Here is a 113023-nt window from a genome sequence, read left to right on the forward strand (position 1 = left end):
CGGCCCGCAGATCCGGCTCGCGCCGGCGCACGGCGAGGTGCGCTACGCGCTTTCCAATTCCTTCGGCTTCGGCGGCAACAACTGCGCGCTGGTGTTCGGCAAGGCGGCGCAGGCATGAGCGCCGCGCCGACGATCTACATCGAGGGTCCGGCCTTCTGGGCCCCCACCCTGCCCGGCTGGGAGGCAGCGCGCGCGGCCTTCCGCGGCGAGGGCGCGCTCGCCGATCCGCCGGCCAAGCGCCCGGCGCCGCAGGTGCTGGCCCCGGCCGAGCGCCGCCGCGCGCCCGACACCGTGGCGCTGGCGCTCGAGGTGGCCGCCGCCGCCATCGCGGGCTCGGGCCGGCAGGCGGCCGACCTGCCCTGCGTGTTCGTCTCGGCGCACGGCGACCTGTCCATCAACGACTACATGTGCAGCACGCTCGCCACCGATCCCTCGGTGCTGTCGCCCACGCGCTTCCACAACTCGGTGCACAACGCCGCCGTGGGCTACTGGACCATCGGCACCGGCTGCATGGCCGCGAGCAATTCGATCTCGGCCTACGACAGCAGCTTCGGCGCGGCCCTGCTCGAGGCCGCGGCGCAGTGCGCGGCCGACCGCGAGGCGGTGCTGCTGGTGGGCTACGACGCGCCCGCCACCGGCCCGCTGGCGGCCGTGACGGGCAGCCAGGGCCAGCTCGCGCTGGCGCTGGTGCTGGCGCCCGAGCCCACCGAACGCACGGTGGCGGCGCTCGACTGGTCGCTGGCCAGCGACGGCGCGGCCGGCACGACGCCCACGTCCGACGCGGCGAAGACGCTCGCGCAGGTCAACCCGATGGCGCAGGCGCTCGGCCTGTTCGAGGCGCTCGCGCGGCTCGACGGTCCGGCCGGCGCCGAGGTCGCGCTGCCGCTGTCCCCCACCCTCTCGCTGAGACTGCGGCTGCGGCCCGGCGGGCACTGACGAAGGAATCCGCATGAAGCAGACCGCCCCGCGCTACGACGCAGTGATCATGGGTGGCGGTCTGGCGGGGCTCACGCTGGCGCTGCAGTTGCGCCAGCGCTTCGACGACCTCTCGGTGCTGGTGCTCGAGCGCCGCGCGCACCCGGTGCCGCACGCGGCGCACAAGGTGGGCGAATCCTCGGTGGAGATCGGCGCCCACTACTTCGACACCGTGCTGGGCCTGAAGCCGCACTTCGAGAACGAGCAGTTGCGCAAGTTCGGCTTCCGCTTCTTCTTCAGCGAGGGCCGGCGCGACATCGACGGCGTGACCGAGATCGGCGCCAGCCGCTACCTGTCGGTGCCCAGCTACCAGATCGACCGCGGCATCCTCGAGAACTACCTCGCGCAGGAGGCCGCGCGCCACGGCGTGCACTTCGCCGACGACGCCTTCGTGCGCCGCATCGAGCTGGCCGAGGACGGCGCCACCCACCACCGGCTGCAATGGACCCAGGGCGGCGAAACCCGCGACACCGAGGCGCGCTGGCTGATCGACGCCTGCGGGCGCGCGGGCCTGCTCAAGCGCAAGCTCGGGCTGGCGCAGCCCAACGACCACGACGTGAACGCCGTGTGGTTCCGCATCGGCGAGCGCATCACCATCGACCACTGGAGCGAGGACGAGGCCTGGCGCGCGCGCTGCGACCCGCAGGCGCGCTGGCTGTCGACCAACCACCTGGTGGGCGCGGGCTACTGGGTGTGGCTGATCCCGCTGGCCTCGGGCTCGCACTCGGTGGGCATCGTGGCCGACCAGAAGCTGCATCCGCTGGCCACCATCGACACCTTCGACAAGGCGATGGACTGGTTCGCGACCTATCAGCCGCGGCTTTACGAGGCGCTCGACGGCAAGCGCCACCTGCTGCAGGACTTCGCGTTCCTGCGTCACTTCTCGTACGGCTGCAAGCAGGTGTTCTCGGACCGGCGCTGGGCGCTGACCGGCGAGGCCGGCCTGTTCCTCGACCCCTTCTATTCGCCGGGCAGCGACTTCATCGCGATCGGCAACACCTACATCACCGACCTGATCGCGCACGACCGGCGCGGCCGCTCGATCGAGGCGCGCGCGCAGCTCTACGACCAGATCTACCACTCGTTCTACGAGAGCACGCTGGCGCTCTACCAGGACCAGTACCCGCTGTTCGGCGACCCCGAGGTGCTGCCGGTGAAGGTGATCTGGGACTACGCCTACTACTGGGGCGTGCTGTCGCAGATCTTCTTCCAGGGCCGGCTCACCGACCTGGCGCTGCTGGGCAGCGTGCGCGACGAACTGCAGCACTGCCAGCGCCTCAACATCGCAGTGCAGGCGCTGCTGCGCGCCTGGTCGGGCGCGAGCGACAAGCGCAACCGCGCGGCGATGCTCGACCAGGCCTCGATGCCGTGGTTCGCCGAGCTCAACCGCAGCCTCAAGGACCGGCTCGACGACGCGGCCTTCAAGGCGCGCATCCGGGCCTCGACCGCGCAGCTGCGCCGGCTGGCCGGCGAGATCCTCGCGCGGGCGCGCACCTGCGATCCGGCGCTGGAGGCCGTCGCGCTCGAGGCCCTGCTCGCGCTGCCCGAATACCGTGACGCCCAGCGGCTTTCGGCGGCACGGCACGAGGACGGCGCTATGCTTTTCGCAGTGCCGGCCGGTTGACATGGCCGCACGAGGTTTACGCAACTTTACGGAGCGTTCAAGCCAGCTTGCTCCCGGTGGACCACCATGAAGCGCATGAGCACCCCTCAACTCCTGATGATCGAAGACGACCAGCGCCTGGCGCAGATGGTCGGCGAATACCTCACCCAGTCGGGCTTCGGCTTCAACCATGCGGGCGACGGCGCCAGCGGCCTCGAGCTGCTGCAGCAGCACGCGCCCGACCTCGTCATCCTCGACCTGATGCTGCCCGACACCGACGGCCTCGAGGTCTGCCGCCGCATCCGCGCGCTGCCGGGCGCGATCTCCAAGGTGTCGGTGCTGATGCTGACCGCCAAGGGCGACCCGATGGACCGCATCATCGGCCTGGAGATCGGCGCCGACGACTACCTGCCCAAGCCCTTCGAGCCGCGCGAGCTGCTGGCGCGCATCCGCGCCGTGCTGCGCCGCCGCGGCGAGAGCAACACCGAGGCCGAGGCCGCGTCGATGATGCGCTTCGGCACGCTCGAGATCGACCGCAACGCGCGCACCGTCTCGGTGGCCGGCCAGGTCGCCGACCTCACCTCCTACCAGTTCGACCTGCTGGTCGCGATGGCCGAGCGCGCGGGCCGGGTGCTCACGCGCGACCAGATCATGGAAGCCGTGCGCGGCCGCGAGCTCGAGGCCTTCGACCGCTCGATCGACGTGCACATGGGCCGCATCCGCGCGGCGATCGAGGTCGACGCGAAGAATCCGAAGCGCATCCTCACGGTGCGCGGCGTGGGCTACGTGTTCGCCAAGCAGCAGGACTGAACGGCCGGCGGGTCATGTCCGTCCCGCTCGCGGCACCTCTCCGAAAAACGCGGCCGACCCCGGCCGCCGCGCCCCACACCTCCCCATGATCAATCTGTATTCCCGCCACCTCTACGTGCGCATCTGGCTCGCGGTGGTCGGCGGCGTGGTGATCCTCACGCTGATGGCCAACTGGATCGTGCGCGTGGCGGCCGAGGCCGAGCGCGAGCGGCTCGCGCCGGTGCCGCGCGAGGTGGTGGTGCTCGACGCGCAGGACAAGCAGATCGGCGCCGGCAAGGCGCTGCGCGTGCCGGGCCAGGGGCTGGAGTTCGACGTGACGCTCAGCGACGGCAAGGCGATCACGCTGCGCGTGGCACCGCGCGAGCGCGCCACCGGCACCAGCGGCTTCGCGCCCTGGCGCACGCCCTTCGGCCTGGGCTGGATGATCGCGCTGGTCGGCGTGGCGGTGGCGCTCGGCGTCTATCCGATCGTGCGCCGGCTCACCAAGCGGCTCGAGACGCTGCAGCGCGGCGTGCAGCGCTGGGGCGAGGGCGATCTGTCGGTGCGCGTCACCGAGGAAGGGCAGGACGAAGTGGCCGATCTCTCCAAGCGCTTCAATGCATCGGCGGTGCGCATCGAACAGCTGGTGCGCTCGCACAAGTCGCTGCTGGCGAATGCCTCGCACGAGCTGCGCTCGCCGCTGACCCGCATCCGCATGAGCCTGGAGCTCATGGGCGACCAGCCGAGCCCCGCGGCGCGCGCCGAGATCTCGCGCAACATCGCCGAGCTCGACCAGCTGATCGACGAGATCCTGCTGGCCAGCCGCCTGGACGCCAGCGAGGCCGACATGGGCACCATCGAGGCGGTCGACCTGACCGGTCTGGCCGCCGAGGAATGCGCGCGCGTCGATGCCGAGCTCGACCTGGTGGCGGGCACCGACAACGCGGCGCTGACCGTGCCCGGCGTCTCGCGGCTGCTGCGCCGCGCGATCCGCAACCTGCTCGAGAACGCGCGCCGCTACGGCGCCGGCGAGATCTCGGTCGAACTCGGCAGCGCCGACGGCCAGGCCACGGTGCGCGTGAACGACCGCGGCCCGGGCGTGCCGGCCGCGCTGCGCGACCGCATCTTCGAGCCCTTCTACCGGCTGCCGGGCGCGAGCGAGCGCAACGGCGGCGTCGGCCTCGGGCTGGCGCTGGTCAAGTCGATCACCGAGCGGCATGGCGGCACGGTGCGCTGCGAGGACCGGCCCGGCGGCGGCGCGAGCTTCGTGATCCGGCTGCCGCGCGGCTGAGGCACGCGCGCCCAAGCCCCGCGCGCGCCGGGGGTGAAGTCAGGTTGCGCCGGAAGGCGGCCCCTAGAATCCGCGCCCTATGCAGAGATCGCACATCGTCCGGCCCGCGGCCATGTTCTGGGGGCTCGCGGTGTACATGCCGGTCGGCGTCACCTACCTCTCGGCCCTGCTGCTGCTGGTCGCCCTGCTGGCGGCGGGCAACGGCCGCGAACGCAGCGCGCGGCTGCGCGCCAATCCGCTGTGGTGGCCGGTCATGGCCTATGTGGCCTGGACCCTGATCGTGCTGGCCATCCGGCCGCACTACCCCGAGACCCCCTCGAACCTGGTGCACGGGCTGCGCATCGCCGCCACGCTGCTGATGGCGATGGCGCTCGCGCGCGACGAGGCGATGTGGGCGCTGCGCGGCTTCCTGCTGATCTCGGCGCTCAACCTGCTGCTGGTGGTGGTGTTCTACGCGGTCGGCGGCTTCCACATCTGGGGGCCGCTGCGCGGCGTGGTGATGGAGGTCGGCAACAAGTCGATCAGCAATGCGCTGCTGTTCAGCGTGGTGGCGTCGACGGCGGCGGTCTGGGGCCTGTCGCAGATCGCGGCGCGAAGGCCGCTGCGCGCGCTGCCGGCCTTCGCGCTGGTGCTGCTGCTGATGGCGGTGGTGGCGCTGCCGCTGACCTCGCGCACCTCGGTGCTGGCGCTGCTGCTGGTGCTGCCGCTGGTGTGCATCCACCAGTGGCGCAGCCACCTGAAGGCGCTGTCGGCGGCGCTGATCGTGGGCGCCGTGGTGCTCGGGGCGGGCCTCTACCAGCTGCCGCAGCTGCAGCAGAAGGTCGAGCTCGGCGTCCAGGAGATCGAGAAGGCGCAGGCCGGCGAGATCTTCCACGGCAGCATGGTCATCCGCTACTTCATGTACCGCGACACCGGCCGCATGATCGCCGACCGGCCGCTCACCGGCTGGGGCATCGGCGGCTGGACCGAGCAATGGCACCAGCGCGGCCCCGCGCTGTTCGCCGACTCGAACATGCCGCACAACGACTTCCTCTGGATGGGCGCGCAGGGCGGCCTGCCGGGGCTGCTGAGCCTGCTCGCGATCATGGTCGCGGCCGTCTGGCAGGCCTGGAAGCGGCCCGACATCGCGGGCCGCTATGCGCTGGCGGCGACCTTGATCGCGCTGATCGCCTCCTGCGTGAACTCGGCGCTGCGCGATGCCCAGATCGGGCTGGCGCTGCTGTGGATCGCGATGGTCTACCTGCGGCTGGCGCAGGAGCGGCAGGACCCCGAGCCCTGGCGCGACCTCTGGCCGGGCCGGCGGATCGGCGGCGAATCCGAGGCCTCGAAGCGCGCTGCGGCACCGGGCTGACTCCGGAATCTCGTACTAGACGACTGGTCTAATCGGCGCTAGAGTCCGGCGCCATGACTGCCGTCGCCACGCCTCCCGACGTTCGCCGCCACATCCTCGACGTGGCGCATCCGCTGTTGCTGCGCAAGGGCTTCACGGCCGTCGGGCTGGCCGAGGTGCTGAGCCTGGCCAAGGTGCCGAAGGGCTCGTTCTATCACTACTTCGGCTCGAAGGAGTCCTTCGGCGAGGCGGTGCTCGAGGCCTATTTCAGCGACTACCTCGCGCGCACCGACGCCCTGCTGGCCGAGTCGGGCACGGGCGCGCAGCAGCTGGTCGCCTATTTCCAGGACTGGCTCGACTCGCAGACCGGCGACGACGCCCAGAGCCGCTGCCTCGTGGTGAAGCTCGGCGCCGAGGTCTGCGACCTGTCGGAAACCATGCGCGCGGCGCTGGACCGCGGCATCCGCCAGATCACCGACCGGCTCGCGCGCTGCATCGAGACCGGCCGCGCCGACGGCTCGCTGCCGGCCGCCGAAGCCGGCGATCCCGCGCAGGCCCAGGCCGTCTCGCTCTACCAGAGCTGGCTCGGCGCCAGCCTGCTCGCGAAGATCGCGCGCGACCGCGCACCGCTCGACCGCACCATGGCCGGCACCCGGCAGGCGCTGGGTCTGGCCCCCGTTCCCACCCCGGTCGGCTGAGAGGCGGGACGACCGATGTCGCTCCCGCCTTTTTTGCGGTCATCTTCTAGACGACCGGTCTAATTACCTGCCAGGTCATCCCCCTTCCACCACCCAGGAGCCCCTGCCCATGCCCCAAAGCGACACCGTCAACCGCCGCCTCGTCCTCGCCGCGCGCCCGCGCGGGCTGCCGACACCCGCGCACTTCCGCCTCGAGGAGGGCGCCGTGCCCGCGCCCGCCGAGGGCCAGGTGCTGCTGCGCACGCTGTACCTCTCGCTCGACCCGTACATGCGCCAGCTGATGGACGAGGTCGCGCCGATCTACGCGGCCTCGGTGCCGCTGGGCCAGCCGATGGTGGGCGGCACGGTCAACCGCGTCGTGGCCTCGAAGCACCCGCGGTTTCGCGCCGGCGAACTCGTGCTCGGCAACGCCGGCTGGCAGGACTACGCGCTGTCCGACGGCCAGGACCTGATGCCGCTGGGCGACATGGCGCGCCCCTCGCTCGCGCTCGGCGCGCTCGGCATGCCGGCCTTCACCGCCCACGTCGGCCTGCTCGACATCGGCCAGCCGAAGCCCGGCGAGACCGTGGTCGTGGCCGCGGCCACCGGCGCGGTCGGCGCGATGGTCGGGCAGATCGCGCGCTTGAAGGGCGCGCGCGTGGTCGGCATCGCGGGCGGCGCGGACAAGTGCCGCCACGCGGTCGAGGTGCTGGGCTTCGACGCCTGCCTCGACCGCCACGATCCCGCGCTGGCAGAGCGCCTCGCCGCGGCCTGCCCGAAGGGCATCGACGTCTATTTCGAGAACGTCGGCGGGCCGGTGTTCGACGCGGTGCTGCCGCTCTTCAACATCGGCGCGCGCGTGCCGGTCTGCGGCCACATCGCCGACTACAACGCCGACGGCGAAACCCAGGGGACGAACCGCCTGCCACTGCTGATGGCCTCGCTGCTGCAGAAGCGCATCCGCATGCAGGGCTTCGTCATCCTCGACCACTACGGCGAGCGCTTCGAGGCCTTCCGCCGCGAGATGGGCGACTGGATCGAACGCGGCGAAGTGCGGCCGATGGAGGACATCGTCGAGGGCCTGGAGCACGCGCCGGCCGGCTTCATCGGCCTGCTGCAGGGGCGCAATTTCGGCAAGCGCGTGGTGCGCGTGGCCGACGAGAACTAGTTCGAAAACAGCGCGCGGATGCGCGCGTCGTGCGCCTCGATGTTCGGCGCATGCGCCGGGTCGAGCGTGCTCAGGAAGGCCGCGTTGGCGTGCGCCTGCGCATCCAGTTGCGCATCGTGCGTCTCGGCCGCGCGCTCGATCGCGGCGGCCGCCTCGAAGACCTCGAACTCGGGGTAGTAGTAGCCCACCTCGCGCAGAAACGGCGAGTTGTGCACCAGCGCGTAGTTGCCGTAGAGCGCCTCGTACAGCAGGTAGTTGAGCCCGTTCTCCCACTGGTGCGACACCACGATGTCGGTGTGGTGCGCGGCCCATTCGACGAAGGGCGCGCGCGGGTCGGCCGTGGCCTTGCCGTCCTGCACCATCCGCAGTCCCAGCGCGATGTGCTTGAAGGCCGTGTTCTCCTTCTTTTCGAAGGTGTTCGTCATGTAGACGTGCTGCACGAGCTCGGGGCGCCGCACATGGCATTCGTTGGCCGCCAGCATCGGGATCAGCGAGCTCTTCACCACGTTGAGGTTCGGCTCGAAGAAGGCGATGCGCTTGGCCCGGCCCTGGTTGCGGTAGCCGAAGCGTGCCTTGAGCTCGGCATGGGCCGCGAGGCTCTGCTCGAGGAAGTACGGCGACCACACGTGCGGCAGCACGTGCACCGGCGCGCGGTACACGGCCTCGAAGTAGCTCTTGCAGGTGTGGGCGTGCTGCGGGTTGGTCCAGAGCTCGTCGAACTGCACGCGGTGCGGGTTCGGCAGCCATGGATTGGCCTGGAAGTTGATGGTCTCGACCGCCACCACGTAGTCGTTGCCGAAGCGGTACGACACGCAATGCCCGCCGCGCCGGCGCACCGCCTCGACATGCGTCGGATGAACGAAGGCGTTCATCTCGATCAGCAGGTCGGTCTGGTGGACCACCGCCGAGAGCGGCCGCAGCGCACCGGCCAGTTCGCCGAGCATCATGCCCTCGGCATAGGCGGCGACGCCGTCGCCGTGCACCAGCCAGACCTCGCCCACCAGCGGAGAGCGCTTCAGCAGCATGTAGAGGTACACGCAGTGCTGGTTGGCGCCGTTGAACCAGATCGATTGCCGTGCATCGGCCCGGATCTCCATCGTGATCGCGACGTTGATCTTCATGGACGTTCCGGGCCTCCCCCGGTCTCTTCTTCTATCGCCGCGTCAGTGGCGCGCGGAAACCACCTCGCCGGCCTTGAGCCGGTAGGTGGTGCCGCAGTACGGGCACCTGGCCTCGCCGGTGCGCGCCACGTCCAGGTAGACCTTGGGGTGGCTGTTCCAGAGCTTCATGTCGGCCTTGGGGCTGGGGCAGAACACGCCGCCCTGGTGGTTGAGCTCCTTCGCGAGGAGTTCGACGACTGCAGTGGTGGACATGTTCTTCAGACCTTCGTGAGCCAGTGGGCGTACTTGGGGTTCTTGCCGTTCACGATGTCGAAGAAGGCCGCCTGGATCTTCTCGGTGACCGGGCCGCGCGCCCCGCCGTCGCCGCGGTTGCCGATCTCGACGCGGTCGAGTTCGCGGATCGGCGTGACTTCGGCCGCGGTGCCGGTGAAGAAGGCTTCGTCGGCGATGTAGACCTCGTCGCGCGTGATGCGCTTCTGCACCAGCTCGATGCCGAGGTCCTTGCACACGTGCAGGATGGTGTTGCGCGTGATGCCGTTGAGCGCGCCGGCCGACAGGTCGGGCGTGTAGACCACGCCGTTCTTGACCACGAACACGTTCTCGCCTGCGCCCTCGGACACGAAGCCGCTCGCGTCGAGCAGCAGCGCCTCGTCGTAGCCGTCGTCCAGCGCTTCCATGTTGGCGAGGATCGAGTTGGTGTAGTTGCTGACCGTCTTGGCCTGCGTCATCGTGATGTTGACGTGGTGGCGCGTGTAGCTCGAGGTCTTCACGCGGATGCCGCGCTTCATGCCTTCCTCGCCGAGGTAGGCGCCCCAGGACCAGGCCGCGACCATGGCGTGGATCTTGTTGCCCTTGGGGCTCACGCCGAGCTTCTCGGAGCCGATCCAGATCAGCGGGCGCAGGTAGCAGCTCTCGAGCTTGTTCTCGCGCACGACCTGCTTCTGGGCCTCGTTGAGCTGTTCCTGCGTGAACGGGATCTTCATGCGCAGGATCTTGGCGCTGTTGAACAGGCGCTCGGTGTGCTCGGCCAGGCGGAAGATCGCCGTGCCGCCGTCGGCCGTCTTATAGGCGCGCACGCCCTCGAAGGCGCCGCAGCCGTAGTGCAGCGTGTGGCTCAGCACGTGGATCTTGGCGTCGCGCCAGTCCACGAGTTCGCCATCCATCCAGATCTTGCCGTCACGGTCGTCGAGCGAGGGGGGGATCGAGCTCATTTCCTGATTCCTTTGGGAGCTTTTGCAGAAAGCCTTCAGCGGGGGGAGGCTGGGGGGTGCGGCCTGAAGGCCGCCAAAGCCGCCGATTTTACGGCGCCGTGCCGCTCTTGCCTGACCGGCGCCCCGGGCCATGCACCGCCGGTGGCGCGAACCGGCCCGACGCCGCGACAATGGCCGGTTCCGCCAAACAAGCGATTGAAGGGAAAGATTCTCCGTGTCCGTATTCAAGAACGTCATCGTCTACCGCATCGAGCCCGGCTGGTCGCAAACGCTGGCCGAGGCCGAGGAAGGCCTGGGCAAGCAGCGCTTCGAGCCCTGCGGCGCCTCGCAGGAGAAGTCGGCCGGCTGGGTCGAGCCGCGCGGCGAGGCCCACGGCCCGCTGGTGGAATCCATCGACGGCCAGTGGCTGCTCGAGTACATGATCGAGAGCAAGTCGGTGCCGGGCTCGGTGGTGCGCCGCAAGCTCGACGAGCGCTGCGCGCAGATCGAGGCCACCACCGGCCGCAAGCCCGGCAAGAAGGAAAAGAAGGACCTCAAGGAGGACATCGCGCACGAGCTGCTGCCGATGGCCTTCACGCGCACCGCGCGCGTCACGGTCTGGGTCGACCAGGCCGAGCGCCGGCTGGTGGTCAACAGCTCCAACGCCGCGCGCGCCGACGAGGTGGTCAGCAGCCTGGTGCAGAACTTCACCGGCTTCGGCACCATGCAGCTCAACACCCAGATCGAGCCGGCCGCCGCCATGTCCGAATGGCTGGCCTCGCAGGAGCCGCCCGCGGGCTTCACCATCGACCGCGAGTGCGAGCTCAAGGCCACCGACGAGTCGAAGGCCGTGGTGCGCTATGCCAAGCACCCGCTCGACATCGACGAGGTCAAGCAGCACATCGCCGACGGCAAGCGCCCGACCCGCCTCGCGCTGACCTGGGACGACCGCGTGTCCTTCGAGCTCACGCACGGCCTGCAGATCCGCAAGATCGTGTTCCTCGAGGGCACCGACGAAGGCGCCGGCGGCGGCAAGAAGGAAGACAACTTCGATGCCGACGTGGCGATCGCGACCGGCGAGCTGGGCCAGCTGGTGCCGGCGCTGCTCGACGCGCTCGGCGGCGAGGCGGCGTTCACCGCGGCGCCTGCCGAGGAAGCGCCGAAGGCCGCCGCCACCGCGCCGGCCGCGGCCACGGCCGAAGAGGAAGACGCGCCGTTCTGAGCCGGCGCGGCGGGCGTCAGGCCACCAGGTAGGTCTGCGCCAGCCGCACCCAGCAGGCCGCGCCCAGCGGCAGCACCTCGTCGTTGAAGTCGTAGCCGGGGTTGTGCACCATGCAACCGCCGAACTCGCCTTCGCCGTTGCCCAGCAGCACGTAGCAGCCGGGCAGCTCGGCCAGCATCCAGGCGAAGTCCTCGCTGCCCGCGAAGCCGCGCGGCACCGTCGCCGCCACCTTGTCCGCGCCCACGAGCGCGGCGCACACCTCGGTCATCAGCCGGCTCTCGGCCTCGGTGTTGACCACCGGCGGCACCAGCGGCCGGTAGTCGATGGAGGCTTCCACGCCATGCGCCTGCGCGGTCAGCGCGACGATCTCGCGGATGCGCGACTCCACCAGCGCACGCGTCTCGGGCCGGGCCGCGCGCACGTTGAGCCCGAGCGCGACCGACTGCGGGATCACGTTGTGGGTGGCGCCGCCGCGGATGAAGCCGACCGACAGCACCGCCGTGTCGTCGGGCGCGACGTTGCGCGCCACCACGCTCTGCAGCGCGGTCACGGTGGCGGCGGCCGCCACCACCGGGTCCTGCGCGCGGTGCGGCATCGCGCCATGGCCGCCCTTGCCCTGGATCGTCACGTCGGCCACGTCGGACGAGAGCGTGACCGGCCCCGCCTGCACGATGAAGCTGCCGGCCGGCACGCCGGGCGCGTTGTGCAGCGCATAGACCGCGTCGCAGGGAAAGCGCTCGAACAGGCCGTCCGCGATCATCGCGCGCGCGCCGCAGAGGTTCTCCTCGTCGGGCTGGAAGATCAGGTTCAGCGTGCCGTCGAAGTCGCGGCTCTTCGCGAGCGCCTTCGCGGCCGCGAGCAGGATCGCCGTGTGGCCGTCGTGGCCGCAGGCATGCATGCGGCCGTGCTGCCGGCTCGCATAGGGCAGGCCCGTGGCCTCGACGATCGGCAGCGCGTCCATGTCCGCGCGGATGCCCAGGCGCCGCGTGCCGCTGCCGAGCCTGAGCTGCCCCACCACGCCGGTCCTGCCGATGCCGGTGTGCACCTCGTAGCCCCATTCGCGCAGCAGCCGCGCGACCAGTTCGCTGGTCGCGCTCACCTCGAAGCCGAGTTCGGGCTCGGCATGGATCCGGCGCCGGATGTCGACGAAGGCCTCGGTGTCGATCTCGATCGGCGGCAGCAGGCGGGACAGGAGCTTGGTGGTCTGGAGGCTGAGTTCGCGGGTCATGGGAGGCAATCGTTTCGCGGAAAAGGTGGGAAGGAAGGCGGCGCTCAATCGGCGCGCCGTTCGCGCAGGCTCAGCAGCGCACCGATGCTCAGCACGCCGCAGGCCATCATGTAGAAGGCCGGCGAGAGCGGGTTGCCGGTCTGCGCCAGCAGCCAGGTCACGATGAACTGCGAGGAGCCGCCGAAGATCGTGACGCCCACGCTGTAGATCACCGAGATGCCGCTGGCACGCACGCCGATCGGCAGCATCTCGAGCAGCATCAGGAACATCGGCGTGGTGCCGATGTTCACGCTCGCCGTGAGCAGCGCCGACAGGCACAGCACCAGCGGCACGCTCGGATGGTGGCTGATGAGCCAGAACACCGGGCCCACCGCGACCAGGCTGAACAGCAGCGAGCCGATCGCCAGCGGCTTGCGGCGCTCGAGCCGGTCGGCCAGCCGGCCCGCCACCAGCGACACCACGAACAGCGTGATGCCGGTGACGCAGCCCGACAGCAGCGACAGCGAGGGCGGCATCTTGAGCACGCGGATCATGTAGGTGGGCATGAAGAACACCACCAGGTACATGGTGGCCGTGCCCGCGGTGGTCGCGAGGATGCCCTTGAACACGGTGCCGCCATGCGCGCGCAGCAGCCGGCCGATCGGGCTGGCTTCGTGGCTCTCGGCCTGGTGCGTTTCCTCGAGGTGCGAGCGGATGTACAGGCCCACCGGCGCGATCAGCAGGCCCAGCAGGAAGGGCAGGCGCCAGCCCCAGCTCTCGAGCGAGGCCTGCGGCAGCAGCGCATAGAGCAGCGCACCGGTGAGCGCGCCGGCCAGCGCCGACAGGCCCTGGCTCGCGAGCTGCCAGCTGACGCGGAAGCCGCGGCCCTTGACGCCGCCGGCCTCCATCAGCATCGAGGTCGCGGCGCCGACCTCGCCGCCGAGCGAGAAGCCCTGCAGCAGCCGGCCCGCGACGATCATCAGCGAACCGAACACGCCGGCCGAGGCATAGGTGGGCGCGAGCGCGATGCACAGCGTGCCGGCCACCATCAGCGCGATGGTCAGCGTCATCGCGGCCTTGCGGCCCTTGCGGTCGGCGTAGTTGCCGATGATCACGCCGCCCAGCGGCCGCATCACGAAGCCGATGCCGAAGGTCGCGACCGCGAGCAGCAGCGAACCGAAGGCGCTCTCGGAAGGAAAGAACAGCTTGCCGATCAGCAGCGCGAAGAAGCTGTAGACGGTGAAGTCGTACATCTCGAGCGCATTGCCGATCGAGCAGGCGGCGATCAGCCGGAACTGGCTCTGGCCGCCCTTGGTGGCGGCGGCATTGGCGGGCGGGGCGGAACCCAGCACGGGGCTGGCTGGCAGGGCGGCGGCTTCGCTCATTCGATCTCCACGGGGTGTTGTTGTGCGGACGACGGATTCGCGAAGCGCGAACTTCATGCGGCGCATGGCACCCCGAACCCGTGGCGGCGGAGTATTCAGGCAAAGCGCGGCGGCGAGGAATCACAAATTTTCATGCCGATAACCAAAAGGCATCCCCCGCAGAAGCGGGGCCGCGAAGCCATCGGTGGAACTACCGAGAGGGCCCGTCGCGCGCCATTCGCGTGCGTGCCGCCTTCACAATGGCGCGTCGGCGCACCGCCGCCTCCAGAACAAGGACAACACCATGAAGCTCATCCGCCACTGCCTCTGCCTGCTGGCCCTCGCGCCCTGCTGCATGATGGCCGCCTCGGCCCAGGGCAGCCGGCCCGTCGTGCAGTTCATCGCCACCGGCGGCACCATCGCGATGAAGGTCGACCCCGTCACCAAGGGCGTGGTGCCCGCGATCTCGGGCGACGACCTGATGCAGACCGTGCCCGACGCCGGCAAGTACGCCACCATCGAGGTCAACAACTTCTCGGCCATGTCGGCCAACTACGTCGAGCCCAAGTGGTGGACGCGCCTGACCCAGGCCGTGGACGATGCGCTCGCGCGTCCCGAGGTGGCGGGCGTGGTGATCGCGCACGGCACCGACACCATGGAGGAGACGGCCTACTGGCTCGACCTCACGGTCAAGTCGAACAAGCCCGTGATCCTGATCGGCGCGCAGCGCAACGCGTCCTCGCCGGACTTCGACGGCCCGCGCAACCTGCTCAACGCGATCCGCATCGCCACCACGCCCGAGGCCGTGGGCCAGGGCGTGATGCTCGCGATGAACAACCAGATCAATGCCGCGCGCACCGTGACCAAGACCCACACCGGCAACGTCGAGACCTTCAAGTCGGGCGACTTCGGCTTCATCGGCGAGGTCTGGGACGACAAGGTGGTGTTCTCGCGCACCGCGCTGCGCCGCCAGCACATCGACATCGGCAGCGCCGAGATGCCGCGCGTGGAGATCCTCGCGATGTTCGGCGGCGCCGACGGCTCGCTGCTGCGCTACGCGGTGGACCAGGGCGCGAAGGGCATCGTGGTGCAGGCCGTGGGCATGGGCAACATGAACGTCTCGATGTACGAGGCCGTGAAGTACGCACTCGGGCGCGGCGTGCCGGTGGTGATCGCCACCCGCGTGCCCAACGGCCGCACCATGCCGCTGTACGGCTTCGTCGGCGGCGGCAAGACCACCTTCGATGCCGGCGCCGTGATGGCCGGCGACCTGAGCCCGCAGAAGGCGCGCCTGCTGCTGATGCTCAAGCTGCACCAGGGCGTGAGCGACAAGGCCGGCCTGCAGGCGGCCTTCGACCGCTGATGCCCGCCGCGAAGCGATGAAGCTGCAGCAGTTGCGCGTGCTGCTCGCGGTGGCGCAGCACGGCAGCATCCACGAGGCGGCGCGCGGCCTGCACACCACCCAGCCGGCGCTGTCGAAGGCGATCGCCGAACTCGAGCGCGAACTCGGCGTCACGCTGATGTCGCGCTCCACGCGCGGCGTGAGCCTCACGCCCTACGGCGCGGCACTGGTCAAGCGCGCCAGCGTGGTCGAGCAGGAGCTGCGCCATGCGCTCGAGGACATCGAGGCGATCCGCGGCCACGACGAGGCGCGGCTCGACATCGGCTTCACCGCGGTGGCCTCGAACGGCCCGCTGCCCGAGGCCATGGCGGCGTTCCGCCAGCGCTTTCCCAACGTGGCGCTGCGCGCCTTCGAGATGCGGCCGCAGCAGATGCTCGAGGGCCTGCGCGAGGGCCGGCTCGACCTCGGCCTGATCTCGACCTGCAGCGGGCCCGGCTCGAACGTGTTCCAGTGGGAGCCGCTGTTCTCGGTGGCGATGCACATCTCGGTGCGCGCCGGCCATCCGCTGCGCCGCGTGCGCAAGCTGCGGCCGCTGCTCGATGCCGACTGGCTGGTGCTCGACCCGGTCGACGATCCGTTCAGCCCGCTGGTCAGCACCATGCGCCTGCACGGGCTCGAGATGCCGCGGCGCATGGTGCAGAGCGCCTCGAACCTGCTGGGCCTGCAGCTCGCCACGCAGACCGACCTGGTCAGCATGTGGTCGGACGCGGTGTTCCACGGCGCCGGGCCGCTGCGGCTGAGCGGCGACGCGCTCGAGCGGCTGCCGATCACCGACGAGCTGCCCGACTTCGAGGTCTACCTGGTCTACCGCTCGGCCGACCTGATGACGCACGCGTGCACCGAGTTCGCGAAGGAGGCGCGCCACCATGCGCGCACCAATCCGCCATGGCGCGCGCCGCGCGGCGCGCGCAAGGCCTCGGATTAGGCCGCGGGAGTCTCGGCCTCGTCGTCCTGCGCCGGCGGGCGCGTCAGCGTCCAGCTCTGCAGCTTGCCGCCGTTGAACACCGTGTCGACGTACGAGCCGCCGGCATCGGTCCAGCGGTAGTGCTCGGGCTGCTCGTCCTGCGGCGAGCGCAGTTCGCCGAGCGCGCGCGTCATCGCGATCACGTGCATCAGCGTCACGCCGGGCTTGAGCTTGGCATTGAGCATCACCGAGCTGGCCACCGTGCCCACGGGCCGGTCGGCCGCGCGCTTGAGCACCTGCATCGCGCGATTGAAATGCATCAGCAGGAACATCACGATCGCGCCGGCCGCCAGGGCCACGCCGCCCCAGCCATAGCTGCGCCAGGCCACGCCCAGCACGACGAGCGCCCCCACGGGCACGAGAAACTTCTGGAAATTCATGGCCCGCATTGTCGCCGCGCCGGCGCGCCGGGGTAGCCGACCCGGCTACCGCCAGGCGCATCTCGCGCTACCGGGCCACAAAGCCGCCCGCGCCGCGGGCCGTCGCGGGCACATTTCGCCGCACGGGCATCGGCCCGGGCCCCGCAGACACCGCAGATGAACATTCCACGCTCCGTCACCTTCGTCCGGCTCAGCCTCGCCGCCCTGCGCGGCACCGGCGAATCCCGGCACGAACAAGGCGGCCGCGGCGGCCCACGTTGTCAGGGAGAGGCCGCCGTCGGCGGCCGGAACGCGATGAACCCGGCCCCGTCGCCCGGCGGCCAATGCCGGCGCGACGGCGGCCCGGCGTTCACGCCACGCAGCGACGCACGAATTAGGGGGTAGGAGGTTGGGAGCTCGCCGGGCGCGCCGCCACCGATGCGCCAGGCGCTTTTTCACGGGCCGTTGCGGCCCGTTTTTTTGGGCGCTCGCTCACTCGAGCTCGCGCACCACGTCCATCGCCTCCTCGATCCGGTCCACCGCGTGGATCGTCAGGCCCTCGATGTCCTTCGAGCCCTTGCGCGGCGCATTGGCCCTGGGCACCACCGCGATGCTGTAGCCCAGCTTGGCGGCCTCTCGCAGCCGCTCCTGGCCGCGCGGCGCGGGCCGCACCTCGCCCGCCAGGCCCACTTCGCCGAAGGCGATGAAGCCCTTGGGCAGCGGCTTGCCGCGCAGGCTCGAGGTGATGGCCAGCATCACCGCGAGGTCGGCCGCCGGTTCGCTGATGCGCACGCCGCCGACCGCGTTGACGAACACGTCCTGGTCCATGCAGGCCACGCCCGCATGGCGGTGCAGCACCGCCAGCAGCATCGCGAGCCGGTCGCGGTCCAGGCCCACCGACAGCCGGCGCGGGCTCGGCCCGCCGTCGTCGACCAGCGCCTGGATCTCGACCAGCATCGGCCGCGTGCCCTCGAGCGTGACCAGCACCACGCTGCCGGGCACCGGTTCGGTGTGCTGGCTCAGGAAGATCGCGCTCGGGTTGGCCACGCCCTTGAGGCCGCGCTCGGTCATCGCGAACACGCCGATCTCGTTGACCGCGCCGAAGCGGTTCTTGATCGCGCGCACCAGGCGGAAGCTCGAGTGCGTGTCGCCCTCGAAGTACAGCACCGTGTCGACCATGTGCTCGAGCACGCGCGGGCCCGCGAGCGCGCCCTCCTTCGTGACATGGCCCACCAGCACCACGGCCGTGCCGCTGGTCTTGGCGAAGCGCGTGAGGTGCGCCGCGCATTCGCGCACCTGCGCCACCGAACCCGGCGCCGAGGTGAGCTGGTCGGAGTAGACGGTCTGGATCGAGTCGATCACCGCGATGGCCGGGCGCGTGGCATCGAGCGTGGCGATGATCTTCTCGAGCTGGATCTCGGCCAGCACCTGCACCTGCGAGTGGTCCAGCCCCAGCCGCTTGGAGCGCAGCGCCACCTGCGCGCCGCTCTCCTCGCCCGTGACGTAGAGCGCGTTCTGCCCCGCGCGTTGCAGCGCATCGACCGCCTGCAGCAGCAGGGTCGACTTGCCGATGCCCGGGTCGCCGCCGATCAGCGTGACGCCGCCGGCCACCACGCCGCCGCCGAGCACGCGGTCGAGCTCGTCGAGGCCGGTGGGCGTGCGCGCGACGTCGCTGGCCTCGATCTCCGAGAGCACCGCGAGTTCGGAAGCCCCGGCGAGCGACGCGAACTGCGTGCCGAAGCGGTTGTTGGCCGGGGCGTTCGCGCCGCCGGCCGCTTGTTCGATCAGTGTGTTCCAGGCGCCGCAGCTCGGGCACTTGCCGAGCCACTTCGCGCTGGTGCCGCCGCATTCGCTGCAGACGTAGATGGATTTGTCCTTGGCCATGGCCGGGAGTTTAGGGCGTGGACCCGCGCCGTCCGGGCGCGGGGCCGCCCGTTCAGCACACGCGGTTGACCAGCGCGCCCACGTCGCCCACCGCCAGGGCCGCCGCGTTGTCGAGCAGCATCGGCAGCACCTGCCGCGCATAGACGTCGCTGAGGCCGCCGATGTGCGGGGTGGCGATCACGTTCGGCAGCCGGCGCAGCGGATGGCTGGCCGCGAGCGGCTCTGTCTCGTAGACGTCGAGCCCGGCGCCGGCGATGGTCCCGCTCTCGAGCGCCGCGAGCAGCGCGTGCTCGTCGACCACGCCGCCGCGCGAGAGGTTGACGAGGAAGGCATGCGCCGGCATGGCCGCGAGCACCGGCGCATCGATCAGGTGATGGGTGCGCGCATCGTGCGCGGTCAGCACCACCACGAAATCGGCCTGCGCCACCACCTGCGGCAGCCGCTCGCGCGCCTGCACGTCGTCGAAGCCGTCGATAGGCGCGGGCGTGGCCGAGATGCCGCTGACCCGCATGCCCATCGCCTGGCAGCGCCGCGCCAGCTCGCGCGCGACGTGGCCGGTGCCGACCAGCACCGCGTGCCGGCGCCACAGCAGCGGCTGTGCCCATCGGTTCCAGGCGCCTTCGCGCTGGTCGCGCAGCATGCGCGGCAGGTCGCGCGCCAGCGCCATCATCATCAGCAGCGCGAGCTCGGACATCTGCGGGCCATGCACGCCGCGCGACGAGGTCACGAGCGTGCCGGGCCGCAGCGCGGGCGAGCCGGTGATGGTGTCGGTGCCCGAGGTCAGCGCATGGACCCAGCGCAGCGCGGGCCCGGCCGCGAGCATCGCGTCGTCGACCCACGGGCCCGAGACCACCAGCGCCTCGACCTCGGCCAGCAGGCGCAGCGCCTCGGCACGCTCGGTGGTGGCGTGCACTTCCAGCGCCGGGCAGCGCGCGCGCAGGGCCTGCGCATAGAACCCGGCCTCGCCGTTGAAGACCAGCAGCGAGCGCAGCGGCGGCGCCGTCATTCGAGCTTGATGCCGGCGGCCTGGATCACGGCGCGCCACTTGGCATTCTCCGAAGCGATGAACTCGGTGAACCGGGCCTGCGAGGACGGCGCGGGCTCGACGCCGATGAGTGCCAGCTTCGCGCGCACGGCCGGATCGGCGATGACCTTGTTGAGCTCGAGTGCCAGCCGGTCGACGATGGGCTGCGGCGTGCCCTTGGGCACGGCCAGGCCGGCCCAGGTGTCGAAGTCGATCTCGCCCACGCCCGCCTCGGCCAGGGTCGGCGCCTCGGGATAGAGCGCCGAGCGCGTCTTGCCCGCGGTCGCGATGATCTTCGCGCGGCCGCCCTGCACGTGCGGCAGCGCGGCCGGCAGGTCGGCGAACATGAACGACACGCGGCCGGTGGCGACCTCGGGCGCGGCCTGCACCATGGCCTTGAACGGCACCGCCGTCATGTCGGCCTTGAGCTGGCGCTTCATCAGCTCCGAACCCAGGTGGCCACCGCTGCCGCTGCCGCCGATCGCGAACAGCAGCGGCTGGCTGCGCGCCGCCGCCAGGAACTTCGGCATGGTGTCGAGCGGCCCGCCGGCCTCGACCATCAGGAACAGCGGGAAGTGCACCAGCTGCGTCACCGGCGTCAGCGCATCGCTCGCATAGGGCAGCTTGTCGTAGAGGTTCGGGATCACGGCCATGGTCGACAGCGCCGCGAAGAACACGGTGTAGCCGTCGGGCGCCGCGGAAGCAGCCGCGGCCGCGCCGATCACCGTGTTGCCGCCGGGCCGGTTGTCGATCACGATCGGCTGGCCCAGCGCCACCGAGAGCTTCTCGGCAATGATGCGCGAGCTCTGGTCGGTGCCGCCGCCGGGCGTGTAGGGCACCACCCAGCGGATCGGCTTGCTCGGCCAGGCGGCCTGCGCGCTCGCAGTCATGGCGCCCGCGGCCAGTTGCAAGGCCACGGCGGCCATGCCCAGCAGCGTGGCCGCGCGGCGCGGCCATCCAACGGTCTTCTTCTTCGTCATCGTGTGTCTCCTGTCGTTCTCGTTGGGGCTGCCGGCTTCAGGTCGCGTACGACGGATCGATGCGGTCCAGCAGCCGGCGCAGCGCCGGCCAGTCGTTGTCGCGCGCCGAGCGGCCGGGCCGGTCGAGCGCCTGCGCCACCTTCTCGGCGATCTCGTCGCTGCATTCGATGAGCTCGGCGCCGCCCGACTGCGCGCGCACCTGCGCCTCGCAGGCACGCTCGAGGTAGTAGAGGCGCTCGAAGGCCTCGCGGATGGTGTCGCCCGCGGCCAGCAGGCCGTGGTTGCGCAGGATCATCACGTTGTGCGGGCCGAGGTCGCGCACCAGCCGGTCCTGCTCGCTGAAGTCGAGCGCCACGCCCTCGTAGTCGTGGTAGCCGATGCGGCGGTGAAAGCGCATGGCGTGCTGCGACAGGTTGAGCAGCCCACGCCGCTGCGCCGCCACCGCGATGCCGGCCGCGGTGTGGGTGTGCAGCACCGCATGCAGGTCGGGCCGCGCGCGGTGGATGCAGCTGTGGATCAGGAAGCCCGCGGGGTTGATGCCGATGCCGGTCGGGTCGAACACCACCTCGCCGTCGATGTCGACCTTGACCAGGCAGGAGGCCGTGACCTCGTCGAACAGCACGCCGTAGGGGTTGATGAGGAAATGCGCCTGCGTGCCCGGCACCTTGGCCGTGAGGTGGGTGTAGATCTGGTCCGTCATGCGGTAGTAGCCGGCCAGCCTGAAGGCCGCCGCCAGATCGACGCGCTGCTGCCACTCCGCGTCGGACACGGCGGCGCGCGTGTGCGCGAATGAAAAGCCCGAGCCGTTCATCGAGTCTCCTGTTGTCGTTGGCGCCCTCCGGATGCAGGGCATGGGCGCGATTGGAGCGGAGGACGCAGCGCGAGAGAATCGAAACTTATTTTGCAAGCGTCGAAATAAATTCATGAATCACGATGGCTCGATCCCCGGCACCAGCCTGCGCCAGCTGCGCGCCTTCGTGGAGGTCTACCGCTGGCGCAAACTCAGCGCGGCGGCCGACCGGCTCTACCTCACGCACTCGGCCGTCAGCGTGCTGATCCGCCAGCTCGAGGCCGCCACCGGCACCAGCCTGTTCGACCGCACCACGCGCTCGCTGAGCCCGACCGAGGCCGCGCACGAGATGCTGCCGGTGGCCGAGCGCATCCTGCGCGACGTGCGTTCGCTCGAGACCGGCTTCCGCGGCCAGGCCGCGCCCAGCGGGCGCATCGGCATCGCGGTCACGCCGACCATCGCGCTGACGCTGGTGCCGCCGGTGATCCGGCATTTCAACGACCTGCATCCGGGCGTGCGTGTGCAGCTGGTCGACTGCGAGACCGAGCAGTTCGTGCCGCGCATCCTCTCGGAGCAGGTGGACTTCGGCATCGGCTCGCCCGACCAGGAGGTGGCGGCGCTGAGCCAGCGCACGCTGATCCACGACCACCTCGCGCTGGTGTGCCTGCCCAGCCATCCGCTGGCGCGGCGCCGCCAGGTGCGCTGGAGCGACCTCGCGGGCCATGCGCTGATCACGGTGAAGGCCGGCTACGGCATCCGCAATGCCATCGACCGCACCGCGCGCGCGGCCAACGTGGCACTCGACATCCAGCAGGAGGTGTCGCTGTTGACCACCGCGCTCGCGATGAGCGCCTCGGGCCTGGGCGCGTCGATCGTGCCGGCCGAGCTGGTGGCGCAGTGCGGCTTCAAGGAACTGGTGGCGCGCAAGATCCACGCGCCGGTGGTGACGCGCAACATCTCGGTGGTCGCCAAGCGCGACCGCACGCTCTCGGTGGCGGCCAAGACCTTCATCGAGACCATGCAGGCCTACCTGGCGCGGCCGCGCGCCTGAGCCTTCAGATCGCGAATTCGCTCGCCAGCAGGTCGGCGAAGGCCGCCGCGGCCGGCGACAGCGAACGGCCCTGCCGCGTGACCACTGCGATGTTGCGTGCCACGGTCGGCCGGATCAGCCGGCGCGCGACCAGCCGCGAGGGATCGGCATGCGCGAGGATCGAGGCCGGTAGCAGCGCCGGCCCGAGCCCGCCCGCGGCCATCGCGAGCGCGGTGGTCAGCAGCGTCACCTCGTAGGCGATCTCGAGCCGCACGCCGGCCTCGGCGGCCGCGGCATCGATGCTGTTGCGCACACCGTAGCCGGGCTTGACTGTGATGAGCCGCAGCGCCGCGAGCTGGCGCCAGGTGATGCCCGCGGCGCCGCCGGGCAGCGGCAGGTCGCGGTCGGCGATCACGGCGAGGTGGTCGTGCACGAACACGCGCTCGTCCAGGCCCGGCGTGCGCGCCTGCAAGGTGCCGACGCCGAAGTCGACCTGGCCGCTGAGCACGGTCTCGACGAACTGGCTCGGCGCGCAGTCGTCGATCGCGACCTTCACATCCGGATGCTGCTGCGTGTAGCGGCGCAGCGCGCGCGGCATCAGCGTCTGCGCGATGGTGGAGGTGACGGCGATGCGCAGGCGGCCGCGCCGCCCGGCCGCGAGCTCGGCCATGCCGCTGCCCAGCGCGTCGAGCTCGGCCAGCACGCGCTCGGCATGGCCGATGGCCTCGTCGGCCGCGGCGGTGCGATGCAGGCTGCGCGTGGTGCGGTCGAACAGCCGCACGCCGAGCCGGTCCTCGAGCTCGCGCAGCAGCACGCTGACCGCCGGCTGGGTGAGCGACAGCGCCGCGGCGGCGCTCGACAGCTGGCCGCTGTGGTAGACGGCCGCGAAGGCGCGCAGCTGGCGCACCGAGGGCACGCCGCGCATTGATAAAGGCTTTTTATGAATGGCCATGAAAGTTTCACTTCTGTCGGATGGCACTTCGGCACTGTAATGGCCGCCGTCCACAACGAGAGACAAGCGAACCCATGACAGAACCACTGCAGGCGCAGGTGCTGATCGTCGGCGGCGGGCCGGTCGGCCTCACGCTGGCCATCGACCTGGCGCAACGCGGCATCGACGTGCTGGTCACCGAGATCCGCCACCGCGGCGAGCCGCCGAACGTGAAGTGCAACCACGTGTCGGCCCGCTCGATGGAGATCTTCCGCCGGCTCGGCGTGGCGCAGGCACTGCGCGACGCGGGCCTGCCGGCCGACTATCCGAACGACGTGGCCTACCGCACCACGGTGACGGGGCCCGAGCTCTCGCGCATCCCGATCCCCGCGCGGCGCGAGCGCTACACCGCCACCGGCGGCCCCGACACCTGGTGGCCCACGGCCGAACCGCCGCACCGCATCAACCAGATCTTCCTCGAGCCGGTGCTGTTCGCGCATGCCGAGGCCACGCCGGGCCTGCGCATCCGCAACCGCACGCGCATCGACGACTTCGAGCAGGACGACGAGGGCGTGTGGGCGACCGGCGTCGACCTCGACGACGGCAGCGCGGTGCGCATCCGCTGCCGCTACCTGATCGGCTGCGACGGCGGGCGCTCGACAGTGCGCAAGAAGATCGGCGCCAACCTGCGCGGCACCGACGTGGTGGGCCGCGTGCAGTCGACCTACTTCCGCGCGCCCGCGCTGCTGGGCCTGCTGAAGAACAAGCCGGCCTGGGCCACCTTCGCGCTCAATCCGCGGCGCTGCGGCAACGTCTATGCGATCGACGGACGCGAGACCTGGCTGCTGCACAACTACCTGCTGGCCGACGAGACCGACTTCGAATCGATCGACCGCGACTGGGCGATCCGCCAGATCCTCGGCGTGGGGCCGGACTTCGAGTACGAGGTGATCTCGAAGGAGGACTGGATCGGCCGCCGCCTGGTGGCCGAGCGCTTCCGCGACCGCCGCGTCTTCATCTGCGGCGACGCGGCCCACCTGTGGATCCCGATGGCGGGCTACGGCATGAACGCCGGCATCGCCGACGCGATGAACCTGTCGTGGCTGCTCGCGGGCCACCTGCGCGGGTGGCTCGCCGAGGCCGCGCTCGGCGCGCACGAGGCCGAGCGCCAGCCGATCACCGAGCAGGTCTCGAAGTTCGCGATGAACCATGCGCTGGCCCTGCAGAAGCAGCGCGAGGGCGTGCCCGAGGGCATCGAGGCACCGGGCCCCGAGGGCGATGCGCTGCGCGCCGCGCGCGGCCAGGCGCTGTACGACCTCAACGTGCAGCAGTACTGCTGCGGCGGGCTCAACTTCGGCTACTTCTACGACGCCTCGCCGCTGATCGCCTACGACGGCGAGGCCGCGCCGGCCTACACCATGTACGACTTCAAGCCGGCCACCGTGCCCGGCTGCCGCGTGCCGCACCTGTGGCTGGCCGACGGCCGCTCGCTCTACGACGCGATGGCCGCGCTCGGCGAGGGCTACGTGCTGCTGCGCCGCGACCCGGCGCTCGAGGTCGCGCCGCTCGTGGCCGCGGCCGCCGCGCGCGGGCTGCCGCTGCGCGTGCTCGACATCGACGGCCCCGAGGCCGCCGCGCTCTACGACCGCGCGCTCGTGATCTCGCGCCCCGACCAGCACGTGGCCTGGCGCGGCGATGCCGTGCCGGCCGATCCCGAGGCGCTGGTCGACCTGCTGCGCGGCGTCGCGCCCGCGGCCGCTTCCGAATCCAAGAAAGAAAGAGAGACATCCGCATGAACCGCCGCCACGCCCTGCGCCAGCTCGGTGCCCTGTCCGCCGTCGCCTGCGCCGCCGGCCCGCTCGCCGCGCTGGCGCAGAACGACAAGCCCATCACCATCGTCGTGCCCTACGCGCCCGGCGGCACCACCGACATGCTCGGCCGGCTGATCGCGCAGCAGCTGGGCACCGCGCTCGGCCGCACCGTGATCGTCGACAACAAGCCCGGCGCGGGCACCGCCATCGGCGCGTCGCAGGTGGCGCGCTCGGCGCCCGACGGCTCGACCCTGCTGGTGGCCACCAGCACCACGCTCGCGATCAATCCCTGGCTCTACAAGAAGCTCTCGTACGACCCGGCCAAGGACTTCGCGCCCGTGGGCCTGATCGGCGCGGTGCCGCTGATGGTGGTGGTGCATCCCTCGGTGCCCGCGCGCACGCTGGCCGAGCTGGTGGCGCTCGCCAAGTCCAAACCGGAAGGCCTGAGCTACGGCTCGGCCGGCAACGGCAGCCCGCAGCATCTGGGCGCCGAGATGTTCAAGTTCGCCACCGGCACCGCGATGACGCACGTGCCCTACAAGGGCAGCGCGCTCGCGCTCACCGACCTGCTCGGCGGTCAGCTGCAGCTGATGTTCACCGACATCGCGCCGGCGCTGCAGCACGTGCGCAGCGGCAAGCTGCGCGCGCTGGCCGTGACCTCGAAGAAGCGCCAGCCCACCTTCCCCGACGTGCCGACCGTGGCCGAGTCGCGGCTGCCGGGCACCGCCGATTTCGAGGCGGTGGCCTGGCAGAGCATCGTCGCGCCCGCGGGCACGCCGGCGCCGGTGGTCGAGCGGCTGAGCCAGGAGATCGCGAAGGTGATCGCCCAGCCCGCGCTGCGCCAGAAGCTCGAGAACGACGGCTTCGAGCCCGGCTCGAGCACGCCCGCGCAGCTCGCGGCCTACATCCGCAGCGAATCGGAACGCTGGGGGCAGGTGATCCGCGCCTCGGGCGCGACCGTCGACTGAAGCCATCCACCCTGGCCCGAGCGCGGGCCAGGGTTATCCCGTAGCCGTGTTTTTTTGCCGATCATTTAACATGTTAAATAAATCGACCAACATGAACACCGCCTTCACCCACCGCAACCTTCCGCGCCTGCTGCTGCAGGCGCGCGAAGCCGTCATGGCCCACACCCGGCCCAGCCTGCGCGTGCATGCGCTGTCGGACCAGCAGTGGCGCGTGCTGCGCGTGCTCGGCGAACACGGCGCGGTCGAAACCGGCCGCGTGGCGCGCGAGGCCTTCATCCTCGGGCCCAGCCTCACGGGCGTGCTCGCGCGCATGGAGCGCGACGACCTGATCACGCGCAGCCGCGACCCGGCCGACCAGCGCCGCACCGTGGTCGAGGCCACGCCGCGCGGCATGAAGCTGGTGAACAAGCTGTCCTCGAGCATCGAGGCGCACTACCAGTGGATGGAGCAATCCCTGGGCAAGGACAAGCTCGGCCAGCTCTACGAGCTGCTCGACGAACTGATCGCACTGGAACAGCCATGAGCCCCCCTTCTTTACCTTCCCATTTCCTTCCCGCCGGCACCGTCTACGGCACGCTGCTCAACTTCCGCGCCGAGGTGGAAGCGCTCGCGCCGCAGATGAGCGCGCCGCCCTACAAGGCGCCGCCCAAGGCGCCGGTGCTCTACGTCAAGACCGCCAACACCTGGAGCCCGCACGGCGCCGCGATCCCCGTGCCGGCGAACCTGCCCGAGGTCGAGGTGGGCGCGAGCATCGGCATGGTGGTCGGCGCCGACGGCGACATCGAAGGCTTCGTGCCCATGAACGACCTGTCGGTGCCGCATGCCAGCTTCTTCCGCCCGCCCGTCAAGTTCAAGTGCCTCGACGGCTTCCTCGGCATCGGCCCCGCGCTGCGCGACGCGCAGGAGGTGGACGATCCCGCGGCATTCCGCGTCGAGGTGCGCATCAACGGCGAAGTCAGGCAGACGCTGGACTTCTCCACGCTGGTGCGCCCCGCGCGCCAGCTGCTGGCCGAGGTCGGCGAATTCATGACGTTGGCGCACGGCGACGTGCTGATGCTTGGCTGCGGCGCGGGCCGGCCGCTGGCGCGCGTGGGCGACCGCATCGAGATCTCGGCGCCGGGCTTCGAGACCCTGAGCAACACCCTGGTGGCAGAAGAGACGGGAGCCGCCGCATGAAGCACGCACGCATCCGCTACGAGAACGCCGTGCACGAGGCCGTCGAACACGACGGCGCGCTGCGGCTGGCCGATGGCCGCGTGGTCGGCTTCGACGCCGTCGACTGGCTGCCGCCGCTCGCGCCCACGCCGCGCCCGCGCACCATCCTCGCGCTCGGCCTCAACTACGCCGACCATGCGAAGGAGCTCGAGTTCAAGGCGCCCGAGGAGCCGCTGGTCTTCGTCAAGGGCCAGAGCGCGCTGATCGGCCACCGCCAGAAGACCTTCCGCCCGGCCGGCGTGCAGTTCATGCACTACGAGTGCGAACTCGCGATCGTGATCGGCAAGACCGCGCGCCACGTGAAGCGCGACGACGCCTACGACTTCATCGGCGGCTACACCGTGGCCAACGACTACGCGATCCGCGACTACCTCGAGAACTGGTACCGCCCCAACCTGCGCGTGAAGAACCGCGACACCTGCACGCCGATCGGCCCCTGGCTGGTCGATGCGAAGGACGTGGCCGACCCGATGGCGCTCGCGCTGCGCACCACGGTCAACGGCCAGGTCACGCAGCAGGGCAACACGCGCGACATGATCTTCGACGCGCCCTTCCTGATCGAGTACTTCAGCCGCTTCATGACGCTGTCGCCCGGCGACCTGATCCTCACCGGCACGCCCGACGGCGTCGTCGACTGCCAGCCCGGCGACGAGATCGTGACCGAGATCGAGGGCATCGGCGCGCTGGTCAACACCATCGCGGCGGCCTGATTCTTTCCAGCGCGCCCCCGCGGCGCGCTCTCCTTTTCCATTCACACGCCCAAGAAATCAGCGGAGACGACACGACATGATCACCGGCAAGAAGCTCCTCCAGTCCGTGGCCGCAGCCACGATGGCGCTGGCCGTCTCGGCCCTCGCCGTCGCACAGACCGCCTACCCCGCCAAGCCGGTGCGCTGGGTGGTCGGCTATCCGGCCGGCGGCGGCACCGACTTCCTCGCGCGCACCGTGGGCGCGCAGGTGTCGCAGCAGCTGGGCCAGCCGGTGCTGGTCGACAACCGGCCCGGCGCCGGCGCGATCATCGCGTCGGAGAACGTGGCGCGCTCGGCCGGCGACGGCTACACCGTGTTCTCGGCCGACAACGGCGTGCTGGTCTACAACCCCGCGCTCTACAAGAAGCTGCCCTACGACGCCGAGAAGGACTTCGCGCTGGTCGGCATGATGGGCCGCTCGCCGCTGATCATCACGGCCGCGCCCAATGCGGGCATCGCCGATGCGAAGGCGCTGCTGGCCGCGCTCAAGGCCTCGCCCGGCAAGTACAGCATCGCGACGCCGGGCACCGGCAGTCCGCACCATCTCGCCTACGAACTGTTCCAGCGCGAAGCCGGGGTGTCGATGCTGCACGTGCCCTACAAGGGCGGCGCGCCCGCGCTGCAGGACCTGATGGGCGGCCAGGTCGCGCTGATGATGCTCGACCTGCCCAGCGGCGTGAGCGCGGTCAAGGCCGGCAAGGTGGTGCCGCTGCTCGCCATGTCGGCCGAGCGCGTGCCGCAGCTGCCGAACATTCCCACCGCCAGGGAACTGGGCTTCGCCAACGTCGAGGCCTACACCTGGCAGGGCCTGGTCGTGCCCGCGGCCACGCCGAAGGAAGTGCAGGCGAAGCTCGGCACCGAGCTGCAGAAGGCCATGGCCGATGCCGGCGTGCGCCAGAAGCTCTATGACGCCGGCTGGGAGGCCCGCCCCGCCGACGCCACCGAAATGACGCGCTACACCGATGCGGAGCGCAAGAAATGGCATGCCTTGATCAAGGCGCGCGACATCAAACTGGACTGAACCGGATTCCCTCATGCAACAGATCGACCATCTCATCGGCGGCAAGTCCGTCAAGGGCTCGGACTACTTCGAGACCGTCAACCCCGCCACGCAGGAAGTGCTGGCCGAAGTCGCCTCCGGCGGCGAGGCCGAGGTGAACGCGGCCGTGGCCGCCGCCAAGGAAGCCTTCCCCAAGTGGGCCGGCATGCCCGCGCCCGAGCGCGCGAAGCTGATCCGCAAGCTCGGCGACCTGATCGCGAAGAACGTGCCCGAGATCGCGCAGACCGAGACCAACGACTGCGGCCAGGTCATCGCGCAGACCGGCAAGCAGCTGGTGCCGCGCGCGGCCGACAACTTCTACTACTTCGCCGAGATGTGCACGCGCGTCGACGGCCACACCTATCCCACGCCCACGCACCTGAACTACACGCTGTTCCACCCGGTCGGCGTGTGCGCGCTGATCAGCCCGTGGAACGTGCCCTTCATGACCGCCACCTGGAAGGTCGCGCCCTGCCTGGCCTTCGGCAACACGGCCGTGCTGAAGATGAGCGAGCTCTCGCCGCTGTCGGCCGCGCGCCTCGGCGAGCTGGCGCTCGAGGCCGGCATTCCGCCCGGCGTGCTGAACCTGGTGCACGGCTACGGCAAGGAAGCGGGCGAGCCGCTGGTGGCGCACCCCGACGTGCGCGCGATCTCGTTCACCGGCTCCACCGCCACAGGCAACCGCATCGTGAAGAGCGCGGGCCTCAAGAAGTTCAGCATGGAGCTCGGCGGCAAGAGCCCGTTCGTGATCTTCGACGACGCCGACCTCGACCGCGCGCTCGACGCGGCCGTGTTCATGATCTTCAGCAACAACGGCGAGCGCTGCACGGCCGGCTCGCGCATCCTGGTGCAGCAGTCGATCTACGCCGACTTCGCCGCCAAGTTCGCCGAGCGCGCAAGGCGCATCACGGTGGGCGACCCGCTCGACGAGAAGACCATCGTCGGCCCGATGATCTCGCAGGCCCACCTGGCCAAGGTGCGCAGCTACATCGAGCTGGGCCCGAAGGAAGGCGCCACCCTGCTGTGCGGCGGCCTCGAAGGGCCGAGCAACCTGCCCGACCGCGTGAAGAAGGGCAACTACGTGGTGCCCACGGTGTTCGCCGACGTCGACAACCGCATGAAGATCGCGCAGGACGAGATCTTCGGCCCCGTGGCCTGCCTGATCCCGTTCAAGGACGAGGCGCATGCCATCGAGCTCGCCAACGACATCCAGTACGGCCTGTCGAGCTACGTCTGGACCGAGAACATCGGCAAGGCGCACCGCGTGGCCGCCGCGGTGGAAGCCGGCATGTGCTTCGTCAACAGCCAGAACGTCAGAGACTTGCGCCAGCCCTTCGGCGGCACCAAGGCCTCGGGCACCGGCCGCGAAGGCGGCACCTGGAGCTACGAGGTGTTCTGCGAACCGAAGAACGTGGCGGTATCGATGGGCTCGCACCACATTCCGCACTGGGGCGTGGCATGAGCCTGCGTCGCCGCACGCTGCTGCAAGGCACGGCCGCGCTCGCGGCACTGCCGATGCTGGCGCGCGCCCAGGCCGCGTGGCCGGCCCGGCCGGTGCGCATCGTCGTGCCCTTCCCGCCCGGCGGCACCACCGACTTCGTCGCGCGGCTGGTCGGTACCGAGCTCGCGAAGGCCTTGGGCCAGCCCGTGGTGATCGAGAACAAGCCCGGCGCGGGCACGGTGATCGGCGTCGACACGGTCGCCAAGGCCGCGCCCGACGGCTACAGCTTCGTCTGCGTGGCCAACAGCTTCGCGGCCAACCAGACGCTGGTGCGCAAGCTGCCCTACGACACGCTGAAGGACCTGCGCCCGGTGGCGCTGATGGGCATGTCGGAACACGTGCTCGCCACCCATCCGGGCAGCGGCCTCAAGACGCTGGCCGACCTGCGCAACCAGGCCAAGGCCAAGCCCGGCACGCTGAGCTTCGCCTCCTTCGGCAACGGCACCTCGGCCCACCTCTCGGGCGAGATGCTCAAGCTGCAGATGGGCCTGGACATCGTGCACGTGCCCTACAAGGGCCAGGGCCCGGCACTGACCGACCTGCTCGGCGGCCAGGTCACGATGATGTTCGGCAACTGGCCCGAGTTCCGCGGCCATGTCGAGGGCGGCAAGCTGGTGGCGCTGGGCATGGCGACCGCGCAGCGCTCGCAGTACGCGCCGAACATTCCCACATTGGCCGAACAGGGCGTGGCGATCGAGTCCAATTCGTGGAACGGCCTGCTGGCGCCCGCCGGCACGCCCGATGCCGTGGTGCAGCGCGTGAACGCCGAGGTCAACCGCGCGCTCGCGGGACCGGTGGTGACCGAAGCCTTCCGCAAGGGCGGCATCGCGTCGCTGTCGGGCTCGCCCGAGCGCTTCGCGGTCTTCGTCCAGAGCGAGATCGCGAAGTACGGCGACGTGATCCGCAAGGCCAACATCCAGATCGAGGGCTGACCATGAGCCTCTATGCGATGCAGAAATTCCTGTTCGCGCTCAACCGCGATACCGAGGTGCAGCGGCGCTATGCCGAGGGCGGCGACACGCGCAAGGCGCTGCTCGGCGGCTACGACCTCAGCGACGAGGAGCGCGAGGCCATCGACAGCGGCGACGTCGGCAAGCTCTACGTGCTGGGCTGCAACGGGCAGCTCTTGATGCACTTCGCGCCGCTCCTGGGCATTCCGTGGGCCGACTACCTCGAGGCCATGCGCGAGGGCGTGCGCAAGTACGGGCCGGTGCGCGCCGGCATCTATGCAATGACAACCGGAACCGACGAGAAAGTGGCGGGCGTATGAGTCTCGTATTCGCAGGCGTGTGCAGCCACGCCCCCGGCATCACCGGCCGCGCGCATCTCGCCGACCCGGCGGTGAAGGACGAGTTCCACGCGCAGTTCCATCGCTTCGGCGAGGCCATGCGCGCGACGAAGCCCGACGCGGTGATCGTGATCGCGGCCGAGCACTTCGCGAACTTCTTCATGAACAACATGCCGGCCTATGCGATCGGCATGGCCGACAGCTACGAGGGACCGATCGAGGACCCGAAGTGGCTCGGCATCGAGAAGCACACCATCCCGGGCGACGCCGCGCTGTCGCAGCGGCTGATCCGCGAGGTGATGCAGACGGTGGACGTGGCCTACGCCGAGGAATGGAAGTTCGACCACGGCATCATGGTGCCGCTGAATTTCCTCACGCCGAACTTCGACACCAAGATCATCCCGGTCAACATCAACTGCCAGGGCCCGCCGCTCACGCCGCTGCATCGCGCCTGGGCCTTCGGCGAGGCGCTGCGCCGCGCCTGCGACAAGATGCCCGAGCGCATCGCGCTGGTGGGCACCGGCGGCATCTCGCACTGGCCGGCCACGCCCGACTCGGGCAAGGTCAATGCCGAGTGGGACGCCGAGTTCATGCGCCGCTGGTGCGCCAACGACCGCGAGGCGCTGCTGTCGCTCGACGACTACGGCGACGAGGCGACCTACCGCGAAGCCGGCCAGGGCGGCTTCGAGATCCGCACCTTCCTCAGCGTGGCCGCGGCCGCGCGCGGCCAGGGCGAGATCTTCCACATGAAGGCCATTCCGATCTTCGCGGTGACCTGCACGGCCGCGACGATGTCGGTGGTTTGAACGGAGCACGACCATGCCGCACCTGGTGATCCTCTACACGCCCAACATCGAGGCCGAGACCGACATGTCGGCGCTGTGCCGCACGCTGGCCGACACCATGCTCGAGCAGCGCGACGAAGCCGGCAAGCCGGTGTTCCCGACCGGCGGCACGCGCGTGCTGGCCTACCCGGCCGCGCACTACGCGGTGGCCGACGGCCAGGCCGACTATGCCTTCGTCTACCTCAACCTGCGCATGGCCGCGGGCCGCTCCGAGGCCGTGAAGAAGAAGGCCGGCGACGAACTGCTGGCCGTCCTGAAATCGCATTTCGAGCCCGTCTTCTCGCAACGCCACATCGGCATCACGTTGCAGATCGACGAGAGCCCCGGCCAGGTCTACGACGGCAAGCACAGCAACCTGCATCCCCTGTTCAACAAGAGCTGACCCCCACACACACCGCCATGCTTTCTTCCGACACCATCGCCCGGCTCGCGGCCGAACTGCACGAGAGCGAACGCTCGCGCGTGCAGGTCGAGCATTTCTCCAAGCGCTTTCCCGAGATGACCATCGAGGACGGCTATGCGATCTCGCGCGCATGGGTCAAGCAGAAGATCGCCGAGGGTCGCGTGGCCAAGGGCCACAAGATCGGCCTGACCTCGCGCGCGATGCAGCAGTCGAGCCAGATCACCGAGCCCGACTACGGCACGCTGCTCGACGACATGTTCTTCGAGCAGGGCAGCGACATCCCGTTCGCGCGCTTCATCGCGCCGCGCATCGAGGTCGAGCTGGCCTTCATCCTCGGCAAGCCGCTCAAGGGCCCCGGCGTGACCATCTTCGACGTGCTCGCGGCCACCGACTATGTGGTGCCGGCGATCGAGATCATCGATGCGCGCATCGAGCAGTTCGACCGCCACACCAAGGCGCCGCGCAAGGTCTTCGACACCATCGCCGACAACGCGGCCAATGCCGGCATCGTGATCGGCGGGCGGCCCGTGAAACCCGATGCGGTCGACCTGCGCTGGGTCAGCGCGCTGCTCTACAAGAACGGCGTGATCGAGGAATCGGGCGTGGCCGCGGCCGTGCTCAACCATCCGGCCACCGGCGTGGCCTGGCTCGCGAACAAGCTCGCGCCCTGGGACGAGCACCTGGAAGCCGGCGAGGTCGTGCTCGGCGGCTCGTTCACGCGCCCGACCACCGCGCTGCCCGGCGACACCTTCCATGCCGACTACGGCCCGCTGGGCGCCGTGTCGTTCCGCCTCGTCTGACCTCTTCGGAATCCTTCATGCACACCCCCATCAACCTGTTCAAGAAGGCCATGGCCGAGAAGCGCGCCCAGATCGGCCTGTGGGTCGGCCTGGCCGACGGCTACGCGGCCGAGATCCTGGCAGGCACCGGCTACGACTGGCTGCTGGTCGACGGCGAGCACGCGCCCAACGACGTGCGCTCGGTGCTCGCGCAGCTGCAGGGCATCTCGAGCGCCTGGTCGGCGCTGCCCGAGGGCGCGACCCGGCCGCAGCCGATCGTGCGCGTGCCCGTGGGCGACACCACGCTGCTCAAGCAGTACCTCGACATCGGCGCGCAGACGCTGCTGGTGCCGATGGTCGACACCGCCGAGCAGGCCGCGCGCATGGTGCAGGGCATGCGCTATCCGCCCGAGGGCATCCGCGGCATGGGCAGCGCGCTCGCGCGGGCCTCGCGCTGGCAGGCCTATCCGAACTACCTGCACGAGGCCAATGCCCAGACCTGCCTGCTGGTGCAGGCCGAGACGGTGGAGGCGATGAAGAACCTCGACGCGATCGCGGCCACGCCCGGCGTCGACGGCGTGTTCATCGGCCCGGCCGACCTCTCGGCCTCGATGGGCTTCGTGGGCCAGCCCAACCATCCCGAGGTGCAGGCGGTGATCGCCGACGCGGTCGCGCGCATCCAGAAGGCCGGCAAGGCCGCGGGCATCCTCTCGACCACCGAGGAGCAGGCGCGCAAGTGGCTCGCGGCCGGCGCCACCTTCGTGGCCGTGGGGGTGGACACCATCGTGCTGGCCGCGGCCGCGCGCCAGCTCGCCGCCAAGTTCAAGGACGGCGCCGCCCCGGCCGCGCCCGCTCCCAGCAGCTACTGAAGCAACGACAGGAGTCCGCATGCGCCGCCTCGCCCTCAAGTTCCTCGCCGCCGCCGCCGTGCTGAGCCTCTCCGCCTGCGCCCAGCTCCCCGCCACCGGCCCCGGAGCCCAGCAGGAAGCCAACCGCCAGGCCGTGCTGGCCTTCTACGAGAAGGGCCTGAACCAGAAGGACGCCGAGGCCGCGCTCAAATACGTGGGCAACCGCTACGTGCAGCACAACCCGACCGCGGCCGACGGGCCCGAGGGCTTCCGCAAGTTCATCGCCTTCCTGCGCGAGAAATTCCCGAACTCGAAGAGCGAGATCAAGCGCAGCTTCGCCGAGGGCGACTACGTGATCCTGCATGTGCACGCGGTGCGCGAGCCCGGCACGCGCGGCAACGCGATCGTCGACATCTTCAAGCTCGAGAACGGCAAGATCGTCGAGCACTGGGACGTGATCCAGCCGGTGCCCGAGACCGCCGCCAACCGCAACGGCATGTTCTGACCCTTTCCCACTTCCCGAGCCAGCCCGCCGCCAGCCGATGACCACGCCCACCGACCCCAAGCCACCGCGCTTCCGTTCCGCCACCATCCGCGAGGGCACGATCCGCGCGACCACGCGCAGCTTCCTGCATGCGCTGGGCCAGGACGACGAGGACATCGAGCGCCCGCACGTCGGCGTGTTCCACACCGGCGGCGAGATGAGCCCGTGCAACCTGAACCTGCGCGAGCAGGCGCAGCATGCCAAGACCGGCATCTACGCGGGCGGCGGCACGCCGCACGAATGCCCGGTGGTGTCGGTCAGCGACGGGCTGACCATGGCGCACTCGGGCATGCGCTTCTCGCTGATCTCGCGCGAGCTGATCGCCGACAGCGTGGAAGCCTCGGTGCGCGGCCACCAGTGGGACGGCATCTTCGCGATCGGCGCCTGCGACAAGAACCTGCCGGGCCTGATGATGGGCATGGTGCGCTGCAACGTGCCGAGCGTGTTCGTGCACGGCGGCTCGGCGCTGCCGGGCCAGATGCCCGGGCCCGACGGGCGCGACCTCAACGTGGTCGACACCTACGAGACCATCGGCAAGGTGCTGGCCGGCACGGCCACGCACGACGAGCTCGACGCCATGAGCCGCGCCTGCCTGCCCACGGCCGGCGCCTGCGCGGGCCAGTTCACGGCCAACACCATGGGCATGGTGTCGGAGGCGCTGGGCCTCGCGCCGATCGGCTCGAGCATGGTGCCGGCCGTGTTCAGCGAGCGCGCGCCGCTGATGCGCCGCGCCGCCAGGACGCTGATGAAGGCCGTGATGGGCGACAGCCCGCTGCCGCGCGACATCGTCACGCGCAAGGCGCTCGAGAACGCCTGCGCCGTGGTCTCGGCCACCGGCGGCTCGACCAATGCCGCGCTGCACCTGCCGGCGATCGCGCACGAGGCCGGCATCCGCTTCCACCTCGACGACGTGGCCGAGGTGTTCGCGCGCACGCCGCTCATCGCCGACCTGCGCCCGGGCGGGCGCTACCTCGCGCGCGACGTGTTCTACATCGGCGGCGCCGGCGTGATCCTGCGCACGCTGCTCGAGCAGGGCTTCCTGCACGGCGACGTGCTCACCTTCACCGGCCGCACCATGGCCGAGGAACTGGCCGACGCCCTGGCGCCCGACGGCCGCGTGGTGCGCGAGGCCGGCAACCCGATCACGCGCGACGGCGGGCTGGCGGTGCTCAAGGGCAACCTCTGCCCCGACGGGGCGCTGCTCAAGACCGCCGGCCTGCAGACGCTGGTGCACCGCGGCCCGGCGCGCGTCTTCGATTCGGAGGAGCAGGCCCAGACGGCGGTGCAGAACCGGCTGTACGAAGCGGGCGACGTGATCGTGATCCGCAACGAGGGCCCCAAGGGCAGCCCCGGCATGCGCGAGATGCTGGGCATCACCGCCCTGCTCTACGGCCAGGGCATGGGCGACAAGGTGGCGCTCCTGACCGACGGGCGCTTCTCGGGCGCCACGCGCGGCCTGTGCATCGGCTATGCCGGGCCCGAGGCGGCCGACGGCGGACCGATCGCGGCGCTGCGCGACGGCGACCTGATCGCGATCGACGCGCGCGCGGCGGCGCGCACCATTTCGGTGGAACTGACGGACGAGGAGATCGCGCGGCGCCTCGCCGGACGTGGAGTAAACGCGGGGGTCCCGCGCGGTGGCTTGCTGGAAAAATACGCGCTCACCGTGCGCCCGGCCCACCAGGGCGCGGTGACCCATTCGGGCGCGGTCACCTGGCTGCGCGACGAGTCCTGACCCCCAACCACCGTTACCCGGAGACAGAACCATCATGAGCTTCACCCGCCGCCAGCTGCTGCAGTCCACCGGCGCCTCCGCGCTGCTTGCCGGCATCGGCCAACGGGCCTTCGCGCAGGCCGGCATCGAGACCGCGACCATCGTCACCGGCTTCGCGGCCGGCGGCACCTCGGACACCATCTGCCGCCGGGTCGCGACCAAGCTGAGCCCCGACTACGCGCGCGCGGCGGTGGTGGAGAACCGCACCGGCGCGGGCGGCCAGATCGCGGTGAGCTACGTCAAGGGCCGCCCGGCCGATGGCACCACGATCCTGCAGACGCCGACCTCGATCCTCACGATCTACCCGCACATCTACAAGAAGCTGCCGTACGACCCGATGGTCGACATCACGCCCGTGACCATCGGCTGCATCTTCGACTTCGGCTTCGCGGTCGGCCCGGCCGTGCCGGCCAGCGTGAAGACCGTGCCCGAGTTCCTGGCCTGGGCCAAGGCCAACCCGGCCGGCGCCAACTACGGCTCGCCGGCGGCCGGCTCCACGCCGCACTTCATCGGCGCGCTGCTGGGCAAGAAGGGCGGCGTCGAGCTCAAGCACGCGGCCTACCGCGGCACGCAGCCGGCCATGCTCGACCTGCTGGGCGGCAACATCTCGGCGGTGTCGGGCCCGATCGGCGACATCACGCAGCACCTGCCCACGGGCAAGGTGCGCATCCTCGGCGTCTCGGGCGCCAAGCGCAGCCGCTTCGCGCCCGACGTGCCGACCTTCGGCGAACAGGGCATCCAGGACATGGCGCACAGCGAGTGGTTCGCCTTCTTCCTGCCGGCCAAGGCCTCGCCCGAGCTGGTCGCGAAGCTCAACGCCTCGATGAAGAACGCGCTGGCGCAGAAGGACGTGATCGACGGCCTCGGCACCTTCGGCCTGGAAGCCATGTCCTCCACGCCCGCCGAGCTGACCGAACTGTTGAAGAAAGACACCGCCAAGTGGGCGCCGATCGTGAAAGAGGTCGGCTTCACCGCGGAAGGCTAACCCCATGAAGGAACTGCAATGACCCCTCTCGCCACCACCACGCCGTCGTCCGCGTCGGCCCTGGTCCATCCCTCGATCCATCCCGACGAGCGCGCCGCGCGCGAGGAGCTCGCGGCCTGCTACCGCATCTTCGCGATGCTGGGCTGGACCGAGATGATCTACAACCACATCACGGTGCGGCTGCCCGACAGCGTGACCGGTGGCGAGAAGCAGTTCCTGATCAATCCCTTCGGCCTGCACTACAGCGAGGTCACGGCGAGCAACCTGGTGAAGATCGACCTGCAGGGCCGCGTGCTCGACGGCTCGACCTTCCCGGTCAACCCGGCCGGCTTCACGGTGCATGCCGCGATCCACGACGGCCTCGAGGGCGCGCACTGCGTGATGCACACGCACACCACCGCGGGCGTGGCCGTGGCCTGCCTGCAGGGCGGCCTGCAGCAGACCAACTTCTATACCGCGCAGCTGCACGGCATGGTGGCCTACCACGAGTTCGAGGGCATCACCATCCACGCCGACGAGGGCCCGCGCCTGCTCAAGAGCATCGGCGACCGCAACGCCGTGATCCTGCGCAACCACGGCCTGCTGGCCTGGGGCCAGACGCTGCCGCAGACCTTCGCGATCCTCTGGACCCTGCAGCGCGCCTGCGAGATCCAGATGGCGACCTTCTCGATGGGCGCCGCGATCCCCGTGAGCGAGGAGATCGCGAGCCGCTGCACGCGCGACGCGCTGCAGTTCAGCCCCGCGCACGGCGCCGGCCAGGACGTGTTCAATGCCCTGGTGCGCCAGGTCGACCGCATCGATCCTTCCTACCGCGCCTGACCGCTACGATCCGACCATGAAGATCTGCATTTACGGCGCCGGCGCGATCGGCGGATGGATCGGCGTCGGCCTCGCGCAAGCGGGCCAGCGCCTCAACGTGGTGGCGCGCGGCGCCACGCTCGAAGCGCTGCGGCGCGACGGCCTCTCGCTGATGCGCGGCGACGTGCGCACGCGCGTGCCGGTCAACGCGGTGGCCGACCCCGAGGAACTCGGCGTGCAGGACCTGGTGGTGATCGCTGTCAAGGCACCGGCGCTGGCCGGCGTGGCCGAGCGCATCGCGCCGCTGATCGGCGCCGACACCATGGTGCTGACCGCGATGAACGGCGTGCCCTGGTGGTTCCTCGAGGGCGGCTTCGGCGGCCCCATCGCGGGCCACCGCCTGGGCGCGGTCGATCCCGACGGCGCGATCGCGCGCGCCATTCCCGCGGCCAACGTGATCGGCGGCGTGGTGCACTGCAGCTGCTCGCTCGACGCGCCCGGCGTGGTGCGGCACCACTTCGGCAACGGCCTGATCGTGGGCGAGCCCTCGGGCGAGGCCACGCCGCGTGTGAAGAAGCTGGTCGAGCTGCTGCAGGCCACGGGCATCGAGACCACGCTGTCGCCGCAGATCCAGCGCGACGTCTGGTTCAAGCTCTGGGGCAACATGACGGTGAACCCGATCAGCGCGCTGACCGGTGCCACCACCGACCTGATCATGGGCGACGACTACGTGCGCGGCTTCATCTCGGCCGTGATGCTCGAGGCCAAGGAGATCGGTCGGCGCATCGGCATCGAGATCGCGCAGAGCCCGGAAGACCGCCATGCGGTCACGCGCAAGCTCGGCGCCTTCAAGACCTCGATGCTGCAGGACGTGGAGGCCGGCCGCTCGGTCGAGCTCGACGCGCTCGTGACCGTGGTGCGCGAGCTCGGCGAGCTGACCGCCGTGGCGACGCCGTTCACCGATGCGCTGCTGGGCCTGGCGCGCCTGAAGACGCGGCAGCTGGGCCTGTACTGAACGCACGCCGCCGGCCGGACCGCACGGCTCAGGCCATCGACAGCGAGCGGCCGCCGGCCGTGGTGCGACGCTTCTTCGGCGGGGCCGGCATCGGCAGGTCTCGTGCGTTGCGCAGGCGCGGCCCCGCCACCATGATCTTGCGCAACCGGTGGTCGTAGCGCAGGAACAGTCCCGAGACGCTGCCCACGTAGGCGTCGATGCCGAAGTCATCGGCCACGCCGCGGTCCTCGGGCGAGAAGCGGTCGGGCTTCATGTTCATGCCCGCGCCCTTGTAGGCCGGGTGCGTGTGATAGTAGGCGACCGCGGTCGTGCCCTCGGGGCAGCCCTTGTTGCCCAGGCGATGGCCCACGTCGACCGTGTTGGTGTCGCCCTCGCGCGGCGGCATCGCGAAGAACTGGTTGCCCTGCTGGCAGATCATGCCGCCGAACTCCTTGCGGCGTTCGATCGACTCGATGAGCACCGACTCGAGCGCGGCGCGCGCGGCCTCGGTCACGGTGCCGAAGAGTTCGTACTGGGGCGGAAAAGCGGGTGCGGGAAGTGGTTCGGCCATGGCGCGAGTGTGGCTCCCGTGCGAGCGCACGGCCATCCGACGGACTGCGTATGACGATCGGCGGACCCGGTTGGCTCAGCGCGCCGCGCGCGGCGGCAGCGTGACCCACCACGCGGCCGCGACGATCATCGCGCCGCCGATCCAGCCGCCCGGGCCGACCCGTTCGCCGAAGCCCCAGACCGCGATCAGCGCGCCGAATACCGGCTCGCTGCCCATCAGCAGCGACACCCGGCTCGGGCTGGTGCGCGAGGCCGCATGGTTCTGCGCGAAGAAGGCGAACACGGTGCACAGCAGCACGAGGTAGGCCATGCCCCACCAGAACGAGGCCGTGGCCGGCGGCAGATGCCAGGCGCCGCCCGACACCGCGAGCGCCAGCGCGGCCGCGCCCAGGGCCATGGTGCCCGCCTGCACCGCGGTCAGCGTGAGCGCCGGCAGCGCATGGCGGCCCGCGAGGCGGCGCGTCAGGCAGACCATGAGGGCGCGCAGCACGGCGGCCGCGACCATCAGCGCGTCGCCCCAGCCCAGGCCGGCCGAACTGGCCGAGGCATGCGCGCTCAGCGACAGCAGCGCGGCGCCCGCGAGCGAGATCGCCGCGGCCGCGAACACGCGCGGCGCGGGCCGCTCGCCGAGCAGCCACCACTCGGCCAGCGGCGTGAAGGCCACGCACAGGCTGATCAGGAAGGAGGCGTTGCTCGCGCTGGTGAGCGAGACGCCGAAGGTCTCGCAGACGAAGATCGCGAGCAGGTTCGCGCCCAGCAGCCCGCCCACCGCGAGCCCCTGCCGCCACTGCGGCCCGACGAGCGGGCGCAGCGCCGGCAGCAGCACGAGGAAGGTCAGGCCGAAGCGCAGCGCGATGAATTCGAGCACCGGCAGTTGCAGCGTGGCCTGCTTGGCGACCGCATAGCTGCCGCCCCAGACCGCCGCCACCAGCAGCAGCATGAGTTCGGCCATGCCGAAGCCGGGCCGGGCCGGCACGCCGCCGGGGGTGAGGGCGATGCCGCCCGCGCGCTTTGAATCCATACTCCGCCTGTTCGATGCCGGTGCCCGCGCGCCATGCGCAGGGCCCGAGGCGGAATTGTTCCGAGCATCGATCGCGGCGAGTAGCCATCCGCAGGAACAGGACTGTTGCACCGTGGGACCGAATTCATTCCTCAAGGTACTGCCCGAGATGGTGGCCTTCCTGCGCGTGGCCGAGCTCGGCAGCTTCTCGGCCGCGGCCGACCTGCTGGGCATCACGCCCTCGGCCGCGAGCCGGCAGGTGAAGCGGCTCGAGAAGGAGATCGGCGTGCAGCTCTTGCAGCGCACGACGCGCCAGTTGCGCCTGACCGAGGCCGGCGCCGAGGCCTTCGAGCGCTGCCGCGAACTGGCGGCCGCGGCGCAGGACACGATGGCGCTGGCGCAGCGCTTCTCGGCCGAACCGCGCGGGCTGGTGCGGCTGAGCGCGCCGCGCGCCTTCGCGCGCCGGGTGCTGCAGCCGCTGGTGCTGGACTTCCTCGCGCGCCATCCCGCGGTCGACGTGCAGCTGATCGTGGAAGACCGCGACATCGATCCGATCCGCGAGGGCGTGGACCTCGTGGTGCGGCTCACCACCGAGCCGCCCGAGGGGCTGGTGGCGCGCCGGCTGATGGCGGTGGCGCACATCCTGGTGGCCTCGCCGGCCTACCTCGAGGGCCATGCGGCCATCGCGCATCCGCGCGACCTCGCGGCCCACAGCTGCCTGTCGCTGGGCGAGCACGAGCGCGACAACCACTGGCGCTTCAGCCGCCCCGGCGAGGACGACGTGGAGGTGACGGTGCATGGCCGCTACATCGCCAACCACAGCGAGATGCGCATGGAGGCCGCGACGGCCGGCCTGGGCGTGGCCTGCGTGCCGGCCTTCTCGGCGCGGCAGGCCCTGGGCGAGGGCCGCGTGGCGCGCGTGCTCGGCGACTGGGAGTTCCGCGGCAACTACCACGGCCATGCGTGGATCCTCTATCCGCCGAGCCGCTTCACGGTGCCCAAGTGCCGGGTGCTGATCGACCACCTGGTGGCGCGGCTAGGGACCGAGGGCTGAATGCGGGAACCGGACGCAGAGGACGCGAAGTCCGCTTTCACTGCGGCTGCAAACCCGCTTGTTTCATCATCGTCTCGGTCAGCACCATCTCCTGCGTGAAGCCGCGCGTGTAGTCGACGGCGCCCTGCGGGCTGGCCTGGCCGCCCGAATCGGTCAGCGCCGCCTGCACCGCGGGCTGCGCGAGCGCCTTCTCGAAGGCCGCGCGGATGCGCTCGGCGATCGAATCGGGCGTGCCGGCCGGCACCGAGATGCCGCCCCAGGAGGTCAGCTCGACGCCCTTCACGCCGAGCTCGGCCAGCGTGGGCACCTCGGGCAGTGTCGGGTTGCGGCGCGCGCCCGCGATTGCGAGCGCCTTGAGCCGGCCGGCCTGGATCTGCGGATAGGCCACCGACAGGATCGGCGTGCCGAACACCACCTGCCGCCCGAGGATCGCGTTGACCAGCTCCGAGGCGCCCTTGTAGGGCACGTGCGTGGCCTGCGCGCCGAGCGCGCTCAGCAGCAGCTCCACGCCGAGGTGCGAGGGCGTGCCCACGCCGCCCGAGGCGTAGTCGAGCTTGCCGGGCTGGGCGCGCGCCTTCGCGGCCAGCTCGGCCAGGCTCGCGATGCCCGCGTCGGCGTTCACCACCAGCACGATGTCGGAGGTGGTGAGCCGCATGACGTGGCGGAAGTCCTTGAGCGCGTCGTAGCCGGGGCTGCGGTACATGCGCATGTTGGCCGCCATCGGCGCGGCCGAGTAGATCCAGGTGTAGCCGTCGGCCGGCGCGCGCGCCACCAGCCGCGCGCCGATGTTGCCGCCCGCGCCGCCCTTGTTCTCGATCACCACCGGTTGGCCCAGCATCGGCCCCACGGCCTCGGCGAGCACGCGCGCCGTGATGTCGGGGCCGGTGCCCGCGAGGTAGGGCACGACCCACTTGATCGGGCGCTCGGGCCAGGGCGCGGCGGCCGCGCGGGCGCGCGAGACGGCCGGCAGCGCGAAGGCGGCCAGCGCGGCGGAAGCGGTGCCGAGGAAGCGGCGGCGGTCCGTGAAGCACATGTCTTTGTCTCCTTGTCGTTCTTGGTGCGGGTCGTTCAGCCCGGAAGCTCGCCGAGCAGCTCGCGCGCGATGGTGTTGCGCTGGATCTCGCTGGTGCCGGTCAGCACGCGGTACATGCGCAGCATGCGAAACAGGAACTCCACGCGCCGCCCCTGCACGATGCCCTCGCCGCCGTGGATCTGCACCGCGCGGTCGGCGATGCGGAAGGCCGACTCGGAGCAGAACAGCTTGGCCATCGAGGCCTCGGCGCGCGCCTCCGAGCCGGCGTCGATCTGGCGCGCGGTCGCGAGCATCAGCGCGCGCGCGGCCGCCAGCTCGGTCGCCATGTCGGCGAGCATGTGCTGGATCGCCTGGAACTGGCCGATGGCGCGGCCGAACTGGCGCCGCCGGCTGGCGTACTCGCAGGCATCGCGCAGCGCCACCGTGGCCAGCCCCACCATCGCGGGGCAGTGCAGCAGCCGGTTGACCGTGATGCGCCCGAGCGCGAGCGCCAGGCCGCGGCCGGGTTCGCCCACGAGGTTCGCCACCGGGATGCGGCAGTCCTCGAGCACGATGTCGCCGGTGTGCGACTGGCCCGCCATGGTCTTGTAGCCAGCCTCCACGCGCACGCCGGGCTGCGCCAGGTCGACGAAGAAGGCGCTGACCTCGCGCTGCGCCGGGTCGCTCGCGGTGGAGGCCATCAGCACCGCGAAGTCGGCGAAGGGAGATCCCGAGATGAAGCGCTTGCGGCCGTTGAGCACGAAGTGCTCGCCCTCGCGCACGGCGCGCGTCTGCACCGCGCCCGCGTCGGAGCCGGCCTCGGCCTCGGTCAGCGCGAAGCAGATCGCCTTCTCGGCGCGCGCCACCGGCACGATGAAGCGCTCCATGTGGTGCGGCGTGGCCTTGCGCACCAGCGCGCCCACGCGCGGCGGGCCGCTGAGCTCGCCGAGCACGTGCGGTGCCAGCGGCGAACCGCTCGCGTAGATCGCTTCCTTCACGAGCACGTGGTCGAGCACCGAGAGGCCGAGCCCGCCCATGGCTTCGGGCAGCGTCATGCCGTAGAAGCCCAGTGCCTGCGAGCGGCGCCAGACCTGCCGCAGCAGCTCGCGGCTCGCGCCGTGCTCGTGGTCGATGCCGTGCGCGCGCACCAGGTCGGCGAGCTCGCCATGCAGGAAGTCCTCGATGCGCGCGATCAGCTCGGCCGCGCGCGCGGAACCTTCGAAGGGCCGCGCGTTCGCGCCGGACGACGAAAGGGATGCGTTCATGTCCTTTCCTTCCTTCAATTGACCATGCGGCTCTGGCCGGCCCAGTACGGCGCCTGGATCGCCTTGCGCGCGACCTTGCCGTTCGGGTTCTTCGGCAGCGTGCCCACGAACTCCACGCGGCGCGGCCGCTTGAAGCCGCCGAGCCGCTCGGCGCAAAAGGCATCGAGCGCGCCGCTGTCGAGCGCATGGCCGGGCTTGAGCACCACGTGCGCGGCCACGGCCTCGCCCCACTTGTCGTCGGGCACGGCGAACACGCAGGCATCGGCGACGGCCTCGTGCTGGTAGAGCACGGCCTCGACCTCCGAGGGATAGACGTTGAAGCCGCCGCTGATCACCATGTCCTTCTTGCGGTCGACGATGTAGACGAAGCCCTGGTCGTCGGCGCGCGCGAGGTCGCCCGTGTGGTAGCGGCCGTTCTGCAGGACCTCGGCCGTGAGCTCGGGCGCGCGCCAGTAGCCGGCGAACACGTCGGGGCCGCTGACCACGATCTCGCCGATCTCGCCGCGGGCCACCGGCTGGCCCGCGTCGTCGACGATCTCCACCAGCGACTCGAGGAAGGGCCGGCCGCACGAGGCCAGCCGCTCGGGCGCGGCGGCGCGCGCGAACAGGTGGTCCTCCACGCCGAGGCCGCACACGCCCGAGGTGGTCTCGCCCGCGCCGTAGCCCTGCGACAGCACCGGGCCGAACACGTCCATGGCGCGCAGGATGCGCGCGGGCGCCATCGGCGCGGCGCCGTAGCCCAGGCGCTGCAGGTCGGGCAGCGGGCGGTAGCGGCCCTCGAGCTCGGCCAGCAGCATGTTGATCATGGTCGGCACCATGAAGGTGTGTGTCACGCGCTCGGCCTTCATGTCGGCGAGGAAGCGGCCGGGCTCGAAGCCCGCGAACAGCCGGATGGTGGCGCCGCTGCACAGCGCGGGCACGATCTGCATGCCCGAGGCATGGGTGACCGGCCCGACCAGGCCCAGCAGATGGCCTTCGCGCATGCCCTCGGAACGCACGAGGAACTTGCGCAGCTGCGCGAGCCGGTTGCCGAAGGTCTGCATCGCGGCCTTGAGCACGCCCGAGGAGCCCGAGGTGTAGTGCAGCACGGCGAGCTCGTCGGCCTCGACGCTCGCGGCCTCGAAGGCGTCGCCGGCGCGGCCGAGCGCGCCCTCGTAGGAAGCGGCGTCGCCCTCGGGCAGGTCGACGAACAGCAGCATCGGGCGCGCGTCGCCCTTCAGGTGCGGCAGGAAGGCTTCGGCGCGCTCGGCCGTGGTGACGATCAGCGCGGCGCCGCTGTTGGCGACGATCTCGCCGACCTCGGCGGGCGAGAGCCGCGCATTGAACGGCGCCTTGACCAGCGCGGCCTTGTAGCAGGCCAGCTCGACCTCGACGATCTCGATGCAGTTCGGCAGGTAGATGCCGACGCGGTCGCCGCGCGCGAGGCCGAGCCCCAGCAGCGCGTTGGCGAGCCGGTTCGAGCGGCGGTCGAGCGCCTCGTAGCTGAGGCTGCGCGATTCGGTGCGCAGCGCGATCCGCGGGCCGTGCAGGCGCGCGCAGCGCGAAACGAGTTCGCCGACGTTGGCGACCCGGGCGGTGGTCTGTGGCAAGGGGTGTCTCCTGGATGCAGGCATGCGTTCGTGCATGCGATGCGCCACTGTCCGCCAAAGCGGCCTCGCGCAGGAAATACCGTTTGCTGATGCCGAGCCATCAATCGCATTGATGGCCTGGCTTGCGAGAAGCGCGTCGCGCTATGCCTCGGGCTCGACCTCGGCCAGCAGCTCGGCCTCCCAGCGGCCCTCGGCGATCAGCCGCGCGGCCTGCCGCACGAGCGAACGCGCCACCACCTGCGCGGCGGGATCGGGCGCGCGGTCGGCCGGCGTGGCGATGAAGTAGCTGCGCTGCAGCGCGGGCCGCATTACGCGCGCCGCGATCCAGCCCGTGCCCGCGGGCGGGTTGTCCGACAGCGCGCAGGCCGGCGTGAAGGTGAAGCCGGCGCCGCAGACATAGAGCGAGCGGATCACGCGCGCCGAGTCGTGCTCGTGCGCGAGGTTGAGCGCCACGCCGAGCGCGGCCGCGGCCTCCTCCACGCGCTGGCGGATCGCGAAGCGCCTCGACTGCAGCACCAGCGGCAGCCGGGCCGCGTCGGCGAAGTCGATCTCGGGCCGCGGCGCGGGCCGGGCCTTGCCGCGCCGGCCGGCGCGCAGGCGCGGCGCCACGCTGCCGTCGCGATCGAAGCCGCAGGCGAAGATGGCCTCGCGCGCGAGCGGACTGCAGGCCAGGCCCTCGACCTGCGGCGTGTCGACCAGGATGCCGACGTCGGCACGGCGGTCGAGCATGGCCTTCCTCACCATCAGGCTCAGGTCGTCGAGCACGAACACGCGGATGCGCGGATGCGAGGCCTTGAGCTCGGCCAGCACCGGCCCGAGCAGCAGCGAGGCCAGCAGGAAGGGCACGGCCACCGTGACCGAGCCCTCGGGCCCCTGCGGCAGGCGCTGGATGCGCTCGCGTACCGCGTCGGCGTCGGACAGCAGGCGCCGCGCATCCTCGTAGAGCTGCAGGCCCGCGGGCGTGGGCGTGACGCCGGCATGCGAGCGCTCGAACAGCTGCGCGCCGAGCTCGGCCTCGAGCTTCTTGATCTGCGCCGTGAGCGCCGGCTGCGCGATGTAGAGCGTGCCCGCCGCGCGCGAGAGGCTGCCGGCCTCGAGCACGGCGATGAAGTAGCGCAGGGTGCGCAGGTCCACGGTGCGGGCCTCGCCTCAGCGCTTGAGCAGCATGCGCACCGCCTCGGGCAGGCTGCGCGCCTCGGGCAGGAAATGGTCGAGGGTGGCGCCGAGGATCACGGCGCAGGCGACCGCGCCCAGCAGCGGCTTCCAGGTCAGCCGAACCGCGGCCATGAGCCAGCCCTCGCGCGCGACGCGCACCGCGGCGCGCGCCGAGACGTACGAGAAGGCCACCTCGATCGCCACGGCCAGCAGCGCGTCCCAGCTGAAATACAGCAGCACCAGCGAGCCGGCGCCGAGCACGACGGCGATGCAGACCAGGAAGATCGCGACCACCGGCACGACCACCACGGCGCCCTCGTCGGCACCGCCCGCGACCTCGAGCGCGCCGCTGGCGGCATCGGACAGCAGGCCGCCGTCGGCGCTGGCGCCCGAGCGCGCGAGCGCGCTGCCCGCGTCGAGGGCCAGCTCGCCCGCATCGCCCGCGTCGACCGCGTCACCGAGGTCGGCGCGCCCCTCCACCAGCCGCTGCGCCCACCAGCGCAGCACCAGCAGGTAGCCGAGGTAGCCCACGCCCAGGGTCATGAAGTAGCGCACCGCGAGCGACTGCACGCCCAGCAGGTGCATCTGCAGCGCCGAGGCACCCCACATCAGCAGCAGCGTGAAGCTGCCGATCAGGATGCCGTGCGTGCGCAGGCTGTGGTGGCGGTGCAGGTCGCGCTCGACCTGCGTCTCCCAAAGGCGCACCGAGCGCCAGTTGGAGAGGACCTTCATCGGTCGCGGTCGGCGGCCTCGGGCGCGAAGGGCACGCGCTGGGCCACCGCGCACATCAGCTCGTAGCCCACGGTGCCCGCGGCCCGCGCCACCTCGTCGATGGGCAGCACCGCATCGTTGGCGGTCGAGCGGCCCCACAGCGTGACCTCGCTGCCGAACTTCGCGTCGGGGACGGGCGTGAGGTCGACCGTGATCATGTCCATGCTGACGCGCCCGACCATGCGCGTGCGCACGCCGTCGATCAGCACCGGGGTGCCGGTGTCGCAGTGGCGCGGATAGCCGTCGGCATAGCCGACCGCCGCGATGCCGATCTTGAGCGGCGCATCGGCCGTGAAGCGCGAGCCGTAGCCGATGGTGTCGCCCGGTTGCAGGGTCTGCACGCCGATCAGCTTCGTCGACAGCGTCATGGTGGGCTGCAGCTGCCAATGGGCGGCATCGTTGGCCGGGAAGTCGGGCGCGCTGCCGTACAGCACGATGCCGGGACGCACCCAGTCGCCGCGCGTGCGCTCGGCATGGCGCAGGGTGGCGGCGCTGTTGGCGATCGAGCGCTCGCCCGGCAGGTCGCGGGTGACGCGCTCGAAGGCCTCGACCTGGTGCGCGATGCCGCGCTCGCCGTCGGCGTCGCTGAAGTGGGTCATCAGCGAGATCTCGTCGACCTGGGTCAGCGCGTTGAGGCGGGTCCAGGCGGCGCCGAAGCGCTCGGGCGTGAAGCCCAGGCGGTTCATGCCGGAGTTCATCTTGAGGAATACGCGGTGCGGCTGCAGGGTCTTGTGGGCCGCGAGCATGTCGATCTGCTCGTCGCAGTGCACCGTGTGCCAGAGGTCGAGCCGCGAGCACAGCTCGAGGTCGCGCGCCTCGAACACGCCCTCGAGCAGCAGCACCGGCCCGCGCCAGCCCAGCGCGCGCACGCGCTGCGCCTCGGCCAGGTCGAGCAGCGCGAAGCCGTCGGCACCGCGCAGCCCCTCGTAGACGCGCTCGATGCCGTGGCCGTAGGCATTGGCCTTGACCACCGCCCAGACGCGGGAATCGAGCGCATTGCGGCGCACGCGCTCGAGGTTGTGGCGCAGGGCATCGGTGTGGACCGTGGCGAGAATGGGGCGGGGCATGGCGAAGGGTCTTTGAAAACGATTTGCAGACCACGTTTTAGCATCTTCGGGAATGGGGTCGAATACGCAGAAGCCGCCTGCAGGAGCTGTCGTACCCCCATGCTATAACCGCCCATTCGCCTTCCGGGCGACACTTTTTCACTACTGCCAGCGACCCCCTGGCCAGCCAGCCCATCGATGAAGCGCGGTTTCTACACGATCATGTCGGCCCAGTTCTTTTCGTCGCTGGCCGACCAAGCGCTCTTCGTCGTTGCGGTCGATCTCATGCGAAGCGCCGGCGCGCCCGAATGGCAGCGCGCCGCGCTGGTGCCGATCTTCGCGGTGTTCTACGTGGTGCTCGCGCCGCTGGTGGGCGCCTTCGCCGATGCGCTGCCCAAGGGCCGGGTGATGTTCATCAGCAACGCCATCAAGGTGTTCGGCTGCCTGATGATGCTGTTCGGCTCGCACCCGCTGCTGTCCTATTCGATCGTCGGCCTGGGCGCGGCCGCCTACTCGCCGGCCAAGTACGGCATCCTCACCGAGCTGCTGCCGGCCTCGCAGCTGGTCAAGGCCAACGGCTGGATCGAGGGCCTGACGATCGCCTCGATCCTGCTGGGCATCGTGCTCGGCGGCACGCTGGTGGGCCACGCGGTGTCGAGCAAGCTGCTGGCCTTCGACATGCCCTTCATCGACACCGGCATCGACACGCCGGCCGAGGCCGCGCTCACGGTGCTGATCGTGGTCTACATGATCGCGGCCTGGTTCAACACGCGCATTCCGCACACCGGCGTCGAGATGCGCCCGATGCGCGCCAACCCCGAGCACAGCCTGGCGCGCAACCTGGTCGGCCTGCTGCCCGACTTCTGGCACTGCAACGCGCGCCTGTGGCGCGACCGCCTGGGCCAGATCTCGCTGGCCACCACCACCCTGTTCTGGGGCGCGGGCGGCAACCTCAAGTACATCGTGCTGGCCTGGGCCTCGCTGGCGCTGGGCTACAACACCACGCAGGCCTCGGCCCTCACGGGCGTGGTGACCATCGGCACCGCGGTGGGCGCCATCGTGGCCTCGATGCGCATGCGGCTGGACATGGCCACCCGCGTGATCCCCATGGGCATCGCGATGGGGCTGATGGTGATCTGCATGAACTTCATCGGCAACGTCTGGCTGGCGGTGCCCTTCCTCATCATCCTGGGCGGCCTCGGCGGCTTCCTGGTGGTGCCGATGAACGCGCTGCTGCAGCACCGCGGCCACAACCTGATGGGCGCCGGCCGCTCGATCGCGGTGCAGAACTTCAACGAGCAGGCCTGCATCCTGCTGCTCGGCGGCTTCTACAGCGTGTGCACCGGGCTGGGCCTGTCGGCCTACGGCGCGATCAGCGCCTTCGGCCTCGTGGTGGCGGGCTGCATGTGGATCATCAAGCGCTGGCACGAGAACAACCTCAAGAAGTACCCCGAGGAAGTCGAACACCTCCTCGCGATCGCCCGCAGCGACAAGCATCACTGACCGGCCGGCTATGCTCGGCGGTTTGCCCGCCCGATGCCCGCCCTCGCCCTGATCTTCAATGCCTTCGTCTGGGGGCTGTCGTGGTTTCCGTTCCGCCACATCGAAGGCCATGGCCTGCATCCGGTGTGGACCACCTGCCTGATCTACCTCGCGATCGCCACCGTGGTGGGCCTGCTGCGCCGCGGCGCCTGGGCCGGCTTCGCGGGCCATCCGATGCTGGTGCTGCTCGGCCTCGCGGCCGGCTTCACCAACGTGGGCTTCAACTGGGCCGTGACGCAGGGCGACGTGGTGCGCGTGGTGCTGCTGTTCTACATGATGCCGCTGTGGAGCGTGCTGCTGGGCTGGGCGGTGCTGGGCGAGCGGCCCACGGGCGGATCGCTGGCGCGCGTGGCGCTGGCGCTGGCCGGCGTGGCGGTGGTGCTCAAGACGCCGGGCACCGACTGGCCGGTGCCCTCGAGCCTGCCCGACTGGCTCGGCGTGGCGGCGGGCTTCGGCTTCGCGGTCACCAACATCGTGCTGCGCCAGCTGCGCGCGGCGCCCGGCGAATCGCGCGCGCTCGCGATGTTCTGCGGCTGCGCGGTGGTGGCGGGCACGGCCGCGCTGACCGGCACCGCGCTCGGCGCCTTCGCGCCGCCGACCGCCGCCTCGCCGGGCTGGATCGGCTGGGCCGCGCTGCTGGGCTTCGGCTTCGTGATCGCGAACGTCTGCCTGCAGTACGGCGCCGCGCGGCTGGCGGCCAGCGCGACGGCGGTGATCATGCTGTCGGAGGTGCTGTTCGCGAGCGTGTCGTCGGTGGCGCTGGGCGCAGCCACGATGAACTCGCGCATCCTCGCGGGCGGCGCGCTGATCGTGGCGGCCGCGGTCTGGTCCTCGTTTGCGCGAACGCCCGCCGCGAGCGAAGATCGCGCTCCTTCGACCCCCTGAGGACATTCCCATGACCAGCGTCTACGACTTCGAGGCCAGGCAGATCGACGGCCAGCCGGTGAGCCTCTCGGCCTACAAGGGCAAGGTGCTGCTGATCGTCAACACCGCGAGCAAGTGCGGCTTCACGCCGCAGTTCGCGGGCCTCGAGGAACTGCACGAGAAGTACGCCGGCCAGGGCCTCGCGGTGCTGGGTTTCCCGTCGAACCAGTTCGGCGGCCAGGACCCGGGCACCAACGAGGAGATCGGCGCCTTCTGCATGAAGAACTACGGCGTGAGCTTCCAGATGATGGAGAAGATCGACGTCAACGGCAGCGGTGCCGCGCCGCTCTATCAGTGGCTGGTGAAGGAGAAGCCGGGCCTGCTGGGCAGCACCGCCATCAAGTGGAACTTCACCAAGTTCCTGGTCGGGCGCGACGGCCAGGTGCGCAAGCGCTATGCGCCGCTCGACACGCCGGCCTCGCTCGCGCGCGACATCGAGGCGGCGCTGGCCGCCTCCGCCTGACGCTCAGTACCTGAAGCTCGCGGTCGTCGAGCCGCTGCCGACCGTGACGGCCTGGCTCTTCGACTCGCCGCCCTGGGTGGTCGCGACCACCGTGTAGCGGCCGGCGGGAATGTCGACCAGGCACACCGGCCCCGAGGCGCGCAGCGAGAGCGCGGCGGCGCCGTCCGCGCCCTTGATCTCGACCTGCACATCGGCCAGGTAGGCGCCGTTGGCGCGCGCGAACAGCAGCGCCAGCGGATGTTCCTTCATGGCGGCGCGCATGGCCTTCGACTCGTCGGAGCCGATGCCGCCGCAGACGTAGCGCGTGGCGCCCTCGCCCTTCCAGGCGGGCATGGCGGACTGGGCCTGGGCGGCGGTGAAGGCACCGGCGCAGAGCGACAGGACGGCGGCCGCGAGCGCGGCGGGGGTGGAAAAGCGGGACATGGGACGTACTCCTTGGCGCGATGGATGCCGGGAATGATGCGCCGGCGCCACAGTCGGGCGAGTCGGACCAGGGCGCGGCGCCGTGTGCGGCGGTGGCGCGGCCGCCCGGCAGCGCGGGCGCACCGGTACCCGCTACAGTCGGCGGCTTCGCACTTCCAAGCCGCCATCCGGCGCATTTCACGCCATGCGCCACCGCGCCACTCCGCTCATCCTCCTGGCCCTGGCGGCCGTTCTCGCCGGCTGCGCGACCCGCACCGCGCCGCGCGTGACCATGCTCGGCGACGGCGTGCTGCGTTCGCCGAGCCCCGAGGAGGCCGAGGCCTACTGCCGCAACTTCGGCGCGCCGCTGCGCTTCGTGCCGCCGACCATCGAGCCCGCGCCCAAGGGCGAGGTCACCTACCGCTGCGATTGAGCCGTCACGCAGCCGGCTGCAGCGCCGCGTCGAGCAGCTCGACCCAGTGCCGCACCGGCAGCTCGCCGCTGCCGCTTTGCAGGTGCGTGATGCAGCCGATGTTGGCCGACGCGATCGCCACCGGCTGCAATTGCTTCAGGTGGCCCAGCTTGCGGTCGCGCAGCGGATAGGCGAGCTCGGGCTGCAGCACCGAGTAGGTGCCGGCCGAACCGCAGCACAGGTGCGATTCGTTCATCGCCACGCGCACGTCGAAGCCCAAGGCGCGCAGATGGGTCTCGATGCCGCCGCGCAGCTTCTGGCCGTGCTGCAGGGTGCAGGGCGGGTGGTAGGCGATGGTGCCGGGCGTCGCGCGCACGCGGGCTTTGAGCGCCGGCACCAGGTCGGGCAGCAGTTCGCCGAGGTCGCGCGTGAGCTCGCTGATGCGCGCGGCCTTCAACGCGTAGGCCGGGTCGTTGCGCAGCACGTGGCCATATTCGCGCACGGTGACGCCGCAGCCCGAGGCGTTCATCACGATGGCTTCCACCTCGTCGCGCTCGACCAGCGGCCACCAGGCGTCGATGTTGGCGCGCATCTGCGCCTTGCCGCCCTCCTGGTCGTTGAGGTGGAACTTCACCGCGCCGCAGCAGCCGGCCTCGGGCGCGAGCACGGCCTGGATGCCGCCCGCGTCGAGCACGCGCGCGGTGGCGGTGTTGATGTTCGGCATCATCGACGGCTGCACGCAGCCCGCGAGCATCAGCACCTTGCGCGCGTGCCTGGTGGTGGGCCAGGCACCGGCCTCCTGCTTCGCGGGCACCTTGGCCTGGAGCGCGGCGGGCAGCAGGCCGCGCACCGACTGGCCCAGCTTCATCGCGGGGCCGAACAGCGGCGAGGGCAGGCCTTCCTTGAGCACCCAGCGCGTGGCCGACTCCATCGCGGGGCGCGGCACCTTCTCGTCGACGATGCGCCGGCCGATGTCGACCAGGTGGCCGTACTGCACGCCGCTCGGGCAGGTGCTCTCGCAGTTGCGGCAGGTCAGGCAGCGGTCGAGGTGCAGCTGCGTGCTGCGCGTGGGCGCCTGGCCCTCGAGCACCTGCTTGATCAGGTAGATGCGCCCGCGCGGGCCGTCGAGCTCGTCGCCGAGCAACTGGTAGGTCGGGCAGGTGGCGGTGCAGAAGCCGCAGTGCACGCACTTGCGCAGGATGGCCTCGGCCTCGCGGCCGTCGTCGGTGCCGCGGAATTCGGGAGCGAGCTCGGTTTGCATCGTGGGATCGGTTCTTGTCGTTGTCTCGTGAAACTCGCCGGCCTCAGGGGCCGGAGGACGCGTCGTTCTTGCGCCGCGGGCGGATCGCGCCGAGCAGCTGGCGCAGATGGGCCGAGCGCCGCACGTCTTCGATGAAGGGCGGCAGCGACAGCGCCAGCAGCAGCGCCGCGAGCGGCACCACGCAGACGAAGCCGACGTAGGTGAAGCCGGCCGCGCCGACGATGCCGCCCGTGACGAACATGCCGACCAGTCCCGCGAACAGCCGCAGCCGCGCGCCGTTGTGGCGCACCGGTCCCGCCAGGGTTTCGCCGGGCCTGGCGCGGCGGTTCCAGTACAGCAGCTTGCCGAGCTCGATGCCGAGGTCGGTGAGGTTGCCGGTCATGTGGGTGGTGCGGATGCGGCCGCCCGAGGTCTTGGAGCCCACCGCGTTCTGCAGGCCCATGATGAAGGACAGCAGCAGCACCGTGAGCGGCACCGCGAAGGGCGTGTGCCAGGTCAGCGTGATCGCGCCCATCAGGCCGAAGGGCAGCATCAGCGCCGACTCGAGCAGCAGCGGCAGCGCGTAGACGCTGCGCAGGTGGTGCTGGCGCGCCCAGTTGACCAGCAGCGCCGAGACCGCCGCGCCCGCCACGAAGGCCAGGATCGCGCCCAGCGCATTGAGCAGCAGCGTGGCGTTGCCGAGCACCAGGCCGTCGGCTACCTGCGAGGTGAAGCCGGTCATGTGCGAGGTGTACATGTGCAGCACCAGGAAGCCACCCGCATTGACGGCGCCGGCGTTGAACGCGAGCAGCAGGCCGAGCATGTGGTTGGTCGAGGGCGCGCGGTGGCGGCCGGTGAGGAAGCGCAGGCGCCGCATGGGGTCGTTCAGTCGAAGGCGTGCAGGCGGCCGCGGTCGAACACGGCGTGCGGATCGAACTCGCGCATCAGCGCGCGGTGGATGCGCTCGACCGCGGGCTCGAGCCGGTCGAAGCGCGGCGCCGCGGCCTCGTGAGCTTCGCCGTGCGCGGGCAGGCGGAACAGCGTCGCATGCCCGCCCGCCGCGCGCGCGGCCTCGCGGATGCGCGCGGCCGCGGCCGGCGTGGGCGGCGCCTTGTACCAGCGCTGGCCGCCATGCCATTCGACCAGCGGCGCGCCGAATGCCTCGAGCCCCAGCACCGGCGCGGTCTGCGGCACCGACAGGCGCCACAGCGCATCGGGCCCGGCCGCGGTGTCGAACCACGGCAGGCTCTGCTCGCGCAGCGACTGCCAGTCGGCCGCGGCGCGATCCTTGTCCTTGCGCTCGCCGCCGAGGTGAGTGCAGGCAGCCTCGACCGCCGCCACCGCGCCGCGCAGCCGCAGGTAGAGCGCGCCGGCGCCCGCGTACTCGAACCAGCAGCTCGCGTTGAGCGGCAGCGGCCGGCCGCCCCATTCGTTGAGCAGCCGCAGCGCATCGGCCTGGTCGCAGGCGAACTCCAGCGTGGCCTCGGCCGGCGGCACCGGCAGCACCTTGAGGCTGACCTCGGCGATCAGGCCCAGCGTGCCGAGCGAGCCCGCGAGCACGCGCGAGACGTCGTAGCCCGCCACGTTCTTCATCACCTGGCCGCCGAAGCTCAACACCTCGCCGCGGCCGTTGACCAAGGTGGCGCCGAGCACGTAATCGCGCACATTGCCCACGCTGGCGCGCGACGGGCCCGCGAGGCCCGCGGCGACCATGCCGCCGACGGTCGCACCCGCCGCGAAGTGCGGCGGCTCGAAGGCCAGGCACTGCCCTTTCTCGGCCAGCGCCGCCTCGAGCTCGGCCAGCGGCGTGCCCGCGCGCACGGTCACGACCAGCTCGCTGGGCTCGTAGCTCGAAATGCCCGCGAGCGCGCGCGTGTCGAGCAGCTCGCCGCGCGGCGCCTCGCCGTAGAAGTCCTTGCTGCCGCCGCCGCGGATGCGCAACACGGTGCCGTCGGCGGCCGCGGCGCGGATGCGCTCGACGGCCTGACCCAGTGCGTGATCGATGCCGCTCATCAGAACCTCGGCAGCTCGGGATGCGGCAGGCGGCCGCCGCGCACCACCTGCTTGCCGTACTCGGCGCAGCGCTGCAGCGTGGGGATCACCTTGCCGGGGTTCAGCATGCCTTCGGGATCGAAGGCGCGCTTGACGCCGAACATCTGCTCGTTCTCGGCGGCCGTGAACTGCACGCACATGCTGTTGAGCTTCTCCACGCCCACGCCATGCTCGCCCGAGACGGTGCCGCCCATCGCGACGCTGGTCTCGAGGATGTCGGCGCCGAACAGCTCGCAGCGGTGCAGCTCGTCGGGGTCGTTGGCATCGAACAGCACCAGCGGATGCAGGTTGCCGTCGCCCGCGTGGAACACGTTGCAGCAGCGCAGGCCGTACTTCTGCTCCATCGCCTGGATCGCGAGCAGGATGTCGGCCAGCCGCTTGCGCGGGATGGTGGAGTCCAGGCACATGTAGTCGGGGCTGATACGGCCCGAGGCCGGGAAGGCGTTCTTGCGCCCGCTCCAGAAGCGCATGCGCTCGTCCTCGCTGTTGCTGACCGCGATGGCGGTGGCGCCGCAGCCGCGCAGCACGGCCGTCATGCGGCCGATCTCCTCCTCGACCTCCTCGGGCGTGCCGTCGGATTCGCACAGCAGGATGGCGGCCGCGTCGAGGTCGTAGCCGGCATGCACGAAGTCCTCGACGGCGGCGGTCATGGGCTTGTCCATCATCTCGAGCCCCGCGGGGATGATGCCCGCGGCGATCACCGCGGCCACCGCGTCGCCGGCTTTGCGCACGTCGTCGAAGCTGGCCATGATGCAGCGCGCCAGCTGCGGCTTGGGCACCAGCTTCACCGTGACCTCGGTGGTGACGGCGAGCATGCCCTCGCTGCCGATCACCAGCGCCAGCAGGTCGAGGCCGGCGGCATCGAGCGCCTCGCCGCCGAACGTCACCGGCTCGCCCTCGGCCGTGAAGCCGCGCACCTGGAGCACGTTGTGCAGCGTGAGGCCGTACTTGAGGCAGTGCACGCCGCCCGAGTTCTCGGCCACGTTGCCGCCGATCGAGCAGGCGATCTGGCTCGAGGGATCGGGCGCGTAGTAGAGGTTGTAGGGCGCGGCGGCCTCGCTGATGGCGAGGTTGCGCACGCCGCACTGCACGAGCGCGGTGCGCGCGACCGGGTCGATCTTCAGGATGCGGTTGAACTTGGCGAGCGACAGGGTCACGCCCATCTCGTGCGGCATGGCGCCGCCCGACAGCCCCGTGCCCGAGCCGCGCGCCACCACCGGCACGCCCAGCCCGTGGCAGGTGCGCAGCACGGCCGCCACCTGCTCTTCGGTCTCGGGCAGCGCCACCACCAGCGGCCGCTGGCGGTAGGCCGTGAGGCCGTCGCACTCGTAGGGCGTGGTGTCCTCGGCATGCCAGATCAGCGCATGCGCCGGCAGGTGGGCCTGCAGCGCGCGCACGACCTGCGACTGGCGTTCTGTCTTCTGGAGCGACGCATGCTGCGTCGGGCTCGGGGGCGCGTTCATGGGCGAAGTCTCTTCTCGGTGTTCTTCTGCGGATGGCTGGCGGGGGCCGGCCCCCCACTCTAAGGAAATGCGCGGCCTTCGGGTTGAAGGATTTTTGCGGCGGACTTGAGGAATCTTCGCCGCGCGGCGCTGGCCGGGACCGTGTTCAGCGCAGCGCCTGCACCAGCCAGTCGGCGAAGGCCGCGCACTCCCAGCGCTCGAGCGCGCCCGGCTGCCAGCACAGCGTGTGGCGGTGCGGCGAGCGCACGGCATGCGCCGACAGCGCCACCAGCCGGCCCGATTCGAACCAGGCCGCGCCCATCTTCTGGCGCACCAGCGCCACGCCGAAACCGCTGGCGGCCGCGTCGTAGACCAGGCCCAGGTCGTTGAACTGCGAGCCCAGCTGCGGCTCGGGCTGGTCGATGCCGCAGCTCGCGAACCAGGTGCCCCAGGGTTCGAGCGGGCTGCGGATCAGCCGCGCGGCCGCGATCTCGGCCGCGGTGCGGAAGCCGTGGAACGGGCCGAACTCGTTGAGGTAGCTCGGGCTGCAGGCCGGCACCACCAGTTCCTCGAGCAGCGGGCGGTGCTCGCAGTCGGCGTAGTTGCCGCCGCCGTAGCGCACCTCGAGGTCGGCCGGCTCGGCGGTCACGTCGAGCAGCGGGATCGACACCTGCAGCACCAGGTCGATGTCGGGATAGATGTTGCGGAACAGCTCGAGCCGCGGCATGAGGAACTGGCGGCTGAAGGTCGGCGTGACCGCGAGCCGCAGCCGCGTGGCGGCGCGCTGGCCCGCCGCCGCGTTGCCGCCGCCGGCATGCGCCTGCAGCGCCGCCAGGCCGGTGCGCACGTTGGCGAGGTAGGCCGCGCCGTCAGCCGTGAGGCTGAAGTCGCCGCGGCCGAACAGCTTGAAGCCCACGTGCGACTCGAGCTGGCGGATGCGGTGGCTGACCGCGCTGGCGGTCACGCAGAGCTCGTCGGCCGCGCGGCCCGCATGACGCAGCCGCGCCAGCGCCTCGAAGGTCACGAGGCACTGGATCGGCGGGATGTGCTGCAGGGCCATGCGGCGAAGGCTCGCGCTCAGTCCTCGAAGAAATGGACCGGCAGGCCGGGCGTCTCGACGCGCATCGACAGCACCCTGCCCGAGGCGGGCTTCTGCGCCAGTTCGGCCTCGGGCCGGCCCTTGCGCGCGGTGGTGACGAACAGCGTGCGCAGGTCGTCGCCACCGAAGCAGGGCATGGTCGGGCACTGCACCGGCAGCGCGAAGGCGGCCACGACCTCGCCCGAGGGCGCGAGGCGCAGCAGCTGCGCGCCCTCGAACATCGCGACCCAGTAGTGGCCCTCGGCATCGACCGTGGCGCCGTCGGGCCGCCCGCCGTAGGCCAGCGCCGAGCCGGGCGCCCAGCCCTCGGGCTTGGCGTCGAACCGCTTGAAGACGCGGCCGTGCGAGAGCGTGTTGTGCGCGGCGTCCCAGTCCCAGGCGCGCACCGCGTGGGCCGGCGTGTCGGCCCAGTAGAGCGTGCGCGCATCGGGCGAGAACGCGAGGCCGTTGGCCGTGGTCACGCCCTCGGCCATCTGCGAGAGCATCGGCGACTGGCCGTCGTCGCGGCGCGCATCGAGGCAGTAGAGCGCGGCATTGGCGCGGTCCTTGGCCTCGTTGATGCTGCCGGCCCAGAAGCGGCCGAGCGCGTCGCACTTGCCGTCGTTGAAGCGCATGGTGGCCGCGTCGTGCTCCACGCGCGCGATCGCGGTCAGCGCGCCGCCCCATTCGCGCGCGCGGTAGATGCCGTCGCGCAGCGCGATCACCAGGCCGCCGCTGCGCGCGGGCGCCATGCAGCCGGGTTCGGTCGGCAGGTCCCAGCGCTCGACCGCGCCGCCGGCACCGATCTCGCCACGCGTGCGCAGCACCGCGCGGCCGGGAATGTCGAGCCAGTACAGGGAACGTTCCTGCGGGTGCCAGAACGGCGATTCGCCGAGGGCGCTGAGGCTGTTGTCCAGGGGGGTCCACATGACGGGGATTGTGCCCCCGCGCCACGGCCCGCCGCTGTCGGACCGCACCGGGCCGCGCCGCGCCGAGGACAAAAAAAAGCCCGCTCGCACCGGAGTGCTTGCGGGCCGAACATCCAAAGGAGACTCTCGCTGAAAAAATGGGCTTCAGGAAACCTTGGAAGGACCTTGGAAAACTTGGGGTGGTGGTCTGGTGGCGGACCGCGGGTCCCTTCCTCTGGAGCGAGGAACCCGCGGTGTCCTTGTCGCGTGTCGGAGAGGTTCCGATCAGCGGTTGTAGGCGGTTTCGCCGTGCGACGAGATGTCGAGGCCTTCGCGCTCTTCCTCTTCGGTCACACGCAGGCCGAGCACCAGGTCGGCGATCTTGAAGGCGATGAACGCCACGACGCCGGACCAGACGATGGTGAACAGCACGCTCTTGATCTGGATCCAGACCTGGGCGCCCATCGAGAAGGTGTCGGGGGTCAGGCCGCCGGTGCCGCCGAGGCCCTGGGCCGCGAACACGCCGGTCAGGATGGCACCCAGGATACCGCCCACGCCGTGGACGCCGAACACGTCGAACGCGTCGTCGGCACCGAGCATGCGCTTGAGACCGCCCACGCCCCAGAGGCAGACCAGGCCGGCCAGCAGGCCCAGCACGATCGAACCCATCGGGCCGACGAAGCCGGCGGCGGGGGTCACCGCGACGAGGCCGGCGACGGCACCCGAGGCGGCACCCAGCATCGAGGCCTTGCCCTTGTGCAGGCTCTCGCCCAGGATCCAGGACAGCGCGGCGGCGGCGGTGGCGAGCACCGTGTTCACGAAGGCCAGGCCAGCGGCGGCGTTGGCGGCACCCGCCGAGCCGGCGTTGAAGCCGAACCAGCCGACCCACAGCAGCGAGGCGCCGACCATGGTGAGCGTGAGCGAGTGCGGCGTGAAGGCTTCCTTGCCGTAGCCCACGCGCTTGCCGACCATGTAGGCACCGACCAGGCCGGCCACGCCGGCGTTGATGTGCACCACGGTGCCGCCCGCGAAGTCGAGCGCGCCGTCCTTGCCGAGCAGGCCGCCGCCCCAGACGATGTGGGCCATCGGCACGTAGGCGAAGGTGAACCACAGCACCGAGAACAGCAGCACGGCCGAGAACTTGGCGCGTTCGGCGAAGGCGCCGACGATCAGCGCCACGGTGATGGCGGCGAAGGTGCCCTGGAACGCGACGAACACGTACTCGGGGATCGTCGTGAGCGCGCCGAAGGTCTCCTGCGTCACGCCCTTGAGGAAGATCTTGTCGAAGGTACCGACGAAGCTTCCTTCACCCGTGAAGGCGAGGCTGTAGCCGTAGATGGCCCACAGGATGCTGATCAGCGAGAAGATCACGAAGACCTGCATCAGCACCGACAGCATGTTCTTCGAGCGGCCCAGGCCGCCGTAGAACAGCGCGAGGCCGGGGATGGTCATCAGGATCACGAGCAGCGTGGAGGTCAGCATCCAGGCGGTGTCGCCCGAATCGACCTTGGGTGCCGGTGCCGCGGCCGGCGCGGCGGGAGCGGCAGCAGCCGGCGCGGCTGCTGCGGCGGGCGCTGCAGCCGGTGCCGAGGCCTCGGCGGCCGGCGCCGACGCGGCAGCGGCGGGCGCGGGCGTCTGCGCGAAGCCGGTGGTGCCGGCGGCAAGCACGCTCAAGCCGAGCGCGAGGGAGACAAGCAGTTTTTTCATGGACGTTGTTCTTTCGGGCCTGGACTCGATCAAAGGGCTTCGCGGCCCGTTTCGCCGGTGCGGATGCGCACGACCTGCTCGAGGTTGTAGACAAAGATCTTGCCGTCGCCGATCTTGCCGGTGCGCGCGGCGCCCTCGACGGCTTCGATCACGCGCTCGACGAGGTCATCCGAGACGGCCGCCTCGATCTTGACCTTGGGCAGGAAGTCGACGACGTACTCCGCGCCGCGGTAGAGCTCGGTGTGGCCCTTCTGGCGGCCGAAGCCCTTGACCTCGGTGACGGTGATCCCCTGCACGCCGATGGCCGAAAGCGCTTCGCGCACTTCGTCGAGCTTGAACGGTTTGATGATGGCTGTGACCAGCTTCATGGGTTGCTCCTTTGGATGGAAAGAATTCGCGCGGCAGCATGGGCCGCGCCTCGTTGTGTGCCGCTTACAGCGTCTTCGTCAGCGTGAGGATGAAGCGCGGCTTGTTGGGCGAGTAGACCTCCTGCACCGTGTAGAAGCCGAAGTCGTACAGCGGGCCGGCCGCGACATTGAACGCGTTCTTCTTGTTCGCGCCCTGCACCGAGCCGGTGAGCGTGAGACCGCCGCCGAAGTCGTAGGTGGCGCCGACGTTGTAGTCGACGTAGTTCTTCGCGGCCGTGTTGTGGCGGATGTCGCTGGAGAAGCGGGTGAAGCCCACGGCGGCCTTGAGCGTGACCTTGGGCACGATCTCCTTGCTGTAGCTCAGGTTCAGGTAGCCGGTGTTGCGGCCCTTGAGGCCCGAGCCCGCCTTGTTGCCGGCGTAGCCGAAGTAGTCCTTCGACACCGTGTGCGAGTACTTGGCCGTGAACGAGCCGAAGGTTTCGTTCGAATAGGTGGCCGCGCCGTACAGCTCGGTGGTGTTGCCGGCGGTGTTGCCCGGGTAGATGTAGGTCAGCGCACCGACGTCCATGTCCAGCGGGCCGGCCTTGAACTTGTAGCCGCCGTACAGGTCGACCTCGACGCTGTTGCCCTTGAGCCAGTTGACGCTGGAATTCCAGTTGCCGACGTAGAAGCCGCTCTCGCCGAAGGCGTAGTCGAAGCCGCCCTGGATCGCGGGCTTGAGGCCACGGGTCTTGGCGTAGTCGTCCCGGCCGATCATGTCCTGGTCCTGGCCGCGGAACTTGTAGTTCGTGGTCAGCGAGATGTTGGCCGTGATCGGCGAGGTCGCGGGGGCCGCGGCAGGCGCCGCCGCAGCGTCTGGGGTGGCCTGCGCCAGGGCGGCGCCCGACGTGGTCAATGCGGTGGCCAGGACGATCAGGGCCTGGGCGGCGGAACGGTGCGTCATCGGGAACTCCTCGCAAGTAGTGTTGTGGAACCTGATGACCCTCAAAGCAGGGAGCGTGCCAAAGTGCACATCCCCCGGCGACCGGTTGAAGCGCCCTCCCGGGAAGAAGCCAAAAATAGTTACAAGCGCAAGGCTTTGTGGCTTGCACTGAAAAAAGAACAAGACGCCCGCGACGACCGGAATCGGGCGCACCAATATAGGGAGGGAGTGAAGGATGAGTCTGTCTTTGGTGCAAAGCCGCGCCTTGCTCGGGCTGGAAGCGGCCAGTGTCACGGTCGAGGTGCATCTGGCCAACGGCCTGCCGAGCTTCACGCTGGTCGGGCTGGCCGAGACCGAGGTCAAGGAGGCGCGCGAGCGCGTGCGCTCGGCCATCCAGAACGCCGGGCTGGAGTTCCCGCACAACAAGCGCATCACCGTGAACCTGGCGCCGGCCGACCTGCCCAAGGATTCGGGCCGCTTCGACCTGCCGATGGCGCTGGGCATCCTCGCGGCCAGCGGCCAGATCGAGGGCGCGCGGCTCGCGGGGCACGAGTTCGCGGGCGAGCTCTCGCTGTCGGGCGAACTGCGGCCGGTGCGCGGCGCGCTCGCGATGGCGCTCGCGCTGCACACGCGCGGCATCGCCACCCGGCTGGTGCTGCCCGCGACCAGCGCCGACGAGGCCGCGCTGGTGCCCGGCGGCGAGGTCTACGGCGCCAGGCACCTGCTCGACGTGGTGCGGCGCTTCCTGCCGGCCGATGCGCAGGCGGGCCTGGAGGCGGACGACGAGGGCTGGTCGCGCGCCCATGCGTCCGCGCAAGCCGATGCCCCCGCCTATGCCGACATGGCCGACGTGAAGGGCCACGCGGGCGCCAAGCGCGCGCTCGAGATCGCCGCGGCCGGCGGCCACAGCCTCCTGATGATGGGCGAGCCGGGCTCGGGCAAGTCGATGCTGGGCCAGCGCTTCGCCGGCCTGCTGCCGCCGATGCGCATCGACGAGGCGCTCGAGAGCGCGGCCATCGCGAGCCTGGGCGGGCGCTTCTCGACCGAGCGCTGGATGCACCGGCCGACCGCGTCGCCGCACCACACCTCGAGCGCGGTGGCGCTGGTGGGCGGCGGTTCGCCGCCGCGGCCCGGCGAGATCTCGATGGCGCACCACGGCGTGCTGTTCCTCGACGAGTTCCCCGAGTTCTCGCGCGCCGCGCTCGAGGCGCTGCGCGAGCCGCTCGAGACCGGCAACATCACCATCGCGCGGGCCGCGCGGCGGGCCGAGTTCCCCGCGCGCTTTCAACTCGTGGCTGCGATGAATCCGTGCCCCTGCGGCTTTTTGGGCGCCCCCACGAAAGCCTGCCGCTGCACGCCCGACCAGGTGGCGCGCTACCAGCGCAAGCTCAGCGGCCCGCTCCTGGATCGCATCGACCTGCACATCGAAGTGCCCGCGATCTCGGCGCCGCAGCTGCTCGACGCGCCCGCGGGCGAGACCACCGCCGCCATCCGCGCGCGCGTGGTCGCCGCACGCGAACGCGCGATCGAACGCCAGGGCCGACCCAACCAGGCGCTGCAGGGCGCCGACATCGACCGCCATGCGTCGCTCGGCGACGAGGCGCGCCGCTTCATGCACACGGCCGCCGCCCGGCTCGGCTGGTCGGCGCGCAGCACGCACCGCGCGCTCAAGGTTGCGCGCACCATCGCCGACCTCGCGGGGGCACCGGTCATCGAGACGGCGCATGTGGCGGAGGCGGTGCAGTACCGGCGGGCGCTGCAGAAAGGCCTGTAGCGCCCCGTGCATCGCTTAGAGTGCGGCGCAATCCCGCTCACTCCAGGCCCGCCATGACCGATCGCGCCCTCCTCGTCATCGACATGCAGAAAGGCATGCAGGAGCCCCGCGCGGGCCGCCGCAACAACCCCGGCGCGGAAGCCCAGGTGCAGCGCCTGCTCATGCACTGGCGCACCACCGGCCGCCCCGTGGTCCATGTGCGCCACATGTCGCGCTTCGCCGATTCGGTGTTCTTCCCGGGCCAGCCGGGCGCTGAATTCCAGGACGCGCTGGCACCGCTGCCCACCGAGCACGTGGTCGAGAAGAACGTGACCGATGCCTTCGCGCACTCGGGCCTCGAGCGCTGGCTGCGCGTGCGCGGCATCGAGGCACTCGTGGTGGTCGGCGTGGCCACCAACATGTCGGTCGAGGCCACGGCGCGCAGCGCCAGCTGCCTCGGCTTCGCGGTCACGGTGGTGTCCGATGCCAGCTTCGCCTTCGACCGCGCGGGCATCGACGGTGCAACTTTCGACGCGGAGCAGGTCCACGCGATGGCGCTGGCCAACCTGCAGGGCGAGTACGCCCGGGTGGCGGCGACGGCCAGCCTGCTCGGCTGACCGCCGCCTTCGCCCCTTACTTGAACTCGTGGCTCACCACCGGCGCCGACTTGCTGTCCTGCACCGTCACGCGCTGCCGGTAGACCTCGAGGTCGCCGTTGCGCACCTCGATGTTGTAGATGCCGGGGCGCAGCGACAGCGACTTGAGCGGCGGGCTCACGCCGCGGTCGGCGCCGTCGACGAAGACCTGGCCCCAGGGCCGGATGTTGAGCGTCACGCGGCCCATGCCGGCCGCGGCGCCCGGCACGGGTGGAACCGCCGTGCCGCCCGCGACCGGGGGCACGGCACCCGGCGCACCCGGCACGCCGGGCGTGCCCGGCGGCACGGTGCCCGCCAGCACCGGCTGCGTGGAGGCCGGCTGCGCGAGCCGGTTGAGCTCGGCGATGGCATTGCGCGCGTCGCGCGCATGCGGGCCGCGGCGGTAGCGGCGCAGGTAGGCCTCGTAGCCCTCGCGCGTGTTCTCGGCCTGCGCGAGGTTCCAGTCCTCGGCCTCGCTGATCGCCAGCGCGGGCTCGGGCGGCGGGCTCGCGGGCGGTGACGCGGGCACGTTGTCGAGCGGGCTCAGCGCGCCGTTGCTGCCCGGCGCGGTGGCCGGCGGCACGGCGATCGGCGAATTGCCGGCCGTGGGCGCGGCCGCGACGCCGCCGCCATCGGCCGCGGGCGGCTGTGACGCGGCCGCCACGGCGGCCGAGGCTGGCGCGGCCGGCGGCATCACGGCCGGAGGCGAGGCCGGGTTCGACATCGGCGCGCCCGGCGGCGGCGCCGGCGGTGCCATCGCGGTGGAAGTGGGCGGCGGCGACTGCGTGATGCGCAGGCCGATCCAGCTGCCGACGGCGATCAGCGCCACCACCAGCACGCCGACCACGCCCCAGCGCGGCAGCGAGGACTTCTTGTTCGCGGGCCGCCGCGCGCTCGGCGCGCGCGCGGGCGGCTCGGCCGGCGGCGGCACGGGCGCGGCCGGCGGCAACGCATCGAAGGGCGCGGGCGCCGAGACCGGCACGTAGGGCTCGGCCGGCGGCGCGACCGGCACCGCGGGCACGATGGGCGCCACGGGTGCTGGCGCCGCGAGCCCGCTCACGTAGATGTCGCCGAGCTTGGCGAGCCCGAGTTCGGCCGCGAAGGCCGCCACGGTCTGCGTGCGGTCCTTGCTGTGCACGGCCAGCGTGTGGTCGACCGCGGCGCAGAAGGCCGGGCTCAGGTCGGGCCGGTTCATGCTCGCGAGCGGCACGTAGGCGTCCTGCACGCTGCGCACCACGGCCGAGGGCGGCGGATGGCCGGTGACGGCGCGGTAGAGCACCGCGCCGAGCGCGTAGAGGTCGGTCCAGGCACCCTGCAGCAGCGTGTTGTCGTCGGCGTACTGCTCGATCGGCGAATAGCCCGACTTCACCATCACCGCGACCTCGTCGACCAGGTCGGCGATCGACTTGCGCGCGGCGCCGAAGTCCAGCAGCACCGGCAGGCCGTCCTGCTGGATGAAGATGTTGTCGGGCGCGATGTCGCGATGGAAGCAGCCGCTGCGGTGCAGCGTCTCGAGCGCGCCGAGCAGCGGCCCGAGCATGCCGAGCAGCCAGGCTTCGGAGATGGTGCCGGGCTCCTCGTCGGCCAGGCGGCGCAGGGTGCGGCCCTTGTAGAGCTGGATCGCCATGTAGGCGGTCGAGTTCGATTCCCAGAAGCGATGCACGCGCACCAGCGCCGGGTGGCTGAACTGCGCGAGCGTGCGCGCCTCGTTGATGAAGCTGCGCAGCCCGGCCTGGAAGGTGGCCGTGAGCCGGTCGGAACGCACGTGCACGCTGTCGTCGCCGATGCGCCGCGCGAGCATCGAGGGCATGTATTCCTTGATCGCGACCTCGCGCTGCAGCGAGTGGTCGTAGGCCCGGTAGACGATGCCGAAGCCGCCTTCGCCGATCACCTCGAGCAGCTCGAACTCGTCGAGCCGGTGGCCGATGGCCAGCGGGTGCGGTCGCTCCTGCGGGTCGGTGCCCACCGGAGGGCCGGTGCGTCCTTCCGTCGTCATTCTTGTTCCTCCTCATGCATCGGGACTCTCACGCCCATGGCACGTGCCCCTGGGAAAAAAGCTTCGAGAACAGCGGCGTGTTGAGGCCGCCGCCATGGGCCGCGGTCCGCAGCGGCGAGCCGTCGGCCTGGTTGGTCCACCAGTAGCTCGTGCTTCCGAACGCGTCGAAGCACAGTGGAAGCTCCGGCCAGCCCAGCCGCTGCTGGGCGCCCTCGCCCGCCGACGTAGGCCCGAGGATCGAAAGGATGTCGTCCGAGCCGCCGCTGGCCGGCTGGAAGCCGCCATGGCCCGCGGCCAGCACCTGCGCATCGAAGTGCTCGGGCGCCACGCCATGGCGGATCGCCTGCAGCATCGCGTTGCCGCATTGCCAGTACCAGGCGGCCGCGCCCTCGAGCACCGCGGGTCGGTAGGCGCGCGCGTCCACCTGCAGGCTCACGCACACCGGGTAGTAGCGACCCACGCGGTCGCAGCTCGGCGCGATGCAACCGAACTGCACCGCGCTCACGCCCTGGGTGGCGGGGATCGCGAAGTTCCACACCGGCGCCACCGCGTAGTGGCGCGTCATGGCGTCGGGCCAGCGCTTGAAGGCGCCCAGGCCGTTCTGCATCCAGCGATCCCACCAGGCCTGCAGCTCGCGCGACATGCGCCGGTGCAGGAAGTCGCCGGCCGCGGGCAGCTTGCCGTACCAGCCGACCTGCTCGTCGCCGGGCACCCAGGCCGGCTGCGCCGTCGCGCCGGGATTCATCACGAGCGCCCCGGGCACGAGAAGCCGCTCATCTGCGACAGCCGCAGCGGGTTGTAGACGCTGTTGGCGGTCACGTTGAGCACCACCTTGCGGCCTTGCAGGTCGAAGCTGGCATTGAACGACTCGCTCGAGCCGCCCGAGGAGATCGAGGCCTTGTCGAACAGCCGGTGCAGCGCCCACGGGCCCTCGGTGACGATGCCGCCGGCCGGCGTGCCGCTCGAGGTCGTGACCTGCAGCCGCACCTGGTTGCTGTTGCGCGGACCGGGCCACTTGACGGTGGTGGGCGCCTGCGGCCCGTGCGCGTAGCGCACCGTCTGGCCGTCGATGTCCAGCGTCATCTGCGTGAGGCCGGCGTCCATGTCCTCGGGCCGGATGTCGATCGAGAACGAGGGCGTGCGCCCGCCCGCCATGCCCGAGAAGAACACGTCGCGGATGGCCTGCGCCTTCTGGAACGAATCGAGGTAGGCCGAGCGGCCCGAGGCGCTGCCGTCGACGCCGCGCTTCCAGGTCCACGGGTTGCTCGAGGTGTCGACCTGCGTCATGAGGTTCTTCTGGAAGAAGTCGTCCATCATCCCGCCCGGCGCGAACAGGTTCGCGAAGTCGCCCGCGGCCACGTCGCGGCTGGAGCCGCGCGAGAACGGATAGCGGCCCGCGATCGCCTGGTTGCAGAAGTTTCCGATGGTGGCGGCCGCGTTCTGCCCGATGTTCTGGCGCGTGACCGCGGCCGCCTTCGACGAGGCGGTGGCCGAGAGGTCGTTGAGCATGCCCTGGAACGGCACCGGCATGCGGCCGGCCTCGGCCTGCACCTTGGTCACGGCGTCGCTGCTCGGCGGGATGTTGCCGCTGCGCAGCGCGGTGTCGGTGGCCGTCAGGTAGTTGTAGAGCTCGTTGATCAGCGCGGCGGTGGCGTCGATCGGCGCCTGCCCGCCCTGCTTGGGCGCGGTCACCATGCGGCGCAACGGCTCGAAGTGGTTGTCCACCAGCGACTCGGGCCGGTCGGGCACGGTGTTGCGGCGCTGGCTGCCGTCGGGCTGGCCGATCAGCTGCTCGATGCGCTCGCGCGTGGTCTGCACGCGGTTCTGCGCCTGGTCGAGCAGGCTGCGCGCGGCCTCGTCGTGGTTGCGCAGCAGGTCGGTCTCGCGCGCGGCGCCGCGGATGATGCGCGACATCGGCGACTCCGAGGTCGAGAGCACGCGCGTCATCTGGATGCTCTGCAGCAGCGAGCGGCTGTCGGCCAGCCGGATGTCGGCCAGGTAGTCGTCCCAGACCTTGATGTAGTCGGTGAGATAGAGCCGGCGCACCTCGCGCAGCAGCAGCTCGCGCGAGGTGATGTCGGTGATGCCGGGCGCGCGGATCTGCAGCACCCAGCGGTCCTCCTGCTCGAGCGCGAGCGTGGTCTCGGCCATGCGCTTGTCGAAGATGTCCCAGTAGCCGCGGTAGGTGAACAGCGTGGGGATGCCGTCGGTCAGCGGCTTGCCGCTGGCGCGCCGCACCACCAGCGCCGACTCGGCGCCGCCGGCCTCGGCGATGGTGAAGGCATTGGGCTGGCTAGTCTGCAGCAGGATGCGGCGCAGCCGCGCGTACGAGCGCTGCGCCAGCGGCACGCCCGCGAGGCGCTCGCGCGTCTCGGTGATCAGGCGCTCGTCCTTCGCGAACGGCGAGCTCACGACGCGGCCGCCGAACAGCGCCTTCAGGTGCGACTCGAGGTTGGTGCGCTGCTCGCGCGTGAGCGCGGCGCCGACCTTGCGGTCCACGTCGGTCAGCAGCCAGGCCTGCAGGAAGTCGGCGTCGTAGCGCTCGGCGTCGTACAGCATCAGGTAGGCCTTGAGCGCCTCGTAGCTGTACTCGGGGTTGTTCTTCGAGGCCTCGCGCAGCGACTGCTCCACGCGCTGCGCCGCCTGCGGCAGCAGCACGCTCTCGAGCGCGCGCTGGTAGACGCCGTCGGTCGCGGCCTGCAGCTTCTCGCCCTGGTAGAGGCCGAAGCGGTAGCTGACGGGCGGGTCGCCGATGTCGAACTTCTCCGACTTCGGCAGGTCGCGCAGCCGGTCGAGGATCAAGAGCGAACTCGCGAGGTCGCCGCTCGAGTCGACCACGGTCGGCAGCTCGCCGCGCGCCGCGGCGCGGTTGAAGGACTTCGCGTTGCCGTCGACCTCGGCCACGTACTCCTTGTTGTTGTGCCAGCTGTTGACGCAGGCGCCCAGCAGCGCCACCAGCAGCACGCCGATCACGCTGTAGCCCACCAGGTCGGCCGCGCGCTTGCGCCGATACCAGCGCAGGTTGGTGCCGGCCACGCCCGCGTCGCGGAAGATCACCTGCTGCAGCAACTCCTTGAGGAAGTAGCTCTTGCCCGGGCCCGGCGGCGGCGCCGGCGGCGCGTTGACCTGCAGGTAGCGCTTGATCGCGCCCATCACGCGGTCGAAGGCCGTGCCCTCCTGCGTGCCGCTGGTGAAGTAGACGCCGCGCAGCATCGGCGCGGTCTCGAACTTCGACGGGTTGAACACGTCGGCCAGGAAGGTGCCGAGGATGTCCTCGAAGCTCGCGAACTGCTGCGGCAGCAGGTAGGCCTGCGCGCGGCGCATCGGGTCGGGCTCGGCGGCCAGCAGCTCGGGCAGGCGCTCGTCGAGCCGCTGGTGCAGCAGCCGGTACTCCTGCTGGAAGCGCTCGCGCAGGTCGCTGCCCTCGAGCGTGGTGGCGGTGCCCGCGCGCTTGTCGCCCTTGGCGGGCTTGGCGCTGGCGGCGCTCGCGTCGATCGGGAAGGTGAAGCCCCAGACCTGCGCGCGCTCGGCGCGGCTCAGGCCGCCGAAGTACTCGTTGAAGCCGGCCAGCAGGTCGGCCTTGGTCACCATCACGTAGACCGGGAAGTTGATGCCCAGGTCGTTGCGCAGCTCGAGCAGCCGCTTGCGCAGCGCCATCGCGTGGCGCGCGCGCTGCGCGTCGTCGGCCAGCGGCAGGTCGGCGATGCTGATGGTGAGGATCGCGCCGTTGATCGGCTGGCGCGGGCGGAACTTCTTGAGCAGTTCGAGGAAGCCCTTCCACTCGCCCTCGTCGGTCTCGCGGTTGCTCTCGTGCGTGGTGTAGCGCCCGGCCGTGTCGATCAGCACCGCGTCGTTGGTGAACCACCAGTCGCAGTTGCGCGTGCCGCCGATGCCGCGCACCGCCGCCTTGCCGAGCTGGTCGGCCAGCGGGAAGTCGAGATCGGAGTTGACCAGCGCCGTGGTCTTGCCCGAGCCCGGCGCGCCGATGAAGATGTACCAGGGCAGCTGGTAGAGGTACTGGCGGTCGAAGATCGAGAAGCGGCCCGCGGCCTTGCCCTCCTCGCCCGGCCCGAAGCGCATGTTGCGCAGGATCGAGGTGGCGTCGTTGAAGCCGGTCTGCAGCTCCTTGATCTCGGGCGCCTCCTCGGGCTTGGCCTCCTTCTCCTTCTTGGAAGGCGTGCGCAGCTGGTTCAGCAGCTGCGCGTTGAGGCGGCGCTCGCGCCACTTGCGGTAGGCCACGCGCACCAGCCAGATCGCGAACATCAGCGCGATCACGACGATGCGCACGAACTCGCTCTCGAGCGGACGGTAGCGGCCGACCGCGATCACCGGGCCGATGATCCAGATCAGGAAGGCCAGCGCGACCAGGCCGAAGAAGACCCAGAGGTCGCGGCTGACCAGGAAACGGAAGAACGCGCGCAGCATCTCAGCGTCCTCCCTGCGGTGCCACCGGCGCGACCAGCAAGGTCACTTCCACGCGGCGGTTGCGCGCGCGGTTGGCCGGCGAATCGTTCGGCACGATCGGGTCGGCGTCGCCGCGGCCCTCGGCGCGCAGCCGCTCGGGGCGCGTCATGCGCGCGCCGATCATCTTGCGCACGGAGTCGGCGCGTGCCTGCGACAGGTGCCAGTTCGAGGGGAAGCGCACGCTGCGGATCGGCTGGTCGTCGGAGTAGCCGTTGATCAGCACGTTGCCGTCGACCGCGTTGAGCGCCTCGGCCACGCGGTTGAGCACCGGCACGTAGCGGTCGAGCACCTTGTCGGCGCCCGAAGCGAACAGGCCGTCGCCGCGCAGGATCACCACGCTGCGGTCGGCCTCGTCGCGCACGCTGACCAGGCCCTCGCGGATCTCGGCCTCGAGGAAGCGCTGCAGCCGCGGCTGCGGCGCGGGCTGCGCCACCGCGCGCTGCGTCTGCGGCAGGCGCACCGCATTGATCGCGGAGAAGGCGCCGTCGGAGGTGCCGCCGAGGTTGAAGGTCAGGAGCGCGAAGGCGATCATCAGCAGCACTGCGGCCACCGCGCCCACGGCCCACACCGGCAGCCAGTTGCGCGTGCGGCGCACGGGCGCGCTGGTGTCCTGCCAGTGCGGCGACAGCGGCTGCGCGATCTCGCCGCGCGTCTGGCGGATGATCTGCAGCAGGCGCTGCTTGAGGGTCTCGAGCTGCGAGCGGCCGTTGTCGATGACGCGGAAGCGCCCCTCGAAGCCCATCGCGAGGCAGAAGTAGATGAGCTCGATCAGGTGCAGGTGCTGCTGCGGGTTCTGCACCAGGCGCGAGAGCAGCTGGAAGAACTTCTCGCCGCCCCAAGTCTCGTTGTGGAACATCACCAGCAGGCTCTGCGAGGACCAGATGCTGCCGCCCCAGGGCGTGAGCGCGGCCGCCTCGTCGACGGCGGTGCACAGGCAGTAGCGCGCGCCGATGATGACCTCGGGCGAGATGCCGCTTTGCTGCGCGCGCGTCTCGAAGCGCCGCACCTCGTCGACCAGGTGCTCGCGCAGCTGCGCGGGCGAGTCGTGGTGGCCGGTGGCGCGGATCTGCGGGATCAGGTCGAGCAGCGGATTGGCCGCCGCCACCAGCGGGTTGTTGCCGGCCAGCGCGGTGTCGCCCGCATGCGGGCGCCGCGTGTCGTGGAAGGCGGTGAAGGCCTGCGGCTGCTCGCCGAGGCCGCGCGGGGCGTTCAGCGGGTTGTTGCTGCCATGGGTGCCGCCGTTGGTGCCGCCACCCGGATTCGGCGGCACGAAGCCGCCCGGCCCGACGGCCACGTCGTTGATGCCGTTCATGCGATCGCTCACGGACGGATGGCCCAGAACTCCATGGCCAGGCCGGGGAATTCGCCGGCCAGGTGCATGGCCACGCCGCCCGACTTCTCGAGCTGGCGCCACATGTCGCCGCTCTTGTCGAGCTCGAAGTAGTGGTAGCCCGCGTTGTAGGGAATCTGCCTCGGCGCCACCGGCAGCGGCCGCACGGTCACGCCCGGCAGCTGCAGCTGCACCAGGTCGCGGATGCGCTCGACCGAGCCGATCTTCACCTGCGTGGGGAAGCGCTGCTGGATCGCATCGGCCGGCAGGTCGGCATGCACCGCGAGCACGAAGCCCGCGTTGCGCACCAGCACCGGGTCGGGCATGCGGCCCACGCGCACGCCGTGGCTGCGTTCCTCGAGCTCGATCGCGATCGCGCTCTGCTCGAGCACCGCCGACAGCGAGCGGCGCAGCTCCTCCATCAGCGGGCGGATGCTCTCGTTGAGGTTGTCGTGGTCGTACACCGGCCACACCACCGGCCGCCGCGTGGGCGAGGTGTGCGTGGCGAGGTGGCAGGCGAGCTTGAACCAGTCGACGAACAGCTCCTCGGGATGCACCTGCACCGCCTGCTGCGCATGCCAGGTGAGCGCGAGGTAGCGGTTCACGAGCTCGAGCAGGAGGAAGTCGGAGACCTCGCTGACGCCGCCGCGCCCCGGCTGCGACAGCCGCGAGGCCAGCGCCTCGGAACGCTGCGTGAGCAGGCCGTGCAGCTCGGCCACCATGCTGCGCAGCATCGGCTGCGCCGACACGTCGAGCACCGGCGGGATGTAGTTGGCGTCGATCACCAGCTTGTGGTCGGTGCGGCGCTCGATCACGCGCACCGCGCCGATCGCCTGCCACTCCGCGGTCAGCGAGGAGGCTCGCACCAGCCGCAGCCGCGGCGCCGCGAGCTGCAGCACCGCCGGGCCCAATGCAACCGCGTTGCCATCGGCGACTTCGCGTTCGACCACGTGGAAGCGCGCGGCCGAGGTCGTGTCTTCCGCGAAGATGACTTCCTCGCTGCCGGGCCGGCGCAGCGGCAAGGCGAGCACCACGAGCTCGTCGGTGAGGTCGCTCGGCACCTCGTAGGGCACGGGCGCGTCTTCCACGCCGAAGGAGAACGGCGTGCCGTCGGGCATCACGCCCGCGCCGCCGAGCAGCGAGACGCGGCCCAGCGCATGCGCGTCGCGATCGATGTCCAGGTGCAGCCAGCCCCAGTACGCACCCTGCAGCCCCGCGGTGCGGCGCGTCACGTACTGCTCGACATAGCGCTCCAGCTGCTGGAAATGCTGCGGCCGCAGGTACATGCCCTCGGACCACACCACGCGATTCGCCAATGCCTGCGGATGGGCGCCCGTTCTGCTGATGGCGCCCGGATTGCGAACTGTCACCAAAGAAAACCTCCTGGAGTGCGGCCACTCTCGTGCGGTCGGTCCATCGTCGAGACGGCCTCCCTGCATGGGCGCAATGCGTGTCGATGCTACACGGCGATGTTTACGTTTTGCACCGTTTTTGCAGCGTCGAGGCCTTGGCCTACGTGCGGCGCACTTTCGTATTAGGGCGTGCGCGCAAGTGCTACGAAATCACGTAGTCGGCAACAGTTCGATACCGCTCTTGCGGATCACGATGCGAACCTTTTGTTCACTCGGAGAGAACTGCCACACCTTGTAGAGGTTCGTCTGCTTGGGCTCCTTGAGCGGCAGCACGAGGCGCCAGCGTGCGTTCTCGAGCTTGCGATAGCCCGCGATCACGCCGATGGCGCGCGAGTCGAGGCCGGCCTCGCGCTTGAAGGTGCGTTCCTCGCCGCTGCGCAGAATGGCCTGGTCCGCATTGACGAGTTCGGCCGCGAGCGTCTCGCGATCGCGGTCCTGCAGCGCGAAGTAGTCGGCGGTCTCGAAGTTGCCCGAGGACTTGAGCTCGAACACCTTCACGAGGATCGGCGCGGCCTGCCCGCGGCCATCGGGGTTGACGCCGTCGTCGACCTTGATCGAGACCGCGTAGGGCGTGGGCATGGACTTGGCCGTCGACGCACAGCCGCCGAGTCCAACGAGCAATGGCGACGTCGCGATCGCGCTTCGCAACAGGGTTCGTCGATGCATGGGTTCTCCCATCGAAGTTCGCGCCTATAGTATCGAGACGTCATGCAGCGCCGATGTCGGCCGACGTGCCGTCATATCGACGCGGCACAGTATCGGGGCTTAACTTTGCAAGGCAGGAGAGAAGATTGAAGTCATTGCTGTGCGCCCTGGTGATTCCGCTCTTTCTGGTCGCGGGCTGCGACACCACGCCGAAGACCCCCGTCGATCCAGGACCGCCGCAACCCGAACGCCTGAGCCAGCAGGTCGCGCGCACCACGCTCGAACGCGCGCAGCAGGCCTACGACGAAGGCGACTACGCGAAGACCATCTCCACGCTCAAGAGCGGCGGCGTGTCGGTGTTCGATGCGGCCGAGCCCAACACGCGGCTCGCCGCGATGAAGCTCGAGGCCTTCAGCTACTGCGTGGCCAATCAGCTGCCCGAGTGCCGCACGCAGTTCCTCAAGATCCTCGATGCCTTCCCTTCCTTCGATCTCAGCATCGCCGAGCGCAAGCATCCCGTGTGGGGCCCCGCGTTCGAAGCCGCCAAGAAGATGAAGCGCTGACGGGTCTCCCGCGCCAGGAGCCCGTGTCATGAACTGGGAGATACCATGCGTTGGACGGTGATCGAACATGCGGGCCGGCCGGTGGCCGCGGGCCCGTCGGCCCTGCTCGCGGCCCCGGGCGGCACCATCGGCCGCAGCCCCGACAACCACCTCGTGCTGCCCGACGAACAGCGGCAGATCTCGCGCCTGCAGGCCACCGTGCGCTTCGACGACGCGGGCCGCGCGGTGCTGCGCAACATGAGCGCGGTGCTGCCGATCAGCGTGAACGGACAGACGCTGCGGCACGACCAGGAGTCGCCGATCGCCGAGGGCGATCGCGTGACCATCGGCAGCTACGTGCTGGAAGCCGCACCCGCGCATGCCGCCGCGAGCCGCGCGGCACCGGCGATCGCGCCCGTGCCGGCCGCCGTCGAGCCCATCGTGGAGCCCACCGTCGCGTGGCCGCCCGCGGTCGAGTCCGCGAGTTCGCGCCTGGCCTCGTCGCCAGTGACATCGCGCCTCGCGTCGGCGCCGGACTTCGGTGCGCAGGCGGCATCGCTGCCGACATCGATGCCGCCGGCCTATCCGCCATCGCCTCCACCCGCAGCCGCGCCGCTCGATGCGCTGCTGCCGCAGGCACCGGTGTCCGACGTGTTCGCCGACCTGTTCGGCGCGGGCGCGCTGCCGATCGGCGACACGCATGCCGCGCCGCCACCGCAACCGGTGCCACCGCCAGTGCAACGGCCGCCCGCGCCCGTGGCCGCGCCGATCTTCGCGCCCGCACCGCCGCCGGCATTCGCGCCACCGCCCGCCGCCTTCGCATCGCCGGTGCCGCCGCCCCCCGCGGCGCCCGCACCGGCCGCGCGCTCGTCGATGCCCACCGCGGCCGACTGGGACGCGATCCTCGCGAACGCGCCGCGCCGCGTCGACACCACGCCCGAGCCCATGCCCGACCCGTTCGCGCACGAGCCCTTCGAGCTGCCCTCGCAGGCGCGCAGGAACCCGGCCGATCCGCTGACGCAGCTGAATCCCGACGCGACCACCGACGTGTCCGACTTCGCGCTCAAGCGCGGCATCGATCCGCTGTCGCTGTTCGCGGCCGACCAGGGCGCGCCCTCACCGCTGTCCGATCCGCGGCCCACCGCGCTGACGCATGCGCCCGCGCTCGAGGACGTGCATCCCGCGATGGACCTGCTGGAGAAGCGGCCGACGGTGCCGGGCTTCAGCCAGTCGAACCATGCGCGCGAGGTGTCGGGCCAGTTCCGTCCGCCGACGCCGACGCCGATGCCGCTGCCCGTGGCGCAGCCGCCCGCGCGCATGGTCGAGCCCGAACCCGAGCGCGAGGAAACGCCCGCGACGCCGGTGGCCGCGCCGCCCACCGCGTCGATGCAGAGCGCGCCCGTCGAGACCGCGCCCGCACCGATGCAGGCGCCCGCCGAGGCACCGCCGACGTCGCCGCTCCCGACCGTGGCGCCGGTGACAGCGCCCGCGATGGCGCCCGCGCCGGCCGTGGCCGAGATGCCCCTCGAGGTCGTCGCGCCGAAGGAGGCCGAACCGGTCGCCGTCGCGGCACCGCCGAGCCCCGCCTCCGACACCGCGCCCGCGCTGCCCGCCGCTTCGTGCGAGGCGCTGTTCCGCGCCTTCCTCGACGGCGCCGGCGTGCCCGACGTCGCGGGCCAGCAGCAGCTCGACGCCGAGATGATGCGCAGGCTCGGCCGGCTGATGCGCGCCTTCACCGACGGCACCATCGAGCTGCTGTCCTCGCGCGCGATGCTCAAGCGCGAGGTGCGCGCCGAGATCACGATGATCGTGGACGAGGAGAACAACCCGTTCAAGATCCTGCCCAACGGCCGCGCGGTGCTGATGCAGATGTTCGGCGCGCGCATGCCGGGCTTCCTGCCGCCCGAGGCCGCGGTGCACGACGCGCTCGGCGACCTGCAGTCGCACCAGCTCGGCATGGTCGCCGGCATGCGCGCCGCGCTGCTGATGGTGCTGCAGCGCTTCGACCCCGAGGCGCTCAAGAAGGACACGCCGCACGACGGCGGCCTCGGCGAGAAACTGTTGCCCGGCGGACGCGAGGCGCGCCTGTGGCGCCAGCTGCAGCAGCTGCACGCCGAAACCACGGCCGCGGTCGAGGACGACTTCCAGGCCGTGTTCGGCCGGGCCTTCCAGCAGGCCTACGACCGGGAGATGGAACGATTGAAGGAGGCACGCCGTGCTTGAAGCGACCCGCACGACCCCGTTCGCCGTCCCGCTGTCCACGTCGCAGTTCTCCTGCGTGGGCGAGCGCAGCGGCAACCAGGATGCGATCGGCTACCACCTCGACGACTGGTTCGGCTGCTTCGTCGTGAGCGACGGCGTGGGCGGCAACGCGGGCGGCGAGCAGGCCGCGCGCACCGCGGTCGACACCGCGCTCAATGCCTTCGTCGCCAACCCCTCGGTGGCCGCCGAGGACATTCAGCAGTGCGTGACGCGCGCCAACGACGCGATCCTCGCGCGCCAGCGCGCGCAGGCCGAGCAGGGCAAGATGAGCGCGACCTTCGTCTCGCTGTTCGTCGATCGCAGCAGCGGCCAGGCGCGCTGGGCCCATGTGGGCGACAGCCGGCTCTACTGGTTCCGCCGCGGCGTGCTGATGGAACGCACCGAGGACCACAGCCTGTCGCAGCGCTCGCGCGAAGGCATGGCCCAGGGCGATGCCGTGCCGGCCAACGGCGCGCAGGCCCTGATCCAGAGCAACCTGCTCTACCGCGCGCTCGGCGCGCGCGCGAGCGCCGAGGCCACGGTCTCGGGCACGCAGCGGCTGGCCGACGGCGATGCCTTCCTGCTGTGCACCGACGGGCTGTGGCAGCTGATCTCGCAGCAGGTCATGGAACGCTCGCTGCAGCTGGCCGACAGCGCCGAGGAATGGCTCGCGCTGCTGCGCCGCGCGGCCGAGGCCAAGGCCGACGAGTCGCGCGACAACTTCTCGGCGCTCGCGGTGTGGGTGGGCTTTCCGCAGCAGGTGACGCTGGCGGGTACCGCCACGCCGCGCTGAGCGCGACGCTGGCGCTTCAGGCCGCCAGCACCAGCACCTTGAGCTGGCTCGGCACCAGCCGCATGCCGACGATGTTGCAGCGGTTCTGCAGCGTGACGCTCGTGACGCGCGTCGCGGGCGTGCCCTTGAGCAGCACCGTGAAGGCGCCCGTCAGGTGGCGCGACTGCTGCATGAAGGTCTGCGAGATCATGCCGCCGAGCACGCCGGGCTGGTCGCCGAGCGTGATCGGCGTGACGGTCGCCATGTTGTGGGCCGGCATGCCCATGAACAGGATGTTCCAGGCGTTGGGAATGGCCATCGGCCCCAGCGCCATGTTGGGAAAGGGAATGGGCACCGGCGTGCGGCACACGTCGGGGAACGCGAGGTCCATCCCGAACAGCTGGCAGTTGGCGAACATGCAGGATTCCTCCTCAGCCCATGTGGATCTGCGCGGCGTCGACCTTCACCAGGTCCTGCCCCGTGACGGTCGTGTGGCGGCCATGGATGCGTGCCGTCTCGCTGGCCTTGCAGTCCAGGTGGCGCACGCGCGACTGGTCCATCTCGTCGACGATGCGCAGCGTGTTGCGCGCCATCTGCACGATGCGGTCGGCCACGGTCTCGAAGACCTTGCCGAACAGCTTCGCCGTACCGGTGGTCGCCTCGACCTCCTTCGCCGTGAGGCGCAACGCGTCGGTGCGGCAGTCGGCCCTGTCGGCCTGCATCGACCACTGCTCGGCGCTCATGGCGAGCCGCGTGCCGCTGCGCAGCCGCACCTCGCCTTCGCTCTCGATCGCGACCGGGTGCGCGTTGCCGCCGAGCACCAGCGCGCCGTCGACCTCGATGCGGCTGACGGCGGCATCGGCCTGTTCGAGCACCGCGATCAGGAACACGCGGTAGGCATCCGGCCCCGAGACCAGCACGGTGTCGCCGGTCTGGGGCTTGAGCAGGCAGCTGGCCGCGCGGCGGCAGGTGCGCAGGCTGCCGTCGTCGGCCTCGACAACGAACTGCCCGTCGGCCGGCAGGCCGCGGACCGTGCCGATCGAATGAACCGGGGACGAGGCGTCGGAGGCGACGCGCAGCGGAACGACGTTCATGGTGTTTTCCCTTTTCGAGCTCGGATGAAACGATGGCGCGGCATCAGCGGGCGTCGGACCACGACTGCGCGCGGTGCAGGTCCGGGTCGTTTTCGATGATGCCGCCGCGCCTGGAGAAACGGGTGCCCTGCTGGATGGCGCGGTGCAGGCGGGTGCGCAGGAAGCGGGCATCGACGAGGTCCGCGTCCGTGAGGTCGGCATAGGAGAAGTCGGCGTCCTCCAGCCCGGCCTGCGCGAAGCTCGCACCCTTGCAGCGCGCGCGATGGAAGACGGCGAGCGGCAGCCGGGCCTGCGCGAAGTTCACGCCCTCGAGCGCGGCATCCACCCACAGCGACTGGTCGAAGCGCCCCGCGCCGCAGTCGGCGCCGGCCAGGTCGGCCTCCGCGAAGATGGTCATGCAGGCCTCGGCCCCGCCGAAACGCGCGCCGCGCAGCGAGGCGCCCTTGAAGTTGCTCTGCGTCAGCGTGGCCTGGCGGAAGTCGACCTCGTCGAGCCGCGAGTCGGTGAACTGGCAGCGCGGCAGCACGAGCCCCGCGAACTGCTGGCCCGCGAGCTCGCATTCGAGGAACACCACGCCATCGCCTTCGAACTGCGCGAAGACGGTGCTGCGCAGGTCGAGCTTGAACATCGTCACGGACTGCAGGCTGGCGCCGGTGAAATCGCAGCGCGCCAGGTTCGATTCGGTGACGGTGGCCTGCGCCATGCGCCGGGTGCGCAGCGACGCCTCGGCCAGGTCGCAGCGGAAGAAGGTGACGCGGTCGAGCACCGCCTCGTCGAAGCGCGCGAGCGCCAGGTGCGACTCGACGAACGCGGCCTGCTCGAGCAGGGCGCCCGAGAAGTTCGCGTTCTCGAAGCGCCCGCGGAACATCTGCAGTTGCCCGCCCTTGGCGCCCGCGAAGTCGCAGCCCGCCATCGTGCAATGGCTGAGGATGCTGCCCGAGAGGTCGGCGCCGCGGAAATCGGCGCCCGTGAAGTCGATGCGGTCCCACAGCGCGCCCGACAGGTCGAGCCCGCGCAGGTCCCAGCCGCGGCAGTCGAGGCCCTGCAGCTGCACGCCGTGGCGCACCGCGTCGAGCAATGCGTCCAGGGTCATGGCGTGGCCTCCGGATCGCGCCGCGGCCAGACCTTGGCATGCTGCGTGTAGGCATCCTCGAGCAGCGTGGTGACATCGATGAAGGCCTGCGACACGTCGGCGCGGAACAGGTTGGCCTCGCGCAGGTCGCTGCCCAGCAGGTTCGATTTCGAGAGATTGGCGTCGATCAAGTGGGCACCGCGCAGCGAGGCGCGCGCGAGGTTCGCGCGCACGAACAGGCTCTCGCCCGCGACGAAGCCGTCGAGCCGCGCATCCGACAGGTCGCATTCCGACAGGTCGCAGTTCTCCAGCCGCGCCGCGCTCAGGTCCGCGCCCGCGAAGGAGGTGCCGCGCATGCCGCACTGCTTCAGGAAGGTACCCACCGCCGTCACGCCCGCGAACGAACTGCCCAGCGCGATGCTGCAGGCATCGAAGCGCGCATGCGACAGGTCGACCTGCGCCACCAGCCGGACCGTGACGAAGCCGCAGCGCACCAGCCGCGCGGCATTCAGCGACACGCGTTCCAGGCTGCATTCGAGCAGCAGCACCTGGTTGAGCTCGGCCTGGTCCAGCACCAGGTCGCGCAGCGTCATGCGGCGCAGCGCGACCTGTGTCCAGCGCGAGGACTGCATGGCGCACCCGGCCATCTCGGTCTCGTGCAGCTGGGTCTGGTCGAGCAGCGCGCCGCGCAGGTTGCAGCCCGTGAAGCGCGTGCCGTGGCACAGGGTCTCGCGCAGGCTCGCCGACGAGAGGTCGCAGCCTTGCAGGTGCGCGCCGCCGAGGTTGGCCTTGTCGAGCCGGCTGCCCGCCAGCAGCGTGTCGGTGAGCAGCGCGCGCGCGAGCACGGCTTCGGAGAAATCGCAGCCCTCGAGGTTCGCGCCCTGCAGGTTCGCGTCGGCCAGCACCGCGTGGCTGAAGTCGGCGCCGCGCAGGTCCATGCCCGAGAGGTCGGCGCCGCTGAGGTTCATCTTCGAGAAGTGGCGCGCCTCGGGAGCGGCCGCGGCCAGCCGGCGCCGCAGCTTGGCGGCGCGGAAGCTGGTCACGCGCGAGGCCTCCGGTGCCAGGTGCGCCGAATACAGGCGGCCCTGGAGCTTCAGCGGGTCGGTCTCCACCGGCGGGTCGGCCTCCTCGTCGGCCTGGCCGTCCTGCTCCTCCTCGAAGGCCGACGGAAGCGGTGCCGCGGGCGCCGCCGCGCGCTCGGCCTCGACGCGCGCCACCTCGCCCTCGAGCCGCTCGCGCGCCTGCTGCGCCTGCGCCTCGGCGCGCTCCAGGTACTCGGGCAGGTCGTCGAAGCCCGGCAGCACCTCGGGCACGGGCGGCGGCGCGAGGTAGTCGGCGGGATCCAGCCCCTGCGCGAGCAGTTCGGCGCGCTGCTGCTCGTAGTGCCGGCGCATGCCGGCCTGCAGGTTGCGCGGCAGGGGCTCGGCCAGGGTGTCGGGCATGCGCATCGCGGTCCATTCCGCGAGCAGCGCGCGCGGCACCAGGTCGCTGTCGCGCAGCACGTGGGAGGCGCTCTTCTCCGGATCGATGCGCTTGCGCAGCACGTCGGCGTAGTGCGCGTGCGGGCGCGGCGCGTCGGGCAGCTCGAGCGACGGCATGATGTGCTTCACGTCGGCCGCGTCGTCCTCGCGGATCGGCGTCGAGCCGTGCCACACCAGCACCACGCGCTCGCGGTCGGGAAAGAACCAGGCGGTGCTGAGTCCGAGTTCGACCCGGCGCAGCTCGCCGACCTCCTTGTCGAAGTTGAGGTGGCACACGGCCTGCCACGGCGGCAGGTGGCCGCGCAGCACCGGGATGTGCGGGTGCATGTTCCAGATCTCGTAGGGCGCGCTCTCGGGCAGCGCCGGCTGGCCGAAGCGCTGCTCGGGACCGGCGGCATTGAAGAAGCGCCAGTCGAGGTCGTCGGCGAAACCGGGGAAGCCGTTCTGCAGCCAGGCGTCGTCGTAGCGCGTGCCGATCAGCGCCATGCGCTGCGGCGCATCGGGCAGCAAGCCCGAGAACGAGGCCGGCCGCAGCCGCTGCCCGCGGCGCTGAATCTGTTGCCCCACCACCTCGACGTTGGGCAGCCGGCAGGTCTGCACGCCGTTGACGAGTTCGTCGACCGTGCCCAGGCCCAGCGGGTTCTCGGGCACGTCGGGGCCGCCGAAGGCATGGCGCCAGTCGAGCGGCATCCGGTCGAAAGCGGCCGGCTCGGTGATGCGCCCGCCGAGCCAGAAGCGGTCGCCGAACACGGCCAGCGAGCGATCGACCGTGCCCACTCGCAGCCGCGCCGCGCAACGCGTCTTGTCCTCCTGGTGCGCGGTGTAGGCGAAGCCGCTGGCCAGCACCTCGGCCTCGCCCTTGGGCATGCTCATGTCGAGCACGCTGCCGGGGTCGAGCACCTCGCCCGCCATCTGCCAGAGCTCCTGTTCGGGCTGCAGCCGCGGCTCGGCCTCCAGGCTGGCGCAGGCCAGCACGGCGATGCCCAGGTGATTGGCCGAGCGCCAGCGGTAGGGGCGGGTGAGCAGGCTGAGGCGAAAGGGCTTGACGATCTTCAAGGGTCGGCTTCGGAAGGGAAGGCCGCGCGCGATGCCGGCGCGGGATCAGAAGGAAAAGCCGGCCGGCCCGGCGAGCGGCGAGATCACCAGGTCGGTGGCGGGCGAGGCGGAGGCGAAGCGCACGAGCACCGGGCGTCCCACCGCGTAGAGCGGCAGCTCGTTGAGCATCACCACCTGCTGCACGCCGACCTGGCGCTCGATGCCGCCGCGGTCGGCGAAGCGCACGGTGAGGTTCATCAGCGGGCTGGTGTCGCTGTAGGTATCGCCGATCTCGCTGCCGACGATCACGCCTTGCGCCTGCGCGTCGAAGCCGCGGCTGCGCGCCTCGCGCCGGCGGATCTCGAGCAGTTCCCAGGCACCGCACAGCAGCGCCGAGCCCGCGAAGATCGCGGCGATGCACGGCAGCGCCAGCCACATCGAGAAGGTCTCCAGCGGCATCAGCATCGGCAGCACGCCCGCGGCCACCAGCACGGCGCCCAGGATCCGGATCGAACGGCGGCGAGGCACGGCGGTCGCTGCCATCACATGATCAGCACCAGGATCTTGATGTCCACGTAGATCGGGCCGATCGAGATCTTGGTTTCGGTCTTCTGGTTCAGCGCGCGGTTCGACCAGCGGTAGGCCTTGATGTCGAAGCTCGCGCCGCCGATGTTGGTGGCCGCCAGGTTGAAGGTCTCCGACAGCGAGGCGTAGGTGAAGGAGTTCACGAAGGCGATCGAGAACAGCAGCGGCGCCTGCGAGCGGATGTAGCTCGTGGCCTTGGTGGTGGCGCTGCCGCCGGCCACGGTCTCGATGCTGCCGTCGTACTTGTTGGTGTGCTTCTCGGTCGAGTGCAGCAGGATCTTCTTGGCCTTGACGTTGAAGTCGGCCTCGGCCTCGATCGACACGTTCTTGGCCCAGCCCTTGTAGTCGCCGGCCGAGACGGTGGACGTGTGGTCGCCGGTCGCGATCGTCTCCGTGAGGCCGTCCTTGATCGTGTCCTTGCCGCCGCCGCTCAGGACGTCGCGCTCCCACCCGGTCTTGTAGCTCTCGAAGCGCTTGCCGCTCCAGGTCTCCAGCCTGGAGTCGCCGGTCTTGACGTGCTCGGTCATGCCCTCCTTCACGTCCACGTGCAGCGCCTGGTCGAAGGTCTCCTGCCGCAGGCCGGCCATCACGTGCACCTCGGAGCGCCCGGTCTCGACCGTCTCCTTGGCGCCTTCCTTGGTCGTGATCTCGATGCTGTTGTTGAAGAAGTGCTCGGTCTTCTTCGTCACCTCGAGCTTGGAGCCCGAGTTGTAGATCGCGTGGTCGAGGCCTTCGTTGACCGTGGTGGTGCGCGCCTGGTCCACCGTCAGCTCGTCGTTCTTGTGGACGTGGGTGGTGCGGTTGCCCTCCACCGTGTGCGTCTCGTCGTTCTCGACCTCGATGACGAAGTCCTTCTGCGCATGGATCTTGATCGACTCGTTGCTCGGGTCGTCGTCGATCACGAAGTGGTTGGCCAGCTCGCCGTCGCCCTTGATGGTGCGGCTGATGAAGCCGCTGACCGTGGCCTTGGCCGGCAGCTCCAGCGGCGGCATCTGGTCGGCGTTGTAGACGCGGCCGATGATCAGCGGCCGATCGGGGCAGCCGGCGATGAAGTCGACCACCACCTCCTGGCCGATGCGCGGATGGTTGACCGCGCCGAAGTTCGAGCCGGCCCAGGCGCTCGACACGCGCACCCAGCACGAGCTGTCCTCGTTGCGCTGGCCGTAGCGGTCCCAGCGGAACTGCACCTTCACGCGGCCGTACTTGTCGATCCAGATGTCCTCGCCGGCCGGTCCCACCACGGTGGCGGTCTGCGGCCCGTTGGTGGTCGGGATGCGCGTCACGCGCGGCGCGCGGTAGGGGAACGAGGTCGGCTGCACGCCGAACTGGAAGCCGTAGTCGCCCTCGTTGCTGCCCGAGGCATAACCGCCCTCGCGCAGGCTGTAGATCACCGAGACGATCAGGTACTCGCGGTTGTCCTCGTCGCGCGGTGCGTTCTGCATCGTGAAGCGGTAGCCGGGCGCCATGCCGCGCACGGTGGCGTGGCCGATGTCGAGCTCGGCCTGGGCCTGCGCCTCCTCGAGCCGGATGCGCGCGTAGTGCTCGCCCTGGCCGGCATCGCTGTAGCCGCCGAGCCATTCGTACATCTCGTACTGGCCGTGGTCGTTGCCGCGCGGCTGGCTGCGCGTGTTGAGCAGGTCGGCCTTGGGCTTCTTGAAGTCGAAGTCGTCGACCACGTAGGTGCCGGGCCGGATCTCCTCGGTCACCTCCCACTGGTCGATGGCCTCGCGGCCCAGGTCGCCCACGCGGTCGGTCGAGACATAGCTGATCCTCGGGTACTCGGGCAGCGTCTCGTGCGCGCTCATGTCGTCGGCCAGCACCAGCGTGTGCTGGTTCTTCTCGTGCTTGAAGAAGTAGTAGATGCCCTCGTGCTCCATGAGCCGGCTCACGAACGCGAAGTCGGTCTCCTGGTACTGCACGCAGTAGTCCCACTGCCGGTACGAGGCCGTGAGCTTCTTCTCGAGCGCGAAGCCGTACTCGCCGAGCACCTCCTCGAGGATCTCGACCACCGACTTGTTCTGGAAGATCTTGCAGTCGCTGGTGCGCGTGAGATACCACAGCCACGGGCGCACCGAGGCGCGATACACCATGTAGCGCGACGAGGATGCGTCGCGCCCGACCAGCGTGAAGCGCGTGATCTGGCCGTTGAGGTAGCGCGGTGTGCCGGTGAGCGTCCTGATCTCGAGCGTGAGCGGCTTGCCGAGCATGGCCTTCATGTCGACCGAGGTGTTCGGGCTCAGCAGGTCGACCTCGAACTCGAACAGCTGCGACAGGCCCTCGCTACCGTGCATCGAGCGGAACAGCAGCTGGTCTTCACCGAGCGGTGTGTGGGCGGTGACAACGCGGGCCATGGCGACTCCCTTCGCTTAGCTGGTTTCGGTAAACGCGTAGTGGAAGTCGTCGCCCTGCGCCGAGAGCTCGACGCCCGCGAGCTTGCGCCCACTGACCGTGGCGCCGATGACTTCCTCGCTCAATCGCGGCAGGATGGTGTGCGTGAGGATCGCATCGATCATCCGTCCACCCGACTCTATGGCCGTACACCGGCGCGCCACAAGCTCCACGGCGCTGTCGGTGTAACCCAAGGTAATGCCGTGGTTGGCCTGCAGGCGCGCGGCCACGCGGTCGAGCTGCAGCCGGATGATGCGGTGCAGCGCGTCGGCATGCAGCGGGTAGTAGGGCACCACCACCAGCCGCCCCAGCAGCGCGGGCGCGAACACCTTGAGCAGCGGCTCGCGCAGTGCCTGCGCCAGCGGCTCGGGGTCGGGCCGCAGCACCGGGTCCTCGCACAGCTGCATGACCAGGTCGGTGCCGACGTTCGAGGTCATGATGATCACGGTGTTGCGGAAGTCGATGTGGCGGCCCTCGCCGTCCTCCATCCAGCCCTTGTCGAAGACCTGGAAGAAGATCTCGTGCACGTCGGGGTGCGCCTTCTCGACCTCGTCGAGCAGCACCACGCTGTAGGGCCGGCGGCGCACCGCCTCGGTCAGCACGCCGCCCTCGCCGTAGCCCACGTAGCCGGGCGGCGCGCCCTTGAGCGTGGAGACGGTGTGCGACTCCTGGAACTCGCTCATGTTGATGGTGACGAGGTTCTGCTCGCCGCCGTACAGCGCCTCCGACAGCGCGAGCGCGGTCTCGGTCTTGCCCACGCCCGAGGGGCCGCACAGCAGGAACACGCCGACCGGCTTGTTGGGGTTGTCCAGCCGCGCGCGCGCGGTGCGGATGCGCCGCGCGATGGTGTCGAGCGCATCGGTCTGCGCGACCACGCGCTGCGACAGGATCTCGCCGAGCCGCAGCACCGACTGCGCATCGTCGCGCACCATGCGCCCGATCGGGATGCCGGTCCAGTCGGCCACCACCGTGGCCACCGCCTGCTCGTCGACCGCGGCCAGGATCAGCGGCGATTCGCCCTGCAGTTGCGACAGCTTGCGCTGCGCCGCGTCGAGCTCGGCGCGCATCTGCTCGGGCGAGGCCTCGGGTTCGGCCTCGGGGGGCGCCGGTGCGGCCTCCGTGTTGTCTTCTTCCTCGCCATCCTCGGCGACCTCTTCGGCCTGCACCGGCACCGCCGCCGGCGAGAGCCGCCGGCGCAGCGCCACGATGCGCTCGACCAGTTCGCTCTCCTCGCTGCGCCTTTGCTCGAGCGTCGCGAGTTCGGCCTGGGCGGCATCGATCTGCGCCGCGATGTCCTGCACGCGCTGCGCTTCGCCCACGCCGATCGCGGCCTCGCGCTGCGCGATGCCCGACTCGATGCCCAGCACCTCGATGCGCCGCTGCAGGTCCTCGAGCGCGGCCGGCAGCGCATGCTGGCTCAGCGCCACGCGCGCGCAGGCGGTGTCGAGCAGGCTCACGGCCTTGTCGGGCAGCTGGCGCGCGGGGATGTAGCGGTGCGACAGGCTCACGGCGGCCTCGAGCGCGGCATCGAGGATCAGCACGCCGTGGTGCTTCTCGAGCTCGGCCGAGATGCCGCGCAGCATGATCACGGCCTTGTCCTCGGTCGGCTCCTGCACCTGGATGGTCTGGAAGCGCCGCGTGAGCGCCGGGTCCTTCTCGATGTACTTCTTGTACTCCGACCAGGTGGTGGCGCCGATGGTGCGCAGCCGGCCGCGCGCGAGCGCGGGCTTCAGCAGGTTGGCGGCGTCGCCGGTGCCGGCGGTGCCGCCCGCGCCCACCAGCGTGTGGACCTCGTCGACGAACAGCACGATGGGCTTGGGGCTCTTCTCGACCTCGTCGATCACCTGCCGCAGCCGCTGCTCGAACTCGCCCTTCACGCCCGCGCCGGCCTGCAGCAGCGTGGGATCGAGCACCCACAGCGAGACCTCGCGCAGCGAGGGCGGCACGTCGCCCGCGGCCAGGCGCTGCGCCAGCCCCTCGACCACCGCGGTCTTGCCGACGCCGGCCTCGCCCGTGAGCAGCGGATTGTTCTGGCGCCGCCGCATCAGGATGTCGACGATCTGGCGGATCTCGTCGTCGCGGCCGTAGACCGGATCGAGCTCGCCCGCGCGCGCCTTGGCCGTGAGATCGCTCGCGTACTTGGCCAGCGCCGAGCCGCCCGCGGCCTGCGGCGCGGCGCCGGCCTGGGCGGCCGCGGCGCCGGCCGCCGGTTCGGGCGCGATGTCGTAGTCGTCCTCGGGCGAGCCTTCGGTCCAGGCCGGCAGTTGCGCGATCAGCACGTCGGGCACCAGCTTGTCGAACTCGCGCGAGATGCCCGAGAGCACCTGGCGCAGCCCCGGCGTCTTGACGATGCCCGCGAGCAGGTAGGCGCCGCGGATCGAGGTCGCCTCGAAACGCAGGCTGGCATAGACCCAGGCGCGCTCGACCGCGCTGTCGACGTGCTCGGAGATGTCGCTGATCGAGGTCGCGCCGTGCGGCAGCCGGTCGAGCGCGCGCACCAGGTCCTGCTCGACCGCGTCGAGGTTGAGGCCGGCGCGCTTGACGATGCGCAGCAGGTCGCTGTCCTGCAGCTGCAGGATCTGGTGCAGCCAGTGCACGAGCTCGACGTAGGCATTGCCGCGCAGCTTGGCGAAGGCGGTGGCGGTCTCCAATGCCTTGTAGAGCATCGGGTTGAGCTTGGAGAACAGCGAGACGCGGCGGATGTCGGTCATGAGGCCTGGGTGAAGGATGCGGAGGTATGGGAAGCGGTGGCTGCGGAACGCGAATGCAGGGCCTCGGGCGCGAACACCAGGTCGCCGGCGTCGGTGTCGGACAGGCGGGTGCCGAGCCAGCTGCCCCAGCCCAGGCGCTGGCCGCCGTTGAGCTGCATGCCGCCGGCCTCTTCCTTGCGCAGCACGAGCCGCAGCTCCCACGCGAATTCGATGCCGACGTACTGGCGCACCCAGTCGACCACCTGCTGCAGCCGCTGGCTGCCGGGCAGGAAGGCGCGGTACTGCTCGAGCGTCAGCGGCCCGAGCTCGAGGCGGAACTTGCTCTGCGCGTCGCGCACGGCGAGGCCGATGGTGGCACCGGCGCCGAGCCGGTGGTTGCGCCCGAACAGGCCGATGCGGCTGACCTGCGGCTCGTCGATGGTCACCCAGTCGCTCACGAACTCCTCGACACGCACCGGCAGGTCGAAGTACAGGCGCAGGATCTGGATCAGGCCCTCGGGGTTGCGCGTCTGGCGCACCAGGTGGCCCGCCATGTGGGTGCGCGCATGGTCGGCGATGCGGTCGCGTTCCTTGAGGCCGGGCTGCCCCATGTTCATGAGGCTCGCGACGTACTCGACGAAGCGGTGGCCGTCGGGCCGGTCGAGGCTGTTGACCGACTGGGCATCGGCCCAGGCGCGGTAGAACAGCAGGATCAGCCGGTGGTGGAACAGGTCGGCGAAGGCGCTGAGCGTGTGGTCGTTGTGGTGCCGCTTGCGCTCGCGCGCGTACTCGGTCAGGTGCAACGGCAGCGGGCCGTTGGGGCCGAACAGGCCGAAGCCGTAGATCGAGATCTGCGGCGGGCCGTCTCGGCTGTCGTCCACGCCCGAGACGTTCGAGGGCGCGAAGGCCATCGAGGGCTCCTGGCCGAGGCGCAGCGGCTCGTCGAGCGGGCGCGGCGCGCGGCCCAGCAGCGGATGGTCGCCGTGCGCGTCGAGCCGGCGCAGCAGCATGAAGAGGTCGTGCTCGAAGGGCTGCTCGACCAGGCCGGCCCACAGCGCCGGGTCGACCTGCGGCAGGCCGCGCACGGGCGGCGCCGCCTCGGCCCGTGTCTCGTGCTCCACCGCCCGGTCCGCCGCGTCGCCCGCCGGCGCCTGCTGCGCGGCGCCCGTGTCCTCGCGGAGCTCGGTGGTGCTGTTCATACGGCGGGCCGGCGTCCGATGCGCGGCAGCCAGCGCGCGATCTCGCCGCGCTGCAGGCTGGACAGCGCGAACTCGGTGAAGGCGTTGAGCGACACGTGGCGGCTGAAGAACTGCTCGAGCACGGCGCCGAACAGGTACGGGCTCGCGCCCGAGAACGCGGTCTCGTCGAGCTTCAGCGCGATCTCCACGCCGCGGCCGAAGACGATCGGGCCCGGCTCGGGCAGGCGGCGGAACACCGGCGCCAGCTTCATCGAGCGCACGCCCTGGATCTGGCGGCGCACCGAGGGATCGGCGAGGTTGCCGTAGAGGTCGAGCATCTCGCGCAGCGCGGCCGCGCCTTGCTCGGCATCGACGTCGGTGAGGCTCAGGTAGTTGAGGCCCAGGTGGCTGATGAGGCGCCAGGTCAGCGCGCCCTCGGCCAGCGCCGGGTAGGGCCGCGAGGGACCGCGCAGGATGCGGATCGCGCGCACCGGCGCCGACACGCGCAGCGTGAAGTCCGACTCCAGGCCCGTGGGCAGCAAGAGCGGCAGGTCGCGGTTGGTGCACAGCGCATCGAGCGTGATGTGGCGCAGGCTGTGCGGAAAGGGCGCGTCGTGCTGGTCCACCAGCGAGACGTAGACCTCGCTGCCGGTGTAGCTGGTGCGCGTGCCCTGCGCGCGCGCGCGGTCCGACACCAGCCGCGGTTCGCGCCGCACCGAGAAGTAGGCGCCGAAGTCGCCGTCGTCGGAGGCGAAGGAGCCGAGGAAAGGCCGGAACTCGCGCTCCTCGGAGCCGTTGCTCATGTGGCCGACCACGCGCTCGACGGTGAAGATCTCGAAGTCGCGCGGCCGCGTGCGGTCGATCACCGCATGGTGCTCGTGCTGGCCCGGCCCCACCGGGATGCGGTCGCTGCGGCGCGGCACCAGGTTCACGATCGGCGTGCAGAACAGCGAGAACTGGCGCGCGTCGACCAGCCGCTCGAGGTCGCCGTCGGCGCGGTCGAGCAGGATCACGATCTCCATCGTGTTGCCGCTCATCGCCGCGGCCGCGGCCCGCAGCTTGTTGACGCTGAAGAACAGGTAGCGGTCGGGGAAGGCGAAGTACTCGTGCAGCAGCCGGTAGCCCTGGAACGAGCGCGCGTCGTAGGGCAAGAGCGACTGGTCGGGCTCGAAGCCCTCGTGGCGGATCGCCTCCTCGCCCAGCGGCACGATGCGCGCGCCCTGCCCCGCGGTGCCGGGGCCGCTGCGGCAGACGGTGCCGATCGAGTGGTGCACCGCGAGCTCGAGCACGCGCAGCGCATGCAGCTCGGCGCCCGAGAGGAAGAACTCGAGCCGCTCCAGCGGCATCTCGGCGAAGCGCGCGCCGCCCACGGCCTCGAGCTTGATCGTGATCGCGCTCCTGGCCTGCCGCGCGACGATCGGCAGCGCATGCAGGATCTCGGCCGGCACCGGCCCCAGGCTGGCCTCGGCGATGCGGATCGGCCACAGCGTGACCGCGTGGCCGGTGCGGAACTCGCAGGCCGTCTGCTCGCCCTTGATCATGCGCCCGCGCAGGATCGTGTGGCGCGGCAGCTCGTAACCGGCCTTCAGCGAACCCTCGTTGAGGTTGCCGTCGATCTGCACCACGCCCATGGCGGGCAGCGGCGCGAGGAAATTCGGATAGACCACCTCGAGCAGCCGCTGCGAGAAGCGCGGGAACTCGGCGTCCATCTTGAGCTGGATGCGCGCCGTGAGGAAGCTGAAGCCCTCGAGCAGCCGCTCGACATAAGGGTCGCTGACCTCGATGCCGCGCATGCCCAGGCGGCCCGCGATCTTCGGATAGCGCTGCGCGAACTCGGCACCGAGCTCGTGCATGTAGGTGAGTTCGCGGTTGTAGTAATCGAGCAGCCGCGCGTCCATCAGAGGCCTCCGGTTGGGCGCAGCATCATGTGGCCGCTCTCCAGATCGAGCTCGGAGCGCAGGATGAACTCGATCGGATAGGGCACCGACCACAGGGTGCCGCGGATCTCGAGCGCCAGCAGGTTGTGGTGCTCGAGCTCGGTGGCGTCGGTCACGCAGCGCACGTCGATGCTGTCCTTCATGATGCGCGGCTCGAAGTCGATGATGGCGGTGCGGATCGCGGCCTCGACGTCGGCGAAGTCGACCTCCGACATGCGTCCGCCGGCCCAGCCGCGCACGCCGTAGTTGACGACCGAGCGGCGCGCGCGCGGCATGTTCTGGATCGAATGCGCGGTGCCGAAGTTGGTGGTGTTCAAGAGCCACTGCAGGTCGCGCAGCACCGAGTCGCGCAGCAGCTTGCCGCTCATCAGGAAGGCGCCCGCGCGCTCCTGGCGGTTGCTCGGCTGCTTGTCGGTGAGGCGGTCGAGCAGCACCGGCTGCAGCCGGTCGCGCGCGACGCTCTCCTGCTCGCCCTCGGCATCGAGGCCCGACCAGGCGGAGGCGCCGGCCGTGGCCATCAGGCGGCCTCCCCGGCCGCGAACTCGATGGTGCGCAGTTCGAGCAGCGCGTGGTCGCCCGCGTCGCTGATCAAGGTGCGCTGGCCCGCGCCCGCGAACGCGGCCTCGCCGGGCAGCGGCAGCCAGTCGGTGCGGCGCGCGAGCGCGAGGCCGTCCTCGAGCGTGGCGAGCTCGCCCGCGTAGCGCACCGGCACCAGCACGGCCAGGGCGCGGCCATCGGCCAGCTCGACCTGCACCGGCGACCACAGCAGGTCGACCAGGTGCTGCGGCCGCTGGAACTTGAGGCGGCGCACCGAGGGCAGCGGCAGCCAGCCATAGCCCGCGGGCGTGATGACCTCGAGCGCGGCACCGAGGCGCGCGTCGCCGTCGCAGAGCCAGTCGATGTCGATGCGCTCGAGCGCCTCGCCATCGACGACTTCGCTCGTCGCATCGCCCGAACGGTCCACGGCCTGCAGCAGGCCGCGCAGCGCGGGCGTGGCATCGCGCGCCGACTCGCGCAGCCGCGTGGCCTCGTCGGCCCGGTCGGCCGGCAGCGCGGCGGCCGCGATCAGCGCATCGACCCAGTCCGCGCCCTCGCCGAGCACCGCGGGCGCGCGCGCCGCGTCGCCGGCCCAGAAGGCGCTGCGCTGGCGCTCGCCGGCCAGCGCCATCGAGCAGGTGGCGCTCGCGGGCGTGAACGAGGGGTCGAACTTGACGGCCGCCTTGAGCTGGTCCTCGGCGCGCTGCCACTCGCCGCGCAGCGCGAGGAAGTGGCACAGCGCGAGGCGCAGGCTGGCGTTCTGGGGATCGGCGCGGATCTGCCGCTGTATCCCCTCAGTGTGCTCGGCCACCGAGCGCTCGCCCAGTCCTGCAAACGCATCGCCCATGAAGCAGCTTCCTCTGTCGTTTCGCCAATGCGCGGTCCCGGCCCTGATGAAGCCGGGGCCGCCGCCATGGTCGGTGGTTGGATATCGCTCGTGGCCTGCCGGCACCCGCTGCGCGGGACCGTGGCCTGTGCCGCGGGATGGCGGCGACATGCACCGCCTTCGCCGCTCGGCCTTCGGCTGGCGGCCCAGGACCGTCAGCCGGAGACCGGCTCGCGCGCGGCACCGAGGCGCCGCCCGCGAGCCCGGCCGGGCCCGTGGAAGATCAGGCTTCCTTGTTTTCCTTGATGTTCCAGCCGAGCTGGGTTTCGGCGCCCTTGCCGCCCTTGTCGGTCTGTTCCCAGTACTGCTGCTTGACCTTGGCGGCCTGGAACGCGTACTGCACGAACACCGCATCGCTGCCCTGCTCGGCCGTGTACTGCACCGAGGTGACCAGCACTTCCTCGAGCGTCACGCGCGTGTATTCGATCTGACCGCCACCGGCCTTGCAGACCGAGACCTCGACCTTGCTCAGGTGCTTGCCGCTGGCGCAGTTCTTCATGACGGACGGTGCCGCCTTGTCGATGCGCGCGAGCACCTGCAGGTCGTTGAAGCTGGCCTTGCCCACGCCGCCGCCACCGCCGCTCACCATGTTGCCAGGCTGCGTCGCACCCCATGCGAACGACTTGATATCCGTCCAGTCCTTGTGGTTCGAGTCCTTGGATTCGCCGTTCGCGCCTTCGACGCGCATGAACATGTCTACTGCCATCATTAACCCCCGGAGTTGTGCGTGCCCCATCGAGGCACTGTTGAATTAGCTGCTGTCCTTCTTGTTGGACGGCAGCTTCGAAACCAGCCGCAAAGACACCGTGAGCCCTTCGAGCTGGTAATGCGGCCGGAGAAAAAACTTGGCGGCGTAGTAGCCGGGGTTGTCCTCGATGGGTTCCACCTGGACTTCGGCCGCCGCGAGCGGCTTCATCGCCTTGGTGTCCTGCGACGAGGTGCCGGGGCTGCCGTCGACGTAGTTCATGATCCAGTCGTTGAGCCAGCGCTCCATGTCCTCGCGCTCGCGGAACGAACCGATCTTGTCGCGGACGATGCACTTCAGGTAATGCGCGAAGCGGCAGCAGGCGAACAGGTAGGGCAGGCGTGCCGCCAGGTTCGCGTTGGCCGTGGCGTCGGCGTCGTAGTACTCGGCCGGCTGCTGCAGCGACTGGGCGCCGATGAAGGCCGCGAAGTCGGAGTTCTTGCGGTGCACCAGCGGCATGAAGCCGTTCTTCGCGAGCTCGGCCTCGCGCCGGTCGCTGATCGCGATCTCGGTCGGGCACTTCATGTCCACGCCGCCGTCGTCGGTCGGGAAGGTGTGCGTGGGCAGGTTCTCGACCGCGCCGCCCGATTCCACGCCGCGGATCGAGGTGCACCAGCCGTACTGCTTGAACGAGCGGTTGATGTTCACGCCCATCGCGTAGGCCGAGTTGGCCCAGGTGTAGCGGTTGTGCGCGGCCGAGTCGGTCTCCTCCTCGAACTCGAACTCGTCGACCGGGTTGGTGCGCGCGCCGTAGGGCAGGCGCGCGAGGAAGCGCGGCATCGCCAGGCCGATGTAGCGCGCATCCTCCGACTCGCGCAGCGAGCGCCACGCGGTGTGCTCGGTGTTGTGGAAGATCTTCGTCAGGTCGCGCGGGTTCGACAGCTCCTGCCACGATTCCATCTGCATCACGGTCGGCGAGGCGCCCGCGATGAAGGGGCAGTGCGCGGCCGCGGCGATCTTGGCCATCTCGCCGAGCATCTCGACGTCGGGCGGGCTGTGGTCGAAATGGAAGTCGCCGATCAGCGCGCCGAAGGGCTCGCCGCCGAACTGGCCGTACTCGGCCTCGTAGATCTTCTTGAACAGCGGGCTCTGGTCCCAGCCGATGCCCTTGTGGCGCTTGAGCGAGCGCGCGACTTCGCGCTTGGAGGCGCACATCACGCGGATCTTGAGCTGCTCGTCGGTCTCGGTGTTGTTCACGAGGTAGTGCAGGCCGCGCCAGGCACCCTCGAGCTGCTGGAAATCCTCGTGGTGCAGGATCTGGTTGATCTGCTCGGAGAGCTTGCGGTCGATCTCCGTGATGATGGCCTGCACCGTGCGGTAGGCATCGTTGGAGATGGTGACGGAGCTCTCGAGCGCCTGCACCGCCAGCGTCTTGACGGCGTTCTGCACCGCCTCGCGCGCCTGGTCGGTCTTGGGCTTGAACTCGCGCTGGAGCAGATCGGAGAACTCGTTCGGCTCGAGCGCCTCGACGGTCTGCTGCGCGCGCGCGGATTGTTTTTGCACGGTACTCATGGTGATGATCCTGTCGACGTGATCGGCTCGCGCTTACTCGGCACTGCCCGGCGTGCCCGCCGGCTTCTCCGCGGCCGCGTCGATGGCACTGGCCACCGCGGGGTTCGGGCTGGTGGCCAGCGACTTCAGCAGCGCCGGGTTCTGCAGCGCCTGTGCGATGAGCTGCTCGGCGCCGTTCTTGCCGTCCATGTAGGACAGCAGGTTCGACAGCTCGGTGCGCGCGTCGAGCAGCTGCTGCAGCGCGTCGACCTGGCGCGCGATGCGCGCGGGCGAGAAGTCGTCCATGCTGTCGAAGGTGATGTCGACGTTGAGCTGGCCGTCGCCGGTCAGCGTGTTGGGCACCTGGAAGGCCACGCGCGGCTTGATCGACTTCATGCGGTCGTCGAAGTTGTCGATGTCCACCGCCATGAACTCGCGCTCGGCGAGGTCGGGCATCGGGTCGACCTGCTTGCCCGCGAGGTCGGCGATCACGCCCATCACGAAGGGCAGCTGGATCTTGCGTTCGCTGCCGTAGATCTCGACGTCGTACTCGATCTGCACGCGCGGCGCGCGGTTGCGCGCGATGAACTTCTGACCACTGTTCCTGACACGGTTGTCTGCCATAAAGCTTCCTCTTGATTCTTCGATCGAATGCGTGCGGACCGCATGCGCCGGCCGCCGGCGCCTACTGCGATGCGTCGGTCCCCGGTGGCCGGCCCGCCAGGCTCTCCAGCTTCTGCAGTCCCTCGGGCATGAGCTCCTCGATGATCTGGAAGAAGTTGAGCGCCAGCAGCTTCTGCGCCCTGCGTATCAGCAGGGGCGCGGGATGGCTGGGCTCCGCGCGCTCCAGATACCGGCAAGCCTTTTCCAACAACACCTGCACATCTTCGCGGCTCGTTATTTCAATATCGTTGATACCGATTGCGCGTAGGCCGGGACCGCCACTTGCAACGGTCGCGGCCGCGACGGGCGACGCGGCCGGCGCCACCGCATCGCTCGCCGACGGGCTCTGGTGCGCGGTCTGTGGCGCCTCGAGCGCGCTCTGCAATGCCTTCTCGGGCAGCAACTGCGCCACCGTGCGCATCGAGCGCTCGAGACGCGAGAAGTCGGGCGCCCAACTCTGGCCCAGCGCGCGCTCGCAGGTCTCGCGGATGCGCTGCAGCAACGCGAGCGCCGAGCGCAGCGCGACGATCGGCGGGGCGTCGTGGTCGTGCGCACGGCGCGCGGCCTCGCGCAGGCGGCCCACACCGCCCGGATAGTCGATCTGGTCGGCCTTGCTCGAATCGAGCAGGGCCTCGACCTGCCGCAAGGTCATCGTCACGCCGCCGTCGTCGAGCAGGCGCGCATCGCGCACGCTGCGCCCGATGCCTTCGCTCTCGGCCAGCGCGGCCAGTGCGTTCATGCGCGGCAGCGGGTCCTCGTCGCCACCGTCGACCACGCGCGGATGCACGTCGTCCCAGAAGGTCTGCAGCACCACGTCGACCAGCTGCAGCCCTTCGACATAACCCGGCAGGCCGCGGCTCTCGGTCCACGCGAGCGTGAGCGGCACCAGCACGCGCAGGTCGCGCGTGCGCTCGCACAACTGCTTGGCGATGCGCTCGACCTTGGTCCAGTCGGGCGGCTCGGCCGGAATGATGGTGTTGCCGAACTGCTGCTCGCGCTTGCCGAGCGTTGCCTGCTGCAACGCCATGAAATCGGCGTCGTATTCCAGATCCTCACCGCACGGAAGCGGGCCCTCGACGGGCTTTTGCAAAAGCTCGATCTCTGCCTGCGACACCCGATCTCCCTCGTTCAACCAATCAAAACATTAACAAATCATTAGTTATCTTGAGTGGAAGCGAGGAGGCGGTCAACTACATCTGAGGTCATCGTGCCGTCTATGAATCACAAAGAAGTACATCTTCCAAGATCGTTACACAGTACGGCTTAACGGTGCATGACCGCACCATGACAGGATTCAATGCAAGAGGCCGCGCGCGGCCAGGTTGCGCATCAATGCGCCGATGCCGAAGGTCCAGCGCGGGGCCTTGTCGGCATGCGCGACGCGGTTGACCAGCGCGCCGAGTTCGGGCGCCGCGATGCGCACCATGTCGCCGACCGAATGCGTGAAGCCCTGGCTCGGGCCGTGGCGGTCCTGCGTGGGCGCGAACATCGTGCCGAGGAACAGCATCAGGCCATCGGGATAGTCGTGATGGATGCCGATGGCCTGCGCCACGAGGTCCAGCGGATCGCGGCTGATCTTCGCGAGCGAGCTCGAGCCCTCGAGCACGAAGCCCTCGGGCCCGCGCACCTCGAGCGCGACCGTGATGCGGCGCACCTGCGCGATGCCGAAGTGCGCATCGAACAGGCGGATGAACGGGCCGATGGCGCACGAGGCGTTGTTGTCCTTGGCCTTGCCGAGCAGCAGCGCGCTGCGGCCTTCGAAGTCGCGCAGGTTGACGTCGTTGCCGAGCGCGGCGCCCAGCGTCTCGCCGCGGCTGTTGACCGCGAGCACGACCTCGGGCTCGGGGTTGTTCCACACCGAGGCCGCATGGATGCCGATGTCGGCCCCCGTGCCCACCGACGAGAGCACGGGCGCCTTGGTGAAGATCTCCGCGTCGGGCCCGATGCCGACCTCGAGGTACTGCGACCACGCGCCCTGCGCGATCAGCACCTCCTTGGCCTTCATCGCCTCGGGCGAGCCCGGCACGATGTCGGCGAGGTTGTCGCCGAGCACGCCGCCGAGCGCCGCGCGCGTGGCCTCGGCCTTCGATGCATCGCCGCGCGCCTGTTCCTCGATCACGCGTTCGAGCAGGCTCGCGACGAAGGTCACGCCGCTGGCCTTGACGGCCTGCAGGTCGCAGGGCGCGAGCAGCCAGGGCCGGTCCTCGTTGCGCGCGCCGCCGTCGCTGTTGGCGAGCACCTCGGCCAGCGCCGCGATGCGCGGCGCCTGGCCGCCGCGCAGCACGCGCCGCACGGCATCGGCGGGCGGCTCCGGCAGCTCGAGCAGGTCGCTCATCGTGGGCGCGAGCCGCGAGAGATCGTGCAGGCCATCGCCCTGCACGGCCACGAGCACGGGGCCCACGCCCGGTTGCCAGAGACGGCCCACGAGGGTGGCCTGGTCGGCGTCTTGCGGGAGGCTGGTGGCGGTCTGGAGATCGAGTGGCATGGCGGTGGATGTCTCTGTTGGTGGAAGTGCGCGGGCATCGTAGCGCCGTGCAGGCGCTTGCGAAATGCGGACAGCCGAACGCAGAGGTCGCGAAGGTTGCGCAGAAGTCGCGGAAGAACAGCCAGAAAAATTGGCTTTCTTCTTCTGCGACTTCTGCGCTCCTTGGGTCTTCCTTCTGCGTTCGGCTGCCCGTATTCGGCTGTCAGTGCCCTGGCGCGGCGCGCACGCGCGCGACCTCGGCCTGCAGGTCGGGCCAGGCGGGCTCCCGCGGCGCGAAGCGCGCGCGCATGTAGCCCGCGAGCTCGGCGATCTGGCGGTCGTCGAGCGCGTCGCGGAAGGCGGGCATGAAGCCGATGTCGCGCGTCGCGGGATGGCGCACGCCATCGAGGATGGTGCGCAGCAGGTTGTCGGGCTTCGCGCTCGCGAGGTTGCCGTTGAGCGCGAGCGGCGTGTTCACGCCCAGCAGCGTCGGACCGTCGCCGTCGTGGTGGCAGGCGGCGCAGGCGCTGTCGAACATGCGCTGCGCGGGGCCGAGCAGCTGGCCCTGCGTGCGCGCCGCGGTGTCGACGATGCGCCGCGCCTCGGCCTGCGCGGCGGCCTCGGGCAGGGGCTCGGGGTTGAACGAGGCGAGGTAGGTCGCCATCGCGCGGACATCGGCATCGGGCACGGCGCCGAGTTCGCGCACCACCTCGGCCATCGGGCCGCCCGCGATGCCGTGGCGCGGCGAGTGGCCGTCGCGCAGGTAGCGGTAGAGCGAATCGGCATCCCAGGGCATGGCGGACTTCGAGCGCGCCGTGAGCGAGGGTGCCTCCCAGCCGTCGACCATCGCGCCCGACAGGAAGGCGCTGCCGCCCTGCTCCGCGCCGAGCGCATTGCGCGGCGTGTGGCAGGCGCCGCAATGGCCGAGGCCGTTGACGAGGTAGGCGCCGCGGTTCCACTCGGCGCTCTGCGTGGCCACGGGCGCCAGCGGCGCGGGATCGTGGAAGAGCGCGTTCCATCCGGCCATCAGCGGCCGCAGGCTGAACGGGAACTTGAGCTCGGACTTCGGCGTTTCGGCGCGCACCGCGGGCATCGCCATGAAGTAGGCATAGAGCGCCTGCAGGTCGTCGTCGCTGGTCTTCGCGAAGGCGGTGTAGGGGAAGGCCGGATAGAGGTGATGGCCGTCGCGCGACACGCCCTCGCGCATCGCGCGCTGGAAGGCGCTGAAGGACCAGCGGCCGAGGCCGGTCTCGGCATCGGGCGTGAGGTTGGTGGTGTAGAGCGTGCCGAAGGGCGTGTCCATCGCGCGGCCGCCGGCGTTGGGCGCGCCGCCCGGCGCGGTGTGGCAGACCGCGCAGTCGCCGAGCGCCGCGAGCACGCGGCCGCGCTCGATGGTGGCCTCGCTGTAGACCGGCGCGGTGAGCGACACCGGCGCGATCGCCGAGCGCCAGCCGAGCAGGCCCGCGACGACGCCGATGCCGCCGACTACGAGCGCGGCGCCCGTGGCCCACAGACTCTTGCGCGTCGGCCATGGCGCATCGGCCTTGCTCCTTCCCCCCCTGGGGGAAGGCCGGGATGGGGGCACCGCGGCCTCGCCATCGCCCCGCTGCGCCCCCCCCGCCCCACCGTCCCCCGCAGGAGAAGGCAACAGCCCGCGATTCAACTCCGCCAGCACCGTCTCCGGCGTGAACGGCGGCGCCCTGAAGCGCACGCCCGTCGCATCGAAGATCGCGTTCGCGATCGCCGCCGTGCCCGGCACCGACGAGGACTCGCCCGCGCCCAGCGAAGGCTCGCCGGGACGCGGCATGTGCATCACCTCGATCACCGGCACTTCGCGGAAGTTGATGATCGGGTAGCTGCCCCATTCGCGGCTCGCGACCACGCCCGAGGGCAGCACGCCGGGCAGGCGTTCGCCGCCCTCGGCCGGTCCGGACTGCGGCGCGAACTGCACCTGCTCCTTGAGCGCGCGGCTCGTTGTCTGGATCACGTTGCCGTGCACCTGGTGCTCGACGCCCGCGGGATTGACCAGCAGGCCCGCGTCGTGCCCCACCACCACGCGGCGCACATGCACCTCGCCGGTCCGGCGGTTGACCTCGACGTCGGCCACCCAGGCGGCCCAGGCGGCGCCGAAGCCCGGCCACTTGCTGTGCACGTAGCGCGCATAGGCGAAGCCCTGGCCGAACAGGATGTCGCCGCCGGGCCCGAGCCCGCCCTCGGCGTTCTCCTGCGGGCCGGTGCGCAGCCGCCAGCCGGCCTTCTGCGCGGTGGCCTGCACCAGCTCGACCGCGCGCGGATCGTCGAGGTGGCGCAGCCGGAACTGCACCGGGTCGACGCCCGCCGCGGTCGCGAGCTCGTCGATGTACGACTCGTGCGCGAACGAGCTCGGCAGCGCCGACACGCCGCGCAGCCACGAGGCGCGCACGATAGGCGCCATGTCGTTGACCTTCACGCGCAGGTTGTCGTAGCCGTAGGGCGGGCGCGCGGTGCGGTCGCCCATCTCGTAGGCCTGCGCCACCGGCTCGAGGGTGCGCGTGAGCAGCAGCGCGAGCGTGGGCGCGCCGTTCGACGGATAGGAGGTCTGGAAGTCGTAGGCCGCGACGCTGCCGTCGGCCGCGAGGCCGCCATCGATCTCCATCAGTTGCGCGGCGCCCTTGGGCTCCCATGCATGCTCCTGCTCGCGCGTGAGCTGCACGCGCACCGGCGCGCCCACCGCGCGCGCGAGCAGCGCGGCATCGGCCGCCACGTCGTCGGCGCCGTTGCGGCCATAGCAGCCCGCGGCCTCCATGCGCACCACGTCGACCTGCAGGTCCTGCACGCCGAGCAGCTTCGCGAGATCGGCGCGCAGCACGTGCGGGTTCTGCGTGCCGGCCCAGCAGCGCAGTTGCATGCCGCTGCCGTCCTCGGGCTGCCATTCGGCGAGCGCGCACGAGGGCCCGATCGAGGCATGCATCTGGTAGGGCCAGACATAGGTGCGCGGCATCGGATGCGTGGCGCGCGCGATCGCGCCGTCGACGTCGCCCTCGTCGACCAGCAGGCGCTGCGTCGAGGGGTTGTCGCGCAGCGCCTGCGCGAGGTCGTCGAGGCCGGGCATGCCGGGCCAGGGCTTCCAGCGCACGCGCAGTTCGCGCAGCGCCTGCTCGGCATGCTCCTCGCGCTCGGCCACGATGCCGACGAAGTCGCGGATCACCACCACCGCGCGGATGCCGGGGATGTGGGCGATCGACGATTCGTCGACCGACTCCAGCGTGTTGCCGATGAAGTCGCCGTGATCGGCACCCGCGTAGGGCGGGCGCACCACGCGGCCGTGCAGCATGCCGGGCACGCGCATGTCGTGCACGAAGACCAGCTCGCCCGCGAGCTTGGCCGGGATGTCGACGCGCGCCTGCCGCGTGCCGACCACGCGGTAGTCGGCCGGGTCCTTGGGCTGCGCCTTGGCATCGAGCCTGAGCACGGTGCGCTGGCCCGCCACCAGTTCGGCATAGCTCAGGTGCCGGTCGGGCGCCTCGGCCACGCGCACGACGCCATTGCGCGCCTGCAGCGCCTCGGGCGCCACGCCCAGGCGCTCGGCCGCGCGCGCGATGAGCCAGGCGCGCGCCTGCGCGGCCGCGAGGCGCAGCGGCTGCGCATGGATCTGGATCGAGGCGCTCGCGATGGTCGCGCCCTGGTTGGGCGCGCGCGCGGTGTCGCCGAGCATCACGCGCACGCAGGGCATGCCGAGCTCGAGCTCCTCGGCCACGATCTGGCCCAGCGCGGTCTGGATGCCGGTGCCGAGGTCGACGTGGCCGTTGAGCGCCGAGGCGCTGCCGTCGTCCCACACCGCGAGCAGCACCTCGTCGCCCTCGGCGGGATTGCCCGCGATGAAGGCCGGCTGGCCCCTGGCCGGCGGCGGTGCCGGCGGGGTCTCGCGCACCACCAGCAGCACGCCTTCGGCGGCGAGGAACTCCGCGCGCGTGCGCGGCAGGTCGGCGCGCCGTGTCATGGCTGCGTCGTCCGCAGCCGGCGCGCCGCGCGCTGCGCCGCGTCGAGGATCTCGATGTGCGTGCCGCAGCGGCACAGGTTGCCCGAGAGCTCGCTGCGGATGCGCGCCTCGCTGGCGCCCGGCTCGCGCGCCAGCAATGCCGCCACCTGCATCACCATGCCGTTGAGGCAGTAGCCGCACTGCGCGGCCTGCGCCTCCTCGAAGGCGGCCTGCACCGGGTGCCAGTCGCCGCGCGTGCCCAGGCCCTCGAGCGTGGTGATGGAGCGGCCCGCCACGCCGTGCGCGGGAATCACGCAGGCGCGCGCGGCCATGCCGTCGACATGCACCGTGCAGGCGCCGCACTGGCCGAGGCCGCAGCCGTACTTGGGTCCGTTGAGCCCGAGGTCGTTGCGCAGCACCTGCAGCAGCGAGGCCTCGCGCGGCACCGCGAGCGCCTGCGAGCGGCCGTTGACCCTCAGCTGCAGCGGTTCGGCACGGCCCTCAGCGCCGCAGCTGGCCGTCACGGGTGTACATCTCCAGGTCCACGAAATTCGAGCCGTTGTGGTTCTTCGGCCCGTACTCGATCGGGAAGTCGCCGAAGCGCGTGCTGCCGATGCTCTCGAGGCCCGCGACGAAGCTCTCGCGCGTGAGCGCCTTGCCGCCGCGGCGCAGGCCCTCGGCCATCACGCGCGCGACGATGTAGCCCTCGAGCGCGGTGTAGCTGTCGATCTTCTCGCCGAACTCGGCGCGGTCACGCTGGTAGTCGGCCACGATGGGCACGCGCACGGCCTGCGGCGGCGGCACGATGCTGGCCGTGACCAGGCCCGCGAGCTTTCCCTCGAGCCGCTGCGCCGAGCCGGCCGCGTCGGTGATGCCGACCGACAGCGTGTACAGCGGCGCGCCGCCCGCGCTCGCGCGGTAGTCGCGCATGAAGACCTCGACCTGGCGCCCGGCCATGATCATCACGACCGCGCCGGGCTTCGCCTCGGCGAGGCCCGCGACCACCGGCTTCGCGTCCTCGGCGGCGATCGCCAGCGGGAAGGTCTTGACCACCTTCACCTTGTAGTCGGCCGCGAGTTCCTCGCAGGTGGCGAGGTTCGACTTGCCGAAGGCGCTGTCCTGGTGCACCACCGCGATCGACTGGATGCCGATGGTCGACAGGTGGCTGATGATCTTGCGCAGCTCGAGGTCGTAGCCCGCGCGCACGTGGAACAGCAGCCGGTTGGTCTTCGTGCGGAACGAGGTGGTGCCCACCAGCGGCGCGAACATCGGCACGCCCGCCTTCTCGGCCAGCGGCATCGCGGCCGCGAGGTTGCCGGTGGCGACGTAGCCCGTGAGCGCGAACACCTTGTCCTCGTCGATCAGCTTCGCGGTGTTGAGCGCGGTCTTCGCGGGCTCGTAGACGTCGTCGTAGCTCACCAGCTCGAGCCGGCGCCCGTTGATGCCGCCGCCCTTGTTGACGCGGTCGAAGTGCAGCTTGATGCCCGCGCGGTAGTCGATGCCGAAGTCCTTGGCCGGGCCGCTGAAGACGGCCGACTGGCCGATGCGGATGGCGCCGTCGCTGACGCCGTTGTCGGCGCGCGCGGCCGCCAGCAGGCCGGGGCCGAGCGCGAGGGCCGCGCCGCCGGCCACCAGGGAACGCCTGGAGAGGGAAATCGTCATGGGGTCGTCTTGTCTCGCAGTTGTGGTGTGTCGATGCGCGGCGGGGGCCGCGCATCGCCGGGCTTCTCAGGCGCCCTGGATGTCGGCCGACTGGATGCGCTTCACGCCCTTGGCGCTCATCTGCTTCCAGGCCGCGGCCAGCGAGCCGTTGAGGTCGATGGCGCGCGTGGCGTCCTCGATCACGTAGGCATCGAAGCCGGCCTTGCGTGCATCGAGCGCGGTCCAGGCGACGCAGAAGTCGGTCGCCAGCCCGGTCACGAACACGGTCTTGATGCCGCGCGCCTTGAGGTAGCCGGCGAGGCCGGTCGAGGTCTTGCGGTCGGCCTCCTCGAAGGCCGAGTAGCTGTCGACGTCGGCATGGAAGCCCTTGCGGATGATCAGCTGCGCGGTCGGCAGCTTGAGGTCCTTGTGCAGCGCCGCGTCGTCGGTGCCCTGCACGCAGTGGTCGGGCCACAGCACCTGGTTGCCGTAGTTCAGCTTGATGCTGCTGAAGGGCTTCTGGCCCGCGTGCGCGCTCGCGAACGAGGCATGGCCCTGGGTGTGCCAGTCCTGCGTGACCACGATGTTCTGGAACGAGGCCGCCAGCTGGTTGATGACCGGCACCACGTCGGCGCCGCCCTTGACCGGCAGCGTGCCGCCGTCGATGAAGCAGTTCTGCACGTCGACCACGATCAGCACGGCCTTGTCGCCGGGCTTGATCTTCGCGCCGGCGGCGAAGAGCGCGCCCGAGGCGCCGAGCAGGCCGAGGGCGGCCGTGGATTGGAGGAAGCGTCTGCGGTGCGTGTCGTTCATGGTCTGTGCTCCGTGCTTGCGTTGATGGAAACGAAACCCTGCAAGGAATGCGCCCGAAGACGCATCCGACTCATACAACTGACAACTAGACGCTCAGGTACGCGCGCCGCACTTCCTCGTTGGCCGCGAGCTCGGCCATGGTGGCGTGGTAGCGGATCTGGCCCTTCTCGAGCACGTAGGCACGGTCGGAGACCAGCTCCGCGAAGTGCATGTTCTGCTCCGACAGCAGGATGCTCACGCCCTGCGCCTTGAGCTCGAGGATCATGTTCGCCATCTGCTCGACGATGACCGGCGCCACACCTTCGGACGGTTCGTCGAGCAGCACCAGGTAGGGGTTGCCCATCAGCGTGCGCGCCACGGTCAGCATCTGCTGCTCGCCGCCGCTCATGCGGCCGCCGGGACGGTGGGGCATCTCGCCGAGGTTGGGGAACAGCTTGAACAGCCGCTCGGGCGTCCACAGCGGCGCCTCGCTGCCGTCGGCCCAGCGGCGCGCGGCCTGCTTGCCGACCTCGAGGTTCTCCATCACCGTGAGGTCGGTGAACACGCGCCGGTCCTCGGGCACGAAGCCCAGGCCCAGGCGCGCCGCGTGGTGCGGCTCGCTCTTCGAGATGTCGTGGCCCAGGAAGCGCACCGCGCCGCGGCGCTTGCCGAGCATGCCGATCAGCGCCTTGAGCGTGGTCGACTTGCCGGCGCCGTTGCGGCCCATGAGCGCGACCACCTCGCCGCGCCGCACCTCGAGGTCGACGTCGTAGAGGATCTGGGCGGCGCCGTACCAGGCGCAGAGGGCCTTGGCTTCAAGAAGGGATTGCTGGGTGTTCATGGGTTTGAAATCGGGATCGGACTGCCGGACGCAGAGGACGCGAAGATTTCGCAAAATTCGCGAAAGGAATCCGGAAAACCTTTGAAGGTCTTTTTCGCGTCCTTCGCGAAATCTTCGCGTCCTCTGCGTCCGGTTCCCGTATTCATTCGACCTCCGCCGCCTTCTTCTCGAAGGTCTTGCCGCTGCCGAAGTACACCTCCTGCACCTTCGGGTGGTCGCGGATCTCGAGCGGCTTGCCCTGCGCGATGAGACGGCCGCGCGCCAGCACGATCATGCGGTCGGCATAGGCGAACACCACGTCCATGCTGTGCTCGGTGAACAGCACGGCCATGCCGCGGTCGATGACCAACTGCTTGGTCAGCGCCATCAGCGAGTTGCGTTCCTTCGGCGCCATGCCGGCCGTGGGCTCGTCCATCAGCAGCAGCTTGGGGCTGTTGGCCATCGCGATCGCGAGCTCGACGCGCTTGACGTCGCCGTAGGCCAGCACGCTACAGGGCCGGTCGGCCTGCGACTTCATGCCGACCTGGTCGAGCAGCGCCAGCGCCTCGTCGCGCTGGTGCTCGGCGGCGCGGCGCCACATCGAGAACAGCTTGCGGTCGTGCGAGAGCAGCGCCATCTGCACGTTCTCGACCACGGTGAGCGAGGCGAAGGTCTCGGCGATCTGGAAGGTGCGGCCCACGCCCATGCGCCAGATCTCGCGCGGCTTGCGGCCCACGAGTTCCTGGCCGTCGAGCGTGATGGAACCCTGGTCGGCCTTGAGCTGGCCGTTGACCATGTTGAAGGTGGTGGACTTGCCGGCGCCGTTGGGGCCGATCAGCGCGAGCAATTCGCCCGGGGGCAGCTCGAAGCTGATGCCGTCGACGGCCTTGACGCCGCCGAAGGACTTGCCGAGGTTGTTGACCTTGAGCAGGCTCATGCCTTCACCTCCTCGAGCTTGGCATCGGCGGCCTTCTCTTCCTTGGGCGCGCGCAGGCGCTCCACGAGCTGCTTGATCGATCCGGCGATGCCCTGCGGGAACAGCAGCACCAGGATCAGGATGATGGCGCCGAGCATCGCGCGCCAGTAGTCGGTGTTGCGCGCCACGGTGTCGTGCAGCCAGGTGAAGGTGACGGCGCCGACCACCGGGCCCGCGAGCGTCTGGATGCCGCCGAGCAGCACCATCACGAGGCCGTCGACCGACTTGCCGACCGACAGCGTCTCGGGCGAGATGCTGCCCTTGGAGAACGCGAACAGCGCGCCGGCCAGGCCCGCTACCGCGCCCGCGATGACGAAGGCGGCCCACTGCATGCGCTTGACGTCGATGCCGATGGCGTCGGCGCGCAGCACCGAGTCGCGGCCCGCGCGCAGGGTGTAGCCGAAGGGCGAATACAGCACGCGGCGCAGCCACCAGACACCGGCCGACACCAGCACCAGCGTGAGCCAGTAGTAGGCGCGCTTGTCCGACAGCCAGGCCGAGGGCCAGACGCCCGTGAGGCCGTTGCTGCCGCCCGTGAAGCTGTCCCACTGGTAGGTGATGGCCCAGGTGATCTGCGCGAAGGCCAGGGTGAGCATCGCGAGGTACACGCCCGACAGCCGCACCGCGAACCAGCCGTAGACGAAGGCGCCGAGCGCGGCCACCAGCGGCGCGACCACCAGCGTGAGCTCCATCGGCAGGCCCAGCGAGCGCGCGAGCAGCGCGGCCCCGTAGGCCCCGAGGCCGAAGTAGGCCGCATGGCCGAACGAGTGCATGCCGGCCGGGCCCATGATGAAGTGCAGGCTGGCGGCGAACAGGGCCGCGATCAGCAGGTCGATCATCAGCACCAGCGTGTAGGGCGAACCGGCCGTCAGCACCGGCAGCGCGGCGAGCACCAGCGCGAGCACCGCGGCGCCGGCCAGGTAGAGGTTGCCGGCGCGGCGCAGCGGTTCCTCCTGCATGCCGACGTAGCGGCTCGGTGCCTGCGCGCGGCCGAACAGGCCCCACGGGCGCCACACCAGCACGGCCGCCATCACGAGGAAGTCGACCATCAGCGTGAGCTTGGAGAAGGACACGTCGATGCCGAAGATCTGAACCACGCCGAGCCAGATGCACACGGCCTTGATCTCGGCGATCAAGAGCGCGGCCACGTAGGCGCCGGGCAGCGAGCCCATGCCGCCGACCACCACCACCACGAAGGCGGCGCCGATGGTGTTGAGGTCCATCTCGAGCGTGGCGGGCTCGCGCGGCAGCTGCAGCGCGCCGCCCAGTCCCGCGAGCAGCGCGCCGAGCGCGAACACCGCGGTGAAGAGCCACGCCTGGTTGACGCCCAGCGCGCTGACCATCTCGCGGTCCTGCGTGGCGGCGCGCACCAGCGTGCCGAAGCGCGTGCGCGTGAGCAGCAGCCAGACCAGGCCCAGCACCACCGGGCCGACCACGATCAGGAACAGGTCGTACGAGGGGAACTGGCGCCCGAGGATCTCGACCGAGCCCTTGAGGCCGGGCGCGCGCGGGCCCAGCAGCTCGTCGGGGCCCCAGAGCCACAGCACCGCGTCCTTGATGACGAGCACCAGCGCGAAGGTGGCGAGCAGCTGGAACAGCTCGGGCGCCTTGTAGATGCGGCGCAGCAGCAGCACCTCGATCAGCGCGCCGAGCACGCCGACCGCGACCGCCGCGATCAGCAGCGCGGGCCAGAAGCCCAGGCTCGCGCCGAGCTTGTCGACCAGCGTGTACGCGAGGTAGATGCCGACCATGAAGAAGGATCCATGGGCGAAATTGACGATGCGCGTCACGCCGAAGATCAACGAGAGGCCGGCCGCCACGAAGAACAGCGACGAGGCGCCGGCCAACCCGTTGAGCAACTGAACAACGAAGCCTGAAAAGCTCATTCAAGGATCCCGAGGAACTGGAAACTCCCGCCCCCGCCAGGCGCCCGAGGCGCATGGCTGACGCGGTGGTGGTGCCACCTGCTGCCCATGCCGTGCACGCGCGGACCGTTCGGGCAATGCCCGCGGTCCGCGCGCAGCGGCATCAGTCGGCGGGGCGCATCTTCTTGACTTCGTCGTCGCTCGGCTGGAACTTGGCGCCGTCGAGGTAGACGTAGTCCACCATCACGCCCTTGCCGCCGTCGTTCTTCGTCTTGCCCACGTAGGCGCCCATGGTCGACTGGTTGTCCTGCGCGCGGTAGCTGATCTTGCCGAAGGGGCTGTCGAGCTGCAGGCCCTTGAAGGCCGCGACCAGCTTCTCGGTGTCGGTGCTGCCGGCCTTCTGGATGCCGGCTGCGATCGAGTGGATGGCGCTGTAGCCGACCACCGAGCCCAGGCGCGGGTAGTCCTTGAACTTGGCCTGGTAGGCATCGAGGAAGGCCTTGTGCTCGGGCGTCTTGATGCCGCTCCACGGATAGCCGGTCACGATCCAGCCGTTGGGCGCCTCGTCCTTCAGCGGATCGAGGTACTCGGGTTCGCCGGTCAGCACGCTGACCACTTCACGGTCCTTGAACAGGCCGCGGGTGTTGCCCTCGCGCACGAACTTCGAGAGGTCGGCGCCGAACAGCACGTTGAAGATCGCGTCGGGCTTGGCATCGGCGAGCGCCTGCACCACGCTGCCCGAATCGACCTTGCCCAGCGGCGGCGCCTGCTCGGCGACGAACTCCACGTCGGGCTGCGCGGCCTTCAGCAGGGTCTTGAAGGTCGCGACCGAGGACTGGCCGTACTCGTAGTTGGGGTAGACGATGGCCCAGCGCTTCTTCTTGAGCTTGGCGGCCTCGGGCACCAGCATCGCGACCTGCATGTAGGTCGAGGGACGCAGGCGGTAGGTGTAGCGGTTGCCGTTGCTCCAGACGATCTTGTCGGTCAGCGGCTCGGCGGCGAGATAGAAGAACTTCTTCTGCTTCGCGAAGTCGGTCAGCGCCAGGCCGGTGTTCGAGAGGAAGGCGCCCGCGAGCACGTCGACCTTCTCGCGCGAGATCAACTCCTCGGCCACGCGCACGGCGTCGCCGGGGTTGGCGTTGTCGTCGCGGCTGATCAGTTCGATCTTCCGGCCGTTGACCCCGCCCTTGGCGTTGATCTCGTCGACCGCGAGTTCCATGCCCTTCTTGTAGGGCTCGAGGAAGGCCGGCTGCGCCTTGTAGCTGTTGATCTCGCCGATCTTGATCACGCCCTGGGCGTGCGCGGGAACGAGGGCGCAGGTCAGGGTCAGGACGGAAGCCGCGCTGAAAACATGGCGCAAGGGGATCATCGGGAAGCTCCTGGTGGGGTTCGAGAAAAACGGGAAAGGAACGGAGGAAATCGGTGGAAAGGTGGAGTGTCGCCTCAGCGCAGGCCGTCTTCGCCCTTGATCTCGCCGGCCTGCAGGCCGCCGATGCGCGGCAGTGGGCGGCCACTGTCGGTGACCGCCACGGCCACCACGATCTCGCCGGCGCGCGGGGCGTCGGAGACGCGGGCCTCGATGGCGTCGAAATGGCTGCGCACGAAGGCCGCGTCCTTGTGGCCCAGCGGCACGTCGATGGCGGTGCCGAGGGTGCCGAGCTTCTTGGCCGAGGGCACGAGCGCCGCGCCCTTCTCGACCGCCACGCGCAGCGGCGCGCCGAGCTTGGGATGCAGGATCGCGGCCGCATGCTCGAGCTCGCCGCCTTCGCCGACGATCGCGGCCTTGCCGTAGCTCTGCGCCTGGCCGGGCTCGATGCCCAGCGCCTTCACGGCCTTCTGGCCCAGCAGCGCGCCGAGTTCCTCGCCGATCGCGATCAGCTCGTCGAGGTTCTCGCTGTAGCGGCCCGCGTAGGGGTTGGCGATCACGGCGATGGCGACGGCACGGCGCGTGGGCGGCGCGATGTCGCGGCCCATTTCCTTGCGGGTTTCGTCGACCTGGACGACGAGCTTGCGGATGTTGGCGGTCATGTCTCTGGCTTCCTTGTTCAATGCGATGAGGTCGTTGCTTGCGCGTGGCTGCGGCCGCCGCCGGGCCGCCCCAAGGCGGTCCGCGCCTCCCCCTCGGGGGGTGGAGTTACACGCAGCGAAGCGGAGTGAAAAGCCGGGGGGCTCATCTCAGGCCGTCCCACTTGGCGATGTTCTCGGCGAGCAGGCCGCCGACGCGCGCATGCACGCGGTAGCCGGTGCTCATCGCGAGGATGAACACGATCTCGTCGGCCGCGGGCGCGCCGGGCACGCGCACTTCGATCGCGTCGAACTGGCCGCGCACGTAGCTGGCGTTGATGTTGGTCAGCGGCACGTCGAGCGTGGTGCCGGGCGCGCCGACCTTCTTGGTCGACGGCACGATCGACAGCGCATTGCCGGGCTGGCCGGTCTTCTTCTCGTCGACGGTGCCCTTGGCATAGGCGACGCGGTCGCCCTTCCAGCCGAGCAGCTCGCGCATCGCGTAGCCGCCGGGCACGTGCCACAGCGCGCCATGCTCGAGCTCGCCCGCGGCGCCGACGATGGCGCCCTTGCCGTAGGTGGCGAGTTGCTCGAGCGGCACGTCCATCGCGGCGTGCAGCTTGTGCGCCATCTCGAGGCCCACCGGATCGAGCAGGCTCATCATCGGCAGGATGTCGGGCTCGTAGCGGCCCGCGAAGGGATTGGTCAGCACGGCGGCGATGGCACCACGCACCAGCGGCGTCTGGGCACGCGGCCCGAACTCGTGGTGGATGTGCTCGACCTGGGTGAAGACTCGGCGGATATCGATCATGAAAAAGAACCTTGCTTTTCGTTAAGCAATTACTGAACCAACTGCGCGCGGAAGCCTTGCTTCGAGGGGCTTCGAGCATAAGGGCTCGACCAGCCGCCACTGCCCCTGGCAAACGAGCAGAGCGGCCCATGCGAGCCCGCCTTTTTGCAGGACGCGCGCGCACACCGCGCCCGTATCGAGTGCGCTGCGCACGTGCGCGGGGGGCAGTGGCGGCACGTCGACGGTGACCAGCGTGTCGCCGAGGTCGCTGTTGTCCTTGCGCTCGCTCGCGGGCACGCGGCGGATCGCCTCGTGGTCGACGTCGACCGCGTTGGCGATCACGGTCGCGGCCGCATCGGCCTGCGCCGCGGTGGCCGCCAGCACCGTCACGCTGTCGGCGATGCCGAGCGAGAAGCTGCGCCCGCGCCAGCCGCTGGTGGCGACGCCGCGCACCGGCTGGTCGGCGCGCAGTTCGAACTGGCCGTCGGTGTCGACGAGGCCGTTGGCATCGCGCCAGTCGAAGCGCGCGAGGTCCGCGTAGACGCCCACGCGCGCGGTCTGGCCCGGCGCCAGATGCACCGCGATGTCGCCGCCGTTGTTGACCCAGGCGCGCTCGATGCCGGGGCGCTGGTAGAAGGCGATCAGCTCCTGCGCCACCGCGCCCGCGACCGCGGCCATCGGCGTGATGAAGGTCGGCGCGAACGCCGCGCAGGCATCCCACATGCGGCGCGCCACCACGCCGCGCGGGCGCATCTTGTCGGTGACCGGCAGGCGCAGCAGCGGCAGTTCGTGCACCAGTTCGTCGAGCACGTGCGCGAAGCGCGCCCAGGCCGCATCGTGCGCGGCCGCCACCGCGTAGCGGTCGCCGTGCGCCTCGGCCACGATGTCGATCGGGCCGTGGTTGAAGTGCCAGCGGTGCTCGTCGAGCGCCGTGCGTTGGGCGGACATGGTTATCCCAGCATGGGGGCGTGACCGAGGGGCCAGGGATTGGCTTCATCGATGACGAGCCATTGGCGCGCGAGCGGCGCGCCGTCTTCCTGCCAGGCACCGCGCGCGAGCGCCTGCTCGAGCGGGAAGACATGCTCCATGTGGCCGCCGAGCGCCTCGTAGTCGGTGCGCCGCATGCTGAACTCGATGGGCGCGACGATCGCGGGCGTGGGCACGGTGCCGAAGCTGTTGTCGGGCATGCGCATGACATCGGCCATCACCGTGATGCCGCCGCCCGGCCACACATAGGCCGGCGCGCCGCCGCAGGTGACGTTGACCAGCGCGCGCTTGATGGCGCGCGTGAGCAGCACCGGGTTCTCGGTGACGCCCGCGCGCAGGCTGCCGCCGGCACCGCCGAGGAACAGCACGGTGCACAGCGAGGGTTCGCAG

The 113023-nt window shown here is 70.6% G+C and carries 102 protein-coding genes (1 of these 102 cut by a window edge); 39 read left to right on the forward strand and 63 right to left on the reverse strand.

Annotated elements, in window-relative coordinates; genetic code table 11:
* Positions 1-114 precede the first annotated feature (114 nt).
* The 7 genes from KV106_RS20015 to KV106_RS20045 all read left to right on the forward strand — a co-directional run bounded on the left by KV106_RS20015 (position 115) and on the right by KV106_RS20045 (position 7833).
* Positions 115-936 carry a beta-ketoacyl synthase chain length factor gene (locus KV106_RS20015; protein WP_261211923.1) on the forward strand — a complete coding sequence of 274 codons (822 nt, stop codon included), beginning with the start codon at positions 115-117 and terminating at the stop codon, positions 934-936.
* Positions 937-949: 13 nt separating this feature from the next.
* Positions 950-2599 (forward strand): NAD(P)/FAD-dependent oxidoreductase, encoded by a 1650-nt coding sequence (locus KV106_RS20020; protein ID WP_261211924.1) that lies wholly within the window; start codon positions 950-952, stop codon positions 2597-2599.
* A 66-nt stretch (positions 2600-2665) separates the two neighbouring features.
* Positions 2666-3388, forward strand: a complete 723-nt coding sequence (locus KV106_RS20025; protein WP_057592776.1) for a response regulator transcription factor — start codon at positions 2666-2668, stop codon at positions 3386-3388.
* Positions 3389-3473: 85 nt separating this feature from the next.
* A complete protein-coding gene (locus KV106_RS20030; protein WP_261211925.1) occupies positions 3474-4658 on the forward strand; it encodes an ATP-binding protein in 1185 nt (394 codons plus the stop codon).
* Positions 4659-4737: 79 nt separating this feature from the next.
* Positions 4738-6009 carry an O-antigen ligase family protein gene (locus KV106_RS20035; RefSeq protein WP_261211926.1) on the forward strand — a complete coding sequence of 424 codons (1272 nt, stop codon included), beginning with the start codon at positions 4738-4740 and terminating at the stop codon, positions 6007-6009.
* A 53-nt stretch (positions 6010-6062) separates the two neighbouring features.
* Positions 6063-6686 carry a TetR/AcrR family transcriptional regulator gene (locus tag KV106_RS20040; RefSeq protein WP_057592773.1) on the forward strand — a complete coding sequence of 208 codons (624 nt, stop codon included), beginning with the start codon at positions 6063-6065 and terminating at the stop codon, positions 6684-6686.
* A 109-nt stretch (positions 6687-6795) separates the two neighbouring features.
* Entirely contained in the window at positions 6796-7833 is a 1038-nt protein-coding gene (locus KV106_RS20045) for an NADP-dependent oxidoreductase (protein WP_261211927.1), read from the forward strand.
* On the opposite strand, the gene KV106_RS20050 is transcribed toward KV106_RS20045, so the two are convergent.
* The 3 genes from KV106_RS20050 to KV106_RS20060 are packed head-to-tail and all read right to left on the reverse strand — an operon-like array spanning position 7830 to position 10165.
* Complete coding sequence (locus KV106_RS20050) at positions 7830-8954, reverse strand: DUF2827 domain-containing protein (RefSeq protein ID WP_261211928.1); 1125 nt, start codon at positions 8952-8954, stop codon at positions 7830-7832. The genes KV106_RS20045 and KV106_RS20050 overlap by 4 nt on opposite strands.
* A gap of 42 nt (positions 8955-8996) precedes the next feature.
* Entirely contained in the window at positions 8997-9206 is a 210-nt protein-coding gene (locus KV106_RS20055) for a zinc-finger domain-containing protein (protein WP_057592770.1), read from the reverse strand.
* Between the two features lie 5 nt (positions 9207-9211).
* The gene (locus KV106_RS20060; protein ID WP_261211929.1) at positions 9212-10165 is read right to left on the reverse strand and encodes a branched-chain amino acid transaminase; all 954 of its coding nucleotides are present in this window, start codon (positions 10163-10165) and stop codon (positions 9212-9214) included.
* Between the two features lie 214 nt (positions 10166-10379).
* Here KV106_RS20060 and KV106_RS20065 point away from each other — a divergent pair, with 214 nt between their 5' ends.
* Complete coding sequence (locus KV106_RS20065; RefSeq protein ID WP_261211931.1) at positions 10380-11366, forward strand: recombination-associated protein RdgC; 987 nt, start codon at positions 10380-10382, stop codon at positions 11364-11366.
* 16 nt (positions 11367-11382) lie between these two features.
* On the opposite strand, the gene KV106_RS20070 is transcribed toward KV106_RS20065, so the two are convergent.
* Both KV106_RS20070 and KV106_RS20075 read right to left on the reverse strand, forming a co-directional pair.
* On the reverse strand, positions 11383-12594 hold the full coding sequence (locus KV106_RS20070; protein WP_261211932.1) for a M20 aminoacylase family protein: 1212 nt from the start codon (positions 12592-12594) through the stop codon (positions 11383-11385).
* A 44-nt stretch (positions 12595-12638) separates the two neighbouring features.
* Positions 12639-13958, reverse strand: a complete 1320-nt coding sequence (locus KV106_RS20075) for an MFS transporter (RefSeq protein ID WP_261211934.1) — start codon at positions 13956-13958, stop codon at positions 12639-12641.
* Positions 13959-14241: 283 nt separating this feature from the next.
* Here KV106_RS20075 and KV106_RS20080 point away from each other — a divergent pair, with 283 nt between their 5' ends.
* Together KV106_RS20080 and KV106_RS20085 are read left to right on the forward strand one after the other, a co-directional pair.
* Positions 14242-15300, forward strand: coding sequence for an asparaginase (locus KV106_RS20080; protein WP_261211936.1), 1059 nt, complete (start codon positions 14242-14244; stop codon positions 15298-15300).
* A 16-nt stretch (positions 15301-15316) separates the two neighbouring features.
* The gene (locus KV106_RS20085) at positions 15317-16264 is read left to right on the forward strand and encodes a LysR family transcriptional regulator (RefSeq protein ID WP_057592765.1); all 948 of its coding nucleotides are present in this window, start codon (positions 15317-15319) and stop codon (positions 16262-16264) included.
* Here KV106_RS20085 and KV106_RS20090 read toward each other — a convergent pair.
* The 5 genes from KV106_RS20090 to KV106_RS20110 form a co-directional block, all read right to left on the reverse strand.
* Positions 16261-16692 carry a hypothetical protein gene (locus KV106_RS20090; RefSeq protein WP_057592764.1) on the reverse strand — a complete coding sequence of 144 codons (432 nt, stop codon included), beginning with the start codon at positions 16690-16692 and terminating at the stop codon, positions 16261-16263. The genes KV106_RS20085 and KV106_RS20090 overlap by 4 nt on opposite strands.
* A gap of 462 nt (positions 16693-17154) precedes the next feature.
* Positions 17155-18546: a DNA repair protein RadA gene (gene radA / locus KV106_RS20095; RefSeq protein ID WP_057592763.1), complete on the reverse strand. Its 1392-nt coding sequence runs from the start codon at positions 18544-18546 to the stop codon at positions 17155-17157.
* A gap of 52 nt (positions 18547-18598) precedes the next feature.
* Entirely contained in the window at positions 18599-19552 is a 954-nt protein-coding gene (locus KV106_RS20100; protein ID WP_261211938.1) for a D-2-hydroxyacid dehydrogenase, read from the reverse strand.
* Positions 19549-20550 carry a Bug family tripartite tricarboxylate transporter substrate binding protein gene (locus tag KV106_RS20105; RefSeq protein ID WP_208513290.1) on the reverse strand — a complete coding sequence of 334 codons (1002 nt, stop codon included), beginning with the start codon at positions 20548-20550 and terminating at the stop codon, positions 19549-19551. Before KV106_RS20105 ends, KV106_RS20100 begins: the two co-directional genes overlap by 4 nt.
* 37 nt (positions 20551-20587) lie before the next feature.
* Positions 20588-21361, reverse strand: coding sequence for a class II aldolase/adducin family protein (locus KV106_RS20110; RefSeq protein ID WP_203203739.1), 774 nt, complete (start codon positions 21359-21361; stop codon positions 20588-20590).
* A 112-nt stretch (positions 21362-21473) separates the two neighbouring features.
* On the opposite strand from KV106_RS20110, the gene KV106_RS20115 reads away from it, so the two are divergent.
* Complete coding sequence (locus tag KV106_RS20115) at positions 21474-22391, forward strand: LysR family transcriptional regulator (RefSeq protein ID WP_208513292.1); 918 nt, start codon at positions 21474-21476, stop codon at positions 22389-22391.
* A 4-nt stretch (positions 22392-22395) separates the two neighbouring features.
* Here the strand turns inward: KV106_RS20115 and KV106_RS20120 are convergent, their stop codons facing one another.
* On the reverse strand, positions 22396-23322 hold the full coding sequence (locus tag KV106_RS20120) for a LysR family transcriptional regulator (protein WP_172705404.1): 927 nt from the start codon (positions 23320-23322) through the stop codon (positions 22396-22398).
* A 74-nt stretch (positions 23323-23396) separates the two neighbouring features.
* Between KV106_RS20120 and KV106_RS20125 the strand changes: the two genes are divergently transcribed.
* From KV106_RS20125 to KV106_RS20210, 18 genes are all read left to right on the forward strand, one after another.
* A complete protein-coding gene (locus KV106_RS20125) occupies positions 23397-25097 on the forward strand; it encodes an FAD-dependent oxidoreductase (protein WP_261211940.1) in 1701 nt (566 codons plus the stop codon).
* Entirely contained in the window at positions 25094-26080 is a 987-nt protein-coding gene (locus tag KV106_RS20130) for a Bug family tripartite tricarboxylate transporter substrate binding protein (protein WP_261211941.1), read from the forward strand. The genes KV106_RS20125 and KV106_RS20130 overlap by 4 nt, the downstream gene beginning before the upstream one ends.
* Positions 26081-26171: 91 nt before the next feature.
* Positions 26172-26603, forward strand: coding sequence for a homoprotocatechuate degradation operon regulator HpaR (gene hpaR / locus KV106_RS20135; RefSeq protein ID WP_057592756.1), 432 nt, complete (start codon positions 26172-26174; stop codon positions 26601-26603).
* On the forward strand, positions 26600-27256 hold the full coding sequence (locus tag KV106_RS20140) for a fumarylacetoacetate hydrolase family protein (RefSeq protein ID WP_261211945.1): 657 nt from the start codon (positions 26600-26602) through the stop codon (positions 27254-27256). The genes hpaR and KV106_RS20140 overlap by 4 nt, the downstream gene beginning before the upstream one ends.
* Positions 27253-28005: a fumarylacetoacetate hydrolase family protein gene (locus KV106_RS20145; protein ID WP_261211948.1), complete on the forward strand. Its 753-nt coding sequence runs from the start codon at positions 27253-27255 to the stop codon at positions 28003-28005. The genes KV106_RS20140 and KV106_RS20145 overlap by 4 nt, the downstream gene beginning before the upstream one ends.
* Before the next feature lie 76 nt (positions 28006-28081).
* The gene (locus KV106_RS20150) at positions 28082-29065 is read left to right on the forward strand and encodes a Bug family tripartite tricarboxylate transporter substrate binding protein (RefSeq protein ID WP_057592753.1); all 984 of its coding nucleotides are present in this window, start codon (positions 28082-28084) and stop codon (positions 29063-29065) included.
* 13 nt (positions 29066-29078) lie between these two features.
* On the forward strand, positions 29079-30545 hold the full coding sequence (gene hpaE, locus KV106_RS20155; protein WP_261211951.1) for a 5-carboxymethyl-2-hydroxymuconate semialdehyde dehydrogenase: 1467 nt from the start codon (positions 29079-29081) through the stop codon (positions 30543-30545).
* Positions 30542-31516 (forward strand): tripartite tricarboxylate transporter substrate binding protein, encoded by a 975-nt coding sequence (locus tag KV106_RS20160; protein ID WP_261211952.1) that lies wholly within the window; start codon positions 30542-30544, stop codon positions 31514-31516. Before hpaE ends, KV106_RS20160 begins: the two co-directional genes overlap by 4 nt.
* Before the next feature lie 2 nt (positions 31517-31518).
* Positions 31519-31854, forward strand: coding sequence for an aromatic ring-opening dioxygenase subunit LigA (locus KV106_RS20165; RefSeq protein WP_261211953.1), 336 nt, complete (start codon positions 31519-31521; stop codon positions 31852-31854).
* Complete coding sequence (locus KV106_RS20170) at positions 31851-32678, forward strand: DODA-type extradiol aromatic ring-opening family dioxygenase (RefSeq protein WP_261211954.1); 828 nt, start codon at positions 31851-31853, stop codon at positions 32676-32678. The genes KV106_RS20165 and KV106_RS20170 overlap by 4 nt, the downstream gene beginning before the upstream one ends.
* 13 nt (positions 32679-32691) lie before the next feature.
* Positions 32692-33099 carry a 5-carboxymethyl-2-hydroxymuconate Delta-isomerase gene (locus KV106_RS20175; protein ID WP_261211955.1) on the forward strand — a complete coding sequence of 136 codons (408 nt, stop codon included), beginning with the start codon at positions 32692-32694 and terminating at the stop codon, positions 33097-33099.
* Between the two features lie 17 nt (positions 33100-33116).
* Positions 33117-33920, forward strand: a complete 804-nt coding sequence (gene hpaH / locus KV106_RS20180) for a 2-oxo-hept-4-ene-1,7-dioate hydratase (protein WP_203203728.1) — start codon at positions 33117-33119, stop codon at positions 33918-33920.
* 17 nt (positions 33921-33937) lie between these two features.
* The gene (hpaI, locus tag KV106_RS20185; protein WP_057592747.1) at positions 33938-34768 is read left to right on the forward strand and encodes a 4-hydroxy-2-oxoheptanedioate aldolase; all 831 of its coding nucleotides are present in this window, start codon (positions 33938-33940) and stop codon (positions 34766-34768) included.
* Between the two features lie 19 nt (positions 34769-34787).
* A complete protein-coding gene (locus tag KV106_RS20190) occupies positions 34788-35252 on the forward strand; it encodes a nuclear transport factor 2 family protein (RefSeq protein WP_261211957.1) in 465 nt (154 codons plus the stop codon).
* 37 nt (positions 35253-35289) lie between these two features.
* Positions 35290-37026: a dihydroxy-acid dehydratase gene (gene ilvD, locus KV106_RS20195; RefSeq protein ID WP_261211959.1), complete on the forward strand. Its 1737-nt coding sequence runs from the start codon at positions 35290-35292 to the stop codon at positions 37024-37026.
* 34 nt (positions 37027-37060) lie between these two features.
* Positions 37061-38050 carry a Bug family tripartite tricarboxylate transporter substrate binding protein gene (locus tag KV106_RS20200; RefSeq protein WP_057592744.1) on the forward strand — a complete coding sequence of 330 codons (990 nt, stop codon included), beginning with the start codon at positions 37061-37063 and terminating at the stop codon, positions 38048-38050.
* A gap of 18 nt (positions 38051-38068) precedes the next feature.
* Positions 38069-38869, forward strand: a complete 801-nt coding sequence (locus KV106_RS20205; RefSeq protein ID WP_203203723.1) for a class II aldolase/adducin family protein — start codon at positions 38069-38071, stop codon at positions 38867-38869.
* Between the two features lie 16 nt (positions 38870-38885).
* A complete protein-coding gene (locus tag KV106_RS20210) occupies positions 38886-39863 on the forward strand; it encodes a 2-dehydropantoate 2-reductase (RefSeq protein ID WP_261211961.1) in 978 nt (325 codons plus the stop codon).
* 28 nt (positions 39864-39891) lie between these two features.
* On the opposite strand, the gene KV106_RS20215 is transcribed toward KV106_RS20210, so the two are convergent.
* The gene (locus tag KV106_RS20215; RefSeq protein ID WP_172705405.1) at positions 39892-40413 is read right to left on the reverse strand and encodes a DUF4329 domain-containing protein; all 522 of its coding nucleotides are present in this window, start codon (positions 40411-40413) and stop codon (positions 39892-39894) included.
* A gap of 75 nt (positions 40414-40488) precedes the next feature.
* Complete coding sequence (locus KV106_RS20220; RefSeq protein ID WP_261211964.1) at positions 40489-41433, reverse strand: DMT family transporter; 945 nt, start codon at positions 41431-41433, stop codon at positions 40489-40491.
* 112 nt (positions 41434-41545) lie between these two features.
* Between KV106_RS20220 and KV106_RS20225 the strand changes: the two genes are divergently transcribed.
* Positions 41546-42466 (forward strand): LysR family transcriptional regulator, encoded by a 921-nt coding sequence (locus KV106_RS20225; RefSeq protein WP_261211966.1) that lies wholly within the window; start codon positions 41546-41548, stop codon positions 42464-42466.
* 37 nt (positions 42467-42503) lie between these two features.
* Here KV106_RS20225 and KV106_RS20230 read toward each other — a convergent pair whose 3' ends face one another.
* From KV106_RS20230 to alr, 6 genes are all read right to left on the reverse strand, one after another.
* On the reverse strand, positions 42504-43499 hold the full coding sequence (locus tag KV106_RS20230; RefSeq protein WP_261211967.1) for a tripartite tricarboxylate transporter substrate binding protein: 996 nt from the start codon (positions 43497-43499) through the stop codon (positions 42504-42506).
* 35 nt (positions 43500-43534) lie between these two features.
* Positions 43535-44743 carry an acyl-CoA dehydrogenase family protein gene (locus KV106_RS20235; protein WP_261211968.1) on the reverse strand — a complete coding sequence of 403 codons (1209 nt, stop codon included), beginning with the start codon at positions 44741-44743 and terminating at the stop codon, positions 43535-43537.
* Positions 44744-44757: 14 nt separating this feature from the next.
* Positions 44758-46368 carry an AMP-binding protein gene (locus KV106_RS20240; RefSeq protein WP_409976542.1) on the reverse strand — a complete coding sequence of 537 codons (1611 nt, stop codon included), beginning with the start codon at positions 46366-46368 and terminating at the stop codon, positions 44758-44760.
* Between the two features lie 105 nt (positions 46369-46473).
* Positions 46474-47466, reverse strand: a complete 993-nt coding sequence (locus tag KV106_RS20245) for a LysR family transcriptional regulator (RefSeq protein ID WP_261211971.1) — start codon at positions 47464-47466, stop codon at positions 46474-46476.
* A gap of 15 nt (positions 47467-47481) precedes the next feature.
* Entirely contained in the window at positions 47482-48219 is a 738-nt protein-coding gene (locus tag KV106_RS20250; protein ID WP_057592734.1) for a hypothetical protein, read from the reverse strand.
* Positions 48216-49325: an alanine racemase gene (gene alr, locus KV106_RS20255; RefSeq protein WP_261211974.1), complete on the reverse strand. Its 1110-nt coding sequence runs from the start codon at positions 49323-49325 to the stop codon at positions 48216-48218. Before alr ends, KV106_RS20250 begins: the two co-directional genes overlap by 4 nt.
* Positions 49326-49502: 177 nt before the next feature.
* Between alr and lplT the strand changes: the two genes are divergently transcribed.
* Genes lplT through KV106_RS20270 form a run of 3 tightly spaced genes read left to right on the forward strand, consistent with a single transcriptional unit; the run spans position 49503 to position 52233 of the window.
* A complete protein-coding gene (lplT, locus tag KV106_RS20260; RefSeq protein ID WP_057592732.1) occupies positions 49503-50807 on the forward strand; it encodes a lysophospholipid transporter LplT in 1305 nt (434 codons plus the stop codon).
* Between the two features lie 33 nt (positions 50808-50840).
* Positions 50841-51731 (forward strand): DMT family transporter, encoded by an 891-nt coding sequence (locus KV106_RS20265; RefSeq protein WP_057598131.1) that lies wholly within the window; start codon positions 50841-50843, stop codon positions 51729-51731.
* Between the two features lie 10 nt (positions 51732-51741).
* A complete protein-coding gene (locus KV106_RS20270; RefSeq protein ID WP_057597349.1) occupies positions 51742-52233 on the forward strand; it encodes a glutathione peroxidase in 492 nt (163 codons plus the stop codon).
* A 3-nt stretch (positions 52234-52236) separates the two neighbouring features.
* Here the strand turns inward: KV106_RS20270 and KV106_RS20275 are convergent, their stop codons facing one another.
* Positions 52237-52656 (reverse strand): carboxypeptidase-like regulatory domain-containing protein, encoded by a 420-nt coding sequence (locus KV106_RS20275; RefSeq protein WP_261211977.1) that lies wholly within the window; start codon positions 52654-52656, stop codon positions 52237-52239.
* A 184-nt stretch (positions 52657-52840) separates the two neighbouring features.
* On the opposite strand from KV106_RS20275, the gene KV106_RS20280 reads away from it, so the two are divergent.
* Positions 52841-53068: a hypothetical protein gene (locus tag KV106_RS20280; RefSeq protein WP_261211978.1), complete on the forward strand. Its 228-nt coding sequence runs from the start codon at positions 52841-52843 to the stop codon at positions 53066-53068.
* A gap of 4 nt (positions 53069-53072) precedes the next feature.
* Here the strand turns inward: KV106_RS20280 and glcF are convergent, their stop codons facing one another.
* From glcF to KV106_RS20325, 9 genes are all read right to left on the reverse strand, one after another.
* Complete coding sequence (glcF, locus tag KV106_RS20285; RefSeq protein ID WP_261211979.1) at positions 53073-54308, reverse strand: glycolate oxidase subunit GlcF; 1236 nt, start codon at positions 54306-54308, stop codon at positions 53073-53075.
* 43 nt (positions 54309-54351) lie between these two features.
* Positions 54352-55164: a YoaK family protein gene (locus KV106_RS20290; protein WP_057597346.1), complete on the reverse strand. Its 813-nt coding sequence runs from the start codon at positions 55162-55164 to the stop codon at positions 54352-54354.
* Between the two features lie 8 nt (positions 55165-55172).
* Positions 55173-56300 carry a glycolate oxidase subunit GlcE gene (gene glcE / locus KV106_RS20295; protein WP_261211980.1) on the reverse strand — a complete coding sequence of 376 codons (1128 nt, stop codon included), beginning with the start codon at positions 56298-56300 and terminating at the stop codon, positions 55173-55175.
* On the reverse strand, positions 56300-57802 hold the full coding sequence (locus tag KV106_RS20300; RefSeq protein ID WP_261211981.1) for an FAD-linked oxidase C-terminal domain-containing protein: 1503 nt from the start codon (positions 57800-57802) through the stop codon (positions 56300-56302). The genes glcE and KV106_RS20300 overlap by 1 nt, the downstream gene beginning before the upstream one ends.
* Before the next feature lie 145 nt (positions 57803-57947).
* Positions 57948-58841 carry a LysR substrate-binding domain-containing protein gene (locus KV106_RS20305; protein ID WP_261211982.1) on the reverse strand — a complete coding sequence of 298 codons (894 nt, stop codon included), beginning with the start codon at positions 58839-58841 and terminating at the stop codon, positions 57948-57950.
* 17 nt (positions 58842-58858) lie between these two features.
* Positions 58859-59788: an SMP-30/gluconolactonase/LRE family protein gene (locus KV106_RS20310; protein WP_261211983.1), complete on the reverse strand. Its 930-nt coding sequence runs from the start codon at positions 59786-59788 to the stop codon at positions 58859-58861.
* Between the two features lie 264 nt (positions 59789-60052).
* The gene (locus KV106_RS20315; RefSeq protein WP_057597342.1) at positions 60053-61474 is read right to left on the reverse strand and encodes an ammonium transporter; all 1422 of its coding nucleotides are present in this window, start codon (positions 61472-61474) and stop codon (positions 60053-60055) included.
* Between the two features lie 29 nt (positions 61475-61503).
* On the reverse strand, positions 61504-61842 hold the full coding sequence (gene glnK, locus KV106_RS20320; protein ID WP_057597341.1) for a P-II family nitrogen regulator: 339 nt from the start codon (positions 61840-61842) through the stop codon (positions 61504-61506).
* Between the two features lie 64 nt (positions 61843-61906).
* A complete protein-coding gene (locus KV106_RS20325; protein WP_261211986.1) occupies positions 61907-62785 on the reverse strand; it encodes a TorF family putative porin in 879 nt (292 codons plus the stop codon).
* A 214-nt stretch (positions 62786-62999) separates the two neighbouring features.
* Between KV106_RS20325 and KV106_RS20330 the strand changes: the two genes are divergently transcribed.
* Both KV106_RS20330 and KV106_RS20335 read left to right on the forward strand, forming a co-directional pair.
* On the forward strand, positions 63000-64538 hold the full coding sequence (locus KV106_RS20330; RefSeq protein WP_261211987.1) for a YifB family Mg chelatase-like AAA ATPase: 1539 nt from the start codon (positions 63000-63002) through the stop codon (positions 64536-64538).
* Between the two features lie 53 nt (positions 64539-64591).
* A complete protein-coding gene (locus tag KV106_RS20335) occupies positions 64592-65134 on the forward strand; it encodes a cysteine hydrolase family protein (protein WP_057597339.1) in 543 nt (180 codons plus the stop codon).
* 16 nt (positions 65135-65150) lie between these two features.
* Here KV106_RS20335 and KV106_RS20340 read toward each other — a convergent pair whose 3' ends face one another.
* From KV106_RS20340 to tssJ, 6 genes are all read right to left on the reverse strand, one after another.
* Complete coding sequence (locus KV106_RS20340) at positions 65151-67148, reverse strand: serine/threonine-protein kinase (RefSeq protein WP_057598319.1); 1998 nt, start codon at positions 67146-67148, stop codon at positions 65151-65153.
* A 28-nt stretch (positions 67149-67176) separates the two neighbouring features.
* Complete coding sequence (gene tagF, locus KV106_RS20345) at positions 67177-67893, reverse strand: type VI secretion system-associated protein TagF (protein WP_057596873.1); 717 nt, start codon at positions 67891-67893, stop codon at positions 67177-67179.
* Positions 67893-71573 (reverse strand): type VI secretion system membrane subunit TssM, encoded by a 3681-nt coding sequence (tssM, locus tag KV106_RS20350; protein WP_261211988.1) that lies wholly within the window; start codon positions 71571-71573, stop codon positions 67893-67895. The genes tagF and tssM overlap by 1 nt, the downstream gene beginning before the upstream one ends.
* Position 71574: 1 nt before the next feature.
* A complete protein-coding gene (locus KV106_RS20355; protein WP_057596872.1) occupies positions 71575-72924 on the reverse strand; it encodes a DotU family type VI secretion system protein in 1350 nt (449 codons plus the stop codon).
* An 8-nt stretch (positions 72925-72932) separates the two neighbouring features.
* Positions 72933-74315, reverse strand: a complete 1383-nt coding sequence (tssK, locus tag KV106_RS20360) for a type VI secretion system baseplate subunit TssK (protein WP_057596870.1) — start codon at positions 74313-74315, stop codon at positions 72933-72935.
* Between the two features lie 189 nt (positions 74316-74504).
* Positions 74505-75032 carry a type VI secretion system lipoprotein TssJ gene (gene tssJ, locus KV106_RS20365; protein ID WP_314733648.1) on the reverse strand — a complete coding sequence of 176 codons (528 nt, stop codon included), beginning with the start codon at positions 75030-75032 and terminating at the stop codon, positions 74505-74507.
* 113 nt (positions 75033-75145) lie between these two features.
* Between tssJ and KV106_RS20370 the strand changes: the two genes are divergently transcribed.
* Genes KV106_RS20370 through KV106_RS20380 form a run of 3 tightly spaced genes read left to right on the forward strand, consistent with a single transcriptional unit; the run spans position 75146 to position 78575 of the window.
* Positions 75146-75562 carry a TssQ family T6SS-associated lipoprotein gene (locus KV106_RS20370; RefSeq protein ID WP_057596868.1) on the forward strand — a complete coding sequence of 139 codons (417 nt, stop codon included), beginning with the start codon at positions 75146-75148 and terminating at the stop codon, positions 75560-75562.
* Between the two features lie 45 nt (positions 75563-75607).
* Positions 75608-77764 (forward strand): type VI secretion system-associated FHA domain protein TagH, encoded by a 2157-nt coding sequence (tagH, locus tag KV106_RS20375; protein ID WP_261211990.1) that lies wholly within the window; start codon positions 75608-75610, stop codon positions 77762-77764.
* Positions 77757-78575, forward strand: a complete 819-nt coding sequence (locus tag KV106_RS20380) for a PP2C family protein-serine/threonine phosphatase (protein WP_057596866.1) — start codon at positions 77757-77759, stop codon at positions 78573-78575. The genes tagH and KV106_RS20380 overlap by 8 nt, the downstream gene beginning before the upstream one ends.
* 16 nt (positions 78576-78591) lie before the next feature.
* Here KV106_RS20380 and KV106_RS20385 read toward each other — a convergent pair whose 3' ends face one another.
* The 28 genes from KV106_RS20385 to KV106_RS20520 all read right to left on the reverse strand — a co-directional run.
* Positions 78592-78972 carry a DUF4150 domain-containing protein gene (locus tag KV106_RS20385; RefSeq protein WP_057596865.1) on the reverse strand — a complete coding sequence of 127 codons (381 nt, stop codon included), beginning with the start codon at positions 78970-78972 and terminating at the stop codon, positions 78592-78594.
* 13 nt (positions 78973-78985) lie between these two features.
* The gene (locus tag KV106_RS20390; RefSeq protein WP_261211992.1) at positions 78986-79648 is read right to left on the reverse strand and encodes a DUF3540 domain-containing protein; all 663 of its coding nucleotides are present in this window, start codon (positions 79646-79648) and stop codon (positions 78986-78988) included.
* 43 nt (positions 79649-79691) lie between these two features.
* The gene (locus KV106_RS20395) at positions 79692-80741 is read right to left on the reverse strand and encodes a pentapeptide repeat-containing protein (protein WP_261211993.1); all 1050 of its coding nucleotides are present in this window, start codon (positions 80739-80741) and stop codon (positions 79692-79694) included.
* Entirely contained in the window at positions 80738-83257 is a 2520-nt protein-coding gene (locus KV106_RS20400; RefSeq protein WP_261211994.1) for a DUF2169 family type VI secretion system accessory protein, read from the reverse strand. Before KV106_RS20400 ends, KV106_RS20395 begins: the two co-directional genes overlap by 4 nt.
* Before the next feature lie 45 nt (positions 83258-83302).
* Positions 83303-83779, reverse strand: a complete 477-nt coding sequence (locus KV106_RS20405) for a hypothetical protein (RefSeq protein WP_057596861.1) — start codon at positions 83777-83779, stop codon at positions 83303-83305.
* Complete coding sequence (locus KV106_RS20410; RefSeq protein ID WP_261211995.1) at positions 83779-86172, reverse strand: type VI secretion system Vgr family protein; 2394 nt, start codon at positions 86170-86172, stop codon at positions 83779-83781. Before KV106_RS20410 ends, KV106_RS20405 begins: the two co-directional genes overlap by 1 nt.
* 15 nt (positions 86173-86187) lie before the next feature.
* Positions 86188-88920 (reverse strand): type VI secretion system ATPase TssH, encoded by a 2733-nt coding sequence (tssH, locus tag KV106_RS20415; RefSeq protein WP_261211996.1) that lies wholly within the window; start codon positions 88918-88920, stop codon positions 86188-86190.
* Positions 88917-90098: a type VI secretion system baseplate subunit TssG gene (gene tssG / locus KV106_RS20420; RefSeq protein WP_261211997.1), complete on the reverse strand. Its 1182-nt coding sequence runs from the start codon at positions 90096-90098 to the stop codon at positions 88917-88919. The genes tssH and tssG overlap by 4 nt, the downstream gene beginning before the upstream one ends.
* Positions 90095-91975: a type VI secretion system baseplate subunit TssF gene (gene tssF / locus KV106_RS20425; RefSeq protein ID WP_261211998.1), complete on the reverse strand. Its 1881-nt coding sequence runs from the start codon at positions 91973-91975 to the stop codon at positions 90095-90097. The genes tssG and tssF overlap by 4 nt, the downstream gene beginning before the upstream one ends.
* A complete protein-coding gene (gene tssE / locus KV106_RS20430) occupies positions 91975-92532 on the reverse strand; it encodes a type VI secretion system baseplate subunit TssE (RefSeq protein WP_057593406.1) in 558 nt (185 codons plus the stop codon). The genes tssF and tssE overlap by 1 nt, the downstream gene beginning before the upstream one ends.
* A complete protein-coding gene (locus KV106_RS20435) occupies positions 92532-93398 on the reverse strand; it encodes a type VI secretion system accessory protein TagJ (RefSeq protein WP_261212000.1) in 867 nt (288 codons plus the stop codon). The genes tssE and KV106_RS20435 overlap by 1 nt, the downstream gene beginning before the upstream one ends.
* Positions 93399-93660: 262 nt before the next feature.
* Positions 93661-94143 (reverse strand): Hcp family type VI secretion system effector, encoded by a 483-nt coding sequence (locus tag KV106_RS20440; protein WP_057593445.1) that lies wholly within the window; start codon positions 94141-94143, stop codon positions 93661-93663.
* Positions 94144-94188: 45 nt separating this feature from the next.
* Positions 94189-95694 carry a type VI secretion system contractile sheath large subunit gene (tssC, locus tag KV106_RS20445; RefSeq protein ID WP_057593408.1) on the reverse strand — a complete coding sequence of 502 codons (1506 nt, stop codon included), beginning with the start codon at positions 95692-95694 and terminating at the stop codon, positions 94189-94191.
* Positions 95695-95727: 33 nt separating this feature from the next.
* Entirely contained in the window at positions 95728-96297 is a 570-nt protein-coding gene (gene tssB, locus KV106_RS20450) for a type VI secretion system contractile sheath small subunit (protein ID WP_057593409.1), read from the reverse strand.
* Positions 96298-96358: 61 nt separating this feature from the next.
* A complete protein-coding gene (tssA, locus tag KV106_RS20455; protein WP_261212001.1) occupies positions 96359-97450 on the reverse strand; it encodes a type VI secretion system protein TssA in 1092 nt (363 codons plus the stop codon).
* A 180-nt stretch (positions 97451-97630) separates the two neighbouring features.
* Positions 97631-98821 (reverse strand): fumarylacetoacetate hydrolase family protein, encoded by a 1191-nt coding sequence (locus KV106_RS20460; protein WP_261212002.1) that lies wholly within the window; start codon positions 98819-98821, stop codon positions 97631-97633.
* 202 nt (positions 98822-99023) lie between these two features.
* Positions 99024-102779 (reverse strand): molybdopterin cofactor-binding domain-containing protein, encoded by a 3756-nt coding sequence (locus tag KV106_RS20465; protein ID WP_261212003.1) that lies wholly within the window; start codon positions 102777-102779, stop codon positions 99024-99026.
* The gene (locus KV106_RS20470; RefSeq protein ID WP_261212004.1) at positions 102776-103282 is read right to left on the reverse strand and encodes a (2Fe-2S)-binding protein; all 507 of its coding nucleotides are present in this window, start codon (positions 103280-103282) and stop codon (positions 102776-102778) included. The genes KV106_RS20465 and KV106_RS20470 overlap by 4 nt, the downstream gene beginning before the upstream one ends.
* Positions 103260-104420, reverse strand: a complete 1161-nt coding sequence (locus KV106_RS20475; protein WP_261212005.1) for an ABC transporter substrate-binding protein — start codon at positions 104418-104420, stop codon at positions 103260-103262. Before KV106_RS20475 ends, KV106_RS20470 begins: the two co-directional genes overlap by 23 nt.
* 66 nt (positions 104421-104486) lie before the next feature.
* Entirely contained in the window at positions 104487-105212 is a 726-nt protein-coding gene (pncA, locus tag KV106_RS20480; RefSeq protein WP_057593414.1) for a bifunctional nicotinamidase/pyrazinamidase, read from the reverse strand.
* An 85-nt stretch (positions 105213-105297) separates the two neighbouring features.
* The gene (locus tag KV106_RS20485) at positions 105298-106032 is read right to left on the reverse strand and encodes an ABC transporter ATP-binding protein (protein WP_261212007.1); all 735 of its coding nucleotides are present in this window, start codon (positions 106030-106032) and stop codon (positions 105298-105300) included.
* Between the two features lie 142 nt (positions 106033-106174).
* Entirely contained in the window at positions 106175-106948 is a 774-nt protein-coding gene (locus KV106_RS20490) for an ABC transporter ATP-binding protein (protein ID WP_261212009.1), read from the reverse strand.
* On the reverse strand, positions 106945-108873 hold the full coding sequence (locus KV106_RS20495; RefSeq protein WP_261212011.1) for an ABC transporter permease: 1929 nt from the start codon (positions 108871-108873) through the stop codon (positions 106945-106947). The genes KV106_RS20490 and KV106_RS20495 overlap by 4 nt, the downstream gene beginning before the upstream one ends.
* Positions 108874-109015: 142 nt before the next feature.
* Positions 109016-110221, reverse strand: a complete 1206-nt coding sequence (locus KV106_RS20500; RefSeq protein WP_093343883.1) for an ABC transporter substrate-binding protein — start codon at positions 110219-110221, stop codon at positions 109016-109018.
* Positions 110222-110295: 74 nt separating this feature from the next.
* Positions 110296-110880, reverse strand: a complete 585-nt coding sequence (locus KV106_RS20505; RefSeq protein WP_057593419.1) for an amino acid synthesis family protein — start codon at positions 110878-110880, stop codon at positions 110296-110298.
* 142 nt (positions 110881-111022) lie between these two features.
* On the reverse strand, positions 111023-111667 hold the full coding sequence (locus KV106_RS20510) for an amino acid synthesis family protein (protein WP_057593420.1): 645 nt from the start codon (positions 111665-111667) through the stop codon (positions 111023-111025).
* A 21-nt stretch (positions 111668-111688) separates the two neighbouring features.
* Positions 111689-112594 carry a UPF0280 family protein gene (locus tag KV106_RS20515; protein WP_261212014.1) on the reverse strand — a complete coding sequence of 302 codons (906 nt, stop codon included), beginning with the start codon at positions 112592-112594 and terminating at the stop codon, positions 111689-111691.
* 2 nt (positions 112595-112596) lie between these two features.
* A protein-coding gene (locus KV106_RS20520) for a 6-hydroxynicotinate reductase (RefSeq protein ID WP_261212015.1) crosses the window boundary here: on the reverse strand, positions 112597-113023 show its 3' end. 1202 nt of this gene lie beyond the right edge of the window; only the last 427 of its 1629 coding nucleotides appear in the window; its start codon lies off the right edge, out of view; it ends in the stop codon at positions 112597-112599.

The sequence above is a fragment of the Variovorax endophyticus genome (assembly GCF_025376855.1).
Lineage (GTDB): Bacteria > Pseudomonadota > Gammaproteobacteria > Burkholderiales > Burkholderiaceae_C > Variovorax.

Bases quoted from the DNA above. Each gene is read 5' to 3' on its own strand.
- KV106_RS20015 (WP_261211923.1), top strand. From the start codon at position 115: ATGAGCGCCGCGCCGACGATCTACATCGAGGGTCCGGCCTTCTGGGCC.
- KV106_RS20020 (WP_261211924.1), top strand. From the start codon at position 950: ATGAAGCAGACCGCCCCGCGCTACGACGCAGTGATCATGGGTGGCGGT.
- KV106_RS20025 (WP_057592776.1), top strand. From the start codon at position 2,666: ATGAAGCGCATGAGCACCCCTCAACTCCTGATGATCGAAGACGACCAG.
- KV106_RS20030 (WP_261211925.1), top strand. From the start codon at position 3,474: ATGATCAATCTGTATTCCCGCCACCTCTACGTGCGCATCTGGCTCGCG.
- KV106_RS20035 (WP_261211926.1), top strand. From the start codon at position 4,738: ATGCAGAGATCGCACATCGTCCGGCCCGCGGCCATGTTCTGGGGGCTC.
- KV106_RS20040 (WP_057592773.1), top strand. From the start codon at position 6,063: ATGACTGCCGTCGCCACGCCTCCCGACGTTCGCCGCCACATCCTCGAC.
- KV106_RS20045 (WP_261211927.1), top strand. From the start codon at position 6,796: ATGCCCCAAAGCGACACCGTCAACCGCCGCCTCGTCCTCGCCGCGCGC.
- KV106_RS20050 (WP_261211928.1), bottom strand. From the start codon at position 8,954: ATGAAGATCAACGTCGCGATCACGATGGAGATCCGGGCCGATGCACGG.
- KV106_RS20055 (WP_057592770.1), bottom strand. From the start codon at position 9,206: ATGTCCACCACTGCAGTCGTCGAACTCCTCGCGAAGGAGCTCAACCAC.
- KV106_RS20060 (WP_261211929.1), bottom strand. From the start codon at position 10,165: ATGAGCTCGATCCCCCCCTCGCTCGACGACCGTGACGGCAAGATCTGG.
- KV106_RS20070 (WP_261211932.1), bottom strand. From the start codon at position 12,594: ATGACCCGCGAACTCAGCCTCCAGACCACCAAGCTCCTGTCCCGCCTG.
- KV106_RS20075 (WP_261211934.1), bottom strand. From the start codon at position 13,958: ATGAGCGAAGCCGCCGCCCTGCCAGCCAGCCCCGTGCTGGGTTCCGCC.
- KV106_RS20080 (WP_261211936.1), top strand. From the start codon at position 14,242: ATGAAGCTCATCCGCCACTGCCTCTGCCTGCTGGCCCTCGCGCCCTGC.
- KV106_RS20085 (WP_057592765.1), top strand. From the start codon at position 15,317: ATGAAGCTGCAGCAGTTGCGCGTGCTGCTCGCGGTGGCGCAGCACGGC.
- KV106_RS20090 (WP_057592764.1), bottom strand. From the start codon at position 16,692: ATGCGGGCCATGAATTTCCAGAAGTTTCTCGTGCCCGTGGGGGCGCTC.
- radA (WP_057592763.1), bottom strand. From the start codon at position 18,546: ATGGCCAAGGACAAATCCATCTACGTCTGCAGCGAATGCGGCGGCACC.
- KV106_RS20100 (WP_261211938.1), bottom strand. From the start codon at position 19,552: ATGACGGCGCCGCCGCTGCGCTCGCTGCTGGTCTTCAACGGCGAGGCC.
- KV106_RS20105 (WP_208513290.1), bottom strand. From the start codon at position 20,550: ATGACGAAGAAGAAGACCGTTGGATGGCCGCGCCGCGCGGCCACGCTG.
- KV106_RS20110 (WP_203203739.1), bottom strand. From the start codon at position 21,361: ATGAACGGCTCGGGCTTTTCATTCGCGCACACGCGCGCCGCCGTGTCC.
- KV106_RS20115 (WP_208513292.1), top strand. From the start codon at position 21,474: ATGAATCACGATGGCTCGATCCCCGGCACCAGCCTGCGCCAGCTGCGC.
- KV106_RS20120 (WP_172705404.1), bottom strand. From the start codon at position 23,322: ATGGCCATTCATAAAAAGCCTTTATCAATGCGCGGCGTGCCCTCGGTG.
- KV106_RS20125 (WP_261211940.1), top strand. From the start codon at position 23,397: ATGACAGAACCACTGCAGGCGCAGGTGCTGATCGTCGGCGGCGGGCCG.
- KV106_RS20130 (WP_261211941.1), top strand. From the start codon at position 25,094: ATGAACCGCCGCCACGCCCTGCGCCAGCTCGGTGCCCTGTCCGCCGTC.
- hpaR (WP_057592756.1), top strand. From the start codon at position 26,172: ATGAACACCGCCTTCACCCACCGCAACCTTCCGCGCCTGCTGCTGCAG.
- KV106_RS20140 (WP_261211945.1), top strand. From the start codon at position 26,600: ATGAGCCCCCCTTCTTTACCTTCCCATTTCCTTCCCGCCGGCACCGTC.
- KV106_RS20145 (WP_261211948.1), top strand. From the start codon at position 27,253: ATGAAGCACGCACGCATCCGCTACGAGAACGCCGTGCACGAGGCCGTC.
- KV106_RS20150 (WP_057592753.1), top strand. From the start codon at position 28,082: ATGATCACCGGCAAGAAGCTCCTCCAGTCCGTGGCCGCAGCCACGATG.
- hpaE (WP_261211951.1), top strand. From the start codon at position 29,079: ATGCAACAGATCGACCATCTCATCGGCGGCAAGTCCGTCAAGGGCTCG.
- KV106_RS20160 (WP_261211952.1), top strand. From the start codon at position 30,542: ATGAGCCTGCGTCGCCGCACGCTGCTGCAAGGCACGGCCGCGCTCGCG.
- KV106_RS20165 (WP_261211953.1), top strand. From the start codon at position 31,519: ATGAGCCTCTATGCGATGCAGAAATTCCTGTTCGCGCTCAACCGCGAT.
- KV106_RS20170 (WP_261211954.1), top strand. From the start codon at position 31,851: ATGAGTCTCGTATTCGCAGGCGTGTGCAGCCACGCCCCCGGCATCACC.
- KV106_RS20175 (WP_261211955.1), top strand. From the start codon at position 32,692: ATGCCGCACCTGGTGATCCTCTACACGCCCAACATCGAGGCCGAGACC.
- hpaH (WP_203203728.1), top strand. From the start codon at position 33,117: ATGCTTTCTTCCGACACCATCGCCCGGCTCGCGGCCGAACTGCACGAG.
- hpaI (WP_057592747.1), top strand. From the start codon at position 33,938: ATGCACACCCCCATCAACCTGTTCAAGAAGGCCATGGCCGAGAAGCGC.
- KV106_RS20190 (WP_261211957.1), top strand. From the start codon at position 34,788: ATGCGCCGCCTCGCCCTCAAGTTCCTCGCCGCCGCCGCCGTGCTGAGC.
- ilvD (WP_261211959.1), top strand. From the start codon at position 35,290: ATGACCACGCCCACCGACCCCAAGCCACCGCGCTTCCGTTCCGCCACC.
- KV106_RS20200 (WP_057592744.1), top strand. From the start codon at position 37,061: ATGAGCTTCACCCGCCGCCAGCTGCTGCAGTCCACCGGCGCCTCCGCG.
- KV106_RS20205 (WP_203203723.1), top strand. From the start codon at position 38,069: ATGACCCCTCTCGCCACCACCACGCCGTCGTCCGCGTCGGCCCTGGTC.
- KV106_RS20210 (WP_261211961.1), top strand. From the start codon at position 38,886: ATGAAGATCTGCATTTACGGCGCCGGCGCGATCGGCGGATGGATCGGC.
- KV106_RS20215 (WP_172705405.1), bottom strand. From the start codon at position 40,413: ATGGCCGAACCACTTCCCGCACCCGCTTTTCCGCCCCAGTACGAACTC.
- KV106_RS20220 (WP_261211964.1), bottom strand. From the start codon at position 41,433: ATGGATTCAAAGCGCGCGGGCGGCATCGCCCTCACCCCCGGCGGCGTG.
- KV106_RS20230 (WP_261211967.1), bottom strand. From the start codon at position 43,499: ATGTGCTTCACGGACCGCCGCCGCTTCCTCGGCACCGCTTCCGCCGCG.
- KV106_RS20235 (WP_261211968.1), bottom strand. From the start codon at position 44,743: ATGAACGCATCCCTTTCGTCGTCCGGCGCGAACGCGCGGCCCTTCGAA.
- KV106_RS20240 (WP_409976542.1), bottom strand. From the start codon at position 46,368: ATGCACGAACGCATGCCTGCATCCAGGAGACACCCCTTGCCACAGACC.
- KV106_RS20250 (WP_057592734.1), bottom strand. From the start codon at position 48,219: ATGAAGGTCCTCTCCAACTGGCGCTCGGTGCGCCTTTGGGAGACGCAG.
- alr (WP_261211974.1), bottom strand. From the start codon at position 49,325: ATGCCCCGCCCCATTCTCGCCACGGTCCACACCGATGCCCTGCGCCAC.
- lplT (WP_057592732.1), top strand. From the start codon at position 49,503: ATGAAGCGCGGTTTCTACACGATCATGTCGGCCCAGTTCTTTTCGTCG.
- KV106_RS20265 (WP_057598131.1), top strand. From the start codon at position 50,841: ATGCCCGCCCTCGCCCTGATCTTCAATGCCTTCGTCTGGGGGCTGTCG.
- KV106_RS20270 (WP_057597349.1), top strand. From the start codon at position 51,742: ATGACCAGCGTCTACGACTTCGAGGCCAGGCAGATCGACGGCCAGCCG.
- KV106_RS20275 (WP_261211977.1), bottom strand. From the start codon at position 52,656: ATGTCCCGCTTTTCCACCCCCGCCGCGCTCGCGGCCGCCGTCCTGTCG.
- KV106_RS20280 (WP_261211978.1), top strand. From the start codon at position 52,841: ATGCGCCACCGCGCCACTCCGCTCATCCTCCTGGCCCTGGCGGCCGTT.
- glcF (WP_261211979.1), bottom strand. From the start codon at position 54,308: ATGCAAACCGAGCTCGCTCCCGAATTCCGCGGCACCGACGACGGCCGC.
- KV106_RS20290 (WP_057597346.1), bottom strand. From the start codon at position 55,164: ATGCGGCGCCTGCGCTTCCTCACCGGCCGCCACCGCGCGCCCTCGACC.
- glcE (WP_261211980.1), bottom strand. From the start codon at position 56,300: ATGAGCGGCATCGATCACGCACTGGGTCAGGCCGTCGAGCGCATCCGC.
- KV106_RS20300 (WP_261211981.1), bottom strand. From the start codon at position 57,802: ATGAACGCGCCCCCGAGCCCGACGCAGCATGCGTCGCTCCAGAAGACA.
- KV106_RS20305 (WP_261211982.1), bottom strand. From the start codon at position 58,841: ATGGCCCTGCAGCACATCCCGCCGATCCAGTGCCTCGTGACCTTCGAG.
- KV106_RS20310 (WP_261211983.1), bottom strand. From the start codon at position 59,788: ATGTGGACCCCCCTGGACAACAGCCTCAGCGCCCTCGGCGAATCGCCG.
- KV106_RS20315 (WP_057597342.1), bottom strand. From the start codon at position 61,474: ATGAAAAAACTGCTTGTCTCCCTCGCGCTCGGCTTGAGCGTGCTTGCC.
- glnK (WP_057597341.1), bottom strand. From the start codon at position 61,842: ATGAAGCTGGTCACAGCCATCATCAAACCGTTCAAGCTCGACGAAGTG.
- KV106_RS20325 (WP_261211986.1), bottom strand. From the start codon at position 62,785: ATGACGCACCGTTCCGCCGCCCAGGCCCTGATCGTCCTGGCCACCGCA.
- KV106_RS20330 (WP_261211987.1), top strand. From the start codon at position 63,000: ATGAGTCTGTCTTTGGTGCAAAGCCGCGCCTTGCTCGGGCTGGAAGCG.
- KV106_RS20335 (WP_057597339.1), top strand. From the start codon at position 64,592: ATGACCGATCGCGCCCTCCTCGTCATCGACATGCAGAAAGGCATGCAG.
- KV106_RS20340 (WP_057598319.1), bottom strand. From the start codon at position 67,148: ATGACGACGGAAGGACGCACCGGCCCTCCGGTGGGCACCGACCCGCAG.
- tagF (WP_057596873.1), bottom strand. From the start codon at position 67,893: ATGAATCCCGGCGCGACGGCGCAGCCGGCCTGGGTGCCCGGCGACGAG.
- tssM (WP_261211988.1), bottom strand. From the start codon at position 71,573: ATGCTGCGCGCGTTCTTCCGTTTCCTGGTCAGCCGCGACCTCTGGGTC.
- KV106_RS20355 (WP_057596872.1), bottom strand. From the start codon at position 72,924: ATGAACGGCATCAACGACGTGGCCGTCGGGCCGGGCGGCTTCGTGCCG.
- tssJ (WP_314733648.1), bottom strand. From the start codon at position 75,032: ATGGGAGAACCCATGCATCGACGAACCCTGTTGCGAAGCGCGATCGCG.
- tagH (WP_261211990.1), top strand. From the start codon at position 75,608: ATGCGTTGGACGGTGATCGAACATGCGGGCCGGCCGGTGGCCGCGGGC.
- KV106_RS20385 (WP_057596865.1), bottom strand. From the start codon at position 78,972: ATGTTCGCCAACTGCCAGCTGTTCGGGATGGACCTCGCGTTCCCCGAC.
- KV106_RS20390 (WP_261211992.1), bottom strand. From the start codon at position 79,648: ATGAACGTCGTTCCGCTGCGCGTCGCCTCCGACGCCTCGTCCCCGGTT.
- KV106_RS20395 (WP_261211993.1), bottom strand. From the start codon at position 80,741: ATGACCCTGGACGCATTGCTCGACGCGGTGCGCCACGGCGTGCAGCTG.
- KV106_RS20405 (WP_057596861.1), bottom strand. From the start codon at position 83,779: ATGGCAGCGACCGCCGTGCCTCGCCGCCGTTCGATCCGGATCCTGGGC.
- KV106_RS20410 (WP_261211995.1), bottom strand. From the start codon at position 86,172: ATGGCCCGCGTTGTCACCGCCCACACACCGCTCGGTGAAGACCAGCTG.
- tssH (WP_261211996.1), bottom strand. From the start codon at position 88,920: ATGACCGACATCCGCCGCGTCTCGCTGTTCTCCAAGCTCAACCCGATG.
- tssG (WP_261211997.1), bottom strand. From the start codon at position 90,098: ATGAACAGCACCACCGAGCTCCGCGAGGACACGGGCGCCGCGCAGCAG.
- tssF (WP_261211998.1), bottom strand. From the start codon at position 91,975: ATGGACGCGCGGCTGCTCGATTACTACAACCGCGAACTCACCTACATG.
- tssE (WP_057593406.1), bottom strand. From the start codon at position 92,532: ATGGCCACGGCCGGCGCCTCCGCCTGGTCGGGCCTCGATGCCGAGGGC.
- KV106_RS20435 (WP_261212000.1), bottom strand. From the start codon at position 93,398: ATGGGCGATGCGTTTGCAGGACTGGGCGAGCGCTCGGTGGCCGAGCAC.
- KV106_RS20440 (WP_057593445.1), bottom strand. From the start codon at position 94,143: ATGGCAGTAGACATGTTCATGCGCGTCGAAGGCGCGAACGGCGAATCC.
- tssC (WP_057593408.1), bottom strand. From the start codon at position 95,694: ATGAGTACCGTGCAAAAACAATCCGCGCGCGCGCAGCAGACCGTCGAG.
- tssB (WP_057593409.1), bottom strand. From the start codon at position 96,297: ATGGCAGACAACCGTGTCAGGAACAGTGGTCAGAAGTTCATCGCGCGC.
- KV106_RS20460 (WP_261212002.1), bottom strand. From the start codon at position 98,821: ATGCCACTCGATCTCCAGACCGCCACCAGCCTCCCGCAAGACGCCGAC.
- KV106_RS20465 (WP_261212003.1), bottom strand. From the start codon at position 102,779: ATGACACGGCGCGCCGACCTGCCGCGCACGCGCGCGGAGTTCCTCGCC.
- KV106_RS20475 (WP_261212005.1), bottom strand. From the start codon at position 104,420: ATGACGATTTCCCTCTCCAGGCGTTCCCTGGTGGCCGGCGGCGCGGCC.
- pncA (WP_057593414.1), bottom strand. From the start codon at position 105,212: ATGAACGACACGCACCGCAGACGCTTCCTCCAATCCACGGCCGCCCTC.
- KV106_RS20485 (WP_261212007.1), bottom strand. From the start codon at position 106,032: ATGAACACCCAGCAATCCCTTCTTGAAGCCAAGGCCCTCTGCGCCTGG.
- KV106_RS20490 (WP_261212009.1), bottom strand. From the start codon at position 106,948: ATGAGCCTGCTCAAGGTCAACAACCTCGGCAAGTCCTTCGGCGGCGTC.
- KV106_RS20495 (WP_261212011.1), bottom strand. From the start codon at position 108,873: ATGAGCTTTTCAGGCTTCGTTGTTCAGTTGCTCAACGGGTTGGCCGGC.
- KV106_RS20500 (WP_093343883.1), bottom strand. From the start codon at position 110,221: ATGATCCCCTTGCGCCATGTTTTCAGCGCGGCTTCCGTCCTGACCCTG.
- KV106_RS20505 (WP_057593419.1), bottom strand. From the start codon at position 110,880: ATGACCGCCAACATCCGCAAGCTCGTCGTCCAGGTCGACGAAACCCGC.
- KV106_RS20510 (WP_057593420.1), bottom strand. From the start codon at position 111,667: ATGATCGATATCCGCCGAGTCTTCACCCAGGTCGAGCACATCCACCAC.
- KV106_RS20515 (WP_261212014.1), bottom strand. From the start codon at position 112,594: ATGTCCGCCCAACGCACGGCGCTCGACGAGCACCGCTGGCACTTCAAC.